This is a genomic window from Saccharothrix saharensis, from assembly GCF_006716745.1.
GTDB classification, from domain to species: domain Bacteria; phylum Actinomycetota; class Actinomycetes; order Mycobacteriales; family Pseudonocardiaceae; genus Actinosynnema; species Actinosynnema saharense.
In genome coordinates this window covers 7,084,118-7,196,994 of sequence record NZ_VFPP01000001.1, presented here as the reverse complement: position 1 = coordinate 7,196,994, position 112,877 = coordinate 7,084,118, and the positions used below count along the sequence as shown (strand labels likewise).

Annotated in this window: 117 protein-coding genes and 2 pseudogenes (2 of these 119 running past the window's edge); 45 read left to right on the top strand and 74 right to left on the bottom strand. The window is 73.3% G+C overall.

Annotation, left to right across the window (positions count from 1 at the left end; translation table 11 throughout):
• The 4 genes from zwf to FHX81_RS32975 all read left to right on the top strand — a co-directional run.
• Positions 1–829: the 3' portion of a glucose-6-phosphate dehydrogenase gene (zwf, locus tag FHX81_RS32990; RefSeq protein WP_425473858.1), read on the top strand. Its footprint begins 713 nt before the window's first position; 829 of the gene's 1,542 nt are visible here — the last part of the coding sequence; its start codon lies beyond the left edge, outside the window; its stop codon occupies positions 827–829.
• Positions 826–2,007 carry a glucose-6-phosphate dehydrogenase assembly protein OpcA gene (opcA, locus tag FHX81_RS32985; protein ID WP_141982438.1) on the top strand — a complete coding sequence of 394 codons (1,182 nt, stop codon included), beginning with the start codon at positions 826–828 and terminating at the stop codon, positions 2,005–2,007. The genes zwf and opcA overlap by 4 nt, the downstream gene beginning before the upstream one ends.
• Positions 2,004–2,759: a 6-phosphogluconolactonase gene (pgl, locus tag FHX81_RS32980; RefSeq protein WP_141982437.1), complete on the top strand. Its 756-nt coding sequence runs from the start codon at positions 2,004–2,006 to the stop codon at positions 2,757–2,759. Before opcA ends, pgl begins: the two co-directional genes overlap by 4 nt.
• A gap of 238 nt (positions 2,760–2,997) precedes the next feature.
• Positions 2,998–4,275 carry a sensor histidine kinase gene (locus FHX81_RS32975; protein WP_246108089.1) on the top strand — a complete coding sequence of 426 codons (1,278 nt, stop codon included), beginning with the start codon at positions 2,998–3,000 and terminating at the stop codon, positions 4,273–4,275.
• Positions 4,276–4,618: 343 nt separating this feature from the next.
• Here the strand turns inward: FHX81_RS32975 and FHX81_RS42700 are convergent, their stop codons facing one another.
• From FHX81_RS42700 to FHX81_RS41460, 3 genes are all read right to left on the bottom strand, one after another.
• The gene (locus tag FHX81_RS42700) at positions 4,619–6,406 is read right to left on the bottom strand and encodes a serine/threonine-protein kinase (protein ID WP_141982435.1); all 1,788 of its coding nucleotides are present in this window, start codon (positions 6,404–6,406) and stop codon (positions 4,619–4,621) included.
• Complete coding sequence (locus FHX81_RS32965; RefSeq protein WP_246108088.1) at positions 6,403–7,191, bottom strand: hypothetical protein; 789 nt, start codon at positions 7,189–7,191, stop codon at positions 6,403–6,405. Before FHX81_RS32965 ends, FHX81_RS42700 begins: the two co-directional genes overlap by 4 nt.
• 226 nt (positions 7,192–7,417) lie before the next feature.
• Positions 7,418–7,765, bottom strand: a complete 348-nt coding sequence (locus tag FHX81_RS41460) for a hypothetical protein (RefSeq protein WP_211363623.1) — start codon at positions 7,763–7,765, stop codon at positions 7,418–7,420.
• 10 nt (positions 7,766–7,775) lie between these two features.
• Here FHX81_RS41460 and FHX81_RS32955 point away from each other — a divergent pair, with 10 nt between their 5' ends.
• Positions 7,776–8,153 carry a hypothetical protein gene (locus tag FHX81_RS32955; protein WP_246108087.1) on the top strand — a complete coding sequence of 126 codons (378 nt, stop codon included), beginning with the start codon at positions 7,776–7,778 and terminating at the stop codon, positions 8,151–8,153.
• Between the two features lie 81 nt (positions 8,154–8,234).
• On the opposite strand, the gene FHX81_RS32950 is transcribed toward FHX81_RS32955, so the two are convergent.
• The 12 genes from FHX81_RS32950 to FHX81_RS32895 all read right to left on the bottom strand — a co-directional run bounded on the left by FHX81_RS32950 (position 8,235) and on the right by FHX81_RS32895 (position 18,912).
• Positions 8,235–8,579 (bottom strand): RNA polymerase-binding protein RbpA, encoded by a 345-nt coding sequence (locus tag FHX81_RS32950; protein ID WP_015103628.1) that lies wholly within the window; start codon positions 8,577–8,579, stop codon positions 8,235–8,237.
• Positions 8,580–8,653: 74 nt separating this feature from the next.
• On the bottom strand, positions 8,654–8,887 hold the full coding sequence (gene secG, locus FHX81_RS32945; protein WP_141982433.1) for a preprotein translocase subunit SecG: 234 nt from the start codon (positions 8,885–8,887) through the stop codon (positions 8,654–8,656).
• Between the two features lie 90 nt (positions 8,888–8,977).
• Positions 8,978–9,766, bottom strand: coding sequence for a triose-phosphate isomerase (gene tpiA, locus FHX81_RS32940; RefSeq protein WP_141982432.1), 789 nt, complete (start codon positions 9,764–9,766; stop codon positions 8,978–8,980).
• A complete protein-coding gene (locus FHX81_RS32935; protein WP_141982431.1) occupies positions 9,766–10,929 on the bottom strand; it encodes a phosphoglycerate kinase in 1,164 nt (387 codons plus the stop codon). The genes tpiA and FHX81_RS32935 overlap by 1 nt, the downstream gene beginning before the upstream one ends.
• A 22-nt stretch (positions 10,930–10,951) precedes the next feature.
• Complete coding sequence (gene gap, locus FHX81_RS32930; RefSeq protein WP_073894620.1) at positions 10,952–11,956, bottom strand: type I glyceraldehyde-3-phosphate dehydrogenase; 1,005 nt, start codon at positions 11,954–11,956, stop codon at positions 10,952–10,954.
• A gap of 398 nt (positions 11,957–12,354) precedes the next feature.
• Positions 12,355–13,341 (bottom strand): DNA-binding protein WhiA, encoded by a 987-nt coding sequence (gene whiA, locus FHX81_RS32925; RefSeq protein WP_053721404.1) that lies wholly within the window; start codon positions 13,339–13,341, stop codon positions 12,355–12,357.
• A complete protein-coding gene (locus FHX81_RS32920; protein WP_141982430.1) occupies positions 13,332–14,363 on the bottom strand; it encodes a gluconeogenesis factor YvcK family protein in 1,032 nt (343 codons plus the stop codon). Before FHX81_RS32920 ends, whiA begins: the two co-directional genes overlap by 10 nt.
• Positions 14,360–15,217: an RNase adapter RapZ gene (rapZ, locus tag FHX81_RS32915; RefSeq protein ID WP_170232487.1), complete on the bottom strand. Its 858-nt coding sequence runs from the start codon at positions 15,215–15,217 to the stop codon at positions 14,360–14,362. The genes FHX81_RS32920 and rapZ overlap by 4 nt, the downstream gene beginning before the upstream one ends.
• A 26-nt stretch (positions 15,218–15,243) precedes the next feature.
• The gene (gene uvrC / locus FHX81_RS32910) at positions 15,244–17,187 is read right to left on the bottom strand and encodes an excinuclease ABC subunit UvrC (protein WP_141982428.1); all 1,944 of its coding nucleotides are present in this window, start codon (positions 17,185–17,187) and stop codon (positions 15,244–15,246) included.
• A 238-nt stretch (positions 17,188–17,425) separates the two neighbouring features.
• The gene (locus tag FHX81_RS32905; RefSeq protein WP_141982427.1) at positions 17,426–17,893 is read right to left on the bottom strand and encodes a Rieske (2Fe-2S) protein; all 468 of its coding nucleotides are present in this window, start codon (positions 17,891–17,893) and stop codon (positions 17,426–17,428) included.
• Positions 17,894–17,995: 102 nt separating this feature from the next.
• Positions 17,996–18,406 (bottom strand): Rieske (2Fe-2S) protein, encoded by a 411-nt coding sequence (locus tag FHX81_RS32900; RefSeq protein ID WP_141982426.1) that lies wholly within the window; start codon positions 18,404–18,406, stop codon positions 17,996–17,998.
• A 14-nt stretch (positions 18,407–18,420) separates the two neighbouring features.
• Complete coding sequence (locus FHX81_RS32895; protein WP_141982425.1) at positions 18,421–18,912, bottom strand: hypothetical protein; 492 nt, start codon at positions 18,910–18,912, stop codon at positions 18,421–18,423.
• Positions 18,913–19,246: 334 nt separating this feature from the next.
• Here FHX81_RS32895 and FHX81_RS32890 point away from each other — a divergent pair, with 334 nt between their 5' ends.
• From FHX81_RS32890 to FHX81_RS32875, 3 genes are read left to right on the top strand one after another with little or no spacing between them, the layout of a single operon-like run.
• Positions 19,247–20,743 (top strand): helix-turn-helix domain-containing protein, encoded by a 1,497-nt coding sequence (locus FHX81_RS32890; RefSeq protein WP_246108086.1) that lies wholly within the window; start codon positions 19,247–19,249, stop codon positions 20,741–20,743.
• A 2-nt stretch (positions 20,744–20,745) separates the two neighbouring features.
• On the top strand, positions 20,746–21,228 hold the full coding sequence (locus FHX81_RS32885) for a hypothetical protein (RefSeq protein ID WP_141982423.1): 483 nt from the start codon (positions 20,746–20,748) through the stop codon (positions 21,226–21,228).
• A gap of 44 nt (positions 21,229–21,272) precedes the next feature.
• Positions 21,273–22,229 carry a helix-turn-helix transcriptional regulator gene (locus tag FHX81_RS32875; protein WP_170232253.1) on the top strand — a complete coding sequence of 319 codons (957 nt, stop codon included), beginning with the start codon at positions 21,273–21,275 and terminating at the stop codon, positions 22,227–22,229.
• A 16-nt stretch (positions 22,230–22,245) separates the two neighbouring features.
• On the opposite strand, the gene FHX81_RS32870 is transcribed toward FHX81_RS32875, so the two are convergent.
• From FHX81_RS32870 to rpe, 7 genes are all read right to left on the bottom strand, one after another.
• On the bottom strand, positions 22,246–23,583 hold the full coding sequence (locus FHX81_RS32870; RefSeq protein ID WP_141982421.1) for a M28 family peptidase: 1,338 nt from the start codon (positions 23,581–23,583) through the stop codon (positions 22,246–22,248).
• A gap of 266 nt (positions 23,584–23,849) precedes the next feature.
• Complete coding sequence (locus FHX81_RS32865; protein WP_141982420.1) at positions 23,850–24,287, bottom strand: PH domain-containing protein; 438 nt, start codon at positions 24,285–24,287, stop codon at positions 23,850–23,852.
• Positions 24,288–24,295: 8 nt separating this feature from the next.
• Positions 24,296–24,775 carry a 6,7-dimethyl-8-ribityllumazine synthase gene (gene ribH, locus FHX81_RS32860; RefSeq protein ID WP_141982419.1) on the bottom strand — a complete coding sequence of 160 codons (480 nt, stop codon included), beginning with the start codon at positions 24,773–24,775 and terminating at the stop codon, positions 24,296–24,298.
• Positions 24,772–26,046: a bifunctional 3,4-dihydroxy-2-butanone-4-phosphate synthase/GTP cyclohydrolase II gene (locus FHX81_RS32855; protein ID WP_141982418.1), complete on the bottom strand. Its 1,275-nt coding sequence runs from the start codon at positions 26,044–26,046 to the stop codon at positions 24,772–24,774. The genes ribH and FHX81_RS32855 overlap by 4 nt, the downstream gene beginning before the upstream one ends.
• Positions 26,043–26,654: a riboflavin synthase gene (locus FHX81_RS32850; RefSeq protein ID WP_141982417.1), complete on the bottom strand. Its 612-nt coding sequence runs from the start codon at positions 26,652–26,654 to the stop codon at positions 26,043–26,045. Before FHX81_RS32850 ends, FHX81_RS32855 begins: the two co-directional genes overlap by 4 nt.
• A 9-nt stretch (positions 26,655–26,663) precedes the next feature.
• Positions 26,664–27,659 (bottom strand): bifunctional diaminohydroxyphosphoribosylaminopyrimidine deaminase/5-amino-6-(5-phosphoribosylamino)uracil reductase RibD, encoded by a 996-nt coding sequence (ribD, locus tag FHX81_RS32845; protein ID WP_141984262.1) that lies wholly within the window; start codon positions 27,657–27,659, stop codon positions 26,664–26,666.
• Between the two features lie 14 nt (positions 27,660–27,673).
• Positions 27,674–28,324: a ribulose-phosphate 3-epimerase gene (rpe, locus tag FHX81_RS32840; protein ID WP_141984261.1), complete on the bottom strand. Its 651-nt coding sequence runs from the start codon at positions 28,322–28,324 to the stop codon at positions 27,674–27,676.
• A 165-nt stretch (positions 28,325–28,489) separates the two neighbouring features.
• On the opposite strand from rpe, the gene FHX81_RS32835 reads away from it, so the two are divergent.
• Positions 28,490–29,131 carry an SDR family NAD(P)-dependent oxidoreductase gene (locus FHX81_RS32835; RefSeq protein WP_141982416.1) on the top strand — a complete coding sequence of 214 codons (642 nt, stop codon included), beginning with the start codon at positions 28,490–28,492 and terminating at the stop codon, positions 29,129–29,131.
• Positions 29,132–29,260: 129 nt separating this feature from the next.
• On the opposite strand, the gene FHX81_RS42695 is transcribed toward FHX81_RS32835, so the two are convergent.
• The 6 genes from FHX81_RS42695 to FHX81_RS42690 all read right to left on the bottom strand — a co-directional run bounded on the left by FHX81_RS42695 (position 29,261) and on the right by FHX81_RS42690 (position 35,567).
• A complete protein-coding gene (locus FHX81_RS42695; RefSeq protein ID WP_141982415.1) occupies positions 29,261–31,732 on the bottom strand; it encodes a LuxR C-terminal-related transcriptional regulator in 2,472 nt (823 codons plus the stop codon).
• A gap of 68 nt (positions 31,733–31,800) precedes the next feature.
• A complete protein-coding gene (locus tag FHX81_RS32825; protein WP_141982414.1) occupies positions 31,801–32,319 on the bottom strand; it encodes a flavoprotein in 519 nt (172 codons plus the stop codon).
• Positions 32,320–32,335: 16 nt separating this feature from the next.
• Positions 32,336–33,763 (bottom strand): RsmB/NOP family class I SAM-dependent RNA methyltransferase, encoded by a 1,428-nt coding sequence (locus FHX81_RS32820; protein ID WP_141982413.1) that lies wholly within the window; start codon positions 33,761–33,763, stop codon positions 32,336–32,338.
• Positions 33,760–34,689, bottom strand: coding sequence for a methionyl-tRNA formyltransferase (gene fmt / locus FHX81_RS32815; protein ID WP_141982412.1), 930 nt, complete (start codon positions 34,687–34,689; stop codon positions 33,760–33,762). The genes FHX81_RS32820 and fmt overlap by 4 nt, the downstream gene beginning before the upstream one ends.
• Positions 34,690–34,846: 157 nt before the next feature.
• The gene (def, locus tag FHX81_RS32810) at positions 34,847–35,389 is read right to left on the bottom strand and encodes a peptide deformylase (RefSeq protein WP_141982411.1); all 543 of its coding nucleotides are present in this window, start codon (positions 35,387–35,389) and stop codon (positions 34,847–34,849) included.
• A gap of 46 nt (positions 35,390–35,435) precedes the next feature.
• Positions 35,436–35,567 (bottom strand): hypothetical protein, encoded by a 132-nt coding sequence (locus tag FHX81_RS42690; RefSeq protein ID WP_281291760.1) that lies wholly within the window; start codon positions 35,565–35,567, stop codon positions 35,436–35,438.
• A 140-nt stretch (positions 35,568–35,707) separates the two neighbouring features.
• Between FHX81_RS42690 and FHX81_RS32805 the strand changes: the two genes are divergently transcribed.
• A complete protein-coding gene (locus FHX81_RS32805; protein ID WP_141982410.1) occupies positions 35,708–36,283 on the top strand; it encodes an RNA polymerase sigma factor in 576 nt (191 codons plus the stop codon).
• On the top strand, positions 36,280–37,521 hold the full coding sequence (locus tag FHX81_RS32800; RefSeq protein ID WP_141982409.1) for a hypothetical protein: 1,242 nt from the start codon (positions 36,280–36,282) through the stop codon (positions 37,519–37,521). The genes FHX81_RS32805 and FHX81_RS32800 overlap by 4 nt, the downstream gene beginning before the upstream one ends.
• A 51-nt stretch (positions 37,522–37,572) precedes the next feature.
• Here the strand turns inward: FHX81_RS32800 and ggt are convergent, their stop codons facing one another.
• From ggt to pyrR, 14 genes are all read right to left on the bottom strand, one after another.
• Entirely contained in the window at positions 37,573–39,354 is a 1,782-nt protein-coding gene (gene ggt, locus FHX81_RS32795; protein ID WP_141982408.1) for a gamma-glutamyltransferase, read from the bottom strand.
• Between the two features lie 65 nt (positions 39,355–39,419).
• Positions 39,420–41,405 (bottom strand): primosomal protein N', encoded by a 1,986-nt coding sequence (locus FHX81_RS32790; protein WP_141982407.1) that lies wholly within the window; start codon positions 41,403–41,405, stop codon positions 39,420–39,422.
• A gap of 252 nt (positions 41,406–41,657) precedes the next feature.
• Positions 41,658–42,860, bottom strand: coding sequence for a methionine adenosyltransferase (gene metK / locus FHX81_RS32785; RefSeq protein WP_170232252.1), 1,203 nt, complete (start codon positions 42,858–42,860; stop codon positions 41,658–41,660).
• Positions 42,861–42,923: 63 nt separating this feature from the next.
• Positions 42,924–44,162 carry a bifunctional phosphopantothenoylcysteine decarboxylase/phosphopantothenate--cysteine ligase CoaBC gene (gene coaBC / locus FHX81_RS32780; RefSeq protein WP_141982406.1) on the bottom strand — a complete coding sequence of 413 codons (1,239 nt, stop codon included), beginning with the start codon at positions 44,160–44,162 and terminating at the stop codon, positions 42,924–42,926.
• The gene (rpoZ, locus tag FHX81_RS32775) at positions 44,159–44,437 is read right to left on the bottom strand and encodes a DNA-directed RNA polymerase subunit omega (RefSeq protein ID WP_053721631.1); all 279 of its coding nucleotides are present in this window, start codon (positions 44,435–44,437) and stop codon (positions 44,159–44,161) included. The genes coaBC and rpoZ overlap by 4 nt, the downstream gene beginning before the upstream one ends.
• A gap of 65 nt (positions 44,438–44,502) precedes the next feature.
• Positions 44,503–45,102, bottom strand: a complete 600-nt coding sequence (gene gmk, locus FHX81_RS32770; RefSeq protein ID WP_141982405.1) for a guanylate kinase — start codon at positions 45,100–45,102, stop codon at positions 44,503–44,505.
• Positions 45,099–45,416 (bottom strand): integration host factor, actinobacterial type, encoded by a 318-nt coding sequence (mihF, locus tag FHX81_RS32765; RefSeq protein ID WP_033427832.1) that lies wholly within the window; start codon positions 45,414–45,416, stop codon positions 45,099–45,101. Before mihF ends, gmk begins: the two co-directional genes overlap by 4 nt.
• 303 nt (positions 45,417–45,719) lie before the next feature.
• On the bottom strand, positions 45,720–46,520 hold the full coding sequence (pyrF, locus tag FHX81_RS32760) for an orotidine-5'-phosphate decarboxylase (protein ID WP_141984259.1): 801 nt from the start codon (positions 46,518–46,520) through the stop codon (positions 45,720–45,722).
• A 14-nt stretch (positions 46,521–46,534) separates the two neighbouring features.
• Positions 46,535–49,834: a carbamoyl-phosphate synthase large subunit gene (gene carB, locus FHX81_RS32755; protein ID WP_141982404.1), complete on the bottom strand. Its 3,300-nt coding sequence runs from the start codon at positions 49,832–49,834 to the stop codon at positions 46,535–46,537.
• The gene (gene carA, locus FHX81_RS32750; RefSeq protein ID WP_141982403.1) at positions 49,834–50,961 is read right to left on the bottom strand and encodes a glutamine-hydrolyzing carbamoyl-phosphate synthase small subunit; all 1,128 of its coding nucleotides are present in this window, start codon (positions 50,959–50,961) and stop codon (positions 49,834–49,836) included. Before carA ends, carB begins: the two co-directional genes overlap by 1 nt.
• Positions 50,958–51,443: a PH-like domain-containing protein gene (locus FHX81_RS32745; protein WP_141982402.1), complete on the bottom strand. Its 486-nt coding sequence runs from the start codon at positions 51,441–51,443 to the stop codon at positions 50,958–50,960. The genes carA and FHX81_RS32745 overlap by 4 nt, the downstream gene beginning before the upstream one ends.
• Entirely contained in the window at positions 51,440–52,723 is a 1,284-nt protein-coding gene (locus FHX81_RS32740; RefSeq protein ID WP_141982401.1) for a dihydroorotase, read from the bottom strand. Before FHX81_RS32740 ends, FHX81_RS32745 begins: the two co-directional genes overlap by 4 nt.
• A complete protein-coding gene (locus FHX81_RS32735; RefSeq protein WP_141982400.1) occupies positions 52,720–53,652 on the bottom strand; it encodes an aspartate carbamoyltransferase catalytic subunit in 933 nt (310 codons plus the stop codon). Before FHX81_RS32735 ends, FHX81_RS32740 begins: the two co-directional genes overlap by 4 nt.
• Positions 53,649–54,221: a bifunctional pyr operon transcriptional regulator/uracil phosphoribosyltransferase PyrR gene (pyrR, locus tag FHX81_RS32730; protein WP_141982399.1), complete on the bottom strand. Its 573-nt coding sequence runs from the start codon at positions 54,219–54,221 to the stop codon at positions 53,649–53,651. Before pyrR ends, FHX81_RS32735 begins: the two co-directional genes overlap by 4 nt.
• A 258-nt stretch (positions 54,222–54,479) precedes the next feature.
• Here pyrR and bldD point away from each other — a divergent pair, with 258 nt between their 5' ends.
• Positions 54,480–54,968 (top strand): transcriptional regulator BldD, encoded by a 489-nt coding sequence (bldD, locus tag FHX81_RS32725; RefSeq protein ID WP_015103676.1) that lies wholly within the window; start codon positions 54,480–54,482, stop codon positions 54,966–54,968.
• A gap of 91 nt (positions 54,969–55,059) precedes the next feature.
• Here the strand turns inward: bldD and nusB are convergent, their stop codons facing one another.
• From nusB to FHX81_RS32710, 3 genes are all read right to left on the bottom strand, one after another.
• The gene (gene nusB / locus FHX81_RS32720) at positions 55,060–55,479 is read right to left on the bottom strand and encodes a transcription antitermination factor NusB (protein WP_141982398.1); all 420 of its coding nucleotides are present in this window, start codon (positions 55,477–55,479) and stop codon (positions 55,060–55,062) included.
• Position 55,480: 1 nt separating this feature from the next.
• Positions 55,481–56,044: an elongation factor P gene (gene efp, locus FHX81_RS32715; RefSeq protein WP_141982397.1), complete on the bottom strand. Its 564-nt coding sequence runs from the start codon at positions 56,042–56,044 to the stop codon at positions 55,481–55,483.
• Between the two features lie 75 nt (positions 56,045–56,119).
• Positions 56,120–57,205 carry a M24 family metallopeptidase gene (locus FHX81_RS32710; protein WP_141982396.1) on the bottom strand — a complete coding sequence of 362 codons (1,086 nt, stop codon included), beginning with the start codon at positions 57,203–57,205 and terminating at the stop codon, positions 56,120–56,122.
• A 136-nt stretch (positions 57,206–57,341) separates the two neighbouring features.
• On the opposite strand from FHX81_RS32710, the gene FHX81_RS32705 reads away from it, so the two are divergent.
• Entirely contained in the window at positions 57,342–57,749 is a 408-nt protein-coding gene (locus FHX81_RS32705) for a B-4DMT family transporter (protein ID WP_141982395.1), read from the top strand.
• Positions 57,750–58,000: 251 nt separating this feature from the next.
• Here FHX81_RS32705 and aroB read toward each other — a convergent pair whose 3' ends face one another.
• The 5 genes from aroB to FHX81_RS32675 form a co-directional block, all read right to left on the bottom strand.
• Complete coding sequence (gene aroB, locus FHX81_RS32695; protein WP_141982394.1) at positions 58,001–59,107, bottom strand: 3-dehydroquinate synthase; 1,107 nt, start codon at positions 59,105–59,107, stop codon at positions 58,001–58,003.
• Positions 59,108–59,126: 19 nt separating this feature from the next.
• Complete coding sequence (locus FHX81_RS32690; protein WP_141982393.1) at positions 59,127–60,170, bottom strand: DNA glycosylase AlkZ-like family protein; 1,044 nt, start codon at positions 60,168–60,170, stop codon at positions 59,127–59,129.
• Positions 60,171–60,689, bottom strand: coding sequence for a shikimate kinase (locus FHX81_RS32685; protein ID WP_141982392.1), 519 nt, complete (start codon positions 60,687–60,689; stop codon positions 60,171–60,173). It abuts the gene before it with no gap.
• Positions 60,686–61,885 (bottom strand): chorismate synthase, encoded by a 1,200-nt coding sequence (gene aroC / locus FHX81_RS32680; RefSeq protein ID WP_141982391.1) that lies wholly within the window; start codon positions 61,883–61,885, stop codon positions 60,686–60,688. The genes FHX81_RS32685 and aroC overlap by 4 nt, the downstream gene beginning before the upstream one ends.
• A gap of 80 nt (positions 61,886–61,965) precedes the next feature.
• Positions 61,966–62,640, bottom strand: coding sequence for a hypothetical protein (locus tag FHX81_RS32675; protein ID WP_141982390.1), 675 nt, complete (start codon positions 62,638–62,640; stop codon positions 61,966–61,968).
• 103 nt (positions 62,641–62,743) lie between these two features.
• Here FHX81_RS32675 and FHX81_RS32670 point away from each other — a divergent pair, with 103 nt between their 5' ends.
• The 4 genes from FHX81_RS32670 to FHX81_RS32655 are packed head-to-tail and all read left to right on the top strand — an operon-like array spanning position 62,744 to position 65,265.
• Positions 62,744–63,187 carry a YbaB/EbfC family nucleoid-associated protein gene (locus FHX81_RS32670; RefSeq protein WP_141982389.1) on the top strand — a complete coding sequence of 148 codons (444 nt, stop codon included), beginning with the start codon at positions 62,744–62,746 and terminating at the stop codon, positions 63,185–63,187.
• A complete protein-coding gene (locus FHX81_RS32665) occupies positions 63,184–63,489 on the top strand; it encodes a hypothetical protein (RefSeq protein ID WP_141982388.1) in 306 nt (101 codons plus the stop codon). Before FHX81_RS32670 ends, FHX81_RS32665 begins: the two co-directional genes overlap by 4 nt.
• Positions 63,486–64,808: a WXG100 family type VII secretion target gene (locus tag FHX81_RS32660; protein WP_141982387.1), complete on the top strand. Its 1,323-nt coding sequence runs from the start codon at positions 63,486–63,488 to the stop codon at positions 64,806–64,808. Before FHX81_RS32665 ends, FHX81_RS32660 begins: the two co-directional genes overlap by 4 nt.
• Positions 64,792–65,265 (top strand): DUF6346 domain-containing protein, encoded by a 474-nt coding sequence (locus FHX81_RS32655; RefSeq protein ID WP_141982386.1) that lies wholly within the window; start codon positions 64,792–64,794, stop codon positions 65,263–65,265. The genes FHX81_RS32660 and FHX81_RS32655 overlap by 17 nt, the downstream gene beginning before the upstream one ends.
• Here the strand turns inward: FHX81_RS32655 and FHX81_RS32650 are convergent.
• The 3 genes from FHX81_RS32650 to FHX81_RS32640 form a co-directional block, all read right to left on the bottom strand.
• Positions 65,254–65,811 carry a prepilin peptidase gene (locus tag FHX81_RS32650; RefSeq protein ID WP_141982385.1) on the bottom strand — a complete coding sequence of 186 codons (558 nt, stop codon included), beginning with the start codon at positions 65,809–65,811 and terminating at the stop codon, positions 65,254–65,256. The two genes, FHX81_RS32655 and FHX81_RS32650, sit on opposite strands and share 12 nt — an antisense overlap.
• Positions 65,812–65,896: 85 nt before the next feature.
• Positions 65,897–66,349 (bottom strand): PTS sugar transporter subunit IIA, encoded by a 453-nt coding sequence (locus tag FHX81_RS32645; RefSeq protein ID WP_141982384.1) that lies wholly within the window; start codon positions 66,347–66,349, stop codon positions 65,897–65,899.
• A complete protein-coding gene (locus tag FHX81_RS32640) occupies positions 66,346–66,582 on the bottom strand; it encodes a PTS sugar transporter subunit IIB (protein ID WP_033427848.1) in 237 nt (78 codons plus the stop codon). Before FHX81_RS32640 ends, FHX81_RS32645 begins: the two co-directional genes overlap by 4 nt.
• A gap of 165 nt (positions 66,583–66,747) precedes the next feature.
• On the opposite strand from FHX81_RS32640, the gene FHX81_RS32635 reads away from it, so the two are divergent.
• From FHX81_RS32635 to FHX81_RS42685, 4 genes are all read left to right on the top strand, one after another.
• On the top strand, positions 66,748–67,518 hold the full coding sequence (locus FHX81_RS32635) for a GntR family transcriptional regulator (RefSeq protein WP_141982383.1): 771 nt from the start codon (positions 66,748–66,750) through the stop codon (positions 67,516–67,518).
• Entirely contained in the window at positions 67,515–68,819 is a 1,305-nt protein-coding gene (locus FHX81_RS32630; protein WP_141982382.1) for a PTS transporter subunit EIIC, read from the top strand. The genes FHX81_RS32635 and FHX81_RS32630 overlap by 4 nt, the downstream gene beginning before the upstream one ends.
• Before the next feature lie 31 nt (positions 68,820–68,850).
• Positions 68,851–69,120 (top strand): HPr family phosphocarrier protein, encoded by a 270-nt coding sequence (locus FHX81_RS32625; protein WP_123746552.1) that lies wholly within the window; start codon positions 68,851–68,853, stop codon positions 69,118–69,120.
• 127 nt (positions 69,121–69,247) lie between these two features.
• The gene (locus tag FHX81_RS42685; protein ID WP_281291759.1) at positions 69,248–69,370 is read left to right on the top strand and encodes a hypothetical protein; all 123 of its coding nucleotides are present in this window, start codon (positions 69,248–69,250) and stop codon (positions 69,368–69,370) included.
• Between the two features lie 3 nt (positions 69,371–69,373).
• On the opposite strand, the gene FHX81_RS32620 is transcribed toward FHX81_RS42685, so the two are convergent.
• From FHX81_RS32620 to FHX81_RS32595, 6 genes are all read right to left on the bottom strand, one after another.
• Positions 69,374–70,216: a shikimate dehydrogenase gene (locus FHX81_RS32620; RefSeq protein ID WP_141984258.1), complete on the bottom strand. Its 843-nt coding sequence runs from the start codon at positions 70,214–70,216 to the stop codon at positions 69,374–69,376.
• On the bottom strand, positions 70,216–71,433 hold the full coding sequence (mltG, locus tag FHX81_RS32615; protein ID WP_141982381.1) for an endolytic transglycosylase MltG: 1,218 nt from the start codon (positions 71,431–71,433) through the stop codon (positions 70,216–70,218). The genes FHX81_RS32620 and mltG overlap by 1 nt, the downstream gene beginning before the upstream one ends.
• Positions 71,430–71,942, bottom strand: coding sequence for a Holliday junction resolvase RuvX (ruvX, locus tag FHX81_RS32610; RefSeq protein ID WP_141982380.1), 513 nt, complete (start codon positions 71,940–71,942; stop codon positions 71,430–71,432). Before ruvX ends, mltG begins: the two co-directional genes overlap by 4 nt.
• Positions 71,929–74,601 carry an alanine--tRNA ligase gene (alaS, locus tag FHX81_RS32605; protein ID WP_141982379.1) on the bottom strand — a complete coding sequence of 891 codons (2,673 nt, stop codon included), beginning with the start codon at positions 74,599–74,601 and terminating at the stop codon, positions 71,929–71,931. The genes ruvX and alaS overlap by 14 nt, the downstream gene beginning before the upstream one ends.
• Before the next feature lie 82 nt (positions 74,602–74,683).
• Positions 74,684–74,953 (bottom strand): hypothetical protein, encoded by a 270-nt coding sequence (locus FHX81_RS32600; RefSeq protein WP_141982378.1) that lies wholly within the window; start codon positions 74,951–74,953, stop codon positions 74,684–74,686.
• Positions 74,950–75,345, bottom strand: a complete 396-nt coding sequence (locus FHX81_RS32595; protein WP_141982377.1) for a DUF948 domain-containing protein — start codon at positions 75,343–75,345, stop codon at positions 74,950–74,952. Before FHX81_RS32595 ends, FHX81_RS32600 begins: the two co-directional genes overlap by 4 nt.
• A 267-nt stretch (positions 75,346–75,612) precedes the next feature.
• On the opposite strand from FHX81_RS32595, the gene FHX81_RS32590 reads away from it, so the two are divergent.
• The 5 genes from FHX81_RS32590 to FHX81_RS32570 are packed head-to-tail and all read left to right on the top strand — an operon-like array spanning position 75,613 to position 82,243.
• A complete protein-coding gene (locus FHX81_RS32590; protein ID WP_141982376.1) occupies positions 75,613–76,995 on the top strand; it encodes a pyridoxal phosphate-dependent decarboxylase family protein in 1,383 nt (460 codons plus the stop codon).
• Complete coding sequence (locus FHX81_RS32585; protein WP_141982374.1) at positions 76,992–78,647, top strand: IucA/IucC family protein; 1,656 nt, start codon at positions 76,992–76,994, stop codon at positions 78,645–78,647. The genes FHX81_RS32590 and FHX81_RS32585 overlap by 4 nt, the downstream gene beginning before the upstream one ends.
• A complete protein-coding gene (locus FHX81_RS32580; RefSeq protein ID WP_141982372.1) occupies positions 78,644–79,225 on the top strand; it encodes a GNAT family N-acetyltransferase in 582 nt (193 codons plus the stop codon). The genes FHX81_RS32585 and FHX81_RS32580 overlap by 4 nt, the downstream gene beginning before the upstream one ends.
• A complete protein-coding gene (locus tag FHX81_RS32575) occupies positions 79,222–80,505 on the top strand; it encodes a lysine N(6)-hydroxylase/L-ornithine N(5)-oxygenase family protein (protein WP_211363622.1) in 1,284 nt (427 codons plus the stop codon). The genes FHX81_RS32580 and FHX81_RS32575 overlap by 4 nt, the downstream gene beginning before the upstream one ends.
• Positions 80,498–82,243, top strand: a complete 1,746-nt coding sequence (locus FHX81_RS32570; RefSeq protein ID WP_246108085.1) for an IucA/IucC family protein — start codon at positions 80,498–80,500, stop codon at positions 82,241–82,243. The genes FHX81_RS32575 and FHX81_RS32570 overlap by 8 nt, the downstream gene beginning before the upstream one ends.
• Positions 82,244–82,294: 51 nt before the next feature.
• Here FHX81_RS32570 and FHX81_RS32565 read toward each other — a convergent pair whose 3' ends face one another.
• Complete coding sequence (locus FHX81_RS32565; RefSeq protein ID WP_246108084.1) at positions 82,295–83,023, bottom strand: SAM-dependent methyltransferase; 729 nt, start codon at positions 83,021–83,023, stop codon at positions 82,295–82,297.
• A 41-nt stretch (positions 83,024–83,064) separates the two neighbouring features.
• Positions 83,065–84,399: a replication-associated recombination protein A gene (locus tag FHX81_RS32560; protein ID WP_425473899.1), complete on the bottom strand. Its 1,335-nt coding sequence runs from the start codon at positions 84,397–84,399 to the stop codon at positions 83,065–83,067.
• 106 nt (positions 84,400–84,505) lie between these two features.
• On the opposite strand from FHX81_RS32560, the gene FHX81_RS32555 reads away from it, so the two are divergent.
• The 4 genes from FHX81_RS32555 to FHX81_RS32540 are packed head-to-tail and all read left to right on the top strand — an operon-like array spanning position 84,506 to position 86,803.
• On the top strand, positions 84,506–85,267 hold the full coding sequence (locus tag FHX81_RS32555) for a type VII secretion target (protein WP_141982366.1): 762 nt from the start codon (positions 84,506–84,508) through the stop codon (positions 85,265–85,267).
• A complete protein-coding gene (locus FHX81_RS32550) occupies positions 85,267–86,286 on the top strand; it encodes a CHAP domain-containing protein (RefSeq protein ID WP_141982364.1) in 1,020 nt (339 codons plus the stop codon). Before FHX81_RS32555 ends, FHX81_RS32550 begins: the two co-directional genes overlap by 1 nt.
• A complete protein-coding gene (locus FHX81_RS32545) occupies positions 86,283–86,561 on the top strand; it encodes a YbaB/EbfC family DNA-binding protein (protein WP_246108083.1) in 279 nt (92 codons plus the stop codon). The genes FHX81_RS32550 and FHX81_RS32545 overlap by 4 nt, the downstream gene beginning before the upstream one ends.
• A complete protein-coding gene (locus FHX81_RS32540) occupies positions 86,558–86,803 on the top strand; it encodes a hypothetical protein (protein ID WP_211363620.1) in 246 nt (81 codons plus the stop codon). Before FHX81_RS32545 ends, FHX81_RS32540 begins: the two co-directional genes overlap by 4 nt.
• Before the next feature lie 110 nt (positions 86,804–86,913).
• Here the strand turns inward: FHX81_RS32540 and FHX81_RS32535 are convergent, their stop codons facing one another.
• Positions 86,914–87,684, bottom strand: coding sequence for an ESX secretion-associated protein EspG (locus FHX81_RS32535; protein ID WP_141982361.1), 771 nt, complete (start codon positions 87,682–87,684; stop codon positions 86,914–86,916).
• Between the two features lie 54 nt (positions 87,685–87,738).
• Here FHX81_RS32535 and FHX81_RS32530 point away from each other — a divergent pair, with 54 nt between their 5' ends.
• Positions 87,739–88,506 carry a helix-turn-helix transcriptional regulator gene (locus FHX81_RS32530; protein ID WP_141982360.1) on the top strand — a complete coding sequence of 256 codons (768 nt, stop codon included), beginning with the start codon at positions 87,739–87,741 and terminating at the stop codon, positions 88,504–88,506.
• On the opposite strand, the gene FHX81_RS32525 is transcribed toward FHX81_RS32530, so the two are convergent.
• Genes FHX81_RS32525 through FHX81_RS32505 form a run of 5 tightly spaced genes read right to left on the bottom strand, consistent with a single transcriptional unit; the run spans position 88,433 to position 91,580 of the window.
• Positions 88,433–88,987: a hypothetical protein gene (locus FHX81_RS32525; RefSeq protein ID WP_141982358.1), complete on the bottom strand. Its 555-nt coding sequence runs from the start codon at positions 88,985–88,987 to the stop codon at positions 88,433–88,435. The two genes, FHX81_RS32530 and FHX81_RS32525, sit on opposite strands and share 74 nt — an antisense overlap.
• A gap of 11 nt (positions 88,988–88,998) precedes the next feature.
• Complete coding sequence (locus tag FHX81_RS40895; RefSeq protein WP_170232251.1) at positions 88,999–89,637, bottom strand: hypothetical protein; 639 nt, start codon at positions 89,635–89,637, stop codon at positions 88,999–89,001.
• Positions 89,630–89,896, bottom strand: coding sequence for a hypothetical protein (locus FHX81_RS32515; protein WP_141982356.1), 267 nt, complete (start codon positions 89,894–89,896; stop codon positions 89,630–89,632). The genes FHX81_RS40895 and FHX81_RS32515 overlap by 8 nt, the downstream gene beginning before the upstream one ends.
• A complete protein-coding gene (locus FHX81_RS32510) occupies positions 89,893–91,119 on the bottom strand; it encodes a PPE domain-containing protein (RefSeq protein ID WP_141982354.1) in 1,227 nt (408 codons plus the stop codon). The genes FHX81_RS32515 and FHX81_RS32510 overlap by 4 nt, the downstream gene beginning before the upstream one ends.
• Positions 91,116–91,580, bottom strand: coding sequence for a hypothetical protein (locus FHX81_RS32505; protein ID WP_141982353.1), 465 nt, complete (start codon positions 91,578–91,580; stop codon positions 91,116–91,118). Before FHX81_RS32505 ends, FHX81_RS32510 begins: the two co-directional genes overlap by 4 nt.
• A gap of 136 nt (positions 91,581–91,716) precedes the next feature.
• On the opposite strand from FHX81_RS32505, the gene FHX81_RS32500 reads away from it, so the two are divergent.
• The 4 genes from FHX81_RS32500 (at position 91,717) to FHX81_RS32485 (ending at position 95,441) form a co-directional block, all read left to right on the top strand.
• Positions 91,717–92,322, top strand: coding sequence for a uridine kinase family protein (locus tag FHX81_RS32500; RefSeq protein ID WP_246108082.1), 606 nt, complete (start codon positions 91,717–91,719; stop codon positions 92,320–92,322).
• A gap of 30 nt (positions 92,323–92,352) precedes the next feature.
• Positions 92,353–92,772 carry an SRPBCC family protein gene (locus FHX81_RS32495; protein WP_141982349.1) on the top strand — a complete coding sequence of 140 codons (420 nt, stop codon included), beginning with the start codon at positions 92,353–92,355 and terminating at the stop codon, positions 92,770–92,772.
• A 113-nt stretch (positions 92,773–92,885) separates the two neighbouring features.
• On the top strand, positions 92,886–94,178 hold the full coding sequence (locus tag FHX81_RS32490) for an MFS transporter (RefSeq protein ID WP_141982347.1): 1,293 nt from the start codon (positions 92,886–92,888) through the stop codon (positions 94,176–94,178).
• 141 nt (positions 94,179–94,319) lie between these two features.
• On the top strand, positions 94,320–95,441 hold the full coding sequence (locus FHX81_RS32485; RefSeq protein ID WP_246108081.1) for a lytic polysaccharide monooxygenase: 1,122 nt from the start codon (positions 94,320–94,322) through the stop codon (positions 95,439–95,441).
• Between the two features lie 28 nt (positions 95,442–95,469).
• Here the strand turns inward: FHX81_RS32485 and FHX81_RS40890 are convergent, their stop codons facing one another.
• The 4 genes and pseudogenes from FHX81_RS40890 to FHX81_RS32475 form a co-directional block, all read right to left on the bottom strand.
• Entirely contained in the window at positions 95,470–96,270 is an 801-nt protein-coding gene (locus FHX81_RS40890) for an ATP-binding cassette domain-containing protein (protein ID WP_170232484.1), read from the bottom strand.
• Between the two features lie 36 nt (positions 96,271–96,306).
• Positions 96,307–96,804, bottom strand: a pseudogene (locus tag FHX81_RS42300) (energy-coupling factor transporter transmembrane component T family protein); the annotation flags it as partial.
• A gap of 89 nt (positions 96,805–96,893) precedes the next feature.
• Positions 96,894–97,184: a PDGLE domain-containing protein gene (locus tag FHX81_RS40885; RefSeq protein WP_170232250.1), complete on the bottom strand. Its 291-nt coding sequence runs from the start codon at positions 97,182–97,184 to the stop codon at positions 96,894–96,896.
• A complete protein-coding gene (locus FHX81_RS32475) occupies positions 97,181–97,870 on the bottom strand; it encodes an energy-coupling factor ABC transporter permease (RefSeq protein WP_141982342.1) in 690 nt (229 codons plus the stop codon). Before FHX81_RS32475 ends, FHX81_RS40885 begins: the two co-directional genes overlap by 4 nt.
• A 530-nt stretch (positions 97,871–98,400) precedes the next feature.
• Here FHX81_RS32475 and FHX81_RS32470 point away from each other — a divergent pair.
• From FHX81_RS32470 to FHX81_RS32440, 7 genes are all read left to right on the top strand, one after another.
• Positions 98,401–100,884 (top strand): DEAD/DEAH box helicase, encoded by a 2,484-nt coding sequence (locus FHX81_RS32470; RefSeq protein WP_141982340.1) that lies wholly within the window; start codon positions 98,401–98,403, stop codon positions 100,882–100,884.
• Positions 100,885–100,928: 44 nt separating this feature from the next.
• Positions 100,929–103,913: an AfsR/SARP family transcriptional regulator gene (locus tag FHX81_RS32465; protein ID WP_246108080.1), complete on the top strand. Its 2,985-nt coding sequence runs from the start codon at positions 100,929–100,931 to the stop codon at positions 103,911–103,913.
• Positions 103,914–104,198: 285 nt separating this feature from the next.
• Positions 104,199–104,507, top strand: coding sequence for a hypothetical protein (locus tag FHX81_RS32460; protein ID WP_141982338.1), 309 nt, complete (start codon positions 104,199–104,201; stop codon positions 104,505–104,507).
• A 36-nt stretch (positions 104,508–104,543) separates the two neighbouring features.
• Positions 104,544–105,383, top strand: a complete 840-nt coding sequence (locus FHX81_RS32455) for a LytR/AlgR family response regulator transcription factor (protein ID WP_141982336.1) — start codon at positions 104,544–104,546, stop codon at positions 105,381–105,383.
• Positions 105,380–105,766, top strand: coding sequence for a DUF485 domain-containing protein (locus tag FHX81_RS32450; protein WP_141982334.1), 387 nt, complete (start codon positions 105,380–105,382; stop codon positions 105,764–105,766). The genes FHX81_RS32455 and FHX81_RS32450 overlap by 4 nt, the downstream gene beginning before the upstream one ends.
• Positions 105,763–107,484: a sodium/solute symporter gene (locus tag FHX81_RS32445; RefSeq protein ID WP_141982332.1), complete on the top strand. Its 1,722-nt coding sequence runs from the start codon at positions 105,763–105,765 to the stop codon at positions 107,482–107,484. Before FHX81_RS32450 ends, FHX81_RS32445 begins: the two co-directional genes overlap by 4 nt.
• Complete coding sequence (locus tag FHX81_RS32440; protein WP_170232249.1) at positions 107,481–108,653, top strand: histidine kinase; 1,173 nt, start codon at positions 107,481–107,483, stop codon at positions 108,651–108,653. Before FHX81_RS32445 ends, FHX81_RS32440 begins: the two co-directional genes overlap by 4 nt.
• Here the strand turns inward: FHX81_RS32440 and FHX81_RS32435 are convergent.
• From FHX81_RS32435 to FHX81_RS42295, 3 genes and pseudogenes are all read right to left on the bottom strand, one after another.
• Positions 108,610–109,476 (bottom strand): alpha/beta fold hydrolase, encoded by an 867-nt coding sequence (locus FHX81_RS32435; protein WP_141982331.1) that lies wholly within the window; start codon positions 109,474–109,476, stop codon positions 108,610–108,612. The two genes, FHX81_RS32440 and FHX81_RS32435, sit on opposite strands and share 44 nt — an antisense overlap.
• A 39-nt stretch (positions 109,477–109,515) precedes the next feature.
• Complete coding sequence (locus tag FHX81_RS32430) at positions 109,516–109,764, bottom strand: hypothetical protein (RefSeq protein ID WP_141982329.1); 249 nt, start codon at positions 109,762–109,764, stop codon at positions 109,516–109,518.
• A gap of 104 nt (positions 109,765–109,868) precedes the next feature.
• Positions 109,869–110,210, bottom strand: a pseudogene (locus tag FHX81_RS42295) (transposase); the annotation flags it as partial.
• 417 nt (positions 110,211–110,627) lie between these two features.
• Here FHX81_RS42295 and FHX81_RS32420 point away from each other — a divergent pair.
• The 3 genes in view from FHX81_RS32420 to FHX81_RS32410 are tightly spaced (at most 25 nt apart) and all read left to right on the top strand, a layout consistent with a single transcriptional unit that may run on beyond the window.
• The gene (locus tag FHX81_RS32420) at positions 110,628–111,473 is read left to right on the top strand and encodes a metallophosphoesterase family protein (protein WP_141982325.1); all 846 of its coding nucleotides are present in this window, start codon (positions 110,628–110,630) and stop codon (positions 111,471–111,473) included.
• Complete coding sequence (locus tag FHX81_RS32415) at positions 111,470–112,129, top strand: 4'-phosphopantetheinyl transferase family protein (protein WP_141982323.1); 660 nt, start codon at positions 111,470–111,472, stop codon at positions 112,127–112,129. The genes FHX81_RS32420 and FHX81_RS32415 overlap by 4 nt, the downstream gene beginning before the upstream one ends.
• Positions 112,130–112,154: 25 nt before the next feature.
• Positions 112,155–112,877: the 5' portion of a glutamate-cysteine ligase family protein gene (locus tag FHX81_RS32410; RefSeq protein ID WP_141982321.1), read on the top strand. It continues 756 nt past the right edge of the window; 723 of the gene's 1,479 nt are visible here — the first part of the coding sequence; its start codon is at positions 112,155–112,157; the stop codon falls past the right edge of the window.

Here is a 112,877-nt window from a genome sequence, read left to right as displayed (position 1 = left end):
GATCACCATGGCCGAGGACATCGGCCTCGGCGGTCGCGCGGGCTACTACGACGGCATCGGCGCGGCGCGTGACGTGATCCAGAACCACCTGCTCCAGCTGCTCGCGCTCACCGCGATGGAGGAGCCGGTGTCGTTCCGGCCGAGCGACCTGCGCGCGGAGAAGGTCAAGGTGCTCTCCGCGACCCGGACGATCGGGCCGTTCGACGAGACCACCGCCCGCGGCCAGTACACCGGCGGCTGGCAGGGCGGGCAGAAGGTGCCCGGCCTGCTGGAGGAGGGCGGGTTCGCCAAGGACTCGGTCACCGAGACCTACGCGGCCATCACGTGCGAGGTGAACACGCGCCGCTGGGCGGGCGTGCCGTTCTACCTGCGCACCGGCAAGCGCCTGGGCCGCCGCGTCACCGAGGTGGCCGTGGTGTTCAAGCGGGCGCCGCACCTGCCGTTCGACGACACCTCCACCGAGGAGCTGGGGCAGAACGCCCTGGTGGTGCGGGTGCAGCCGGACGAGGGCGTGACCATCCGGTTCGGGTCCAAGGTGCCCGGCAACTCGATGGAGGTCCGGGACGTCACGATGGACTTCGGCTACGGCCACGCGTTCACCGAGTCCTCCCCCGAGGCCTACGAGCGGCTGCTGCTGGACGTGCTGCTGGGCGAGCCGTCGCTGTTCCCGAAGAACGACGAGGTCGAGCTGTCGTGGGAGATCCTCGACCCCGTGATCAAGCACTGGAGCGCCACCGGCGCGCCGGAGAAGTACAAGGCAGGCACCTGGGGGCCGGCGTCGGCGGACGAGATGCTGGCCCGCACCGGCAGGCACTGGAGGCGTCCGTGATCATCGACCTGCCCTCGACCACCACGTCGCAGGTCAACAGCAAGCTCGTGCGGCTGCGCGAGGAAGGTGGCGCGGTCACCCTCGGCCGGGTGCTGACGCTGGTCATCGTGACCGACGACGGCACCAAGACCGAAGAGGCGATCGACGCGGCCAACGACGCCAGCCGCGAGCACCCGTGCCGCGTGATCGTGGTGGCGCGCGGTGCCCGCAAGGCCGCGCCCCGGCTCGACGCGCAGATCCGCGTCGGCGGTGACGCGGGTGCGTCCGAGGTCATCGTGCTGCGCCTGTACGGCGAGCTGGCCAACGAGGGCGCTTCGTGCGTCGTGCCGCTGCTGCTGCCGGACACCCCGGTGGTGGCGTGGTGGCCGAACGAGGCCCCCGCCGTGCCCGCGGAGGACCCGATCGGTCAGCTCGCGCAGCGCCGGATCACCGACGCGGCGGCCGAGAAGAACCCGATCAAGGCGTTGGAGCAGCGCCGCACCGGTTACACGCCCGGTGACACGGACCTGGCGTGGACGCGGTTGACGCTGTGGCGGGCGATGCTCGCGTCGGCGTTCGACCTGCCGCCGTACGAGAAGGTCACCGAGGCCGAGGTGAGCGGGGAGAGCGACTCGCCGTCGACCGACCTGCTGGCCGCGTGGCTCGCCGGGTGCCTGCGGGTCCCCGTGAAGCGGGCCCGGGCCACGCGCGGCGAGGGCATCGTGGACGTGCGGCTGGAGCGCCGGTCCGGCGTGGTGGAGCTGTCCCGCCCGGACGGCAAGGTCGGCACGTTGACGCAGCCGGGCCAGCCGGAGCGGCGGGTGGCGTTGCAGCGCCGGCAGGTCAGGGACTGCCTGGCCGAGGAGCTGCGCCGGCTCGACCCGGACGAGGTGTACGAGGCGGCGTTGCGGTCGCTGGGCAAGGTGGTGCGCGGTCGGACGCCGACCAAGACCGCCGCCGCACCCCGCAAGCCCGCGCGTGCCACGTCCGCTGCCGGCAAGGCGAAGTCCGACGGTGACGCCGGCGCTTCGGCTCCGGCCTCGGCTCCGGGTTCGGTGGACGGCAAGGTGGACGGCAAGCCCGCGAAGGCACCGGCGAAGACCGCCGGTGCGAAGGCTTCGGCGGCCAAGGCGTCGACCCCGAAGTCCTCGGCTCCCAAGGCGGCCGCGAAGGCGACGAAGGCGAAGGCGGGCTCGTGAGCCGTCCCGAGGTGGTGGTGCACCGTGACGGCGAGCTGCTCGCCGCCGCCACGGCCGCCCGCCTGGTGACCAGCCTGGTCGACGCGCAGGCCGCGCGCGGGTCGGCGTCGCTGGTGCTCACCGGCGGGCGGACCGGCATCGCCGTGCTGGAGCACCTGCGCGCCACGCCCGCCCGCGACGCGGTGGACTGGAGCCGGGTCGACCTGTACTGGGGCGACGAGCGGTTCCTGCCCTCCGGGCACCCCGAGCGCAACGAGACCCAGGCGCGGGAGGCGTTGCTGGACCACGTGCCGGTGCCCGCCGGGCGCGTGCACGTGATGGAGCCGTCGGACGGGCGGTTCGGCGACGACCCGGAGGCGGCCGCCGCGGCGTACGCCGACGTGCTCGCCGCCGCGGGCCCGGACGGGTCCGTGCCGTCGTTCGACGTGTGCCTGCTCGGTGTCGGGGAGGAGGGGCACGTGGCCTCGATCTTCCCCGGGTCCCCGGCGGTGCGGGAGCGGGAGCGCCCGGTCGTCGCGGTGCGCGACTGCCCGAAGCCGCCGCCGACCCGGGTGAGCCTCACCCTGCCCGCGATCCGCGCGGCGCGGGAGGTGTGGCTGATCACGACCGGCGCGGCGAAGGCCGCCGCCGTGGCCACCGGCCTGACCGACGAGGACGAGGTTCGGCTGCCCGCCGCCGGCGCGCGCGGTCTGCGGCGCACGCTGTGGCTGCTCGACACGGCGGCCGCCGCCGAGGTGCCGGCCACCCCCTGACCGTCCCGCGCGATCCACTGCCGCCGTCGCCCACCCCGGGCACGGCGGCAGTTGACGTTCCCGGGGTGACTTCGCGCACTCGTCGTCGGCAGCCACGCACGTTGTCCGCTGACCGGACGTTCGCGCTCGCAATTTTGTGCGGCGCCGGCCGTCCCTTTCGGGTAGTCAGAGCATCTCGAAGGGTGAGCGGGCGGGATCGACGCACGTCGGGGCGGAAAGGCGGGTCATGCCAAGCGCGATGACAGCGCAGTACGGTGAGGACCGGCGGATAGCTGACACAGGAGGTCGGACCCTGGCCGGCAACGCTGTCGAGAGGCTGCCGAGCGGTCGGGTCAACGGCGTTCCGACCGAACGGGTGCGGCGTGCTGCCTTCGCCGGGTCGTTCGGGCGGGTGCTCGGTCGGCTGTCCGGGCGGCACCGGCGGCTGGCGTTCGACGTGGCGGCCGTCGGCATCGCGGCGCTGGACGTGTGGCTGCGGGTCGTGCCCGAGGCCGAGGGGTACAACTACGTGCTGTCGGCCATCTCGGTGGCCGCCGTGGCGTTGTGCCGGCGGTTCCCGTTCCTGGTCGTGCTGATCACCGTGCCCGGGTTCCTGGCGGGGTGGGCGCAGTTGGCGGCGATGATCGCGCTCGGGGTGCTGGCGCGGCAGAAGCTGCTGTCGGCGCAGACCTACGTCGGTGCCGCGCTGGTGTGGCTGAGCCGGTTCTTCGTGTGGCCGCCGGAGGAGTTCCTGGGGCTGGACTGGAAGACGCACGTGCACAACGCGATCTACGGGTGCATCGTCGCGGGGATGCCGATCGCGATCGGGTTGCTGGCGCACGCGCGGGAGGAGTTGTCGGCGCGGATCTCCGAACTGGCCGCGAGCCGGGAGCGGGAACGGATGCTGCACGCCCACGCGGTGCGGGCGGACGAGCGGGCGCGGTTGGCGCGGGAGATGCACGACGTCGTGTCGCACCAGGTGAGCTTGATCGCGATGCAGGCGGGTGCGCTGCGCGTGGCGGCGGCCGATCCGAACGCCAAGCAGGTCGCCGGGACGATCCGGATGTTGAGCACGAGGACGTTGGACGAGCTGCGGCAACTGGTGAGCGTGTTGCGGACGACCAACGGCGACGACTCACCCCAGCCGCGCATCGAGGACCTGGCGCAGTTGGTGAGCTCGGCGGGCATTCCGGCGACGCTGACCGTGCAGGGCCCGGTGGCCGACCTGCCGGCCCCGGTGTCGGGCGCGGCGTACCGGACGGTGCAGGAGGCGTTGACGAACGTGCGCAAGCACGCGTGCGGCGCCCCGACCGCCGTGGTGGTGGTCGCGGATGCCGATCAGTTGCGGGTGGAGGTGCGCAACGACGCTCCGGAGGGGTCGGTGGACGGCGTGACGCTGCCCAGCGGCGGTCATGGCCTGGTGGGGCTGCGGGAGCGTGCCGCGCTGCTGGACGGCGAACTCGAAGCCGGCCCGACGGACAGCGGCGGCTTCGCCGTCAAGGTCACGTTCCCCCTGGTCAGAACTCTGGAACCCTGACCCACCCCGTCCCCTACCGGGTGAACCTGGGTCTGCCATCGACCAAAACGCCGTTATCCCGAATCTCGAACGTCGGTTGAAACAACGAGGACCGCCACCCGACCCCCGCCCCACGGCTCCCGAGTTCCCGCTCACCCCGACGCCACCACCGCCAGCCGCCAACTCGGAGCCCAGTCACCAGCCCCCGCCGGCCCATCGCTACCCGCCAGTCACCGCCGACCAGCGCCGCCGGCCGTCAGCGACCGCCAGCCGCCGCCAGCCGCGGGCGCAGCCAACCTCCAGCAGACCGCGCGCCGTCAACGCAGAGCCGGCCGTCAGCCCAACGCCCGCGGCGAGCCGGCCGTCAGCGCAACGCCGAACGCCGAGCCACCACCGCCGTGCACACCGCCGCCACCGCACCCAGCCCACCGCACACGAGCGCCGGCCACAGGTCGGGTGCGTGACGCAGCAGCACGGACGGCAGGAGCCACACCGCCACGCCGAGCCCGAACCCCAGAGGTGCCGCCACGACCACCGAGCCCGAGCCCGAGCCGGTGCCTGCCGGACGCCGCCGCAGCGATCGCAGGATCGACTCGAGGTACGCGAGCGTGAACAGCAGCAGCACCGCGCTCCCCGCGCCCATGATGCTGATCATCGGGTGGGCGAGTGGCTGGAGGGAGTAGTCGGTGGACTGGCCGTCGGACGTCACCGTCGCCACCGCCGCACCGCCGACGATCCACCGGCTCGCGCCCGGCAGTTCGAAGGTCAGCGGGGACGTCTCAGGGACGGACGTCCCGGCGGTGGACGTCCCGGGTGTGGGGGTGTCGGGGGATGTGGGTGTGGTGGTGACGGCGGGGACGTCGGCCAGGGTGATGCCGGCGGCGGTCACGGTCAGGTGGGCGGTGGTGGGGTCGCCGTGGCCCAGGGTGAGGGGTTTGGTCAGGTCGGCCGTGTGGATCGGCAGGTCGCGGGCCGGGACGGTGAAAGGGAGGGCGAGCAGCAGGGCCGCGGTCAGGGCGGCGGTCAGGGCCGGCCGGCGGGTGGGTTTGGGGGTGGTCAGGAGCTGGGAGGCGGGGACGAGGGGTTCCGCGCCCAGGTGCACCGGCGGCGGTGGGGTGTCGGTGAGGGTGGCGCGGACGGGGATGTCGAGGGTCTCCCGGGGGTGGGCGTGGCCGGGAGGAGGGAGGCCGGGGGTGGTGAGGGTGGACGAGGGGGCGCCGGGGATCGGAACGGTCGATGGCGCGGGTCCGGGGCGGGTGGTGGCGGCGGCGACGTGCGGGGTCAGGTGGATCGGGGTGCCCAGGCGCAGCAGCCAGTCCCGGCCGAAGACCTCGGCGGCGGCAGCGGCCAGGTCGACGGCGAAGGTTTCCGCGTTGCGGTAGCGGGACGCGGGGTCGCGTTCAATGCCCCGCATGATCACTCCGGCGAGTGGATCAGGTACCTCGATCAGGGGACGGGGTTGGTGGTAGACGTGACGCTGGATCATCGCCAGCGCCCCACCCCCGCTGTCGAACGGCAACCGGCCGCTCAGCAGCTCGTACAGCACCGTCGCCGCACCGTAGACGTCGGCCGCCGGGCTCAGCGGGTTGCCCAACGCCTGCTCCGGGGCCAGGTAAGCGGGCGTCCCGAGCACCTGCCCGCCGTGCGTCACGAGCGTCGCGCCCTCGCTCACCACCTGCGAGATCCCGAAATCGGCGACCTTCAACACCCCGCCGGCGGTGAACAGCAGGTTCTTCGGCTTCACGTCCAGGTGCAGCACCCCGGCCTCGTGCGCCGCGTGCAACCCGGACAGCATCGCCAACCCGTAAGCACACGACATCGCGGGCGTGACACCTGAACCGGTGAACTTCGACCACACCGTGCCACCGTCGAGCTTCTCCATCACCAGCAGGTGCTCGCCGCGGTCCTGGACGTAGTCGTACACCGGCACGATGTGCGGGTGGTCGAGCCGCGCCAGCAGCCGCGCCTCGTGCGCGAAACGGGCGCTCATCCGCTCGTCCGAAGCGAGCACGCCGGGCAGCCGCTTCACCGCCACCGCCCGCCCCAGGGGCCGGTGCACGGCCGCGTACACCACACCCATCCCCCCGCGCCCGACCTCGGCGCCGAGGTCGTACTGCGGCAGCGCCGCGACCACGTTCGCCGACACCGTCACGCCACACCGCCGGGCAACGGCCGCGTGATGCGCTGCGTGCTCTCGGGGTCGAGGGGGAAGTCGTCCACGTCCGGGTGCGGTGTCAGGTAGCCGAGGGCGAACGCGGCCGCCGCCGCGCCGAGGATGAACGGGATCTCCGCGGCGGGTGACGGCGGCATGATCCGCAGCACGGACAGCGAGATGACCGCGACGAGCCCGGTGCCGACACCGGCGGGCAGGAACCGCATGGCCCGCTGCCACCGGTTCGCGGGCAGTCGCCGGCGGGCCAGCGCGACGAGCGCCCCGGTCCACGCCAGCGCCGTCAGCCCGAACACGGCCAACCCGAACACCCCGTACACCGACCACATCGACCCGCGGACGTCACCGGTGACGCCGATCGACGCGACCAGTTCCCGGTTGGTGTCGAGCACCTCCAGCTCGGTGGGCAGCAGGCCGGTCGCCTGTCCGCCGAGCTGCCCGAGGTCGAGCACGAACCCGCGGGTGACGCTCTGCTTCGCCGGCACGTCGAACGGCACGGTCGTGTCGTAGGAGAAGAACGTCAGCGCCAGCGCCGTGCCGGACAGCCGGATCGTCTTGATGTGCCGCACCGTGTTCGTTCCGTTGTGGACGGTCACGGTGATGAGGGAGGAGCGGGCCGGGTCGAGCAGCAGCTCGTCCTCGCCGACCGGGGTGCCGTCCACCGTGGCGTCGAGGGTGACCGCGTCCTCGGCGGCGTGGGCGGGGACGACGCCGAGGAAGATCCCGCACAGGAGCAGTAAACCGACGCTGCTCATAATGCGTCTCACAAGGGCACCTCGTCGGTGGGTAGCGGACTGGTCCGGGAGTCGGAATGCGATCGGCAGGAACACTAGCTCTACTCGGTGCCTTGACGTGTGCCGTTACGGCGCTTGTAGCGGCACCGGTATCGGCGCGGCAGCAGGGCGTCGCGACGGCGAACCCGGATTCGGGTCCGCCGGGGAGCTCGTTCACGGTGAGCTGGACCGGCGTGTACCTCGACCCGGACTGCTCGGACTACACCGTGCGGATCCTCTGGGACGGCGGCACGGTGATCGGCAGCGGCCGGCACTCGGGGCGCGGTGCGGGCTCGGCGTCGGCGACGGTGCCGGCGAACGCCGGTGTGGGCGGGCACCGGGTCACGGCGCGGCCGGTGTGCGCGGCGACGTCGAACCCGTCGGACAGCTTCACGGTGACGCCGAGGCCGACCACGACCACCACCGCTCCCCCGGTCACCACGACCACCACCGCTCCGGTGACCACGACGACCACCACGCGCCCGCCGACGACCACCACTACGACCCGACCGACGACCACGACCACCACTACGACCACGACGACGACGGACAGCTCCGCGCCGGCCACGAGCACGACCGTGACGCCGTACGACGGTGACGGGGCGTTGACGTTGGACAAGGACAACATCCAGCCGGGTGACCCGTTGACCGCCACGGGCACGGGCTGCGACCCGGGTTCGCCGGTGCGGCTCAGCGCGTTGGGCGAGGACGTCGGCACGGCGATCGCGAACGACTCGGGCACGTTCAGCACGAGGGTCGAGTTCACCATGATCCAGCCGGGTCGCCACGTGATCCGGGCCGACTGCGGTGTGGTGCTGGTGGGCAGCGTGGACGTGGCGTTGACCAGTTCCACGGGCGGCTCGTCGTCCACCCTGGTGGTCCTGGTGTTCTTCGTGCTGGTGGGCGCGATCCTGGTCCGGCGCCAGTTCGCGGGCCTGTTCGCCAAGCGCGGTTAGGTCGGCGAGCGCGGCCTGGACGTGCGACGGCCCCCGCGGGAGTTCCGCGGGGGCCGTCGTGCCGTTGTCGCCAGAGCCTGACTAGGGCTCTTCGCGCTGCTTGCGCAGCTTGGTGAGCGCCTCTTCGAGGATCGCTTCACCGTCCGCGTCGGAGCGCCGCTCCTTCACGTACGCCAGGTGCGTCTTGTACGGCTCGTTGCGCGGCGGAGCAGGTGGAGCCTGCTCGTCGCGCCCGGCCGGCAGACCGCACCGGGGGCAGTCCCAGTTCTCCGGGATCTCGGCTTCGACCGCGAACGACGGCCGAGACTCGTGCGCGTTCGCGCACCAGTACGACACCCGACGTCGGGGCGCGGACTCGCCGCGCTCCGATTCGCCCATCGGGCCTGCGCCGACGCGGGTACCGCGAATCGCGTTACCACCAGCCATCGACCCTCACACCCCCACCACGTGGTTTCCCTGTGTCCGTGTCGGCCGACGCCGCCGGCGCCCGCCGACCTGTGTCAGTTGACCTTCATCAACAGCCCGATGCCCACGATGGCGATGACCCAGATCGCGCCGACGAACAACGTCAGCCGGTCGAGGTTCTTCTCCACCACGCTGGAACCGGACAGGCTGGACTGCATACCGCCGCCGAACAACGAGGAAAGACCGCCGCCGCGCCCGCGGTGCAGGAGCACGAGCAGGATCAGCAGCAGACTGGAGACGATCAACAGGATCTGCAGGAACAGGATCATTTCTTCCTCGCTGTCAGGCAGGTGACGCCACAGAGTACCCGGTCGACTGCCGACCGTGGACCACCGCGGGTAAGGTGCGTGTCAATCACATCAGGGTAGAGGGCCACCCGCGGCGAGCGCGCACAGCTTGGCGAACTCGTCCGCATCCAGGCTCGCACCACCCACAAGGGCGCCGTCGACGTCCTTCTGCGCGATCAACTCGGCGATGTTGCCCGACTTGACCGAGCCGCCGTAAAGCACTCGAACGGCCGAAGCGACGTCCTCGCCGTACAGCTCGGCGAGCTTGACCCGGATGGCCGCGCAGACCTCCTGCGCGTCGGCCGACGAGGCGACCTTGCCGGTGCCGATCGCCCACACCGGCTCGTAGGCCACGACGACGTCGCGCACCTGCTCGGCGGTGAGGCCCTTGAGACCGGCGACGAGCTGCTCGGTGCAGTGCTCGACGTGCCCGCCTGCCTCGCGCACGTCCACCTGCTCGCCGAGGCAGAAGATGGGCGTGATGCCGTGCTTGAGGGCGGCCTTGACCTTCTTGTTGACGGTCGCGTCGTCCTCGTTGTGGTACTCGCGGCGCTCGGAGTGGCCCACGGTGACGTAGGAGCAGCCGAGCTTGGCGAGCATCGGGCCGGACACGTCTCCGGTGTAGGCGCCCGAGTCGTGCGGCGAGAGGTCCTGCGCGCCGTACTTGAGCAGCAGCTTGTCGCCGTCGACGAGGGTCTGGATGGACCGGATGTCGACGAACGGCGGCAGCACGGCCACCTCGACCTTGGCGAAGTACTTCTCCGGCAGGGAGAAGGCGATCTTCTGCACCAGGGCGATGGCCTCGAGGTGGTTGAGGTTCATCTTCCAGTTGCCCGCGATGAGGGGCTGACGCTGGGCCATCACGCCTCCAACACAGACACGCCGGGCAGTTCCTTGCCCTCCAGGTACTCCAGGGACGCCCCACCGCCGGTGGAGATGTGCGAGAACCCGTCCTCGGGCAGGCCCAGCGCACGCACGGCCGCGGCCGAGTCGCCGCCGCCGACCACGGTGAACGCGTCGCTCTTGACCAGCGCCTCGGCCACCGCGCGGGTGCCGCCGGAGAAGGCCTCGAACTCGAACACGCCCATGGGGCCGTTCCAGAACACGGTCTTGGCGTCGGCGAGCTTCGACGCGAACAGCTCACGGGTCTTCGGCCCGATGTCCAGCCCCTGCCGGTCGGCGGGGATGGCGTCGGTGGCGACGACCTCGTGCTGCGCGTCGGGCGCGAAGTCGACGGCGGCCAGCACGTCGACCGGGAGCACGAGCTCGACGCCGCGCTTCTCGGCCTCGGCGAGGAAGCCGCGGACCTGGTCGAGCTGGTCGGACTGGAGCAGCGAGCCGCCGACCTCGTGGCCCTGTGCCTTGAGGAAGGTGTAGGCCATGCCGCCGCCGATGAGGAGCCGGTCGACCTTGGTGAGCAGGTTCGCGATGACGCCGAGCTTGTCGGAGACCTTCGCGCCGCCGAGGACGACGACGTAGGGCCGCTGGGTGTCGTCGGTGAGCTTGCGCAGCACCTCGACCTCGGCCAGCACGAGGCCGCCCGCGTAGTGCGGGAGCTTCTCGGCCACGTCGTAGACGGACGCCTGCTTGCGGTGCACGACGCCGAAGCCGTCGGAGACGAACGCGTCGGCCTTGGCGGCCAGCTCGTCGGCGAGGGCGGCGCGCTCGGCGTCGTCCTTGCTGGTCTCGCGGGCGTCGAAGCGGATGTTCTCCAGCAGCACGACGGTGCCGTCACCGGCGGCTTCGGTGCCGATCCCGACCGGCAGGCCGAGCAGCTCGCCGAGCCGCTTGGCCACGGGCGCGAGGGAGAACTTGGGGTCGGGCTCGCCCTTGGGGCGGCCCAGGTGGGCGGCGACCAAGACGCGGGCGCCCGCGTCCACGAGCGCCTTGAGGGTGGGGACCGACGCGCGGACGCGGCCGTCGTCGGTGATCCGGTCGCCGTCGAGGGGGACGTTCAGGTCGGCGCGCACCAGGACGCGCCGACCCGAGACACCCTCGCTGAGCAGATCGTCGAGAGTCTTCACAGCGAGTGCTCCGCCTCTTCGCTCAGAGCTTGCTGGCGACCAGGTTGACCAGGTCGGCGAGGCGGTTGGAGTAGCCCCACTCGTTGTCGTACCAGCCGACGACCTTGACCTGGTTGCCGATGACCTTGGTCAGCGGCGCGTCGTAGATGCACGACGCCGGGTCGGTGACGATGTCGGCCGACACGATCGGGTCGGTGTTGTAGCGCAGGTAGCCCTTCAGCGGGCCGTCGGCGGCGGCCTTGTAGGCGGCGTTGACCTCGTCCACGGTGACCTCGCGGCCCACGGTGACGGTCAGGTCGGTGGCCGAGCCGGTGGGCACGGGCACGCGCAGGGCGTAGCCGTCGAGCTTGCCCTTGAGCTCGGGCAGGACCAGGCCGATCGCCTTCGCGGCACCGGTGCTGGTGGGCACGATGTTCAGCGCGGCGGCACGGGCGCGGCGCAGGTCCTTGTGCGGCGCGTCCTGCAGGTTCTGGTCCTGGGTGTAGGCGTGGATCGTGGTCATGAGGCCACGCTCGATGGTGAAGCTGTCGTGCAGCACCTTGGCCAGCGGGGCCAGGCAGTTCGTGGTGCACGAGGCGTTGGAGATGACGGTCTGCGAGCCGTCGTACTGGTCGTCGTTCGCGCCCAGTACCACGGTGAGGTCCTCACCCTTGGCCGGGGCGGAGATGATGACCTTCTTCGCGCCACCCTCGTCGACGTGCTTGCGCGCGGCCGAGGCGTCGGTGAAGAAGCCGGTCGACTCCACGACGACGTCGACGCCGAGGTCCTTCCAGGGCAGCTTGCCCGGGTCGCGCTCGGCGAGGGCCTTGATGACCTTGCCGTCGACGGCGATGCCCTCGTCGGTCACGGTCACCTCACCGTCGAGGCGGCCGAGGATGGAGTCGTACTTGAGCAGGTGGGCCATGGTGTTGACGTCACCGAGGTCGTTGAAGGCGACGATCTCGATGTCGTGCCCGCTGGCCTGAACGGCGCGCCAGAAGTTGCGACCGATGCGGCCGAAACCATTGACACCTACGCGAACCGTCACGGTGAGTCTCCTCGGTACTCGACTGGCGTTTGTCCGCCAGGGGCGTGCAGTCATGGGCTGACCAGGCAGCCGAGAGTCAGCCTAGCCTCCGGCCTGCGTCCCTGGTCACGTGGACCACCAGCATCTCTTTATCGAACAAGAAAATCCAGCTTGACCGGCTTGTTACCTGACGGTAACTCGGTCCGCGGGGCTTCGTGACCCCGGAGTGCGGCTGTGGCGCGCCTGGGGCGCCCGGCGTCCCGGCTCCCAGCGTATGACTCCGGGTGGTCGGGCGCAGGCCGCGGCCGCGGTGACGCAGGGTGGCGTTCCGAGCGTTGAATTCAGGGGGCCTGAGTGTTCGACACTCGGGTCCTGAGTGTTCGACACTCGGGTCCTGAGTGTTCGACACTCGGGTGGGGTCAGACCTCGGCGTCGAGCATGTCCGCCGTCACGGCGGACTCGGTGTCGGGCATGCCCAGCTCCTTGGCCCGCTTGTCCGCCATCGCCAGCAGGCGGCGGATGCGGCCCGCGACGGCGTCCTTGGTCATCTGCGGGTCGGACAGCTGGCCCAGCTCCTCCAGGGACGCCTGGCGGTGGGCCAGCCGCAGCGCGCCCGCGGCGGCCAGGTGGTCCGGCGCCTCGGCGCCCAGGATCTCCAGCGCGCGCTGGACGCGGGCGGCGGCGGCGACGGCGGCCCGGGCCGAGCGGCGCAGGTTGGCGTCGTCGAAGTTGGCCAGGCGGTTCGCGGTGGCGCGCACCTCGCGGCGCATCCGGCGTTCCTCCCAGGCCAGCACGCTGTCGTGGGCGCCGAGCCTGGTCAGCATCGCGCCGATCGCGTCGCCGTCCCTTATCACCACGCGCTCCGCGCCGCGCACCTCGCGCGACTTCGAGCCGATGCCCATCCGGCGGGCCGCGCCGACCAGCGCCAACGCCGCCTCCGGGCCGGGGCAGGTCACCTCCATGGACGACGACCGGCCCGGCTCGGTCAGCGAGCCGTGCGCCAGGAACGCGCCACGCCACGCGGCCTCCGCGTCGCACACCCCGCCCGACACGACCGGCGCGGGCAGGCCGCGCACCGGGCGTCCGCGCGGGTCCAGCAGACCCGTCTGCCGGGCCAGGCCCTCGCCGTCCTTGACCACCCGCACCACGAACCGGGTGCCCTTGCGCAGGCCGCTGGACGTGATGGTGAACACGTCCGACTGGTGCCCGTACAGCTCGTGGATCTCGCGCCGCAGCCGCCGCGCCGTGGAACCCAGGTCCAGCTCCGCCTCGACGACCACCCGGCCGCCGACGATGTGCAGGCCGCCCGCGAACCGCAGGAGCGAGGCCACCTCCGCGCGGCGGCAGCAGGTCTTGGAGACGGCCAGCCTGCTCAGCTCGTCCTTCACCGCCGACGTCATCGCCACGGCGCCTCGCCTCCCCTGCTCGTCCGGTCTTCCTGGAGGGTTGTACTCGACGCCCCACCGGTCCCGTCACCAGGGCCGGCCAACGCCCGGGTGACGGCCGACGCCAGCGCGGTCGGGTCGTGCCGGTCCGGCGCGCCGGCCACGGCGATGGGCGCGAGGTGCGCCGCGGCGCCCAGAGCTGCGGCGGCCCTGCGCAGCCGGTCCGGCACGGGGACCGCGTCGACGTCCGCGATCACCGCGTCCACCCGCAGCGCGGGCGCGTGCTCGCACAGCACGTCCAGGTGCAGCTCCGGCGAGAAGCCGTCGGTTTCCCCCGGTTGGGGGACGAGGTTGAGCACCACGACCTTCCGCGCCGACGTGCGCACGAGCGCGTCGTGCAGCTCGGGCACGAGCAGGTGCGGCAGCACGCTGGTGAACCACGAGCCGGGCCCGAGCACCACCACGTCCGCCGCGAGCACCGCCTCCACGGCCTCCGCGCAGCCGCGCGGCGCCTCGCCCGGACCGCCGGGCCCGTGGAGCCGGATCCGCTGCACGCGTCCCGGCGTGGTGGCGATCGCGACCTGGCCGCGGATGCGGCGCACCACGTCGGCGTCGTCGTCCAGCCCGGTCACGTCCGCCTCGATCGACAACGGCTCGGTGCACATCGGCAGCACGCGCCCGCGCACGCCGAGCAGCCGTCCCGCCTCCGCCAGCACCGCGACCGGGTCGCCGAGCTGCTCCAGCAGGCCCGCCAGCACCAGGTTGCCGACCGCGTGCCCGGCGAGCGCGCCCGTGCCGCCGAAGCGGTGCTGGAACAGCGTCGCCCACAACGCGCTGGACGGGTCCGCCCCGGCCAGCGCCACCATCGCCTTGCGCAGGTCGCCGGGCGGGAGCAGGCCCAGCTCGCGGCGCAACCGCCCCGACGAGCCGCCGTCGTCCGCGACCGTCACCACGGCCGTCACGTCGTCGGTCACCCGGCGCAGGGCGGTGAGCGTGGCGTGCAGCCCGTGCCCGCCGCCCAGCGCGACCGCTGCGAAGCTCACTCGCGTCCCAGGTCCCGGTGCACGACCTTGACGGCCATGCCGTCCTCGCTGGCCAACCGGCCCGCCAGCTCCTCGGAGATGGCCACGCTGCGGTGCTTGCCGCCGGTGCAGCCCACCGCCAGGGTCAGGTACCGCTTGCCCTCGCGCCGGTAGCCGGCGCCGATCAACCGCAGCAGCTCGTGGTAGCGGTCCAGGAACTCCTCCGCGCCCTCCTGCGTGAGCACGTAGTTGCGCACGTCGCCGTCCAGGCCGGTCTGCTCCCGCAGCTCCGGGATCCAGAACGGGTTGGGCAGGAACCGCACGTCCATGACCAGGTCGGCGTCCATCGGCAGGCCGTACTTGTAGCCGAACGACAGCACGGTGACCCTGGTCCGGGTCGCCGACTCGGTGCCGAACGTGTCCTCGATCTTGGCCCGGAGCTGGTGCACCGACAGCGCCGAGGTGTCCAGCACCAGGTCGGCCTCCTCGCGCAGCGGCGTGAGCAGGATGCGCTCGGCCTCGATGCCGTCGGCCAGCCTGCCGTCGGCCTGCAGCGGGTGGCCGCGCCGCACCGACTCGAACCGCCGGATCAGCACGTCGTCGGTGGCCTCCAGGAACAGCACCTTCGGCTTGTAGCCGCGCGCGTCCAGGTCCTTGATCACCGCCGCCAGGTCCTCGGTGAACGCGCGGCTGCGCACGTCCATCACCACGGCGACCCTGGTGATGGCGCCCCTGGCCTGAGCGCCCAGCTCCACCATGGTCGCGATCAGCTCGGGCGGCAGGTTGTCCACCACGAACCAGCCCAGGTCCTCCAGGCACTTCGCGGCCGTGCTGCGGCCCGCCCCGGACAGGCCCGTCACCACAGCGACTTCGATGCCGGACTTCTCGCCGGCCGGTGCGCTCACTTGTGCTCCCCTTCGGTACCGGCCGCGCCCAGCGTCGCGTGCACGGCCTCCGCGGTGCGCCGGCCCACCCCGGGCACACCGCTGATCTCCTCGATGCTCGCCTCACGCAACTTCTTCAGTGAGCCGAAGTGCTTCAACAACGCGGCCTTGCGCGTCTGCCCCAGGCCCGGCACGTCGTCCAGCGCGGAGGTCGTCATCCGCTTGGACCGCTTCTGCCGGTGGTAGGCGATCGCGAACCGGTGCGCCTCGTCGCGCACCCGTTGCAGCAGGTAGAGCGCCTCGCTGGTGCGGGGCAGGATCACCGGGTCGGGCTCTCCGGGCACCCACACCTCCTCCAGCCGCTTCGCCAGGCCCACCACGGCCACGTCGGTGATGCCGAGCTCGGCCAAGACGTCGGAGGCTACCTGCGCCTGCGGCGCGCCGCCGTCCACGACCAGCAGGTTCGGCGCGTAGGCGAACTTGCGCGGCTTGCCGGTCTCCGGGTCGATGCCCGGTGTCGCGCCGCCCGTGTCCTTGTTGTCGCGCAGGTAGGCCTGGAACCGCCGCCGGACCACCTCGGCGATCGAGCCGACGTCGCCCTGCTCCGCGCCCTCGCGCACGGCGAACCGCCGGTACTCCGACTTGCGGGCCAGGCCGTCCTCGAACACCACCAGCGACGCCACCACGTCCGTGCCCTGCACGTGGCTGATGTCGGTGCACTCGATGCGCAGCGGCGCCGTGTCCAGGCCCAGCGCCTCCTGCAGCTCCTGCAACGCCGCCGACCGGGCCGTCAGGTCGCCAGCGCGGCGCAGCTTGTGCTGCTGGAACGCCTCCTTGGCGTTGCGCTCCACCGTCTCCATGAGCGCCCGCTTGTCGCCCCGCTGCGGCACCCGCAGCGCCACCCGGCCGCCGCGCAGCTCCGACAGCCACTTCTCGACCGCCTCGGCGTCGTCGGGCAGCTCCGGCACCAGCACCTCGCGCGGCACCGGCGCCGACTCCACCCCGCTGGCCTGCGCCGACTCGACCTGCTCGCCGTAGAACTGGGTGACGAACTGGTCGACCAGGCCGGTCACGCCGGTCTCGTCCACCTTGTCGACCACCCAGCCGCGCTGGCCGCGCACCCGGCCGCCGCGCACGTGGAAGACCTGGACCGACACCTCCAGGTCGTCCTGCGCGAACGCGACCACGTCGGCGTCCGTGCCGTCGCCGAGGACGACGGCCTGCTTCTCCAGGGCGCGCTTGAGGGCGGCCTGGTCGTCGCGCAGCCGGGCGGCCTTCTCGAACTCCAGGTCCTCGGCGGCGGCGGTCATCTCGCGTTCCAGCCGGCGCACCATCGAGTCGGTCCGGCCGGCGAGGAAGTCGCAGAAGTCCTCGACGATGTCGCGGTGCTCGTCCGCGCTGACCCGGCCGACGCACGGCGCCGAGCACTTGTCGATGTAGCCGAGCAGGCAGGGCCTGCCGATCTGGCCGTGCCGCTTGAACACGCCCGCCGAGCAGGTGCGCGCCGGGAACACCCGCAGCAGCAGGTCCAGCGTCTCGCGGATGGCCCAGGCGTGCGCGTACGGGCCGAAGTAGCGCACGCCCTTGCGGCGCGGGCCGCGGTAGACGTGCAGCCGGGGGAACTCCTCGTGCAACGTCACGGCCAGCACCGGGTACGACTTGTCGTCGCGGTAGCGGACGTTGAACCGCGGGTCGAACTCCTTGATCCAGTTGTACTCGAGCTGGAGCGCCTCGACCTCGGTACCGACGACGGTCCACTCGACGCTCGCCGCCGTGGTCACCATCTGCCGGGTGCGCGGGTGCAGCCCGGCGATGTCGGCGAAGTACGAGTTCAGGCGTTGGCGCAGGCTCTTGGCCTTGCCGACGTACACCACGCGGCCGCCCGCGTCGCGGAACTTGTAGACGCCGGGGGCTTCGGGGATGGTGCCTGTCGCAGGGCGATAGGTCGACGGATCGGCCACACGCAAAGGGTACGTGTGGGCACCGACAGGCTCGCCGGGACCGACCTGTGCCGGGTCGGCCCGGTCCGCCGGAGGGGCCCCGGCCGGGGGCGGCCCTGTTCTCGATCGCGCCGCCTTCGGCGTCGCGGGCTCGGTCGCCGGGAAGTCGGTCGATCGCGCCCTGGTTCCCGACGACCGCAGAGCGTGATCGCCGGGAACGAGGGCGCGACCGACCGACGCGACCTCGCCGGGCGCGCGCTCAGGCGGGCACGACCTGGCCCGCCTCCACCTTGACCGGGACCTCCTTCAGGCCCGTCGTGGCCGGGCCCTTCGTCACCGCGCCGTCCGCCGCGTTGAACGTGCTGCCGTGGTTCGGGCAGGTGATCACGCCGTTCTCCGGCGGCGACACGGCGGTGCCCTGGTGCGGGCAGGTGGCGTCGTAGGCCTTCACCACGTCACCGGTGCGGACCAGGACGAGCGGCTTGCTGTTGGCCGGGTTGCCCGCGATCAGGCCGCCGCCGTCGGGCACGTCGGCCAGCGCCGCGATGATCGGCGGACCGGCCGGGGTGGTGGCGCCCCCACCGGGCACCGTGCCGCCGCCGGTCGTGGTGCCGCTCGGGGTGGAGCCGCTGCTGCACGCGGCCAGGCCGCCCGGCACCGCCAGCGCGACGAGCACGCCGCACAGCACCGAGCGCCGGGACATCCCCGTGTTCTCCGTTGAACTCACCGCAGGTCCTCCGCTGTTCGTGGTGGGTGGTCGTTCGGCCACACAGGCAATACGACACCACGTGAAGCGGGGTTCAACACTCCAGCACGTGAGACGGGATCTTCAGGAAAGCACCACGTCCGGCCCGGACACCGTCACCGCGACTTCCGCCAAGCCCCGCGGTGACGGGCCGGACCGCACCGCTCCCGTCGTCGGGTCGAACGCGGAGCGGTGCGTGGGGCAGCTGATCGTGCCGGCGGCGGGCGGGTTCACCGTCGTGCCCTGGTGCGGGCAGGCCGGGTTGAACGCCCGCACCTCCGATTCCGACGGCCTGACCAGCAACAACTGGCCGTCGCCGCCGACGTCGACCAGCGCCCCGGACCCCACCGGGACGTCGGCGAGCCCGGCCACGCGGTCACCCGCGCGGGCCGAGCCGACACCGGGCCGACGCGTCGGCGCGCCCGTGCCGCACGCGGCCGCGGGCACACCGGCGGTCAGGGCGAGCAGTCCGCACAGCAGCGTCCGTCGGTCCACCCGCCCATCTTCGCCTACTGGTCCTTGGCGACCGCCGTGCGGGCCAGCGCCAGCACCGCCGTGAACGGCGGGAACCAGTGCCGCGAGTGCGACGGCGGGTTCGCCCACCTCAACGACCCGTACCGGGTCATCGTGGGCGGCAGCGCGATGCGCTGCGGCGAGCGGACGAACTGGACCTCGGCGGGCGCCTTCAGGTGCGTGGGCAGCAGGGCGACCAGCTCGGCGAGGAAGATCCAGTGCTCCCGCGGGCCCGGGATCACGGTGACGGGGCCGGCCAGCATCCGGGCCTTGAGGTCGGCCAGGACGCGCGAGCCGATGCGGGCGGGCATGGCCAGGGCGGTGGTGGCGGGACCGAGCGGCAGGAACACGCCCTGCTCGGTCACGGACACCTTCCAGCCCAACAGCCGGTAACCCGCGATCGCCTCACCGAGTGCCTGCTGGTGCGCGCGGTCGCGTGGTCCGAATCGCGGGCCGTTGTCTGCGGTGGTGGCGGCGGTGATGCTCATCGGCGGGAGTCCCTCCCCGGTCGGGTGGAGTGGGCGGTGTGCGCGGGCCGCGGGGTCGACCCGGCACTGGCACACCACGCAGCCTCCGACCGATCGGGACGTTCCACCACACCGTTATCGGGTCGGATCCATGCACGGGGCGGATGCCCCTCATCCACCACCCGGCGTCACAGCGTGTCCGACCAGGGGCCCACCCCGCCTTATGCATGAAATGCATGGACTCCTGATCACATCTCTATACACTGGTGAGCACGCTCAGTGACGGGAGCGAGCCATGGAACGGAAAGCTCGAAGAGCAGCCAGTACCAGGCGCGCATGCCCGACGTGCGGGGCGTTGATCGCCGCCGACAACACCGACCGGCTCTGCCAGCGTTGTCGCCGCAACGCGCGGACCGAGCTCTACGGACCACCCGAGGTCCCGGGGGACTTCTGGGACCACGAGACGATGGCTGCCGCGTTCGCCGACCGGAACATGGGCGCCCTCCTCGCCGCCTACCGGCACCACCCCCAGCACGTCAGCCGCGTCACCCAGGACCGCATGGCGTCCTGGCTGGGTATCTCCCAGGCTCAGCTGTCGCGGTACGAGACCGGTGAGAACCCGATCGACCGGATCGACCGCCTGCGGCACTTCGCGCGGGCGCTCGGCGTCCCGGCCGACCGGCTGTGGTTCGACCGCGTCGGAATCCCAAGCCAGGCGGACGCCGATCGCGGCGCCCCGCCCGATGTGCTCGGCGCGGCGTGGGACGCGTCGAGCATTGCCAGATCGGTCGAGGAGACGGCGAGGAACGACTTGGCGATCAGCAGACGAGCGGCGCTCACCGGAGCCGCCGCGGTGGCGATGGGTCCCGCACTGGTCGAACCGTTGCAGCGGTGGCTGCACCCCTTGCAGCCCCTGTCCAAGTGGTCGTCCAGCGCGGCGATCAGCGAAGAGGAGCTGGCGGCGTTGCAGCGCGTCGCCGACGGGCTGCGCGGGTGGGGCGGACGAGGCGGGTACGGGCTGGCGCGCAAGGCGGTGCTCGGGCAGTTGGAGGAACTGGCCGAGCGGCTGTCGCGCGCACCGGCGGGCCCGACCACGGAACGGGCCTTCTTCATCGGGGCCGAGCTGTCCAAGGTCGCGGCGAGCATGTCGTGGGACGCGGGCATGCACGACGCCGCGCAGCGGTACTACGTGCTGGGCGTGCGGATGGCGAAGGCCGGCCGCAACGACCCGTTCGCCGCCCTGTGCCTGGCGGCGATGGCCCGGCAGATGTTCGACCTGGGCCGGCCCGAGGACGGTTTAGAACTGGTCCAGCTCGGCCAGTACGGCACCCGGCGCAACGCCACCCCGACGTTGCAGGCGCTCCTGCTGACCCGGGAGGCGTGGGCCTACGCCCAGATGGGTCGGGTGCGGGAGTTCCACCGGGCGGTCGGGCAGGCGCAGGACAGCTTCGCGCAGCGGCGTCCCGGTTCGGACCCGTGGTGGCTGGACTCGTTCGACGAGGCCGAGCTGGAAGGGGTCATCGGGGCGCGGATGCGGGACCTGGCCGGGCACGACCCGAAGCAGGCGCCGATGGCCGAGCAGCACATCCGGCGGGCGCTGGACCTGCGCGACCCGGCCCGGGTGCGCAACCGGGCGTTCGACGTCATCGGGCTGGCCCGCACGAAGATGGTGGCGGGCGAGCCGGAGGAGGCGTGCGGGCTGATCCAGCAGGTGCTGCCCACGGCGGCGGGCCTGGCGTCCGGGCGGGTCGTGCGCAAGCTGCAGGACTTCGCCAAGGAGGCCGAGCGGCACCGCGACCTGGCCGTCGTGCGCGACACCCGTGACGCGATCCGCGGGGTGCGGACGGCCTAGTGATGCGGGTGGGAGTCACCGGGCACAGCAAGCTGGAGCCCGATTGCGTCGACGCCGTGCGCGAGGCCATCCGCGCGGCGTTGGAGGCCGAGGCGGCGGGCGGGTCATCCCTGGTCGGGGTGACCTGCCTGGCGCCGGGCGCGGACCAGCTGTTCGCGCGGGTGGTGCTGGAGCTGGGCGGCCGGGTCGAGGTGGTGCTGCCCGCGATGGACTACCGGGACAAGCTCAAACCGGAGAAGCGGGCCGACTACGACGAGCTGCTGGCCCGGGCGCACGTGGTCAGCGTGCTGCCCAACGAGCTGTCCGGGCGGCACGCGTACGTGATGGCGAACGAGCGGATGCTCGCGTCGGTGGAGCTGCTGATCGCCGTGTGGGACGGGCAGCCGCCGGACGGGCGCGGCGGCACGGCGGACGTCGTGGAGACCGCGCGCGCGTCGGGCGTGCCCGTGGTGGTCGTGTGGCCGGAAGGAGCTCGCCGGGGCTGAAACGAGGACCGTTCCCGTCCGCGATGGCCGGCAGACTGCGGCTCATGCTGGAAACCTCGGCCCGTCTGCTCAAGCTGCTGTCGTTGTTGCAGGTCCGCCGCGACTGGACGGGAGCGGACCTCGCCCGCCGGCTCGGCGTGGACGTGCGGACCGTCCGGCGTGACGTGGACAAGCTGCGCACCCTCGGCTACCCGGTCAACGCCGCGCCGGGCGTGTCCGGCGGCTACCGGTTGGGCGCGGGGGCCGAGCTGCCCCCGCTGTTGTTGGACGACGACGAGGCCGTGGCGGTCGCCGTGGGGTTGCGCACGGCGGCCGGCGGCGGCGTGGCGGGCATCGAGGAGACGTCGGTGCGCGCCCTGGCCAAGCTGGAACAGGTGCTGCCGTCGCGGCTGCGGCGGCGGGTCAACGCGCTGCAGGCGCACACCGTGGCGTTGCCGACGCGCGGCATCCAGGTGGACGCGGGCACGTTGACCGCGATCGCCATCGCGTGCCGCGACCACCAGCGGCTGCGGTTCCCCTACGCCGGGCGCGACGGCGGCACGAAGCGGCACGTGGAACCGCTCGGCCTGGCCCACACCGGGCGGCGCTGGTACCTGGTGGCGTGGGACGTCGACAAGGACGACTGGCGCACGTTCCGGGTGGACCGGATCGAGGAGGAGCCCACGCCGGGCGCCCGCTTCACGCCGCGCGAGCCACCCGCCGCCGATCTGGCGTCGTACGTGTCGAGGCAGCTGTCCGTCGCGCCGTACCAGTACCAGGCCAGGCTGATCATGCACGCGCCGTACGACGTGGTCGCCGCCCGCGTCTCCTACAGCGCGCTGCACCTGGAGCGCATCGACGACGAGCGGACCCGGCTGACCGTCGGCACGCCCTCGTTGGAGGAGGTCGGGTCGTGGATCTCGATGATCGGCGTCGACTTCGAGGTGGAGGGCCCGGAGGAGCTGCGACAGCACCTCCGGGCCACCGCCGAACGCCTGCTGCGCGCCGCCGGCGACACCTGACCGGTCCGGCCGGCGTTCAGCCGCGGGTGCGGGCCAGCCGGTAGGCGGCCGCGCCGATCAGCTCCAGCGAGATCTGCAGCCGGTCCGGGCTGACGTTCTGCGCGATCGTGTCCTCCGGGGTGTGGTAGAGCGGTTCCAGCTCGTGCGGGCCGCCCTCGCCGCGCCAGCTGAAGTTCGCCGCGGCGATCTTGCGCTCGTGGAACGGCACGTGGTCGCTGCTGCCGCGCGGCACCGGGCCGTGCACCTGCGCGCCGTACCCCAGGCGGGCCGCCGCGGCGGCGACCTCGGCGGTGGTGGCGTTGTTCCCGCCGTCCACCGAGAGCAGCCAGTACGCGGTCGCGGGGCCGTGGCTGGTGGCGACCATGTCGTTCTGGAACACGCCCGCGATGCGCGCCGCCTCCGCGTCCGGCAGCTGGGTGACGTAGTGGCGGGAGCCGAGCAGGCCCTGCTCCTCCGAACCCCACAGCGCGAACCGCAGCGCCCGGTGCGTCGGCAGGTGGCGCAGAACGCGGGCCAGCTCCAGGGTCAGCACCGTGCCGCTGCCGTCGTCGTTCGCGCCGGGCGAGCCGGGCACGCTGTCGTAGTGCGCGGTCACCATGACCACGCCGTTGTCCCGGCCCGGGAACGTCGCGGGACGTTCGGCGAGGACGTTGTACGAGGTCAGGCCCGCGAGGTGGGTGGTGGACGCGGTCACCGTGACGGCGCCTGCCGCCCGCAGCCGCTCCACGTGCACCTGCGCGATGCCCAGCACCGGCACGGCCACGTTCGCGGTCAACGTCGGCGAGAACGCGCCGGTCTTGCCCGCGGGCGGGGTCGACACCCGGCCGACCAGCACGGCCGCCGCGCCCAGCCGTGCCGCGTCCAGCACCGCCGTGGAGCCGGTCGGCACGTTCACCAGCAGCGCGACCTTGCCGGTCAGGTCGGCGGGCAGGGACGCGCCGGTGTCCAGGTCCACGACCGGGCCGGAGGCCGTGACGCCGAGGGCGCCGAAGCGGGACGCGCCCGCGTTCCAGGTGTCCGGCCCGACGGTGAGCGTCGACAGGTACTTGTCCGGCACGGCGAACGGCTGCAACGTCACCTGGTAGCGCAGGTCGCGCAGCACGGAGGCGAGGTAGTCGCGGGCCCGGTGCTCGGACTCCGTGCCGCCGATGCGCTGGCCGATCCGCTCGCTGAGCACCCGCAGGTGCTCCATCGCCCGACGCGCCCGCACCCGGCCCACCACCGGGTAGTCGCCGAGGGACAGGTCGGGCACGTCCGACGCGCCGGGCCGCTGTGCCCGTGCCGCCGGGTTCAAGCCGAGCGCCACCGCGCCCGCCACCGCCGCGGCACCGGTCAGGAGTGAACGTCTGCGCATGTGCGGACCCCCAAGCTCGTCGATCACCCGAACCTAGGCAGGGGCCCGAACCCCTACAAGAGTGCCGTTGGAGGACAGGTCTCCCCCAACGGCACCACGACGATCAGCCCTTACGCGAACGTTGGACTCATGCGTCCTGAACGTAGGACCCACAGGGCCTGAGCGTTCGACACACGGGACCCGAGCGTTCGACACACGGGACCCGAGCGTTCGACACACGGGACCCGAGTGTTCGACACGCGGGACCCGAGTGTTCGACACGCGGGTCAGGTGGTGGCGGAGCGGTGCAGGTCGCGCAGGGCGCGGACGGCGGCGACGGCGTGGTCGCGGTCGACGGCCTGCACGGCCATGATCGACACGTACTCGTCGTCGGGCAGCTCCAGCCGGGCCCACGACGCCCCGTCCGGGAACGACACGTGCAGGACCTGCTGCCAGGTGAAGCGGTGCGCGGTGACCACGTTGCGCACCTCCACGCCCTCGGCGTCGGCCCGCACCCGCGGCCTGGTCAGCAGCAGCATGCCGCACGCCAGCAGCACGCCCAGGCACACCATCGCGACCTGGTCGGACACCCGGAAGATCACACCGGTCGGCGTGTCGCCCAGCAGCAACCCGACCACGGTGAACACCGCGACCAGGAACACCGCGCTGGCCCACGCCACCACGCGGATCCGCTTCGGCCGGAACTCGATCACCTCGGCAGCCACGGCGGTCCTCACGAGCCCGCTCGCAGCCCGCGCAGCACGAGCGCGGTGTCCAGCGCCGCCACGCACGCCTCGAAACCCTTGTCCTCCACCGAGTCCGGGAACCCGGCGCGGGCCAGCGCCTGGTCCTCGTCGTTGGTGGTCAGCACGCCGTTGCCGACCGGCGTCGACGAGTCCAGCGCCACCCGCGTCAACCCCGCCGTCACCGCGTCGCACACGTACTCGAAGTGCGGGGTGCCGCCCCGGACCACCACGCCCAACGCCACCACGGCGTCGTGCGTGCGGGCCAGTTCCTGCGCCACCACCGGCAGCTCCACCGCGCCCGCCACCCGCACGACCGTCGGCGACGCGACACCGGCCTTCGCCGCCGCCGCCAACGCCCGCTCGACGAGGTTGTCGGTGATCCTGGTGTGCCAGCGCGTCGCCACGACGCCCAGCGTCAGGCCCGCCGCGTCGGGGACGACGTCCTCGGGCCGACCTTCGCCGCTCATTCCGCTCCCTCCGTGGTGGACACCACCGCGCCGCCCTGCGCCAGCGCCTCGTACTGCTCGAGCTGGTGCAGCTCGTGGCCCATCCGGTCGCGCTTGGTGCGCAGGTACCGCAGGTTCTCCGGGTTGGGCGAGATCGGCAGCGGCACCCGGTCCAGCACGGTCAGCCCGTAGCCCTCCAAGCCGACCCGCTTGGCCGGGTTGTTGGTCAGCAGCCGCATCGACTTGATGCCCAGCGAGCACAGGATCTGCGCGCCGGTGCCGTAGTCGCGGGCGTCCGCGGGCAGCCCCAACCCCAGGTTGGCGTCCACCGTGTCCGCGCCGCCGTCCTGCAACTGGTACGCCTGCAGCTTGTGCATCAGGCCGATGCCGCGGCCCTCGTGCCCGCGCATGTAGAGCACGACACCACGACCCTGCGCGGCCACCGCCTCCAGCGCCGCGTCCAGCTGCGGGCCGCAGTCGCAGCGCAGCGACCCGAACACGTCGCCGGTCAGGCACTCCGAGTGCACCCGGACCAGCACGTCCTCGCCGTCGCCCAGGTCGCCGTAGACCATCGCGATGTGCTCGATGCCGTCGAGCTTGCTGTCGTAGCCGACCGCGGTGAACGTGCCGTGCGCGGTCGGGATGCGCGCCTCGGCGACCCGCTCCACCTGCGTCTCCACCCGCCGCCGGTAGGCGATCAGGTCGGCGATCGTGATCAGCGCCAGGTCGTGGTCGGAGGCGAACACCTCCAGCTCGTCGCGGCGGGCCATGTCGCCCTCGTCCTTCTGCGACACGATCTCGCAGAGCACGCCCGCCGGCGCGAGCCCGGCCATCCGGGACAGGTCCACGGCGGCCTCGGTGTGCCCGGCCCGGCGCAGCACGCCGCCGTCGCGCGCCCGCAGCGGCACCACGTGACCGGGCCGGTTGAAGTCCTTCGGGCTCGCGTCCGGGTCGGCCAGCAGCCGGATCGTCCGCGCCCGGTCCGCCGCCGAGATGCCGGTCGAGACACCCTCCCGGGCGTCCACCGTCACGGTGTACGCGGTGCCGCGCTGGTCCTGGTTCGTGTGGTACATCGGCGGCAGGTCCAGCCGGTCGCAGTCGCTCTCGGTCAGCGACACGCACACGTACCCGGACGTGTAGCGGACCATGAACGCCAGCAGCTCCGGCGTCGCCTTCTCCGCCGCGAAGATGAGGTCGCCCTCGTTCTCGCGGTCCTCGTCGTCCACCACGACGACCGGTCTGCCCGCGGCGATGTCCGCGATGGCCCGCTCGATGTCGGCGAAGTCGTTCACCGGGCCTCCTCGGCGCGCAGGTGGGGCAGCGCGAGCCGCTCGACGTACTTCGCGAGCACGTCCACCTCCAGGTTGACGTGGTCGCCCGGAACGCGCCGGCCGAGGGTCGTGAGCTCCAACGTCGTCGGGATCAGGCTCACGGCGAACTGGTTCTCCGACACCGACACGACGGTCAGCGACACGCCGTCCACCGTGATCGAGCCCTTCTCCACCACGTACCGGGCCAGCCCCGGCGGCAGTCCGATGTGGACGACCTCCCAGTGCTCGGCCTTCTCCCGGGTCAGCACCACCCCGGTGCCGTCCACGTGGCCCTGCACGATGTGCCCGCCCAGGCGCTGGCCGACGGCGGCGGCGCGCTCCAGGTTGACCGGGTCGCCCTCGGCGACCTTGGCCAGGCTGCTGCGGGTCAGCGTCTCGCGCATCACGTCCGCGGTGAACGCGCCGTCGGCGACGTCCACGACGGTGAGGCACACGCCGTTGACCGCTATCGAATCGCCGTGCTTGGCGTCGCTGGTCACCAGCGGGCCCGCGATGGTGACGCGCGCCGCGTCCGGCAGGTCGGCGACGGCGACGACCTCACCCAACTCCTCGACGATCCCGGTGAACACCGTTCCTCCTCAACGCGCGGGGACGGCGGAGACCCGCACGTCCGGCCCGCACATACTGACCTGCTCCACGACCAATCCCACAGCGTCGGTGACGGTCGACACCCCCGCGTCCCGCAGCGCCTGCGGACCGTCGCCCAGGAACTTCGGGGCGAGGTAGGCGAGCACCCGGTCGACCCGGCCGGACGCGGTGAACGCACCCGCCAGGGTAGGCCCGCCCTCCAGCAGCACGTCGACCACGCCCCGCGCGGCCAGCGCGCCGAGCACGACGTCCGGGTCGTGCGTCCGCAGGTGCATCGTCTCCGCCTCGTCGTCCAGCACACGGGCACCCGGCGGCAGGTCGCCCTTCCCCACGACGACCCGCAGCGGCTGCCTGACCCCATCCTGCCCCGGACGCGGCGTCCGCGCGGTCAATCTCGGGTCATCGGTGCGGACCGTCCCGGTGCCCACCACGATCGCGTCGACCTTCGCCCGGAACTCGTGCACCTCCGCCCGCGACTCCGGGGAGCTGATCCACCGACTCGTGCCGTCACCGGCCGCGACCCGCCCGTCCAGGCTCGCCGCGTACTTCCACGTCACGTGCGGCCGCCCGGTGCGCGCGAAGTGCAACCAGGCCCGCAACGGCCCCCGCGCCACCACCTCGGCCGCCAACCCGCCCTCGACCACGACCCCGGCCGCGCGCAGCACCTCGGCCCCGCCGGCGGCCTTCGGATTCGGGTCCGCCACCGCGAACACCACCCGCGCCACCCCGGCGTCGAGCAACGCCCCGGTGCACGGCGGCGTCCGCCCGTGGTGCGCGCACGGCTCCAACGTCACCACGGCCGTGCCGCCGCGGGCCCGCTCCCCCGCCCGCGCCAACGCCACCACCTCGGCGTGCGCCCCACCGGGCGGTCGGGTCGCGCCCTCGCCGACCACCTCACCACCGGCGTCCAGGACCACGCACCCGACCGGCGGGTTCGGACTGGTCGTCCCCCGCACCCGCTCACTCGCCGCGACGGCCAGCGCCATCGCCTCGTCGACGTTCACCGGACGCGCGCCGCCTGCGCGCGCAGCCGCTCCAGGGCGGCACCGGGATCGGCCGCGTCGTACACGGCGGACCCGGCCACGAAGCAGTCGACCCCGGCCTCGGCCGCCTGCTCGATCGTGTCGGCGTTGATCCCGCCGTCGATCTCGACCACCAACCGCAGGTGCCCGGTGTCCACCAACCGCCGCGCCGCCCGCACCTTGTCCAGCACCTCGGCCATGAACGACTGCCCGCCGAACCCGGGCTCCACCGACATGACGAGCAACGTGTCGTAGTGCTTCAGCACGTCCACGTACGGCTCCAAGGGCGTGCCGGGCTTCAACGACAACCCCGCCTTCGCCCCCGCCGCGCGCAGGTCCTTCGCCAACGCCACCGGGTCCTCCGCCGCCTCCACGTGCACGGTCACGTTGTACGCGCCCGCCTCCGCGTACCCGATCGCCCAGCGATCCGGGTCGTCGATCATCAGGTGGCAGTCCAGCGGCAGGTCGGTCGCCTTGCGCAGCGACTTCACCACCGGCAGCCCGATGGTCAGGTTGGGCACGAAGTGCGCGTCCATGACGTCCACGTGCAGCCAGTCGGCCGACGCCACGGCGGCGGCCTCGTCGGCGAGTCGGGCGAAATCGGCGGACAGGATGCTCGGGGCGATCATCGGCTGGTGGACCACGGGTGTCGAGTCTAGGCTTCCGCGATTGCCCGGACCTGCCCGGGAGTCATATTTCACCCCTCGCTTTCCGACTACTCACGCGGGTAGTTCCCCAGCCGGCGTGCCGGCCATTACGTTCACCAGGGGGGCAGCAACTGGGGAGCACTGGGGATGAATGCCGAATTCCGTCACAAGATCGCACTGATCACCGGCGCCTGTTCACCGCTGGGCGCGGAGGTGGTCGAGGCACTGGCCAGGCAGGGCGCGCTGGTAGCGGCCGTCGACAGCGACGGCGCGAGACTCGCCGACCTGGTCGAACGACTCCACGGCCAAGGACTGCGGATCGCGGGCCGGCAGATCGACGTCACGTCCAGCGCCGCCGTCGACGCCCTCGTCGACCAGGTGGAACGGGAGTTCGGGGCGATCGACGCCCTGGTCACCACCGCGGGCGCGTTACGCCCGGGTCCGGCCCTCTCGATCAGCGACGACGACTGGTCGCACAGCTTCGCCGTCAACGTCGACGGCGTGTTCAACGTCTCCCGCGCCGTCGCCACCAGAATGGTCCACCGGGGTCGGGGCACCATCATCATGGTCCCGGCCCACGTCGTCGCCGTGCCACGCTCCGGGATCGCCGCCTACGCCGCGTCACGAGCAGCCGCCATCGCCTACACGGAGTGCCTGGCCGTCGAAGTAGCCGCCCGCGGCGTCCACTGCACCGTCGTGGCCCCCTCCGACGTCCGCCGCGTCACCGACGAGGTCAAGTTCCTCCTCGCCGACACCACCAACCCCATGACCGACGCCCTGGGCGCCTGACCGGCCACCACAACCCCGGGCAGGCTTGGCGGGCGCTTCACCCGCCAGGCCTGCCCGGTTCTGGCCTGCCCGGACTGCCCGTACGGGCCCCTCGTCACATCGAGCCGGGCTGGACCACCGAGCCACCCCTCACAGCGACGCCTCCGCCCCCGCCCCCTCCTGCTCGTGCGCCACCCTCGCCAACTCCACCCTCGAACTGATCCCGAGCTTCCGGAAGATCCCCCGCAGGTGATAGTTCACCGTGTGCGGCGACAGGAACAGCTGCTTCGCCACCTGCCGGTTCGTCAACCCCACCCCCACCAACCGCGCGATCTCCCGCTCCGCCCCCGACAACACACCCCACTCCTCCTTCCTGACCTCCTTCACCTCACCCTCCGCACCCATCCGCTCGAAGATCCGCGACGCCACCACCGCGTGCGCCGAAGCCCTCCCCGCGTCCCCGGCCTCCGCCAGCACCGCCGCCAAGTCCTCGTTCGCGTTCGCCTGCGCCCACGGGTGCCGGTGCCGCCGCGCCACCTCCGCCAGCCGCTCCGCGTCCCGTTCGAGCAACGCCCGCGCGTGCCCGGCCGCCACCTTCACCACCTCGAACCCGGGGTTGCCCGCGGCCAGCTCCTCGGCCGCGGCCACGACCTCCCGCGCCAACCCGCCGTCGCCCGCCGCCACCGCCTGCCGCACCAGCCACGCCGCCGCGCCCGGCTCCTCCACCAGCATCCGCAGGACCGCCCCGGCCTCGCCCACCCGCTCCCGCGCCAGCTCGACGACCTGCTCCGCCCCGCCCCGGGCGTGCGCCAGCAGCAGCTCCACCCAGTCGTACTGGCCCGAGTGCAACACCGCCTCACCCGCCGCCAGGTCGGCCCGGTACCGCCGCACGTGCTCCGCCGCCGCCGCGGTGTCGCCCCGGTGCAACGCCACCGTCGCCACCACCGTCGACGCGAGCGGCACCAGCAGCCGCAGCCCCCGGTCGCGCGCGGTCGACAGCCCGCGCCGCGCCGCCGCCAGCGCCTGCGCCAACTTCCCCGCCTGCACCAGCACCCTGGCCCGCGCGATCGTCCGCGCGGTCGGCGCGCCGGCCTTCACGGCCTCGTCGTCGCACAGCACGCCTTCGCGCACCCACCGCTCGGCCCGCTCGAACTCGCCCAGCGCCGCCAGCTTCAACGCGTACGACACCGCCGACTGCGACTGCCACCACGCCGTGGGCCGGTCCAGCTCCCAGCGCGTCGACTCCCGTCCCCAGTACATGCCCTCGGCCAGCCGGCCCGCGTTCCACTCCAGGCACGAGTGGACGGTCGCCGCCATCACCACGTCCGCGTCCGCCGGTTCCCGGTCCCGGGCCGTCAGCACCGACAACGCGTGCGCGCCCGCCCGGCTCCCGGTGGCGAAGTACAGCGACAGCAGCCGCCCCGCCCCCGCCAGCCGGCGCACCGGCTCGGGCACGCCCGGCATGGTCAGCACGTGCTCCATCTCGGCCGCCGCGTCGGCGGGCCGCCCGTCGGCCAGCAGGATCCCGGCCAGCACCACGTGCAGCTCCGCGGCCGCGCCCGCCCGCACGCCACCCACCAGGCTCTGCCGGGCCAGGGCGATGGCGGAGCCGAGCCTGCCGTTCGCGGCCAGCGACCGCACGCCGCTCACCGCGACCGCGCCCCGCTCCTGCCCCTCCACCCCCTCCGCGCACTCCTCGGGGACCGGACGCGCCTCGGCCGCCGCCCGCAGCACATCGGCGTCGTGCCGCAGCGCGTGCCGCACGGACCCGGGCATCGAGTCCACCACGGCCCGCCACACCAGGTCCGACCCGAACTCCAACCGCTCGTCCGCGCCCACCACCAGCCCGGAGGCCAGCACCTCGTCCACCGCCAGCAGCAACGCGCCGGTGGTCTCGTTCATCATCGCGGCCACGTCCCGCAGCAGGAACGACCGGCCGAGCACGGCCGCGACCCGCAGCACCTGGGTGGCCTTGGCCGACATCGCGTCGACCTGACCGCGCACCACCGCCCCGACCCGGCGCGGCAGCCACCGACCGCGCGGCCGGGCGACGCCGCCGGCCACGTCGAGCCGTCCCTCTTCCCGCAGCCCCGCCACGAGCTCGACGACCAGCCGGGGGTTGCCGCCCGCGCCCGCCGTCAGCGCGAGGAGGTCCGGGTGCGGCCGGGCGTCCACCAGGTCGGCGACCACCCGCTCCACCGCGTCGTCGTCCAGCGGCCCGAGCCGGAGCACCTCCGCCCGCGCCAGCGCCCGCCCGACCTCGACCCCGGCCAGGTCCGCGCACAACGCCACCACCACCGAGACCAGTGGATCGCCCGCGCCGCCCAGCAGCTCCAGCAGCGCCGCCGGGTCCTCGTGCGCCTGGTCGACCGCGATCACCACCGGCACCCGTTCGATCTTCACCCGATCGAGCGCCTCCACCACCGCGGCCGACCGCGCCGCCCCGGCACCCGGCACGAGCACGACGGCACGGCCGCGGTCACGGGCGGCGTCGACCGCCTCGCGCAGCAGGGAGGTCTTTCCGGAGCACGGCGGGCCGTCGATGGCCAGCAGGCCACCGGGCGCGGACAGGAAGCGGAGAACCGAAGCCCATTCACGATCCCGGCCGTACAATTTCGACACAATCAAGACTGCTACGCATCTCGACTGGCTGTCAATTCAGCCGGTTTCGCCGTTACCGCGATTTTCACCTAATGCGACGAGCGGACCACCCGATCCAGTTCACGCATCACCGACCCGGTATCGGCCGCGAGCACCACCCCGGCGGAACGCAGCACCGCCAAGTGGCCCCCGAACGCCGGGTGCGCCGCCTGGTCGTCGGACCGCTGGGGCAGCACCACCATCGGCGTGCGGCGGCCCAACGCCTCGCACAGCACGGTCAGCGCCTGGTTGTCGGCGATCCCCAGCGCGAGCTTGGCCAGCGAGTTCGCCGTCGCCGGCGCGAACACGAACGCGTCCGGCACGGGGTGGGGCTTGGGCTCGTGCGGCAACCGGGACGTCCACCGGACCGGCAGGTCCGTCAACGCCGTCAACGCGGGCACCAGCGGCTCCAACCACCGGGCGGCCGAAGGTGTGAACGTGACCGCGAGCCGCCACCCGCGCTCGGCCAACGGCCGGGCGAGCCCGTCGACGAACCACCGCTCCACCCCACCGGCCGCCGAGGCGACCACGCCCAACACCCGCGCCTCGACCACGCCATCACCGGTCACGCGCACACCGCACCGCTCACGCGGGTCGCCTGAGCAACGAGCAGAACATCGCGTCCGTCCCGTGCTCGTGCGGCCACAACTGCACCGACGGCCCGTCACCGAGGTCGGGCACACCGGGGAAGAACTCCCGCGCGTCCAACCACTCGACCTCGGTCCGCCGCACCACGTCCGCCACCACGCCCACGGTCTCGGCCAGGTGCGGCGAGCACACCACGTACGCCACCACACCACCGGGCCGGACCAGCGACAACGCCGCCGTCAGCAGCTCGCGCTGCAACCGCGCCAGCGGTGCGACGTCCGACGGCTGCCGCCGCCACCGCGCCTCCGGCCGACGCCGCAACGCGCCCAGCCCGGTGCACGGCGCGTCGACCAGCACCCGGTCGAACCCGCCCTCCGGCAGCCCGGACTCGCGGCCGTCGGCGACGTGCACGGTGATCGGCAGGTCGCCCGCCGCCTTGCGGATCAGGTCCGCCCGGTGCGGCGCCTTCTCGACCGCGTCCATCGACGCGCCCGACAGCCGGGCCAGCGACCCGATCAGCACGGCCTTCCCGCCGGGTCCCGCGCACAGGTCCAGCCACCGCTCGTCCCGGCCCTCGACCGGCACCCGGGTCAACGCCACCGCACAGAGCTGGCTGCCCTCGTCCTGCACCGCCGCCAACCGCTCGCGCACCGCGTCCAGGTCACCGGGGTCGCCCGCGCCCGCGTCCAGGTGCACCCCGTACGGCGAGTACGGCGCCACCTCGCCGCCGGTCATCGCGGCCAGCTCGTCCGCGCTGCACTCGCCGGGCCGGGCGGCCAGGTGCACCGCCGGCCGCGCGTCGTCGGCGGCCAGCGCCTCCCGCAACGGCTCGCCCCGGCTGCCCAGCGCCTCGGCGAACGCCTGCGCGATCCACCGCGGGTGGGCGTGGGCCATCGCCACGTACCCGATCGGGTCGGTGTCCTCGTCGGGCGCGACCTCCTCGACCCAGGCGGCCTCGTCCTGCCCGGTGACGCGCCGCAGCACCGCGTTCGCGAACCCGGCCGCGCCCGAACCCCGGTCGGCCCGCACCAGGTCCACCGTCGACGCGACCGCCGCGTGCGCCGGGATGCGCGTGCGCAGCAACTGGTAGGCGCCCAGCCGCAGCGCGTCGAGCACCGCACCGTCCACTTCGGACAAAGGCCGGTCGGTGCACGCGGCCAGCACCGCGTCCAGCAGGCCCTGCGCGCGCAGCGACCCGTACGTCAGCTCGGTCGCCAGCGCCGCGTCACGCCCGGTGATCCGACGTTCGCGCAGGATGCCCGGCAGCACCAGGTTCGCGTAGGCGTCCCGCTGCCGGACCGCGCGCAACGTGTCCAGCGCCGCCTGCCGCGCCGGGTCGTCCACCGGCGGTCGGGCCGGGCCGGTGCGCCCGCGCGGCGGGTGCGCCCGCTGCGGGCGGGAGGGGCGTGAAGACCTCTGGGTCATGAAATCCGTTCCCCCGCCTCGATCCGGGCGCCGCGCGCCCAGTCGGTCGCCGACATCCGCTTCTTGCCCTGCGCCTGCACGTCGCCCAGCACCACCGGGTCGGTGGCGGTGCCGACGAGCACGCGCTTGCGCTCCACCCGGATCTCGCCGGGCGCGAGCGGTTCGCCGGCCTCGACCGGGAGCACCGGGCCGAGCTTGAGCCGCTCGCCGCGGAACTCCGCCCACGCGCCGGGCTCCGGCGTCACCGCGCGGGCGACCCGGTCGATCGCGACGGCGGGCGTGCCGAAGTCGAGCCGGGCGTCGTCCACGGTCACCTTCGGCGCGTAGCTCACGCCCTCCCCGGACTGCTCCACGGCCCGCAGCGTGCCGTCCGCCACGCCGTCCACAGTGGACAGCAGCAGCTTCGCGCCGGACTCGGCGAGCCGGCCGAGCAGCTCACCGGCGGTGTCGCGCTCGCGCACCCGCTCGGTGACCACGCCGAACACCGGGCCCGCGTCCAGCTCCTTGACGATGCGGAACGTGGTCGCGCCGGTGATGTCGTCGCCGTGGCGCACGGACGCCTGCACCGGGGCGGCACCGCGCCAGGCGGGCAGCACCGAGAAGTGCAGGTTCACCCAGCCGTGGCGCGGGATCGCCAGCGCGGACTCGGGCAGCAGCGCGCCGTAGGCCACCACCGGGCACAGGTCCGGCTCCAGCTCCGCCAACCGCGCCTGGAACACCGGGTCGGACGCCTTGGCCGGGGTGAGCACCTCGATGCCGTGCTCGTCGGCCAGCGCCGCGACCGGCGAGCGCTCCACCCGCCGACCGCGCCCGGCCGGCGCGTCGGGCCGGGTCACCACGGCGACCACCTCGTGCCGGTCGGACGCGAGCAGCGCCCGCAACGACGGCAACGCGACCTCGGGCGTGCCCGCGAAGACCAGCCGCATGTCAGATCCCCCCGCGACGCACGTCGGGACTCCACCGGGACGGCCTGGTTTCCTGGACGAACACGCACTCTCCTCGCATCTTCCTGCGCGACCGCAGACCGCAAGTCTAGAAGAGCGCTCCCGACCCAGCTCGCCCGCGGCGAGCCGCCGCCGGTGATCAGTTCCCGAACAAGGGGTGCGGTGACTGCTTGATCGTCGGCACGCCGCCGTCGAACCACGACTGCTGCCGGATCGCCCGCATGGCCTCCTTGCGGGTCCGGTCGTCCAGCCGGTCCAGGAACAGCACGCCGTCGAGGTGGTCGGTCTCGTGCTGGATGCAGCGCGCCAGCAGGTCCGTGCCCTCGACCTCGATCGGCTCGCCGTGCATGTTCCAGCCCTTGGCCACCACGTGCCGGTGCCGGCGGCAGTCCCACGACATGCCGGGGATGGACAGGCAGCCCTCGGGGCCGTCCTGCTCCTCCTCGCCGACCACGTCGAACGTGGGGTTGACCAGGTGGCCGGCGAACCCGTCGCAGTGGTAGGTGAACACCCGCAGGCCCACGCCCAGCTGCGGCGCGGCGAGCCCCGCGCCGCCCGCGTCGCTCATCGTGTCCCACAGGTCCTTGACCAGCTTGCGCAGCTCCGCGTCGAAGTCGGTGACCTCGACGGCGGGCGTCCGCAGCACCGGGTCGCCGAACAGCCGGATCGGTTGGACCGTCACGCGCACTCCTCGAAGCCTGGGGAGGTTCCAGTCTACGAAAGCCCGGTCAGTGCTCCAGGTCACGGCCGAGGAAGGCGACGCCGACCAGCGCGGCCAGGAAGTGGCCCAGGAAGCGGACACCCCCGACGACCGGCGTCACGGCCGCGGTCGTCGGGGGTGTCATGGTGATCGTGGTCATGCTCCGCTCCTCTGCCCGTGGTGTGCTCCCAGCGTGCGCGCCGGGGTCGTCGGCGGACGTCGGCTCGCGGTAGCGGACCGGTGTCATCCCCGGGGATGAGGTCGGCTGCAACGCCGGGGCGGCTGCGGCTACCTACCGGCATGACTGCTGCGACATCGGGCCGGCAGGGGGCAGCACGGGTGACCGACACCGACGCGGAGCTGTGGGCGCGCGGGGACGAGGCGGCGTTCGCCGTGCTGTTCGACCGGCACGCCGAGGCGGTGTGGAACCACGCCTACCGGCTGACGGCGTCGTGGTCGCTCGCCGAGGACCTCACCTCCGCCACGTTCCTGGCCGCGTGGCGGCGCAGGTCCGACATCACCCTCGTGCACGACAGCGCGCTGCCGTGGCTCTACGCCGTGGCGGGCAACCTCGCGCGCTCCGAGTTCCGGCGGCTCGGCCGGTTCCGGCGGGCGTTGCGCCGGGTGCCCGACGACGACGTGGTGCCCGATCACGCGGAGAGCGTCGTCGCCTCGGTCGACGACGACCGCGCGTTGCGCCGGGTGCTGGGGGTGGTGAGGTCGTTGCCCAGGGCCGAGCGGGAGGCCGTGGAGCTGGTCCTGCTGGGCGAGCTGTCCACCGCCGAGGCCGCCGAGGTGCTCGGTGTCGCCGAGGTGAGCGTGCGCTCGCGGATCTCGCGGGCCCGTGCCCGACTGCGTGCCGCGGAGGAGCGATGAACCAGCCGGAGATGACCTTGCCCGACCTGCCCCCACGGCGTCCCCTACCGCCTGACGTGCGGCAACGGCTGCGCCGCCGGGTCCTGGGAGGTGCGGCCGGGCAGACGTCGCCGGGTGGTGGGGCGCTGCGCGCGCCGCTGGCCACCGCCGCCGCTGTCGCCGTGCTCGCCGCGGGCGGGGTAATCGTCGTCCAGTCCACGCAGGGCGACATGACCGCCGTGACGCCGCCGAGCGGCAGCACCACGTCGTCCGCCCTCCGGTCGATCATCAGCGGCTGGTCGACCGTCGAGGTCGAGCCGAACGCGACCGGGCAGGACGCGGCGCGGTGCGAGTTCGCGCGGTCGGACGTGCGGTTCACGCTCCACCTGGCGGGCGCACGGATCCTCGTGACGGGTGACGACCGGTTCTGCGAGCTCACCCACACGGCGATCACGCACGACAGGCCCGGTGTCGGCCCGGTCCCGCTCGACGGTCCGGCGTCGTTGCTGTGGGAATCGGGCAGCGGGGTGCTCATCGGCCGCCGTGCCGCCGTGGCCGGCCGGGTGGAGGTCGCCACGGGCGCCCGGACCGGGGCGGTGGTGCCGCTCGCCGTCACTGTCGTGGAGGACCTGTTCGTCATCCCGCAGAGCGCGGTGTGGATGACGCTGACGTTCACCACCCCGGCCGGTCCGGTCCGCGCCGAGGTCGACGCGCAGGCGCTGCCGGGCCACGAGGCGTGGTCGGTGCGGCGGGAAGCCATGCCGCCCGGTGACCCGCACGTGGCGCAGTGCCTGGAGGCGTCGATGCGGGACGGCGAGGACTGGGTGGGCGACCCGCTGCGGTGGCGGCCCGGCGCGGCCACCGCGCCCGCGGTGGACGTGCTGCTGGCGATGTACGACGACACCGGGAAGACCGCGTACTGCCAGGTCTACCACGGTCGCGGCAGCAGCGCGGACGTCGAGGGCGGCACCCCGCCGCAGGGCACCGCGCTGTTCCGGCTGCGGCACTGGACCGGCCGCGGCGGTGACCCCGCGAAGTCCGTCACGCTGCTCGGCGGCACGGTGGACGCCGCGAAGGTCGGCGGCCTCCAGGTCGTCGACGTGGCCGGACGGACGGCGACGGCGGTGCTGAAGGACGGCACGTTCGCCGTCCGGCTGGACGACCAGCCGCCGCTGACGGCGCGCAGCCTCACCAAGGGCTTCCAGGTGCGCGTGCTCGACCACGACGACCGGGTGGTCGAGACGGTCACGCTGGAGTGAGCCCGGTGCGGTCCCACCCGACCAGGGGGCGGGTGGGACCGCACCACCGCGTCACGGCGTCGGCCACACCGCCCGGGCCGCGCCACCACCGCGCCGGGACGTCTCCGCCGCAGCGCGCCACCGGCCGTCGGGGAGCCGTTCCACCGCCGTGACCGCGCCGATCTCGGCGGTCGACGTGAACCGGTGGCCCAACGCGCGCAGCGGCTCGGCTTCCGGGCCCGCCAGGAACGCGGCCTCGGCCTGGGTGGTGGCGGCGTTGCGCTGCGAGGCGCGCGGCGCGGCGATCGCCTCCACCAGGGGCAGGCCCCGGTCGAGGCGCTGCGTGAGCACCTGCACGACCGTGGTGATGATGCTCGCGCCGCCGGGCGAGCCCAGCGCCAGCACCGGCTTGCCGTGCTGGAGGACGATCGTCGGCGTCATGGACGAGCGGGGCCGCTTGCCGGGGCCGGGCAGGTTCGGGTCCGGCACGCCCGGCGTGACCGGGGTGAACGAGAAGTCGGTCAGCTCGTTGTTGAGCAGGAACCCGCGACCCGGCACCACGATCCCGCTGCCGCCCTCCTGCTCGATGGTCAGCGTGTAGGCGACCACGTTGCCCCAGCGGTCGGCGACGGTGAGGTGCGTGGTGTCCGTGCCCTCGTACGGCGTGGCGACGGGCGGGCCGGAGGCGGCGCACGGGGCGGGGTTGCGCGGATCGCCCGGCGCGACCGGGCCCGTCATCGCGGCCGTCGGCGCGATCAGGCACGCCCGGCTGTCGGCGAACCGCTGCGACAGCAGCTCCCGGGTCGGCACGTCGACGAACGCCGGGTCGCCCACCCAGCGGTTGCGGTCGGCGAACGACAGCCGGGTCGACTCCAGGAACCGGTGCAGGTACTGGACCGGGGTCTCGGCGGGCAGGTCCGCGGTCTCCAGGATGTTCAACGCCTCGCCGGCCGTCGTGCCGCCGGACGACGGCGGCGCCATGCCGACCACGTCGTAGCCGCGGTACCGCGTCCGGGTGGGCTCCCGCAGCGGCGCCTCGTACCCGGCGAGGTCGGCCTCGGTCAGGTCGCCGGACCGGACCTCGCGGGTCGCGCCCGCCACCACCGGGGGCTGCCGCACCGCCGCCACCAGGTCGCGCCCCACCGCACCCCGGTAGAACGCCGACACGCCGTGCCGCCGCAGCTCGCGGTAGGTGTCGGCGAGGTCGGGGTTGCGGAACGTGCTGCCGACCGCGGGCGGCGCGCCGCCGGGCAGGTACAGGGCGCTGGTCGAGGTGAAGTCGGCGAACCGGGCGGCGTTGTCGGTGACCTGCCGGTGGAACGTGGGGTCGACGGTGAAGCCGCGCCGGGCCAGCTCCTCCGCGGGCCGCACGGCCCGGTCGAGCGACCAGGTGCCCCAGTGGCGCAGCGCCTGCTGCCAGGTGCGCGGCGTGCCCGGCACGCCCACCGACAGCCCGCTGGTCACCGCCTCGGCGAACGGGATGGCCGCGCCGTCCTCCACGAACAGGTCCGCGCCGGCCGAGGCGGGCGCGGTCTCCCGCCCGTCCACAGTGGATACGCGGTGCGTGCGGGCGTCGTAGTGCACGAAGAACCCGCCGCCGCCGATGCCGGCCGAGAACGGGTCGGTGACGCCCAGCGCGGCGGCCACGGCGACCGCGGCGTCCACCGCGTTGCCGCCGCGGCGCAGGACGTCGACGCCGATCTGCGAGGCGTCGGGGTCGATGCTGGACACGACGCCGCCGAACCCGACGGCCTCGGGCACGCGCGGCGGCGCGGCGGCGGCGGATGCGGTGGCGGGCAGGAGTGGTGCGACGAGGAGTGATGCGAGGACGCTGGCGACAGTCGACCGGAGCATCATTCCCTTCTACTCCACCGGAGCGCGAAGCAGAACCACCCGGGAGTCGCCGTGTCGGGTTCGCGTCACAGGACTTCGAGGGGGTCGAGCTTCACCCGCACCACGTCCGGCTCCTTGCGGGCGCTGCGCACGGCCAGCACCTCGCCCAGCACGGCGGCCAGCGCGCGCCCCTCGGTCCGGGACACCCGGACCAGGGCGCGTTCCTTGTCCTCCGACAACGGCACCGGGCCCAGGACCTCCCCGGTCGGCGGCAGGCGCAGCTCCTCCAGCACGCCGGCCAGCGCGTCCGGCGCGCCGTCCACGGTCGCCATCCGCACTGCGGGCGGGAACCCGAGCTCGGCGCGCGCCGCCAGCTCCTGCCGCGCGTGCCACACCGGGTCCCACCGGACCAGGGCCTGGACCGGGGCCAGCGACGAGTCCGCGACCACGACGACCCGGCCGGCCGCGTGGACCAGGGCCGCCGCCGTCATCCACCGGCGCAACGCCTCCTCCGCCGCGCGCAGGTCGGCCCGGCCGAGCAGCGCCCAGCCGTCCAGCAGCAGCGCCGCGCCGTAGCCGCCCGCCGCGACCGGCTCCGCGCCCGGCGTGGCCACCACCAGCGCCCGACCGCCGGGCACCTCGGCCAGCACCTCGTCACCGCCCGACGTGCGGACCGGCACCCCGCTGAACGCGCGGCCCAGCTCCTCGGCCGTGCGGCGCGCCCCGATGACCTGGCCGCGCAGCCGGCGCGATCCGCAGTTCGGGCAGCGGTACGCCGCCTCCGTCGCACCGCACCACCGGCAGTACGCGGGCCTCGGCACACCGTCCTGCGTGCCACCCGGCAGCGCCAGCGGGCCCGCGCACCGGCGGCAGCGGGCCGGCGACCGGCACTGGCCGCACGCCAACGCGGGCACGTACCCGCGCCGGGGCACCTGGATCAGCACCGGTGTGTCCGCCGCCAGGGCGGCCCGCGCCGCCTCGAACGCGATGGACGGCAGCCGCGCCGACCGCGCCGCCGCGTCCTTGACCTCCTGCCAGTCGCTCTCGCCCACCGCGGCCACCCGCGGCGCCACCGCCCGCAGCGCGTCGCGGGTCGCGACCACCTCGTGCGCCCACCCGCTGTCCACCAGCAGCTGCGCCTCGGCGGTCCGGGCGAAGCCGCCGACCAGCAGCGACGCGCCGGTCAGGTGCGAGCGCTGCACCAGCACGTCCCGCACGTTCGGGTACGGCATCCGCGGCTCGGCGTGCAGGTCGTCGCCGTCGTCCCAGACCGCGACCAGCCCGAGGTCGTGCACCGGCGCGAAGGCCGCGCCCCGCGGGCCCAGCACCACCCGCACCGACCCCCGCCGCACGGCCAGCCACCGCTTGTACCGCTCGGACGGCCCGAGGTCGGCCGCCAGCGTCACCACGCCCGCCTCGCCCACCAGCGCCGCGCACGCCCGGTGCAGCCGGGCCAGGTCGCGGTGGTCGGGCACGACCACCAGCGCGCCCTTGCCGGTGCTCGCCACCGACGCCACCGCCTCGGCCAGCCGGGCGGGCCAGTCCTCGGCCGGCAGCGCCTGCCACACCGCCCGCGCGGCCCGACCCGACCGCAGCGCGTCCAGCAGGTTCGGCCCGAACGGGTACCGCGCCCACCCCTCGTCCGACGGCGGCTCCGGCGGCGGCACGGGCTCGGCGGAGGGCCTGGCCTCCACCCGCGCGTGCCGGGGCGGGACCGCCATCCGCAGCACGTCGATCAACGACCCCGCGTACCGGTCTGCCACCACCCGCGCCAGCTCCGCCACCTCCGGCGACAGCACGGGCTCCGGCGAGATCACCCGGTCCAGGAACGTCAGCTTCCGCCCGTACTCCGACGACTCCGCCCGCTCCAGCAGGTAGCCGTCCACCAACTGGCCCGCGAACCGCACCCGCACCCGGCAGCCGGGGACGGCGTCCGCGTCCTGCTCGGTGGAGACCTGGTAGTCGAACGGCCGGTCGAGGTGCGCCAGCGGCACGTCCACGCACACGCGGGCAACCGGCAGCGAGGCGGCGGGCACCCGCTCCCCGCGCCTGGTCGTCGCCTTGCCCGCCACGGGTGGAGGTCTACCAGAGACCGCGGTGGGCGCCCGCGACCCGGGCCGCCGATCGTGACACCATGCACCCATTGTCGAACGCGTGTTCGACCTGCGCAAGATCACGACCGGGTGATCACCACCTCGCCCGCTCCGGCTTCGACGACGCGGTCGGCTCGCTGCGACCCTGCCGAGGCCGCGGACCGGGGGGAACGACGAGCAGGGGCCCCCGGTCGGGGACCCCTGCTCGGTGTCGCTGGTGGTGCGGCGGGCTCAGGCGCCGGCGGCGGCGCGCAGGGCGTCGGCGCGGTCGGTGCTCTCCCACGGCAGCTCGACGTCCGTGCGGCCGAAGTGGCCGTACGCGGCGGTCGGGCCGTAGATCGGGCGCAGCAGGTCCAGGTCGCGGATGATCGCGGCCGGACGCAGGTCGAACACCTCGCCGATCGCCTGCTGGATCTTCGTCGGGTCCACGGTCTCGGTGCCGAAGGTCTCCACGAACAGACCCACCGGAGCCGCCTTGCCGATCGCGTACGCCACCTGCACCTCGATCCGCGTGGCCAGACCCGCGGCCACCGCGTTCTTCGCCACCCAGCGCATCGCGTACGCCGCCGACCGGTCCACCTTCGACGGGTCCTTGCCCGAGAACGCGCCACCACCATGCCGCGCCATACCGCCGTAGGTGTCCACGATGATCTTGCGGCCGGTCAGGCCCGCGTCACCCATCGGACCACCGATCACGAACCGACCCGTCGGGTTGACCAGCAACCGCACGTCGGTGGTGTCCAGACCCAGCGCGTCGACCTCGGGCGCCACCACGTGCCGCCGGACGTCCACACCCAGCAGCTTCTCCAGGTCGATGCCGTCCGCGTGCTGCGTCGACACCACCACCGTGTCCAACCGCACCGGCTGGTCACCCGCGTACTCGATCGTCACCTGCGTCTTGCCGTCCGGCCGCAGGTACGGCACCGTGCCATCCTTGCGCACCGCGGTCAACCGGCGCGACAACCGGTGCGCCAACGCGATCGGCAACGGCATCAGCTCAGGAGTGTCGGTGCAGGCATAGCCGAACATCAGGCCCTGGTCACCCGCGCCCTGCTTGGCGATCTCGTCCTCGGCGCCCTCGACCCGCTTCTCGAACGCGGTGTCCACACCCTGCGCGATGTCGGGCGACTGCGAACCGATCGCCACGTTCACGCCGCACGAGTAACCGTCGAAGCCCTTGGCCGACGAGTCGTAGCCGATCTCGACGATCTTGTCCCGCACGATCGACGGGATGTCCGCGTAGGCCTCGGTCGTGACCTCGCCCGCCACGTGCACCTGGCCCGTGGTGACCATGGTCTCCACCGCGACGCGCGACCGCGGGTCCTTGGCCAGCAACGCGTCGAGGATCGAATCGCTGATGGCGTCGCAGATCTTGTCCGGGTGCCCTTCGGTCACCGACTCACTGGTGAACAGCCTGCTGCTGTGCTGGCTCACGACACTCCCTAACTGTCCGATCTGCGAATGGTTCCCAGCTTACTGAGCGTGCGGGCGAGCGCGTCAACGTTCGACCGACGGAGCTACGGCGTCCCACACCGCGGACGCCAGGCGCGCCTTCGAGCCGTGTGGGATGGGTGTCTCCGCGCCGTCGGCGGACAACAGCCAGCCGGCGTTGTCCTCGACCTCGAACGCGCGACCGTCGCCGACGGCGTTGACGACGAGCCAGTCGCAGCCCTTGCGCTTGAGCTTCGCGCGACCGTACTCCAGCACGCTCGTCGAGGCGTCCCCGGTCTCGGCGGCGAACCCGACCACGACCTGGCCGGGTCGCCGCGCGGCGACCAGTTCGGCCAGGATGTCGGGGTTGCGGGTGAGCGCGACCGGGTCCGGGTCGCGGTCGGTCTTCTTGATCTTGTGCTCGACCAGGTCCACCGGTCGGAAGTCGGCGACGGCGGCGGCCATGACCACCACGTCGGCGGTGGCGGCGACGGCGTGCATCGCGTCGCGCAGCTCCAGCGCCGAGCCGACCCGCCGGACGTCCACGCCGGCGGGCGTGACCAGGTCCGCGGTGTGCGCGGCGACCAGCGTCACCCGCGCGCCGCGCTGGGCGGCGACCCGGGCCAGCGCCCAGCCCTGCCGGCCGGACGAGCGGTTGCCGAGGTAGCGCACGGGGTCCAGCGGCTCACGCGTGCCGCCCGCCGACACGGCGACGTGCACGCCTTCCAGGTCGCGCGGCAGCGCGTCGGGGCGCGCCAGCAGCAACCGGGCCAGGTCGACGATCTCGGCGGGCTCGGGCAGCCTGCCCTTGCCGGTGTCCTTGCCGGTCAGCCTGCCGCTGGCGGGCTCGGCCACGACCACGCCGCGCGAGCGCAGCAGCGCCACGTTCGCCCGCGTCGCCGGGTGCTCCCACATCTCGGTGTGCATCGCCGGGACGAGCAGGACGGGGCAGCGCGCGGTCAGCAGCGTGTTGGTGAGCAGGTCGTCGGCCAGGCCGTGGGCGGCCTTCGCGATCAGGTTCGCCGTGGCGGGCGCGACGACGACCAGGTCGGCGTTCTGCCCCAGCTTCACGTGCGGCACCGACGGGACGTCCTCGAACACCCCGGTCTGCACCGGTTGGCCGGACAGCGCCTCGAACGTGGCCGCGCCGACGAACTTCAGCGCGCCGTCCGTGGGCACGACGCGCACGGCGTGACCGGACTCGGTGAGCCGGCGCAGCACCTCGCACGCCTTGTACGCGGCGATGCCCCCGCCCACCCCGAGGATCACGGTGGGGCGGTCGGGGGCGGCGACGGGCTCGGTCACTCGCCCTCGGTGTGCTCGAGGAGACCCGCGTGGATCTCCCGGAGCGCGATCGACAGCGGCTTCTCGCGCGGGCCCGGCTCGACCAGCGGGCCGACGTACTCGAGCAGGCCCTCACCGAGCTGCGCGTAGTAGTCGTTGATCTGGCGCGCGCGCTTGGCCGCGTAGATCACCAGCGCGTACTTCGAGCTGACCTGCTCCAAGAGGTCGTCGATCGGGGGGTTGGTGATGCCCTCCGGAGTACCCGAGAGCGGGCCCAGCTCGGTGTGCGTGGTCACTCGTCAACGCTCCTGCGGTTCAGGGGTGGGTCTGCCGGTCGTCCCGCGCCTCGCGACGCGCGTGCTCACGCGTCGGGCGCCGGGCCGACCACCAAGTTTAGCAAGCGCTCGGCGGCGGACCGCACGTCGTCGTTCACCACGACCTCGTCGAACTCCGGTTCGGCCGCCAGTTCCTCCCTGGCGATCTCCAGCCGGCGCGCGACCACGGCGGGGTCCTCGGTGCCGCGGCCGGTCAGCCGGCCGACCAGGTCCTCCCACGACGGCGGGGCCAGCATGACCAGCTGCGCCTCCGGCATCGCGACCCGGACCTGCCGGGCGCCCTGCAGCTCGATCTCCAGCAGGGACGGCGTGCCGGCCGCGAGGGCCCGCACGACCGGCGCGCTGGGGGTGCCGTAGCAGTTGCCCGCGAACTCGGCGTGCTCCAGGAACTCGCCCCGGGCGACCATCTCGCGGAACTCGGCGGCGTCGACGAAGTGGTAGTGCACCCCGTCGACCTCGCCCGGCCTCGGCTTCCTGGTGGTCACCGAGACGCTGAAGTGGATCTCCGGTCCCATCCGGCGCAGCTCGGCCAGCACGCTGGACTTGCCGACGCCGGACGGCCCGGACAGAACGGTGAGGCGGGGCCGGGCGCGAACGCCCGACCCCACCCCGGTGCCATCACTCACTCGCCGCTGAACTCGGTGAGCAGCGCCTTGCGCTGCCGCTCACCCAGGCCGCGCAGCCGACGGGACGGAGCGATCTCAAGGCGCTCCATGATCTGCTGCGCACGCACCTTGCCGACGCCCGGAAGCGCCTCGAGCAGCGCGGACACCTTCATCTTGCCAAGGACCTCGTCGCTCTCGGCGGCCTTCAGCACGTCCGTCAGGGTCGTGCCGCCACGCTTGAGGCGCTCCTTGAGCTCAGCCCGAGCGCGACGAGCGGCAGCAGCCTTCTCCAGCGCTGCGGCCCGCTGCTCCTCGGTAAGCTGGGGAAGGGCCACGATTTCCTCCGTGGTGTGGGAATTTCAATTCTGGATCGGTGCCGCGACCGTACCGAGCGCAATTGCCTGGGTACAACGTGGGTCCCAGTCAGGTGAATCTTTGTCAGCGCTGGAGTGGTTGCGGCGGGTGGTAGTAGTACCAACACCCTCCAACAGGCCCATCACCGCCACCGGTAACGCCTTGCGCACGCCACGTGTGGTATGCGCTCGATGGGTGATGGACCCGCCGGTGGCCAGGACCGTACCAGGCACCGTTTGCGCAGGTGAGCGGACCACGCGAAGCGTGTCGCGATTTGATCGTGATCACATCTCCAGGGAGCGCCGGACGACGTCCACCGCCGACCGCAGTTTTGCGGTTTCCGGGCCGTGCTTGAGCACGTCCCGGGAGGACGTCGGGAGCACCCCGCGCAGCTCGGGCCCGAACAGCGCGCGCAGGTCCGCGACCGTCGCGCCCTGCGCCCCGAACCCCGGCGCCAGGACGTATCCGCCCAGGTCGGAGAGGTCGACGCCGAGTTCGTGCAGGGTCGCGCCGACCACCAGGCCGACGTCGCCGAACGGCTGCGCGCCCGCGTTGGCACGGGCCGCGGCGGCCACGATCGACTGCGCCACGGAACGCCCGTCGGCACCCACCGCGCGCTGCACGGAGGCACCCTCGGGATTCGAAGTCAACGCGAGCACGAATAGTCCGCGACCGCTCGCAGCGGCGGCTTCCCGCGCCGGGTCGAGCGAGCCGAACCCGAGGAACGGCGACACGGTGACCGCGTCGCCGGCCAGCGGCGAGCCCTCGGTGAGGTAGGCCGCGGCGTACGCGGCCATGGTCGAGCCGATGTCGCCGCGCTTCGCGTCCACGAGGACCAGCGTGCCGCTGCCCCGCAGGTCGGCGATGACGCGTTCGAGCACCGCCACGCCCCGCGAGCCGTGCGCCTCGAAGAACGCCGCCTGCGGCTTCACCAGCGCCACCCGCCCGGCGAACGCCTCCACGCAGGTCAGCGCGAACCGCTCCAGCCCCGCGGCGTCCTGGGGCAGCCCCCAGGACGCCAGCAGGCCGGGGTGCGGGTCGATGCCCACGCACAGGGGTCCGTGCTCGGCGACGGCCTCCGCCATCCGCGATCCGAACCTCACGCGTCACCCCTCAGGGCCGCCTGGAGCGCCTGGAGGGGCCGCACGCCGATGTCACCGCGGATGGCGGCCTCGATGCCGTGCACGGCCGCCGCCGCGCCCTGGATCGTGGTCACGCACGGGATGTCCTTGGCCACGGCCGCGGTGCGGATCTCGTAGCCGTCGATGCGCGGCCCGTTGTTGCCGTACGGCGTGTTGATGATCATGTCGACGGTGCCGGCGAGGATCGCGTCGACGATGTTCTCGGCGCCCTCGAAGTGCTTGCGCACGATCGTGCACGGGATGCCGTTGCGGCGCAGCACCTCGGCCGTGCCGGCGGTGGCCAGCACCTCGAAGCCCAGGTCGGCGAGCCGCTTGACCGGGAAGATCATGGCCCGCTTGTCCCGGTTGGCCACCGACACGAACACCCGCCCCGACGTGGGCAGGGAGCCGTAGGAGGCGGTCTGGGACTTCGCGTAGGCCATGCCGAACGACACGTCGATGCCCATGACCTCGCCGGTCGACTTCATCTCCGGGCCGAGCAGCGAGTCCACGCCCTTGCCCTCCGGCGTGCGGAACCGGTGGAACGGCAGCACGGCCTCCTTGACCGCGACCGGGGCGTGCGCGGGCAGCTTCGCGCCGTCGCCGGTCTTCGGCAGCAGCCCCTCGGTCCGCAGCTGGGCCACGGTCGCGCCGAGCATGATCCGGGCGGCGGCCTTGGCCAGCGGCACCGCCGTGGCCTTGGAGACGAACGGGACGGTGCGCGAGGCGCGCGGGTTGGCCTCCAGGACGTACAGCACGTCGTCCTTCAGCGCGTACTGCACGTTGAGCAGGCCGCGCACGCCGATGCCCTCGGCGATGGCCAGCGTCGAGCGCCGGACCGCGTCGATGTCCGACTCGCCCAGGGTGATCGGGGGCAGGGCGCACGCCGAGTCGCCGGAGTGCACGCCCGCCTCCTCGATGTGCTCCATCACGCCACCGATGAACACCTCGGTGCCGTCGTAGAGGGCGTCCACGTCGATCTCGATGGCGTCGTCGAGGAACCGGTCGACCAGCACCGGGTGCTCCGGGCTGACCTCGGTGGCGCGCTCGATGTAGCCACCCAGCGTCTCCTCGTCGTAGACGATCTCCATGCCGCGCCCGCCGAGCACGTACGACGGCCGCACCAGCACCGGGTAGCCGATCTCGTCGGCGATGGCCTTGGCCTGCGCGAACGACGTCGCCATGCCGTACTTCGGGGCGGGCAGCCCGGCGTCGGCGAGGACCTGGCCGAACGCGCCGCGCTCCTCGGCGAGGTGGATGGCGTGCGGCGGGGTGCCCACGACCGGCACGCCCGCGTCCGCGAGCCGCCGCGCGAGGCCCAGCGGCGTCTGGCCGCCGAGCTGCACGATCACGCCCGCGACCGTGCCGGAGCGCTGCTCGGAGTGGAACACCTCCAGCACGTCCTCGAACGTCAGCGGCTCGAAGTACAGCCGGTCCGAGGTGTCGTAGTCGGTGGAGACGGTCTCCGGGTTGCAGTTGACCATCACGGTCTCGTACCCGGCCGCGCGCAGCGCCATGGCCGCGTGCACGCACGAGTAGTCGAACTCGATGCCCTGCCCGATCCGGTTCGGGCCGGAGCCGAGGATCAGCACCTTCGGCTTGTCGCGCTGCTCGGTCACCTCGGTCTCGGCGTCGGGGTCGAGCTCGTAGGCCGAGTAGTGGTACGGGGTCCGGGCGGCGAACTCGGCGGCGCACGTGTCGACCGTCTTGAACACCGGCCGCACGCCCAGGCGGTGGCGCAGGGCGCGGACGCCGTCCTCGCCGGCCAGCTCCGGGCGCAGCGCGGCGACCTGCCGGTCGGACAGGCCGGCCCGCTTGGCCTTGCGCAGCAACCGCTCGTCCAGCACCGGCGCGGTCTCGATCTCCCGGCGCAGCTCGACCAGCCAGGCGAGCTGCTCGAGGAACCACGGGTCGATCCGCGAGGCCTCGTGGACCTGCTCGATCGTCGCGCCCAGGCGCAGCGCGCGGTCCACCGTGTAGAGGCGGCCGTCGTGCCCGGTGCGCAGGGCGTCCAGAGTGGACTCCAGCGTCTCGTCCGGGTCCGGCGTGGTCCAGAAGCCCGCGGCCTTGGTCTCCATGGACCGCAGCGCCTTGCCCATCGCCTCGATGAAGCTGCGGCCGATGGACATGGCCTCGCCGACCGATTTCATGGTCGTGGTGAGGGTGCGGTCGGCGCCGGGGAACTTCTCGAACGCGAACCGCGGGATCTTCACCACGACGTAGTCGAGCGTCGGCTCGAAACTCGCGGGCGTTTCCCCGGTGATGTCGTTGCGGATCTCGTCCAGGGTGTAGCCGATGGCGAGTTTCGCGGCGATCTTGGCGATCGGGAAACCGGTCGCCTTCGACGCCAGGGCGGACGAACGGGACACCCGCGGGTTCATTTCGATGACGACCATGCGGCCGTTCTCCGGGTTGATGGCGAACTGGATGTTGCAGCCGCCGGTGTCCACCCCGACCTCGCGGATGACCGCGATGCCGACGTCGCGCATGTGCTGGAACTCGCGGTCGGTGAGCGTCATCGCCGGGGCCACGGTGACCGAGTCGCCGGTGTGCACGCCCATCGGGTCGATGTTCTCGATGGAGCAGACGACCACCACGTTGTCGTTGCGGTCGCGCATCAGCTCCAGCTCGTACTCCTTCCAGCCGAGCACGCTCTCCTCGATCAGCACCTCGGTGACCGGGGACTCGGCCAGGCCGCTCGCGGCCAACCGCTCCAGCTCCTCCGGGGTGTGCGCCATGCCCGAGCCGAGGCCGCCCATGGTGAACGACGGCCGGATGACGACCGGCAGGCCCAGCTCGGCCACGGTCGCCCGGACGTCGTCCATGGTCTTGCACACCGCGCTGCGCGGCACGTCCCCGCCGATCCGGCGGACCAGGTCCTTGAAGATCTGCCGGTCCTCGCCGCGCTGGATGGCGTCGATGTCCGCGCCGATCAGCTCGACGTCGTACTTCTCCAGCACACCCCGCTCGTGCAGCGCAATGGCGGTGTTCAGCGCGGTCTGGCCGCCCAGCGTGGCCAGGATGGCGTCGGGCCGCTCGGCCGCGATCACCTTCTCCACGAACTCCGGCGTGATCGGCTCGACGTAGGTGGCGTCGGCGAACTCCGGGTCGGTCATGATCGTCGCCGGGTTCGAGTTGACCAGGGAGACCCGCAGGCCCTCCTCGCGCAGCACCCGGCACGCCTGGGTGCCGGAGTAGTCGAACTCGCAGGCCTGGCCGATGACGATCGGGCCGGAGCCGATGACCAGAACGTGCTTGAGATCAGTCCTCTTCGGCATCAGCGGCCCTCGCCCATCATCGTCACGAACTCGTCGAACAGCGGTGCGGCGTCGTGCGGACCCGCCGCCGCTTCCGGGTGGTACTGCACGCTGAACGCGGGCACGTCCAGCGCCCGCACGCCCTCGACCGTGCCGTCGTTGGGGCAGTAGTGGCTCAGCAGCACGCGGCCGAAGTCGGAGGTGAACTCCTCGCCCGGCTCGCCCTCCAGCGCGAACCCGTGGTTCTGCGCGGTGATCGCGACGCGGCCGGTGGCCACGTCGATGACCGGGATGTTGATGCCCCGGTGGCCGTAGCGCAGCTTGTAGGTGTCGCGGCCGAGCGCGCGGCCCAGGATCTGGTTGCCGAAGCAGATGCCGAACAGCGGCACGCGCCGGTCCAGCACGCCGCGGGTCAGCTCGACCGCGTGCGCCTGGGTGGCCGGGTCGCCCGGCCCGTTGGACAGGAACACGCCGTCCGGCTTGACCGCGACCAGGTCGTCCAGGGTCGAGGTCAGCGGCAGCACGTGCACCTCGATGCCGCGGGCGGCCATCATCCGCGGCGTGTTGGACTTGATGCCCAGGTCCAGCGCGGCCACGGTGAAGCGGCGCTCGCCGACGGCCTCGACCACGTACGGCCGCGGCGTGGTGACGTCGCCCGCCAGGTCGGCGCCCTTCATCTGCGGCGCGTTGCGGACGCGTGCCAGCATCTCCTCGGCGCTGCCCAGCTCGTCGCCGGAGAACACGCCGGCGCGCATCGCGCCCTGCTCGCGCAGGTGGCGGGTCAGCATCCGGGTGTCGATGCCCGAGATGCCGACGACGCCCTGCCGGACCAGCTCGTCGTCCAGGCTGCGGGTGGACCGCCAGTTGGACGGCACCCGGGCCGGGTCGCGCACGACGTACCCGGAGACCCAGATGCGGCCCGACTCGTCGTCCTCGTCGTTCCAGCCGGTGTTGCCGATCTGGGGCGCGGTCTGCACCACGATCTGGCGGTGGTAGGACGGGTCGGTCAGGGTCTCCTGGTACCCGGTCATGCCGGTGGAGAACACCACCTCGCCCAGGCTCGCGCCCACCGCGCCGTAGGCCTCGCCGCGGAACACGCGGCCGTCTTCCAGCACCAGTGCCGCGTTGGTCTTGACCGAGTTGTTCATGCGGGGCCTCCCAGCGCTTGCACCCACTGCTCGTACACGTCCTTGTCGTCGCCCCGGAACCCGGTGTCGAACACCCGGTCGCCGAGGTGCCAGCGCACGACCAGCAGGCCGTCCGCGGTCATCACCTTGCCCGCGAGCCCGCGGGCCGTGCGGGCCCCGTCGAGCTGCGCCGTGGGGATCCACAGCGCGCTCGCGCCCGTGCGCTCCACCAGCACGCCCTGCTCGGTGAGCTTCAGGGTCGCCTCGGCGCGGTGGCCGATGTCGCCGACCGCGACCCGGTCCTGCCAGTCGTCGCCGATGGTGGTGCCGACGTACACACCGGTCGTCTCCAGCATCGTCGCGCCGGTCTCGGCGGGCGGCTGGGGGAACTCCGGCAGCACCTCGGCCTGCCGGCGGGCGCGCCGCCGCCAGCCTCGCCACATGCCGTACAGGCACAGCAGGAAGATCGCCAGCACGGCGAGGGACAGCAGCACGCGGGTCATTCGGCGATCCTTCCGCCGCGTGCCGTCACGCGCCCGCGCAGCAGCGTCGCCACCACCGCGCCGGGCAGCTCCATGCCCTCGAACGGGGTGTTGGCCGCGATGCTCGCGAACTCCGCGCCGCGCACCGTCCAGGTGGCGTCCGGGTCGACCAGGGTGAGGGTGGCGGGCTCGCCGACCTCGATCGGCCGGCCCTGGTCGGGCAGCCCCGCGATCTCGGCGGGCCGCTCGCTCATCACCCGCGCCACGCCGCGCCAGTCCAGCAGGCCGGTGCGGACCATGGTCTCCACCACGATCGACAGCGCGGTCTGGAGGCCGAGCATGCCGGGCCGGGCCGCGGACCACTCGCAGTCCTTGTCCTGCACGGCGTGGGGCGCGTGGTCGGTGGCGACGCAGTCGATGACGCCCTCGGCCAGCGCGCGGCGCAGCACCTCCACGTCGGCCGCCGTGCGCAGCGGCGGGTTGACCTTGTTCACCGGGTCGTAGGTGGCCAGCCGCTCGTCGGTCAGCAGCAGGTGGTGCGGCGTGACCTCGGCGGAGACCTCCGTGCCGCGGGCCTTGGCCCACCGCAGCACGTCCGCGGTGCCCGTGGTGGAGACGTGGCAGACGTGCAGCCGGGCACCCGCGTGCAGCGCCAGCAGGCAGTCCCGCGTCACGATCGACTCCTCGGCCGCGGCGGGCCAGCCCTGCAGTCCCAGCCGGGACGCCTGCTCGCCCTCGTGCGCCTGCGCGCCGACGGTCAGCCGGGGCTCCTCGGCGTGCTGCGCGACGACCACGTCCAGCGCCTTGCTGTACTCCAGCGCGCGCCGCATGATCAGCGGGTCGTGCACGCAGTGGCCGTCGTCGGAGAACACCCGCACGCCCGCCTTGGCCATGGTGCCCAGCTCGGCGAGCTTCACGCCCTCCAGCCCCACGGTGACCGCGCCGACCGGGTGCACGTCGACCAGGCCGACCTCCCGACCGCGCCGGGCCACGTGCGCGACGACCACCTCGTTGTCCGCGACCGGGTTCGTGTTGGCCATGGCGAACACCGCCGTGTAGCCGCCGAGCGCGGCGGCGGCGGAGCCGGTGGCGATCGTCTCGGTGTCCTCCCGGCCGGGTTCGCGCAGGTGGGTGTGCAGGTCGACGAAGCCGGGCAGCAGGACCGCGCCGTTGCCGTCGACGACCTCCGCGCCCTCCTCCGCCACGGACCCGATCGCGGCGATCACGCCGTCGCGGACCAGCACGTCCACCGGGTCACCCTCGCCGTAAGGCCGTACTCCCCTGAGGATCAAGGGGTTCACGCGGTTTCCTCCTCGTGGGCAAGCAGGTGGTAGAGCACGGCCATGCGCACGTGCACGCCGTTGCGCACCTGGTCGGTGATGGCGGCGCGGGGCGAGTCGGCGACCGCCGACGCGATCTCCATGCCGCGCAGCATCGGACCGGGGTGCAGCACGACGGCGTGCTCGGGCAGCAGCTTGAGCCGCCGCTCGCTCAGGCCGTAGGCGATCGAGTACTCGCGGGCCGACGGGAAGAACCCGCCGTGCATCCGCTCGGCCTGCACCCGGAGCAGCATGACCGCGTCGAGGCTCGGCAGCTCGGCGTCCAGCTCGTGCGACACGGTGACCGGCCAGCTCGCCACGCCGGTGGGCAGCAGGGTCGGCGGTGCGACCAGCGTCACGTCCGCGCCCAGGGCGGTGAGCAGGTGCACGTTGGACCGGGCGACCCGGCTGTGCAGCACGTCGCCGACGATCGCGATCCGGCGGCCGCGCAGCTCGCCGAGGCGTTCCCGCAGGGTCGCCGCGTCGAGCAGGGCCTGGGTGGGGTGCTCGTGCATGCCGTCGCCCGCGTTGACCACCGACGTGCCCGCCTCGCGCAGCCAGCCGGCCAGCCGGTGCGCCGCGCCCGACGCCGGGTGCCGCACGATGACGCAGTCCGCGCCCGCCGCGGCCAGGGTCAGCGCCGTGTCCCGCAGCGACTCGCCCTTGCCCACGCTGGACCCGGACGACGAGACGTTCACCACGTCCGCGCTCATCCACTTGCCCGCGATCTCGAAGCTGACGCGCGTGCGGGTCGAGTTCTCGTAGAACACCGTGATGACCGTGCGGCCGCGCAACGTCGGCAGTTTGCGCACCTCACGGCCTTCGAGGGCCTGCTTCAGGCTCGCCGCGGTGTCCAGGATCGCGGTCGCCTGCGCCGGGTCGATGCCCTCGGTGGTGAGCAGGTGCTTCACCGCAGCACCACCCCGTCGCGCTGGTCGAACTCCTCCAGCAGCACGTGGACCTCCTCGGTGCGGGCCGTGGGCACGTTCTTGCCCACGTAGTCCGCGCGGATCGGCAGCTCCCGGTGCCCCCGGTCGACCAGGACGGCCAGCTGCACGGCGCGCGGGCGGCCGTGGTCGCGCAGGGCGTCGAGCGCGGCGCGGATCGTGCGGCCGGAGAACAGCACGTCGTCCACCAGGACCACGAGCTTGTCGTCGATGCCGCCCTCGGGCAGCTTGGTCGCCTCGAGCGGGCGGGTGGGGCCCCGGCGCAGGTCGTCCCGGTAGAGGGTCACGTCCAGCGTGCCGGTCGGCACCTCGACGCCCGAGAACTCGGCGATCCGCACGGCCAGGCGGCGCGCCAGCGGCGCTCCCCGGCTCGGAATCCCCATCAGGACTACTGCGGGTGCGCTCGGTGCATCAAGAGCGGTCTTCTCGATGATCTGATGGGCCATTCGGGCGACGGTGCGCGCGACGTCGCCGGCCGACAGGAGCTCGCGCTCCCCGGCCGGGTCCGTCGCGCCACGTTGACGTGGCGCCACGGTTGGACCTCCTTCCCCGCCTCGCTGGACGGGTCCTTAAAGGACGTCGGACACCCGGCTGCGACCGGGCTGACCAGCACCGTATCAGGCGCGCGCGGTCAATCTTCCGGGTGGTGTGCGTGGTCTCGCCCACCTGTCCCATCGAGATCAGCTTGACCTGGTGACCACGGAGAGCAATCATTACTCTGCGTATTGATCTAAGCCTCCCCGCGGCAGTCCCCTACCGGCTGACGGGGCGAATGAACGGAGAACCGCCACATGGGCGACTACGCCAAGGCGCTGGGGGCAAAGCTCCGCGCGATCCGCCAGCAGCAGGGCTTGTCTTTGCACGGCGTCGAGCAGAAGTCCGGCGGTCGCTGGAAGGCCGTGGTCGTCGGCTCGTACGAGCGCGGCGACCGCGCCGTCACCGTGCAGAAGCTCGCCGAGCTGGCCGACTTCTACGGCGTCCCGGTGGCCGAGCTGCTGCCGGAGGGCCGGGTCCCGTCCGGTGCCGAGCCCGCCACCAAGATCGTCATCAACCTGGAACGGCTGCAACAGCTGCCGGCGGAGAAGGTCGGGCCGCTCGCGCGGTACGCGGCCACCATCCAGAGCCAGCGCGGCGACTACAACGGCAAGGTGCTGTCCATCCGGACCGAGGACCTGCGCTCGTTGGCGATCATCTACGACATGACGCCCGGCGAGCTGACCGAGCAGCTCATCGACTGGGGCGTGCTGCCTCCCGAGGCCCGGCCGGCCAAGGAGGACTGAGCGCGCGAAAAGGGCCACCCGGCGGGTCGGGTGGCCCTTTCGGCCTGGTCACGCGGGCCGCGCGGCAGCGCGGCCGTGGCACGGGGTGGGGCTAGAGCACGGCCCGGAGCTGGTCGGCGATGACCGCGATCCGGCCCAGCACGCCGTTGACGAACCGCGGCGAGTCGTCCGTGGACAGGCCCTTGGCCAGCTCCACGGCCTCGTCGATCGCGACCGCGTCCGGCACGTCCGCCGCCCACAGCAGCTCGTAGAGCCCGATCCGCAGCACGGCGCGGTCGACCGCCGGCATGCGGTTGAGCGTCCAGCCCTCCGCGTGCTCGGAGATCAGGTCGTCGATGCGCGCCCGGTGCGCCGTGACGCCTTCCACCAGGACGATCGTGTAGTCGTTCACCGGCGGGACGTCCGTCGAACCGACCCGGTCCGCCAGCAGCGTCACCGGGTCGGCGCCCCGCAGGTCGGCCTCGTAGAGGACGTCGACCGCGCGTTTGCGGGCCTTGCTCCGTGCGCCCATCTCAGCCGTTCACTCGGCCCAGGTAACGGCCGTCGCGGGTGTCGACCTTGATCTTCTCGCCGGTGGTGACGAACAGCGGCACCTGGATCTCCGCGCCGGTCTCCAGCGTGGCGGGCTTGGTGCCGCCGGTGGAGCGGTCGCCCTGCAGACCCGGGTCGGTGTGCTGGATCACGAGCTCGACCGAGGTCGGGAGCTCGACGTAGAGCGCGACGCCCTCGTGCACGGCGACGACCGCTTCCTGGTTCTCCAGCATGTAGTTCGCCGCGTCGCCGACCGTCTCGGCCGGGACGTTGATCTGGTCGTAGGTGTCGCCGTCCATGAAGACGAAGTCGGCGCCGTCCTTGTAGAGGTAGGTCATGCCCCGCTTGTCGACGGTGGCCGTCTCGACCTTGGTGCCCGCGTTGAAGGTCTTGTCCACGACCTTGCCGGACAGGACGTGCTTCAACGTGGTGCGCACGAAGGCGCCGCCCTTGCCCGGCTTCACGTGCTGGAACGCGGTGACGGTCCACAGCTGGCCGTCGAGGTTCAGCACCAGGCCGTTCTTCAGGTCGTTGGTGGTGGCCACGGTGGTGGGCTCTCCTGTTGCGTGAGTGGAGGACGACGTCGGCTCGGCCGACTCATCCGATCCTGGCGATCCGCTTCAGATGACCACGAGCTCCTTCGTGGTCAGGGTGAGGAGCTCCGGGGCGCCTTCGCGCACCACGAGCGTGTCCTCGATGCGGACACCACCCTTCCCGGCCAGGTACACACCGGGCTCGACGGTGACCGCCATACCGGGCAGAAGTGTACCGTCACCCGCCTTCGACAGCGCTGGAGCCTCGTGGATCTGCAGGCCGACGCCGTGCCCGAGGCCGTGCAGGAACTCGTCGCCGCGCCCGGCCTCCTCGATCACGCCGCGCGCCGCGGCGTCCACGTCCGCGAACGGCGTGCCGACCGCCAGCGCGGCCCGGCCGGCCGCCTGCGCGGCCGCGACCAGTTCGTACAGCTCCCGCTGCCAGTCCGCGGCCCGGCCGACGACCAGGGTCCGGGTCATGTCGGAGTGGTAGCCGTCGACCAGCGCGCCGAAGTCCAGCTTGACGAAGTCGCCGTCGCGCACGACCGCGTCGGTGGGCCGGTGGTGCGGCACGGCCGAGTGCGCGCCGGCCGCCACGATCGACTCGAACGACGGCCCGGCGGCGCCGTGGTCCAGCATGCGGCTCTCCAGCTCGCGGGCGATCTCCCGCTCGGTGCGGCCCGGCCGCAGGCCGCCGTGCTCGACGAGGTCGGCCAGCGCCCGGTCGGCCGCCGCGCACGCCATGCGCAGCGCCTCCACCTCGGCGTCGTCCTTGACCAGCCGCAGCCGTTCGACCAGGTCGGCCGCGCGCACCAGCTCCGCGGCGCCGGCGGCGTCGGCCAGCGCGTCCAGCCCGTCCACGGTCACGTGGCCGCTCTCGAACCCCACCCGGCCCGCGCCCGCCTTCACCGCCCGCTCGACCAGCGCCACGTCGCACGGCCGGTCGATGACCCGCTCCAGGTCGGGCACCTGCGCGGCGGCCTGGGTGAGGTAGCGGCCGTCGGTGCAGAAGACGGCGGCCTCGTCGGAGTCGGCGGACACCAGCAGCGCCGCGTTCGACCCGGTGAACCCGGTCAGGTAGCGGACGTTGAGCAGGTTCGTCACCAGCAGGGCGTCCAGCTCCCGGTCCCGGAGCGTGGCGCGCAGGGCGGCGCGGCGAGTGGAGTGCGGCATGTCCAGCAGCCTAAGGCCCGGTGGGCGGGCTCACCGTGACACTCGATCGGGTGAACCGTGCCGGATCGTGCGACCGGACGCGTGACGGACCGTGCGGGGCTGGGCCGGGCGGTCGGCCGCGCTTAGGGTGGAGCGCATGCGCGCGTGGCTGGTCCGGGGGTTCTGGCTGGGGTTGTTCCACGGCGGGGTGCAGACCGGCACCTCGGCGGTGAGCGTGCACAGCCCCGAGGCGGCCTCGTCGATCCGGTACATCGCGCTCGGGCTGGTCGTCGTCATCGGCGTGCTGTGGGGTGCGCTGGACGCGTGGCGCGGCCTCGAAGGCCGCGGCATGGTCTGGTTCGCCGCCGCGCTGGTGGCCGGTCCGCTGGCCGGGATCGTCGGCGTGGTCGGCCGGTCGCTGGTGGACCAGACCGGGCTGGAGGCGCTCGGCCCGGCGCTGACGGGCGGCGCGGCGTTCACGGCGCTGCTGGTCATGGCCGCGGCGGCGGTCGGGATGGGCGTGGGCAACGCCCTGCCCCAGCCCGAGCAGGCCGGCACGAGCTAGCCCGCCACCGGCTCCGCCTCGAAGCCGTCGGCGTTCTCCGGGTGGGCGGCGTGGTGCTCCGGACCGCCCGCGTGCGGGTACCGGTCGGCGGACAACGGCGCCGGGCGACCACGCACGTCGGGCCGAGCCGCTGACGTGGACCCGCCGACCGGCGCGGGGCCGACGAGGCCCGACGTGACAGGGCTTCGGCCTGCCCGGGGTGCCCGCGAGGGCCCCGTGTCACATCGAGCCGGACCGGACCCGGGCCGCCGTCACAGCAGGACGCTGCCGCCCGACTTCGGCTCGTTCGCGACCGCGGAGTACGCCGCCGCGATGAGCGCCGGGTCCGGGCCCTCCAGCCGGCCGGGCTTGGCCAGGCCGTCGAGCACCACGAACCGCAGCACGCCCGAGCGGGTCTTCTTGTCGGTCTTCATGCCCTCCAGGAGCTGGCCGAGCGCGTCCGGGTCGTAGCCGGTCGGCAGGCCGAGCGAGGACAGGATCGCGCGGTGGCGGTCGGCGGTCACGTCGTCCAGCCGGCCCGCGAGGCGGGCCAGTTCGGCGGCGAAGACCAGGCCGACGCTCACCGCCGCGCCGTGCCGCCAGCGGTAGCGCTCGCGGCGCTCGATGGCGTGGGCGAGGGTGTGGCCGTAGTTCAGGATCTCCCGCAGGTCCGACTCGCGCAGGTCGGTCGACACCACGTCGGCCTTGACCTGGATCTTGCGCCGGACCAGCTCCTCGATCACGTCGCCGGACGGGTCCAGCGCGGCCTGCGGGTCGGCCTCGATCAGGTCGAGGATCACCGGGTCGGCGATGAAGCCGCCCTTGACCACCTCGGCCATGCCCGCGACCAGCTCGTTGCGCGGCAGCGTCTCCAGCGTGGCCAGGTCGACCAGCACGGCGCTCGGCTCGTAGAACGTGCCGACCAGGTTCTTGCCCGCGTCGGTGTTGATGCCGGTCTTGCCGCCGACCGCGGCGTCCACCATGCCCAGCAGCGTGGTCGGCACGTGGACCAGCTTCACCCCGCGCATCCAGGTGGAGGCCACGAAGCCCGCCAGGTCGGTCACCGCGCCGCCGCCCAGGCCGATCACGGCGTCGGTGCGGCCCAGGCCGATGCGCCCGAACACGTCCCAGCAGTACCCGGCGACCCGCAGGTCCTTGCCGTCCTCGGCGTCGGGCACCTCGACGCGGTGCGCGTCGATCCCGGCGGCCTCCAGCTCGCCGCGCACCGCCTCGGCGGTCTCGGCCAGCGTGGGCGTGTGGACGATCGCCGCCTTGGCCGTGCCCTTCAGGGTCTCGACCAGGTCGCCCAGCAGGCCGCGGCCCACCACCACGTCGTACGGTCGTTCCGCGGCCACGCGGATCCGCACCGGCTCGCCCATCACCACTCCCCTCGTCGGGTCACCATTCGACCACGTCCGCTCCCAGGGCGTTCCCGCCCCACACCCCGGCCAGCACGTCGGCCTGGTCCTTGATCGCGCGCCGCGCCGCGCCCTTGACCTTCGACCAGCCCGTGACCTGGAAGGTCACCGTGCGGCCCCGGAACTCGTGCCGCCACGCGCCCGTGACGCGGCCGTGGAGCACGAGCGCGCCGGGGCCGCCGACGGGCCGCCACACCCGCTTGGCCACGTCCGGGTCGGCGACCAGGTGCCGCGGGCCGAGCAGGTAGGGGTCTCGCGGGAACAGCAGCAGGCCGGCGGGCGGGTCCGGCGCCTCGGCGACGTCCTCGGCAGCCAGGTCGTCGGCGGCGAGCAGCCGCTTGCCGTCCACCCGGACCGGCCGCAGCTCGGGCCACGTGCCCGGCGGGCCCGCGCCGAGCCACTTCTCCGCGTCGGCCTTGGCGAACGGGCCGACCAGCCGCGCGTAGTCGCGCAGCAGGGTCGGCTCGCCGGGCTCCTCGACGTCCGGTTTCGCGGTCGGGCGGCGGAAGACGAGCTTCGGGCCGAGGTGCGCCAGCTCGATGCCCGCGAGGAGGGTGGCGAGGCGGAACACGTTCTCGATGACGTGCCCGGTGCGGCAGGTCGGGCAGTGCGGGGTGACGACGGGCGGCAGCAGCGGGCTGATCGCCGCGGACAGCTCGCCCTTGGTGGCCGTCTCGCCGGGGAACTCGCGGTGCAGGAGGTCGACGACCAGGTCCACGTGCTCCAGGTCGGGCACGGGGTGCGCGCCGCACCACGCGGCCAGGTGCCGCGGGGTGCGCGGCCGGAGCTGCCGGCGCAGCGCGGGCAGGTCGTCGCGGCGGTGCAGGTGCGGCGCGCCGCGCAGGCTCAGCACCCGGACCAGGTCCTCGACGCCGTCGCGGCGGCCGCGCACGCCCAAGGCCGCCGCGCCCGTCTTGGGCGGGCTGTCCACCACGCCCAGCGGCAGCACCGCGTCGGGGTCGTCGCCGTGCAGCCCCTGCGCCGCGGCGCGGTGCGCGAGGACCTGTGCCCCGGTCAGGTCCACTCAGGTCCCTTGCGCCGGTCCCGTCGGGCGGAGCACCTCGTCGACCACCTGCTCCGGGGTGAGGTCGTCGGTGAGCACCTCGATCGTGGCGACTTCCCGGTACAGCGGCAGGCGCGCGTCCAACAGGGACTTGAACGTGGCGCGCGGGTTCACGCCCGCCAGCAGCGGCCGCGCGGTGGACAGGCCGGTGCGCCGCACGCCCTCGGCCGTGCCGACGTTGAGGAAGACCACGGTGTGGTCGGCGAGCCGGGCGCGGGTGGTCGCGGACAGCACCGCGCCGCCGCCCAGCGCGAGCACGCCGTCGTGGCCCTTGAGGCCTTCGGCGACGGCTTCCTCCTCCATCGCGCGGAACGCGGGCTCGCCGTCGTCGGTGAAGATGTCGGAGATCGGCTTGCCCGCGGCGGCCACGATGTCGTCGTCGGTGTCGCGGAAGGCGACGCCGAGGCGTTCGGCGAGCAGCAACCCGACCGTCGTCTTGCCGGCCCCGGGCGGCCCGAGGACGACGAACTTCGGCGTCACAGGCCCTCCCAGCGGGCTTCCAGCGCCTCCAGGTAGGCGGCGACGTTGCGCTTGGTCTCGGCGATCGAGTCGCCGCCGAACTTCTCCAGCGCCGTCTCCGCGAGCACCAGCGCCACCACGGACTCCAGCACCACGCCCGCGCGCGGGACCGCGCACACGTCCGAGCGCTGGTGGATCGCGACCGCGGGCCCTCCCGTTCGGACGTCCACAGTGGACAGTGCGCGGGGCACGGTCGAGATCGGCTTCATGGCGACGCGGACGCGCAGCGGCTCGCCGTTGGTGATGCCGCCCTCCAGGCCACCCGCCCGGTTGGAGCGCCGCGTGACGCCCTTCACGCCCGTGCCGCGGTCGATCTCGTCGTGCGCCTGGCTGCCCCACCGCTCGGCAGTGGTGAAGCCGTCGCCGATCTCCACGCCCTTCATCGCCTGCACGCCCATCAGCGCGCCGGCCAGCCGCGCGTCGAGGCGGCGGTCCCAGTGGACGTGCGAGCCGACACCCGGCGGCAGGCCGTAGGCGATGACCTCGATCACGCCGCCGACCGTGTCACCGGCCTCCTTCACCGCCTCGACCTCGGCGACCATCGCCTCCGTGCCGCGCGGGTCGAAGGCGCGGACCGGGCTGGCGTCGACGGCGGCCAGGTCGTCCGGGCCGGGCACGGGCGCGTCGGCGGGCGTCCTGGCCTTGCCGATGGAGACGACGTGGCTGACCACGTCGACGTCGAAGACCTGCTTGAGGAAGTGGCGCGCGACCGTGCCGAGGGCGGTGCGGGCGGCGGTCTCGCGGGCGCTGGCGCGTTCCAGCACCGGGCGCGCCTCGTCGAAGCCGAACTTCTGCATGCCGGGCAGGTCGGCGTGACCGGGGCGGGGCCTGGTCAGCGCCTCGTTGCGACCGGTCGGCTTGAGCTCGGACGGGTCGACCGGGTCGGCGGACATCACCTTCTGCCACTTGGGCCACTCGGTGTTGCCGATCCGGACCGCGATCGGGCCGCCCTGGGTGAGCCCGTGGCGGACACCGCCGAGGATCTCGACCTCGTCGGCCTCGAACCCCATGCGCGGGCTGCGGCCGAAGCCGAGCCGGCGGCGCTCGAGTTGAGCGGTCAGGTCGGCAGTGGTGACCTCGACCCCGGCGACCATGCCTTCCAGCACGGCGACGAGGGCCGGTCCATGGGACTCCCCAGCGGTGATCCAGCGCAGCACGACAGCGATCCTTCCACAATGCGGATGAGGGCCGGACGTCCAGGTCAGCGCGCTTCGGACGTGTCCCGCCAGATGGACGCTCAGCCGGTCCCGACCGTGCCGCGCAACGCCGTGACGAGGGCGTCCGAGGTGATTTCCCAGGACAGCCCCGCCGAATCGCCCAGGTTCAGCCGCAGCGGCTCCCCGAGCCGGTCGAACACCACCGCGAGCTCCACCCCCGTGAACAGGTGCCAGCGCGGCGGCCAGTCACCCGGCAGCGCCTTCGGTGAAGCGAACGCGTCGACCACCGCGCCACGCGTCACGAGGTGGCCGCGGGACGGCCGGGCGGGATCCGCCGGCAGCACGAGCTCCGCCGCCAACACGGCCGCCAGCAGGTCGTTCCGGCCCAGCTCTCCCTGGTGGACGAGCCGCAGCACGGCTTCCAACTCGTTGGCCGGTTCGACGTCCGCCGCCGACCGGTCCGCAGCCGACCGGTCCGCCGCCCGCGCGGTGGCTCCGGGTGCGGCGGCGGGCGGCGCGGGCACCCGGGGCGGGGCGCCGGCCGCGACTGGCGGGCGTGTGGCCGGGTGAGCCGGTGGTGGTGGGGCAGGGCGGTAGCGGGGGTTGGGGACGTACTGGTCGGTGATCTCGCCGCGGTGGTCCACCAGGTAGCGCCCGATCACCGCCTCGGCGGGAGGGACGGCGGTGGAGACCCGGTGGTCCGGGTCGACCACGTGCAGCCAGGCGTTCGGGGTGGTGCGCGCCCTCGCCCTCATCCCGGGCGTGATGGGTGGTCGGTTCATTTCCGCCTTTCGCCGTGCGCGGTCGTGGGTTCGTGCCACGATGGCCGCGTTTCTCGACCGACCCACGTAGGGAACCATGACCGACCCGCACCAGTACGTCGAACGCTTCGAACAGCAGCTCCAGGAGGCGCAGCGCAAGGCCGACGCGATCCAGGGCGCCTTCCGCGAGTCCCGCGCCGAGGCGCGCAGCCCCGACGGGGCGGTCGTGGTGTCCGTCGCCTCGGGCGGCCGGATCGAGTCCCTCCAGCTCACCCCGAAGGCGATGGACCTCGGCCACACCACGCTCGGCCGCACGATCCTGGACACGATCCGGCGCGCCCAGGTCGACGCCGCGCGCAAGATCGAGGAGTCGGTGCGCCCGCTGCTCGGTGACGGCGAGAGCATGCGCTACCTGCGTGAACAGGTCGAACAGGGCATCGCGGTGATCGACCCGGGCGCGCCCCCGGTCGAGCCGCCGACGGCGAAGCGCCCGGCGAGCCGCGACGACGACGACTTCGAAGGCGGCACGTTCCTGCGATGAGCGGTTTCGAAACCAGGGCCGACGCGGTCGAGGCGCACGGCAAGCTGCTGTCCGACCAGCTCGCGGCCGACCTCCAGGAGGCCGTCTCCGCCTCCCACACCAAGCTCGGCGCCGACGTGATGGGGCTGATCTGCCAGGTGTACACGTTCGTGTTCGACGACGAGTTGCAGCAGGCGCAGGACCTCGTCGCCAAGCTGCCGGGTGCGGTGGAGACCACCGGCGTCGCGCTCAAGGCGACCGCCGCCACCTACCGCGACGTCGACGGCGGCAACGCCACCGGGTTCGAGGGGATCCACGCGTGACCAACGAGCTGATCGCCAAGCCCCAGAAGGACACCAAGGTCCTGACCGGCGCCGGTCCGTTCGACACGGCCGAGGACCTCGTCCGCGACATCGCGCTGCCGTTCCAGGAGGGCAAGTCGATCGACCCGGTCGCGCTGGGCATCGACTCGGCCGCGATGGCGATGGACATCGCGGGGGCGGTCGCCGACCCGCTGGGCACGCTCGCGTCCTCGGTGGTCGGCTGGATCATCGAGAACGTCGAGTTCGTGCGCAAGCCGTTCGACGACCTCGCGGGCGACCCGGCCGCCATCGAGGCCGCCGCGAACACGTGGACCAACATCGGCACGCGGCTCAAGGAGGTCCAGGAGGCGCAGCAGGCCGACCTGACCAAGCTCGCCGGGTGGACCGGGCCCGCCGCCGACGCCTACAAGCAGCGGGCGGGCGACCTGATCACCGGCCTGGCGAACTCGGCCGAGGCCGCCGAGTCGGCCGCGAACAAGATCAAGGTCGCGGCGGCGCTGGTCGCAGCGACCCGGACGCTGATCCGCGACCTGCTCGCCGACCTGGCGGGCACCCTGATCGCGTGGGGCATCCCGGCGGCGGCCGCCGCGGTGCCTTCCGCGGGCGCGTCGATCGCGGCGTTCATCACCCGCGCGATCACCAAGGCCGTGCAGATCGGCGGCAAGGTCGCCCAGTTCCTGAAGAAGCTGTTCGGCGCGCTGGACAAGCTCTCCGCGCTGGCCAAGCGCGCGGGCGCGGCGATGCGCAAGCAGTCCGACGACCTGGCGGCGCTGGCGCGGCAGGCGCCCAACACCCCGCACGGCAACCAGACCGCCGCCGACCTGCTGCACCGGTCGACCACGCGGACGTCCCGGGCGGACGGCCTCGACTCGGCGGGCGACCGCCTCGCCGACACGGCCACGCGCGGGCGGGACTCGCTCGACAACGCCACCCGCCGGGCCGACGACTGGGCCGCGAACACCAACCAGCGCGTCGGCGACTGGGCCGACCGCGTCAAGCAGGGCGGGTCGGCGCGCAAGCAGAAGGTCGAGGACCTGTACGCCCGGCTCGGCCAACCGCCGCTGAGCACGCGCAGCGCCGACATGCCCGATCCCGGCAACGGCGTGCAGCGGGCCGGCGACCGGGTGGACAGCCGCACCGGCGGCGGCATCCTGGACGGCCAGAACTGGGTCCGGGCCGTCGCCAGCCGTGACATCGGCCACCTCATGCCCACGCCCGGCGACCTCGTCGCCCCCGTCAAGGAAGGCGCGAAGGAGCTGAACAAGCAGTTCCTCGCCGACGACGACCAGAAGTGGAACGAGCATGACCGCCCGCGGTAAGCGCTCCCGCCGCCTGCGGGCCCTCGGCTTGTTCCTGGTCGGCGCCTACTGCGCCTTCTTCAGCTTCGTCGTGTTCAGCGTCGGCCGGGAGAGCGAGCCGTACTCGGGCGACGGGAGCCGGGAGGTCGACGGACGCGCCCAGGGCGTCACGTGCTCGCGCAACTGGCTCGTCCTCGGCGCCACCTGGTCGTGTGAAGCGACCGTGGTCACGCCCGACGGCGGCCGCCACCGGTTCGCCAGCTTCGCGAACAGCCTGTCGCCCGCGGACGAGGGCGCCGAGATGACCGCCGACCGGACCCGCAGCGGCAAGAAGGCCACCACCTTCCACCGCACGAACGGGCCCACGGTGAACACGCTCGGCATGGTGGTCGGCGGGTTCGGCGGCGTCGGTCTGGCGATCATCGGTCCGATCGTCGTGCTGGCCCGCAAGCGCGAGGACGCACCCTCACCCGGCTGACACCGCGACCACCCACGTCACCGCCAGCAGACCCGGCCCGTGCGGCAAGCCACCGTCACGCCACCACAGGCCCAGCACGAGCGTCACCGCGCTCGCCAGCACGGCGGCGAGAGGAAGGGCCATCCAGGAGACCGAGGCCAGCACCGCGCCCAGCGGACCCGCCAGCTTCACGTCTCCCCCGCCCATCGCCGACGGCGCCACCACCCGGACCAGCAGGTGGAAGCCGGCGAACACCGCACCACCGGCCAGCGCGCGCCCGAGGTCGGCGTCGCACAACCACAACGTGACGCCGACCGCCGGGTACGCGGGCAGCGTCACCGCGTCCGGCAGGCGGCGGTGGCGCAGGTCGGTCGCGGTCAGCAGCACGCCGAGCCACGCCACGAGCAGCGGCACGGGCAGCCAGGACGGTGGTGCCAGCGCCCAGGCGACGAACCACAACACCGCCGTCGGCGCGGCGCACCACAGCCAGTGCACGTCCGCACCGCGGGGCAGGCGGCGCAACAACCCGGCGCCCGCGGCGCCGGCCAGGAATCCCGAGATGACCATGGGACCAGCGTCGTCCCGGGATCGCCGGGGGCGCAACGAGAAGCGCGGGTGAATGGTCCATTCACCCGCGCTCGTCCGCCGGAGCTCAGCGCTGCCAGGAGAACAACGCGTCACCCGCCGCGACCGGACCACCGGCCTGGTCGAGCACCGCCTCGGGCGTCGCGTCCAACGCGATCACCGGGCAGATCGGCGCGAACCCCGCCGCCTCCACCTCGGCCGGGTCCCACGTCACCACGGGCTGCCCCGCGCGCACCGCCTCGCCCTTGACCACGTGCAGCGTGAAGCCCTCGCCCTTGCGCTTCACCGTGTCGATCCCGAGGTGCACCAACACCGCCGCGCCCTCCGGAGTGGCCACGACGAACGCGTGCGGGTGCAGCGTCACCACGGTCCCGTCCACCGGCGACACGACCTCCGCGCGCCCCCGGTCGGGCTCGACCGCGACCCCCGGACCGACCATGGCCTGCGCGAACACCGGGTCCGGCACCTCGGCCAGCGGCACCACGCGACCGCCGACCGGGCTGATCACGCGCAGCGTCACAGGAGGTCCTCGATGTCGCTGGCGATCGTGTCGGCCTCCGGTCCCACGACCACCTGCACGACGTTGCCCGCCCGCATCACGCCGTGCGCCCCCAGGCCCTTCAGAGCCTTCTCGTCCACCAGGGAACCGTCTTCCAGCTCACAGCGCAGGCGCGTGATGCAGGGCTCGATCTCCACGATGTTGTCCGCACCGCCGAGCGCGGCGAGGATCCGCTCCGCCTTGTCGTCCGCCACTTGAAGTCCTCTCTCGACACCTGGCCTGAGGGTGCCACCGCTCGGGCACGGTCCCGTAACGGCGGTTGACACCCGGTCGGCGCGCGGAGCATCCTCCCCGCACCAACTGGTCTAGACCGGAAAGTACCAATCCCGGTGTGGACACGCGAGCACCGGGGAGGTGTCATGAGCCGCAACGAGATCGTCGACGGGCCGAAGCCCAAGCACGCCCAGCTCCGCGACATCCTGCGGCGCATGGCCGAGCAGGAGCTCCCGCCCGGCTCGCCGATCCCGTCCGAGCGCGACCTCGCCCAGCAGTACGGTGTGTCCCGCATCACAGTACGCGCCGCCGTCGGCCAGCTCGTCGCCGAGGGCCTGCTCACCAGGGCGAAGGGCCGGGGCACGTTCACCGCCCGGCGGCGCATGGACGTGCAGCTGTACCTGGAGTCGTTCACCGACGACATGCGCCGTCGCGGCATGACCCCCGCGACCGAGGTGGTGGCGTGCCGCGAGGAGACGCCGTCGCCCGAAGCCGCCGCCGCGCTCGGCCTGCTGCCGCCCGAACCGGCGTGCCGCCTGGTCCGCGTCCGGCTGGCGGACGGCGTGCCGCTGGCCGTCGAACGCGGCTGGTACAACCCGCGGGTCGTGCCCGACCTCGACCGGCACGACCTCACGGCCTCGCTCTACACCCTCATCGCCGACACCTACGGGGTCCAGCTCGACCACGCGGCCCAGACCGTGTGGGCCGAAGGCGCCGACCCCGACACCGCGAAGCTGCTGGGCATCCGCACCGGCAGCCCGCTGCTCGTCTTCCGCCGGGTCTCCAGCTCACGAAGCAGGCCCGTCGAGGACATGACGTCCTGGTACCGGGGCGATCTCTACCAGGTGACCATGCAACTGGACCGGACCGTCCCGGAATCCGGCCCGCACCACTCCGCCAAGGGAGGTACCCCATGAGCGCCAGCGCCCCACAGGCGACCGGCGGTCGTGAGATCAAGGGCCTGGCCGGGCTCCAGCGCTTCGGTCGCAGCCTCATGCTGCCGATCGCCGCGCTGCCCGTAGCCGCGCTCCTGCTGCGACTCGGCCAGGACGACATCCTCGGCAAGGACGGGCTGGGTTGGAACGCCGTGGCCGGCGTCATCGGCGGGGCGGGCAACGCCCTGTTCGCCAACCTGCCGCTGCTGTTCGCCGTCGGTGTCGCGATCGGCTTCGCCAGGCGCGGCGACGGTTCCACCGCGCTGGCCGCCGTGGTCGGCTTCGTGGTGACCGAGGCGGTGTTCAAGGCGATGTCGCCGCTCGTCCTGCCGCTGCCGGAGGACGCGGCGGCGGACGCCAAGCAGGAGCTGATCAACTACTCGGTGCTGACCGGCATCGTGGTCGGCTTGATCACCGCGGTGCTGTGGCAGAGGTACCACCGCATCAAGCTGCCCGCCTACCTGGCCTTCTTCGGCGGCCGGCGGTTCGTGCCGATCCTGGTCGCGGGCGTGATGATCCCGGTCGCGGTCGTCATGGGCCTGATCTACCCGTGGTTCGACGCCGGCCTGACGTCGGTGGGCGAGGCGATCTCCGGCAGCACGATCATCGGCGCGGGCATCTACGGCACCATCAACCGCCTGCTGCTCCCGCTGGGCCTGCACCACATCCCGAACACGTTCATGTGGCAGGTGTTCGGCGAGTACGAGGGCAAGACCGGTGACATCCAGCGGTTCTTCGCGGGCGACCCGTCCGCGGGCACGTTCATGACCGGCTTCTTCCCGATCTTCATGTTCGCGCTCCCGGCGGCGGCGCTGGCCATCGTGCACACCGCGCGGCCGGCGCAGAAGAAGGTCATCGCGGGCATCATGGGCTCGGCGGCGCTGACCGCGTTCATCACGGGTGTGACCGAACCGCTGGAGTTCGCGTTCATGTTCGTGGCGTGGCCGCTGTACGTGATCCACGCGGTGCTCACCGGCACGTCGCTGGCCATCAGCAACGCGTTGGACATCCACAGCGGGTTCGGGTTCTCCGCGGGCGCCATCGACTACGCCCTCAACTTCAACATCTCGACCAAGCCGCTGCTCATCCTGGTGCTGGGCGTGATCTACGCGGCCATCTACTACTTCCTGTTCCGCTTCGTCATCACCAAGTGGAACCTGAGGACGCCGGGCCGCAACGAGGACGAGGACCCGGAAGCCGACCCGAGCGTCGTCGACGGCGAGCAGACCGCCAAGACCGCCAAGGGTGGCAGGGAAGGCCGGTCGGACGCCACCGCGTCCTGACCCGGCGAGCACAGGAACGAGAGGACGGGTCATGCCTGAGCGACGGGTCACCGTGGCGAGCAAGGTCGGACTGCACGCGCGGCCTGCCGCACTGCTGGCGAAGGCGGCGGCCGGGCAGCCGGTGAAGGTCACCATCCGCAAGGACGACGGCCAACCGGTCGAGGCGGCGAGCGTGCTGGGTCTGATGACGCTCGGCGCGATGCACGGCGACGAGGTCGTGCTGGCCGCGGACGGCGACGGCGCGGACGCCGCGCTGGAGGCGATCGCGGAGATCATCGCCACCGACCTCGACGAGGGCTGATCCCCTCAGCACGCACCGCTGGGCCCTGCTCGCGCGTTCGCGGGCAGGGCCCGGCGGCGTTCCGAGCGTTGAATCCAGGGGTCCTGAACGTAGGACACTCAGGGCGTGAGCGTTCGACACTCGGGACGTGAGCGTTCGACACTCGGGGCGCGAGGGCAGGCCGCGGGCTGTGGCTCGACACCACCCGGCAGGCCCCGAGGAGACCGTGCGCGAGGTCCTCGGCCGCATCGAGGAAGCCCGCGTCGACTGACGGCTAGATCGGCAGCGGGAGGATGTTGTCGGTGGCGGTGCGGAGAGCGGCGCGCATCGCCTCGCGCGGGGCGGGGAGGCCGGTGAACTGCTCGGACTGGCCGAACGCCTGGTGCAGGAGCATGTCCAGGCCGGTGGCCAGGGTGCGACCGCGGGCGGTCACCGCCTCCGCCAGCGGCGTCGGCCACGGGTGGTAGATGACGTCCAGCACGCACGGTGCCCCGGCCAGCGCGGTGGCGATCGGCCCGGTCGCGTCCGGCGGCACGGTGCTGATCAGCACGTCCGACGACGAGGCCAGCGCGGCGAAGTCCGCGGTGTCCCAGGTGACCACGTCGAGGGCCAGGCCGAGGCGCGACGCGCACGACTCCGCCTCCGCCGCACGGCTCGCCGAACGGACCACCAGCGAGACCGCGCGCACCCCGACCGACGCGAGCGCCACCAGGGCCGCGGTCGCCGTGCCGCCCGCGCCCAGCAGGACCGCGCGCGTGCCGGACGTGAAGCCGCACGACGCGCGCAGCGCGCCCAGGACGCCGTCCACGTCGGTGTTGTCCGCACGCCACCCGCCGTCGACCGGCACCAGCGTGTTCGCGGCCCCCACCTGCCCGGCCCGCCGCGTCGCGGAGGTCGCCGCGGCCAGCGCGGCACGCTTGTTCGGCATGGTCACCGACAGCCCCGCCCACGCCGCGTCCAGCCCCGCGACCAGCGACGGCACCCCGTCGGCCGCGCACTCGACCCGCGTGTACTCCCAGTCCGACAGGCCCAGTGCCGCGAACGCGGCGTTGTGCAGCACCGGGGACAACGAGTGGGCCACCGGCGAGCCGATGACCGCCGCACGGCGCGCCACGATCAGAAGACGCCTTCCTCTTGTGCCTTCTTCGACACGGCCCGGTGCTCGTCGTAGGTGTTCGTGAAGCACGACGTGCCGTCCTTCTGGCACTTCACGAAGTACATCCACGGCCCGTCCTCGGGCGTGATCGCGGCGGTGATCGCCTCCCGGCCGGGCGAGCCGATCGGCGTCGGCGGCAGACCCTGCACCTGGTAGGTGTTGTACGGCCCGGACTTCTCGCGGTCCTCGTCGCTGGTGGTGATGATCGGCCGGTCCAGCTTGTAGTTGACCGTCGAGTCCAGCTCCAGCTTCTGCGGCGTGGCGAGCCGGCTGTAGATCACCCGCGAGATCTTGCCGAAGTCCTTGGTCAGGCCTTCCTTCTCGATCAGGGACGCGATGACCAGCACCTCGTACGGGCGGAAGCCCGTCTTGCCCGCTCCGCTGGGGATGCCGTAGCCCTGCAACCGGCCCAGCGACGTGGCGATCACGCTGCTGAGCAGCTCGACCGCGTTCGCGCCCGGCTTGAGGTGGTACAGGCCCGGCACGATCAGACCTTCGAGCCGGTTCTCCTTCGGCGCGGCGGCGACGTCCGGAGCGGCCCAGTCGGGGATGCCGAGCGCGGCCGGGTCGGTGTTCTCCGCCGCGTCCCGCAGCTCCTGCGGCGACACGCACTGCTTCGCGCCGCCCAGCTCCACGCACGACGCCTCGGACAGCCGCGACAGCACGCCCGGGGTGACCTTGCCGTCGGGCGCGGTGATGTCGTGCAGCACGTAGCCGCCCTTGACCTCCAGCGGCACGACCTTCGACGCCGGGTCGACCATCCGCGCCACCGCGGCCTCGCCCGACATCTTGGTCTTCATCAGGTAGAACCCGGGCTGGATGGCGGTGACCCGGGCGTCGTTCGCGCCCGCCTCGGTGAACGCCCGCGAGCTCGCCACCACGCCCTGGTCCTTCAGCGTGGTCGCGATGGTGGTGACCAGGTCGCCGTCCTTGACCTCGACCACCACGTCCGCCTCACCCGCGCCGGCGAAGTCGTCGTAGGAGCCGATGCCGCTCAGCGTGCGGTACCCGTAGTACGCGCCGACACCACCGCCGGTCAGCACCAGCGCCACCACGACCCACAGGATCGTGCGCTTGCGCCTGCGCTTGGCCCGGCGGGCCGCGGCGTCACTCCTGCCACGTGCCGCCCGCTCTTCGCGGGTTTCGGGATCGGTGAACAACCCGAGGTCGTCGTTCACGAGCCGTCCTTCGCTCCGGGGGCCCGCTCCGCGGCGGAGCGAGCCACTTGTCGCGCCCGTGCGTCCAGCCAGGACTGCAGGATCTCGACCGCGGCAGCCTGGTCGACCACGGCGCGCTGCTTCTTGCCGCGCACCCCGCGCTCGGCGAGCACCCGGCTCGCCGTGACGGTGGTCAGCCGCTCATCGGTGAGCCGCACCGGAACCGGTGCGACGCGCTCGGCCAACGCCGCAGCGTACGCCGCGGCGGTCTCCGCCGCCGGCCCGTGCTTGCCGGCCAGCGTGCGGGGCAGGCCGACCACGACCTCGACCACGTCGTGCTCGGTGACCAGGCCGGCCAGGTCGCGCAGGTCCTGTCCGGTCTTCACGTCACGCGCCAGGGTAACCAGTGGCGTCGCCAGGAACGCGCCGGGATCGCTCAACGCCACCCCGACGCGCACCGCGCCGACGTCGACGCCCAGCCTCCGGCCGAGGCCGGGGTCGTCGACGCCGGGGCGGTCAGCGCTGCTCAACGGCGCGGTCCACCTCGGCGCGCAGGGCGGCGACGGCGTCGTCGACACCGGCCGGGTTCGTGCCGCCACCCTGGGCGAGGTCCGGCTTGCCGCCGCCACGGCCACCCACGGCCGGGGCGAAGGCCGGCACCAGCTTGCCGGCGGCCAGGCCCAGGTCGCGGGCGGCGGCCGTGGTGGCCACCACGAAGCTGACCTTGTCGCCGTCCGGGGCGAACAGGCCGACCACACCCGGCTTGGCGCCGAGCCGGTTGCGCACCTCGCCCGCGATGGTCCGGACGTCGGCACCCGACGTGCCCTCCGGCAGCCGCAGGGCCACCAAGGACACCCCGCGCACGTCCAGGGCCTGCTCGGCCAGGGACCCGGCGTCGGCGACGAGCTGGGCGGCCTTGACCTTCTCCAGCTCCTTCTCGGCCACCCGCAGCCGCTCGACCAGGGCCTCGACCCGGGCGGGCACCTCGGCGTCGGGCACCTTGAGCAGGGCGGCGACGTTCTGCACCAGGGCCCGCTCCCGGGCCAGGTACTTGAAGGCCTCGATGCCGACGTAGGCCTCCAGGCGGCGCACGCCGGAGCCGACGGACGACTCGCCGATCACCGTGATCGGGCCGATCTGGGACGAGTGCTCGACGTGCGTGCCACCGCACAGCTCGCGCGACCACGGCCCGCCGATCTCGACCACGCGCACGGTCTCGTCGTAGGTCTCGCCGAACAGGGCGACCGCGCCCATCTCCTGGGCGCCGCCCATGTCGGTGTAGACGACCTTCACCGGCAGGTCCTTGCGGACGGCCAGGTTGGAGACCTCTTCGATCTCGCTGCGGGCCTCGTCGGAAAGACCACCCGTCCAGGCGAAGTCCAGCCGCAGGTAGCCCGGCTTGTTGTACGACCCGCTCTGCAGGGCGGACGGGCCGAGCACCTGGCGCAGGGCGGCGTGCACGACGTGCGTGCCGGAGTGGCCCTGGCGGGCGCCGACGCGCCACTCCGGGTCGACCCTGGCCTCGACGTGCTCGCCCTCGGCGACCTCGCCGCTGACCACGCGCACCTGGTGCACCCACAGCTTGCGGGCCACCTTCTGGACGTCCACGACCTCCAGCTCGGCGTTGGCCGTGACGATCGTGCCGGCGTCGCTCTCCTGGCCGCCGGACTCGGCGTACAGCGGCGTGCGGTCGAGCACGACCTCGACGATGTCGCCCTCCTTGGCGGAGCGGACGCGCTTGCCGCCGCTGACGATGCCGCGCAGGGTGGCCTCGCTGGCCAGCTCGGTGTAGCCGGTGAACTCGGTGGCGCCGAGCTCCAGCAGCTCCCGGTACACGCTCTGGTCGCCGTGGCCGGTCTTCTTGCCGGCGGCGTCGGCCTTGGCGCGGGCGCGCTGCTCGGCCATCAGCTTGCGGAACCCGTCCTCGTCCACGGTGAGGCCGGCCTCGGCGGCCATCTCCAGGGTGAGGTCGAACGGGAAGCCGTAGGTGTCGTGCAACTGGAAGGCCTTGTCACCCGGCAGGGTGGCGCGGCCGTCGGCCTTGACCTGCCCGGCGGCCGTCTCGAAGATCCGCGACCCGGCGTCCAGCGTGCGCAGGAAGGTGTCCTCCTCGGCCTTGAGGACCTGCTGGATGCGGGCGAAGCCGGAGACCAGCTCGGGGTAGGACGGGCCCATGGCGTCGCGCACGACCTCGGCGAACCGCACCAGCACCGGCTCGGTCACGCCCAGCAGGCGGGCCGAGCGGACGATGCGGCGCAGCAGCCGGCGCAGCACGTAGCCGCGGGCCTCGTTGCCGGGCGTGACGCCGTCGCCGACCAGCAGCACGCCGCTGCGGGCGTGGTCGGCGATGACGCGGAACCGCACGTCGTCGGTCTCGTCGGCGCCGTACTTGCGGCCGGAGAGCTGCTCGGCCTTGGTGATGACGGTGCGGACCAGGTCGGTCTCGTAGACGTTGTCGACGTCCTGCAGCAGCATGGCGACGCGCTCGACGCCCATGCCGGTGTCGATGTTCTTGTCCGGCAGCTCGCCCAGGATCGGGTAGTCCCTCTTGGCGCCGCCCTCGCCGCGGACGTTCTGCATGAAGACGAGGTTCCAGATCTCCAGGTACCGGTCCTCGTCGACGACCGGGCCGCCCTCCTCGCCGAAGGCCGGGCCGCGGTCGTAGTAGATCTCCGAGCAGGGGCCGCACGGGCCGGGCACGCCCATCGACCAGTAGTTGTCCTCGATGTCGCGGCGCTGGATGCGCTCCGGCGGCAGCCCGGCGACCTTCTGCCACAGGCCGGCGGCCTCGTCGTCGTCCAGGTAGACGGTCACCCAGATGCGCTCGGGGTCCAGGCCGTAGCCGCCGTCGGCGACCGGCTTGGTGACCAGGTCCCAGGCCAGCCGGATGGCGTCTTCCTTGAAGTAGTCGCCGAAGGAGAAGTTGCCGGCCATCTGGAAGAACGTGTTGTGCCGGGTGGTCTTGCCGACCTCGTCGATGTCGGGCGTGCGCACGCACTTCTGGATGCTGGTCATCCGCGGGGCGGGCGGCGGGGCCTCGCCGAGGAAGTACGGCTTGAACGGCACCATGCCGGCGTTGACGAACAGCAGGTTCGGGTCGTCGAGCAGGAGCGAGGCGCTGGGCACGTACTTGTGGCCGGCGTTCTCGAAGTGCTCGCGGAAGCGCTTGATGATCTCGTGGGTCTGCACGGGTCTCGTCCTTCGGGAGTGTGGAAGATCGCGTCGGCGGCGACGACGATCAGGCCTGGGCGCGACGAGGCGAACGAACGGCCTACCTGGCGTCGTTCGCCCTGCGCGCTCGCCGACCCGGCGTGAAGCCCGTCTGACGTTCCACGGTGTCCTGCAACTCCTGTTCGCGCTCCGACATTCCCGCGCGCACCTCGGCACCGAACGAGCCGATGGCGCCGGCGAGCTCGCGCAGGCCCTGGCCGACGTTCTCGCCGATGCCGGCGGGCGTGGCGGCGTGCGCGGCCTGGCCCGCCTTGCGGGTGGCGAACACGCCCGCGGCGATGCCGAGGCCGAACCAGAAGAACCGCCTCATCGCCTGCCCCTGCGTCGAGTGTGCTTGCTGGGAGCTTCCTTGACCGCGCGCCGGGCGCGGATGGCCTTGCTGACGCCGTAGGACAGCGCCGCGGCCTTGACCAGCGGCCCGCCCAGCGTCGCGGTGAACAGCGAGGTGAGCGCGGAGACGTTGCCGGTGACCGCGCGGGCGTTGGCGGTGATCCCGTCCACCCGCTCCAACTGCGCGTTCACGTGCGTGATCGTCGTGTTCGCGCCGGTGAAGAGCGGGTCGCTGTTCTGGTGCGCCTTGCGGATGGCGATGGTGGCCTCGTCCAGCGTCCGGCCCAGCTTGATCAACGGGATCGCCAGCAGGAGCACAAGCAGCACGAACGCGCCGGCGGCGACCAGCGCGGCGATCTGCCCTGGCGACACGGATCCTCCTGGTGGATTGCAAGGCTCAAGGTGGTGGCCAAGGTTACCGCGACCCCGTCGAGGCCTCCGAACGAGATCAGGGCAGGGCTGTGCCACGTGGTGGGACGGTGGGCAAGACCCCCCATTTGGCCGTCGATTCGATCGTGGTCGCGGCGGCTAGCGTGGGCACGCGAGTGATCGTCACACCACGGATGGTCACGGAGGGCTTGACACCACCACGCCGAGTAGATGAGGTAAGCCTAGCCTTAGTCGAATGCCGGAGGTGCCGTGTTCGCCGTCAGTCCCTCCGGCCGGCCGGTACCGCCGGGCGAGCCCGCCGACGTGCTGGCCCACGCCCGCCGGGTGCTGGGCGAGGTGCCCGAGCACGGCATCGGCGCCGACGCCGCGCTGGCCCGCGTCACGACCGTGCTCACCGACGGCGGGATCGACCTGACCAGCCCGTTCGCCGCGGCCCACCTGCAACCGCCGCCGCTGGCCGTGGCCGTGACGGCGGACGCGCTGGCCGGCGCGTCCAACGCCTCGCTGGACACCTACGACTCCGGGCCGGCCGCCCTGGCCGTGGAGCGGTGGGTGGTGGCGGCGCTGGCCCGGCTGGCCGGGTTCGACACCGGCGCCGACGGCGTGTTCACCCCCGGCGGCACGCTGTCGAACCTCACCGCGCTGCTGCTGGCCCGGGACGCGGCCGCGGCCCGCCTCGGCGTGGACGTGCGGTCCGACGGCGTGTCCGCGCTGCCCGACCCGGTGGTGTTCTGCTCGGAGCTGGCGCACTTCTCGGTGGCGCGGGCGTGCGCGGTGCTGGGCATCGGCGAACGGGCCGTGCGCACGGTGTCGGTGGACTCGCGCCGCCGGATGCGGCCGGACGCGCTGGCGGCGATGCTGCGGGCGGGCGGCACGCCGGTGGCCGTCGTGGCGACCGCGGGCACCACGGACTTCGGCTCGGTGGACCCGTTGCCGGAGCTGGCCGCGCTGGCCCGCGAGCACGGCGCGTGGCTGCACGTGGACGCCGCCTACGGCTTCGGCGCGCTGTTCTCGGCGAAGCTCGCCGGGCTGGTGGACGGGCTGGCGCTGGCCGACTCGGTGACCGCGGACCTGCACAAGATCGGCTGGCAGCCGGCCGCGGCGAGCGTGCTGCTGGTGCGGTCGGCGGCGCTGTTCGGGCCGCTGGAGCGGTCGGTGGCCTACCTCAACCCCGAGGACGACCGGGCCGCGGGCTACGACGGCGCGCTCGGCCGGTCGTTGCAGACCACGCGTCGGCCGGACGCGGTGAAGGTGGCCGCGACGCTGCTCGCGCTGGGCCGGGCCGGGTTGGGCGCGCTGGTGGACCGGTGCCACGAGCTGGCCGGGCACGCGGCCGCGCTGATCGCCGCCGACCCGTCGTTCGAGCTGGTCGGCGGGGCCACGCTGACCACCGTGGTGTTCCGCTACCGGCCGGCCGACCGGTCGCTGGCCGACGAGGTGAACGCGCGCCTGCGCCGGGCGTTGCTGCGGGCGGGGGCGGCGCTGATCGGCCGGACCGTGGTGGACAAGGCGACGTGCCTGAAGCTGACCCTGCTCAACCCGAACGCCCGGGAGGCGGACCTGGTGACCCTGCTGGCCCTGGTCCGCGAAGCCGGTTCCGCCGCCGAACGACTCGTGAAGGGAGCGGCATGAGCCCGGATCCGCTGGAAGGCGACCCGCGGTCGACCGCGGAACACGCGCACTTGGAGGCGTTGCTGCGCTGTTGGGTGCGGGAGCGGAACGTGCCGGTGGACCCGGGCGGCCGGGTGCGGGTCGACGTGCTCGGGCTGCCGCTCGAGGCGGACGTGCGGTACGCCTCCCCCACCGGGCGGCACCGGTTCGGGCCCGTGACGTTGGCGGGCGGGCCGGCCGACCCGGTGGTCGCGGTGGCGCTCGTCGGGGCGCACCTGGGTGGTGCGACCGCCGACCTGGTGGAGCGCACGGCCGAGTCGGTGCGGCGGGTGGCCGGGTTCGTGGAGCACCGCCGCCGTGCGCCCGTGGGGCCGGCGGACCGGTTCCTGGACAGCGAGCAGCGGTTGATGCTCGGGCACCTGCACCACCCCGCGCCCAAGAGCCGGGACGGCCTGTCCGACGCCGACAACGCCCGGTACGCGCCGGAGCTGCGCGGGTCGTTCCCGCTGTTCTGGTTCTCCGCGGCCGAGGAGGTCGTGTCGCACGGGTCGGTGTCCGGGCCGGACGCGGTGACGGTGCTGTCCACGCTGGCCGGGCGCGGTCCCGAGCCGGGCCGGGTGCTCGTGCCCGCGCACCCGTGGCAGGCGCACGACCTGCTGACCAGGCCGCGGATCGCGTCGTTGATCTCGCGCGGGCTGCTGGAGCCGCTGGGCGAGTTCGGGCCGGCGTGGTCGCCGACGTCGAGCCTGCGCACGGTGTACCGGACCGGCGCGCCGGTGATGCTGAAGCTGTCGCTCGGCCTGCGGATCACCAACTCCCGGCGCGAGTCGACGTCGACCGAGCTGCGCCGCGGCTCGGAGGTCCACCTGCTGCTGGAGTCGGGCTACGCGGCGGGCACGGAGAAGGCGCACCCGGAGTTCAGCGTCGTGCGCGACCCGGCGTGGCTCGCGGTGGACGAGGGCGGCGAGGTCACCGGGCTGGACGTGGCCGTGCGCGAGGTGCCCGGGGACATCGGCGACTCGCGCTGCCTGGCCGGGATGGTCGCGCCGCGGCCGGGCATCGGGCGTTCCCTGCTGGGCGAGCTGGTGCTGCGGTTGAACGCGGCCGAGTGGGTCGCCGACTACACCGACCGGGTGCTGGTGCCGATGCTGCGCCTGTACGCGGAGACCGGCATCGGGCTGGAGGCGCACCAGCAGAACACGCTGGTGCGGCTGGACCCGGCGGGTCGGGTCGTCGGCGGGCGCTACCGGGACAACCAGGGCTACTACCTGGCGGCCTCGCACCTGCCGCGGGTGCTGGAGCGGCTGGGCGTCGAGCAGTCGACGCTGGCCGTGGTGGACGACGCGGTCGTGGACGACCGGCTCACCTACTACCTGCTGCGCAACCAGGCGTTGGCGGTGATCGGCTGCATCGGCGTGGAGGGGCTGGCCGACGAACGGGACCTGCTGGGCGTGCTGGCGTCCCGGTTGGAGGCGGCGCTGCCCGCGCTGGCCGAGGCGGGCCCGGACGGCGACCGGTTGGCCCGGCGCTGGCTGGAGGCGGACGTGCTGCCGTGCAAGGCGAACCTGCTGACCAGGCTGGGGGGCATCGACGAGGTGCTGGCGCCGCTGGACGCGCAGTCGGTCTACTTCGACGCGCCCAACCCGCTGCGGGAGGGCAGGTGCGCCCGGTGACCCACCTCGACGCCTACCGGCCGACCGACGACCTGTCCGGCGTGCCCGGTCCGCCGCTGCCGGTCCTCGGCGACGGCTGGCACGCCCGCGCGGCCGACCCCGACACCCGTGACCTGGACCTCGTGCACCGCTGGATGCAGGCGCCGCACGTGGTCGCGTTCTGGCACCAGGCGTGGCCGCGCGAGCGGTGGGAGGAGGAGCTGCGCCGGCAGGTGTCCGGGCGGCACTCGCTGCCGGTGCTGGTGAGCCGCGGCGACGACGACCCGGTGATCTACCTGGAGGTGTACCGGGCGGCGCGGGACGTGGTCGCGCGGGTCTACCCGGCCCGGCCGCACGACCTCGGGCTGCACGTCGCCGTGGGCGAGCTGGGCATGACCGACCAGGGGCTGGTGCGCCGGCTGCTGCCGGTGCTGACCGAGGCGTTGTTCGACGGCGACCCGCGGTGCACGCGGGTGCTGCTGGAGCCGGACGTGCGCAACCGGCGGGCCATCGCGTCGTTCACCGCGGGCGGGTTCGAGCCGGTGGGCGAGGTGCTGCTGCCGGACAAGGTCGCGTTGCTCATGGTGCGGACGCGGTGACCGCCGACGTCGTGGCGATCGGCTGCGGCCCGTTCAACCTGGGGCTGGCCGCGCTGGCGTCCACCGTCGACGACCTGGACGTCGTGGTGCTGGAGGCGCGACCGGAGCTGCGCTGGCACAGCGGGGTGATGTTCGGCGACGCGGTGCTCCAGGTGAGCTTCCTGGCCGACCTGGTGACGTTGGTCGACCCGACGCACCCGCTGTCGTTCCTGGCCTACCTGCGGGACGCGGACCGGCTGTACCCGTTCTACGTGCGGGAGAGGTTCCACCCGACCCGGCGCGAGTACGAGGACTACCTGAGGTGGGCGGCGGCACGGCTGCCGGTGCGGTTCTCGCACGCGGTGACGTCCGTGCGGTGGGAGGACGACCGGTTCGCCGTGTCGGGCCCGGGGTTCTCGGTGGACGCGCGGCACCTGGTGCTCGGGGTGGGCACCACGCCGGCCGTGCCGCCCGCGCTGGCGGGCCTGGGCGACCGGCTCGTGCACAGCTCCGACTACCTGCACCGGGCGCTCGCCGCCGACCGGGTGACCGTGGTGGGGTCGGGCCAGTCGGGTGCGGAGATCGTGCGGGACCTGCTGCGGCGCAACCTCGACGGCGGCCCGGCGGTCACGTGGCTGACCCGCACGCCGGTGTTCGCGCCGCTGGACTACACGAAGCTGGTGCTGGAGATGACCACGCCCTCGTACGTGCGGCACTTCCACTCGTTGCCGCAGGACCGGCGGGACGCGGTGCGCGCCGAGCACTGGCGGCACTACCGGGCGATCTCGGCGGAGACGCTGGAGGAGCTGCACGACCTGCTGTACCGGCGGGAGTGGGAGCACGGGCTCGCGCCGGTCGAGCTGCGGCCCGGCGTGACGGTGGTGTCGTCGTCGGCCACCGGTCCGGAGGTGGTGCTGGAGTGCGCGCACCGGGACACCGGCCGCACGTTCCGGCACCGCACCGACCTGGTCGTGGCGGCCACCGGGTACCGCCAGGCGCCGACGCCGTTCCTGCAACCGCTGGAGCCGTTCGTCCACCGCGACGCCGAGGGCCGGTACGTCGTCGCGCTCGACCACTCGATCTCGCTGGACCCCTCGGTCACCGGCCGGGTGTTCGTGGCCAACGCCGACCTGCACAGCCACGGCGTGGCCGCGCCCGACCTGGGCATCGGCGCGGTGCGCAACGCGACCATCGTCAACGCGGTGACCGGCCGCGAGGTCTACCGCCTGCCGGAGCACACCGCCTACACCAGCTTCGGCGCCCCCGGGGACGCCGGGCGACCTGGAGACGACCTTGACTGACCTGTGGCGCGAGTGCTCGGCGGCGTTGCTGGCCAAGGCGATCGGCGAGCTGTGCTTCGAAGGGCTGCTCACCCCCACCGGGGGCTACGAGCTGCGGTTCGACGACGCGGTGTACGCGTTCTCGGCCACGCGGACGGCGTTCGGCGGGTGGCGGGTGGAGCCGGGGTCGGTGCGCCGGGCGGCGGCCGGGATCCTCGGCGACGACGTCGTGGAACCGTGCGACGACGTGCGGCTGTTCGTGGTGGACGCGTTGCGGTTCCTGCGGGTGGACCCGGCCACGACCGCCGGTTTCCTGGCCGAGGTGACCGCGACCCTGGCCGCCGACGTGGCGCTGGCGGCGACCGCGCGGCCGGCCGCGGACCTGGTGTCGTTGCCGAGGGCGGAGCTGGACGGGCACCTGACCGGGCACCCGTGGCTGATCGCGAACAAGGGCCGGGTCGGGTTCTCGGCCGACGACCTGGCGCGGCACAGCCCCGAGGTGCGCACGCCCGTGCGGCTGCCGTGGCTGGCCGTGCACCGGGGGCTCGCGGAGTTCCGCGGCACGTCCTCGCTGTCCGAGGACGGCGTGCGGGCGCACGAGCTGGACCCGATGACCGTGGAGCGGTTCACCGAGACGTTGCAGGAGGCGGGCGTCGACCCGGCGGCCTACGTGTGGCTGCCCGTGCACCCGTGGCAGCTCGACCACGTCGTGCGCACGTTGTGGGCGCCGGAGTCGGCCACCGGCCGGATCGTGGAGCTGGGCGAGGCGCCGGACTGGTACCTGCCGACCCAGGCGGTCCGGACCATGGTCAACGTGGACGCGCCGGAGCGCTACCAGGTCAAGCTGCCGTTGAAGGTGCTGAACACGTCGGTGTACCGGGGCATCCCGCCGCACTGCACGCAGGCCGCGCCGGTCGTGACGCAGTGGCTCGCGGGGCTGTGGGAGTCGGACAAGCTGATCGGCGAGTGGGGCACGCGACTGCTGGGCGAGGTCGCGTCGGTGACCGTGCGGCACCCGCTGTTGTCACGGGCCGGCGCGGTGCCGTACCAGTGGCTGGAGACGATGGGCTGCATCTGGCGCGAGCCGGTGGTGCTGCGCCCCGGTGAGCGCTCGTGGTCGTTGGCCGCCCTGCTGCACGTGGACCGGTCCGGACGGCCGCTGGTGCTGGAGTACGTGGGTCGGACCGACCCGGCGGAGTGGTTCGCGGCGCTGCTCCGCGTCCTGTTCCGGCCGCTGCTGCACGTGCTGTACACGTACGGGATCACGTTCAACCCGCACGGCGAGAACGTCGTCGTGATCACCGACGACGAGAACGTGCCGGTCCGCGTCGCCCTGTTCGACCTGGTGGACGACGTGAACGTGTCCGTGGACCGGGTGCCCGCCCGCGGCCCGGAACCGGACGCCCACGACCCGGTGCTGCCGCGCAAGCCGTGGCCGGTCCTGCGCCAGTACATCGTGGACGCCCTGCTGGTCGGCGTGTTCCGCCCCCTGTCGACCCTGCTGCCACTGGACCACGACCGCTTCTGGGGCATGGTCCGGGGCGAGGTCGACGCCTACCGGGTCCGCTTCCCCGACCTGGCCGACCGGGTGGACGCCGGCTCGCTCACCGCGCCGGAGTTCCTGCGCTACCCGCTCAACGGCTACCGCCTCACCCTGGGCTACCGGGACCTGGCCGCCCGCCCCCCGGTGCCGACGACGGGCACGCTGCCCAACCCGCTGCACCACGTGACCCCGGTGCCGCCGCCGGACGGCTGGTGACGGATCGGCCGCCTCGTCCGGTATCCCCGACCGGGCGAGGCGGCCGGGGTCCTAGGGGCGGGCCAGGGTCAGGTAGGCCAGGCCGAACTCGCCGCGGTAGCCCTTGAGCCAGCCGTCGCGGTGGTCGTCGACGATCGCGCGGACCTCGGCGGCTTCCGGGTGGTCGGGGTGCTCCAGCAGCCAGCGCTCCCGGGACGCGCACCAGCGGGACTCGAAGCTGTCCCACTCGTCCAGGCTGGCCGTGGTGACGGCGAGCAGGCGATAACCGCGGCCCAGGGCCAGGTCGACCAGCTCGTCCAGGGTGCCGAACTCCCCGTCGCCGAAGACCTCCAGCGCCCGCGGGCCGGGCGAGCGCTCCCAGAAACCGTCACCGAGCAGCAGGGTGCCGCCGGGGCGGGTGCGGGCGTGCATGGCTTCCAGGGTGGCCCTCGTGCCGCCCCAGGCGTGGGACGCGCCGATGGAGATCGTCACGTCCGCGGGCTCGGCGTCCCACCCGGTGACGTCGGCGAGGTCGAGGGTGACGCGGGACGTCAACCCCCTCGCCTGCACGTTCCCCCGGCCGCGCGTGATGGCGTAGTCGTCGCTGTCCACGCCGACCCCCGTCACCCCGGCCTGGTGCTCGACCGCCCGCAGCAGCAGTTCCGCCCAGCCGCACCCGTAGTCGGCGATCCGGTCCCCCGGCCGCAGCCGCAGGCCGTTGATCAGGTCGTACGCCTTGGCGTCCGAGAGCGGCGTGTTGAAGTCGAGCAGGGCGTGGCCGTTCAGGGGTGCGTCCGTCACGGGCCATACCGTGTCAGAACGCGGCAGGATCGGAAATGGATTTACTCCTGGCCGCGGACGACCCTGCGCAGCTTGGGCAGGCGTTCGGCGATCACGCGCTCGCCACCCCGGCCCGTCGGCTGGTAGTAGTCGCGGCCGACCAGGTCGTCCGGCGGGTACTGCTGGGTCAGCACGCCCTCCGGCACGTCGTGCGGGTAGCGGTAGCCCTGGGCGTTGCCGAGCTTGGCCGCGCCCGCGTAGTGGCCGTCGCGCAGGTGCGCGGGCACCGAGCCGATCGCACCCTTGCGCACGTCCGCCATGGCCTCGCCGATCGCGGTCGTGACGGCGTTCGACTTCGGCGCGGTCGCCAGGTGGACGGTGGCCTGGGCCAGGTTCAGCGCGCACTCGGGCAGGCCGATGAGCTGCACCGCCTGCGCCGCCGCCACGCACGTCTGCAACGCGGTCGGGTCGGCCATGCCGACGTCCTCGCTGGCGTGGATCACGAGCCGGCGCGCGATGAACCTCGGGTCCTCCCCCGCCTCGATCATCCGGGCCAGGTAGTGCAGCGCCGCGTCCACGTCCGAACCGCGGATCGACTTGATGAACGCGCTGGTCACGTCGTAGTGCTGGTCGCCCTGCCGGTCGTAGCGCACGGCCGCCCTGTCGACCGTCGCCTCCAGCGTCGCCAGGTCGAGCGCGCCGCCGTCGCCGACCGCGTCCGCCGCGGCCTCCAACGCGGTCAACGCGCGCCGGGCGTCACCCCCGGCCAGCCGCACGAGGTGGTCCTCGGCGTCCTGCTCGACGGTGATCGCGCCACCGAGGCCGCGTTCGTCCCGCACCGCGCGCCGCACCAGGACGCGCACCGCGTCGTCGGTCAACGGGCGCAGTTGCAGCACCAGCGAGCGGGACAGCAGCGGCGAGACGACGGAGAAGAACGGGTTCTCCGTGGTGGCCGCGACCAGCAGCACGATCCGGTCCTCGACCGCGCCCAGCAGCGCGTCCTGCTGGGTCTTGGAGAACCGGTGCACCTCGTCGATGAACAGCACGGTCGCCTCGCCGGAGCGGACCAGGCGGCGACGCGCCTCCTCGATGACCGCGCGCACCTCCTTCACACCCGCGGACAGCGCCGACAGCGCCGCGAACCGCCGGCCGGTGGCCTGCGAGACGAGCGTGGCCAGCGTGGTCTTGCCGGTGCCCGGCGGGCCGTAGAGCATGACCGAGGCGGGCGACGAGCCCTCCACCAGCCTGCGCAGCGGCGCGCCCGGCCCGAGCAGGTGGTCCTGCCCGACCACCTCGTCCAGGGTGCGCGGGCGCATCCGCACGGCCAGCGGCGCGTTGGCGGCGATGCGCGCCGCCTTCTCCTCCGGGTCGACGCCGAACAAGCCGTCGTCGAACAGGCCTCCCTCGTTCACGTGTTCGACTGTAGCTCCCCCGTGCACTGCCGCTGTCCGAGCGTGCAACGGCGGTTCCGTCCCAGGTCACCCGCGGTGCAGGGTGTGCGGCATGAGCAAGTTGAGTCCGGAGCAGATCGCCCGGCACGCGCACGACGCGGGGTTCCGCGGGCAGGACCTGACGATCGCGGTGGCGGTCGCGCTGGCCGAGTCGGGCGGCGACCCGCGGGCGCACAACGCCACCCCGCCGGACAACTCCTACGGGCTGTGGCAGATCAACATGCTGGGCGGAATGGGTCCGGCGCGGCGGCGCGAGTTCGGGTTGGAGTCGAACCGGGAGCTGTTCGACCCGGCGGAGAACGCGCGTGCGGCGAACAAGATCTCCGGTGACGGGCGGTCGTGGACGCCGTGGAGCACTTACACGAACGGGGCGTACAAGCGTCACCTGGACGAGGCACGGCGGGGCGTCGAGGCGATGAAGCGCGGCGGCTCGCGAGGCGGGTCCGGCGGCGGGGGCGGCGGCGGGTCGCGAGGGGGCGGTGGCGGGTTCTCCGTGGACGCCGGCGTGCTCCGCGACTACGCGCAGCGGACCCGGAACTCGGCCGACGACCTCACCGCGCTGGGCCGGCGGCACGTGCGCGAGGTGCGCGAGATCGCCGACGACAGCTTCGGCCGCATCGGCAAGCAGTCCGGGTTCGCCGAGGCGCTCGACAACTTCGGCGCGGCGCTGCGCAAGCAGGTCAAGGCGGTCGCGCACAACACCGACGCGCTCGCCACGTCCGCGGGCCGCGCCGCCCGCGCGTACAAGGAGCAGGACGACGACGTGGCGCGTTCGCTGGGCGGTCGCGTGATCACCGGCGGGGGTGAGGGCTGATGGACACCCGTGCGATGGCGCGGCACTTCGCCGAGAGCATGATCGGCCACCGGAACTCGTTGGCGGGCAAGGCCGAGGACGCGGTGAAGGTCCAGTACGCGCTGCACCGGACCGCGACCGGCCTCACCGACCGGCACGACGACCAGGGCAAGGCCGCCAAGACCGTGCTGGAGCACTGGAAGGGCGACAACTCCGAGGGCTTCGAGAAGCGGGCCGGCAAGCTGGGCAGGCAGCTGCGGGTCACCGCGGACGCCGCCCGTGACGCGGAGAAGATCGTCGCCGGCGTCACGAGCGCGTTGACGACCGGGCACACGCGGGCGCGGCGGGCCGTGGACGAGTACCTCGACGCGGCGACCCGGCTGCTCGACGCGGGCAAGGCCGTCGGCACGCGGGCCGCCCTGCTCAAGGCCGTGGCGCAGGCCGCGGACCTGGAGCCCGGGTACACCAAGGAGACCGCCGGGACCGTCCGGCACGTGCGGGGCGAGCTGGAGGACGCCGCCCGCAAGCTGCGCGCGTTGGAGAAGGAGGTCGAGCACGACGGAGTCGCGGACGGCCGGGCCGAGCGCACCCGCGGCTCGACCAAGCCGTCCAGGGCGCGGGCCCGGGGCCGTTCGCGGACGATCATCTCGGCCGCGCGCAAGGAGCTGGGCACCCGGGAGAGCCCGCCCGGCAGCAACCGCAACCCGTACGGGCCGACGGCGGCGTGGTGCTCGTCGTTCGCCACGGCGATGTGGCGCAAGGCCGGGGTGGACATCCCGCTCCTGCCGTTCACCGGGGACGTGTTCCGGTGGGGGCAGCAGCGCGGCAAGGCGTACACGTCGTTGAGCGCGGTGAAGCCGGGTGACGTGCTGCTGTTCGGCAGCGGGCCGAGCAGCCCGGCGACCAGCACGCACATCGGGATCGTGGAGAAGGTGTCCGGCGGGACCGTGACGCTGATCGAGGGCAACTCGGGCGACAGCGTGCGGCGCAACACGCACCGGCTGAGCTCGGCGACGTTCTACGGAGGGGTGCACCCGTGATCAAGGGGAACGCGCACGACCCGGACACGGGGATCTCGGTGGAGGTGGGGCCCGGCGGCGGGTTGCGCGACCTGGCGCTGGACTCCCGGTCGCTGCGGCTGGGGCAGTCGGGGCTGGCGCGGGCGATCCTGGCGCTGGTCGAGACGGCGACGGCGCGGGCGAACGCGCGGGCGGCGCACGTGGTCGGGGACGAGGTGTCGGCGTTGGGGCTGGACGTGCGGGCGAAGCTGGTGGAGTCGGTGGAGGACACCACTCCCGAGACGTGGCGGGTGTGATGGGGCTCGGTGAGCGGCTGGACTCGATCCGGCGTGAGGCGTCCGGCCGGGGCGTGACGGTGGTGGTCGACCTGCACGGCAAGCCGGTGGACCTGGCGTTCAGCCGGGAGGCGCTGGCGATGCGTCCCGCCGAGCTGGCCGGCGTGATCCGTGCGCTGGCCGACGAGGCCGCCGCGGCCGCCGTCGCCGAGGGTGTGTCGATCCTGTCCGACGTCGTCCCCCCGCACCTGCTCACGTCCTGAGCGTTGAACTCGGGGTACCTGAGCGTTCGACACTCGGGACCTGAGCGTTCGACACTCGCGTGTGTCGAACGTTCAGGTCCCGAGAGTCGAACGCTCGGGTACGGAGTGTTCTACGGTCGGGGGCCGCGGGCCAGGGTGAGCAGGGCGGTCAGGTGGCGGGTCAGCCAGGGGGTGTCGGCGGGTGAGAGGTGGACCCACTCGGTGTCCGGCGACTGCTCGGTGGTCAGGGCGTAACGGCCCGCGGCGGTCTCGGTCCAGCTCAGGACGCGGGACCGGCCGGCGGGACCGGTGGCGGCGAGTTGACCGGTCGACTTGCGGGGCGAGTCGACGAGCGTGGTGATCGACCGGGTGGCGCGGCCGGTGATGCCCGCCTCGGCCAGGGTGCGCTCCAGCGCGGCGTGGCCGGACCGGGCGTAGGCGTCCATCGCGGCGGCGAACACGGGCCGGGGCATCCGCACCTGCTCACCGGGGCCGGCGGGCGCGTCGCCGACGACCCGGGTGATCGCCGACGTCAGGTCGGTGACCGGCTCCAGCGCCACCTCGCGGTCGTTCAGCACGGCCAGCACGCCCCGCCCGCCCCGCGACGTCGCCAGCACCCGCCACGGGTGCGGCCGGAAGACCAGCGCGTCCACGGACACCTCGCCGTGCGCGAGCAGGGCGAACAGGTCCTCCAGCTCCGGCGAGACGTCCCGCCCGTCGGCCAGCCCCGCCTCGGTCAACGTGCGCAGCACCTCGGAGCCGAGGGCGTCGCGCTCGTCCATCGTCCCGCCGTGCGACGGCACCTCGAGCGGGTAGGGCGGCTCACCCGCGCCCAGGTCCTCCCACAGCAGGTCGAACTCCAGGTGGGACAGGACGACCGCGGTCGCCGAACGTCGCGCCATGGGCCCAGAAGGTAGCGGTCGGCGGCGGCTTTCGCGGCCGGTTGGGCAACACCGGTGGCTACGCTGCTCGGCGTGGACGTCGCCGGCGGGTTCCTGACTGTGCGGGCTTCCGGCGCGGCGGCGGCCAAAGCCGCGCTCAGCGGGGGTGCGGGCACCCCGGAGCACATCCAGCTGCTGGTCGGCTGCACGGTCGCGGGCGGGGTGCCCGGCAGCGGCGCCGCGCTTCGGTTTCCCGATTGCGCGTTGCACGTCCTGCCCGACGTGGTGCTGCTGACCGTCGCCGAGGCACGGCTCACCGTCGGCTTCGGCGAGCTGAGACCGCTGATGTTCCAACAGGTCCCGGTGGACGCCGCGCTGCGCGCCGTGTTCTCCGGCGCGGTCGGGCACGTGCTCGCCGCCGCGCACGCACTCGACCCGCACGGCCTGTCCCACCACCTGCTGGGCCTGGCCGAACTCGTGCTGCGCAGCGCGCTGCGGGCCGAACTGGAACGCGTGGACTCCCTGGTCGCACGGCGGCGCGAGGCGTTGGACTACATGCGCGAGCACCTGGCGGACCCGACCCTGAGCGCGGACCGGGTCGCCGACGCGTTGTTCATCTCCCGCCGCCGCCTCTACCAGCTCTTCGACGACGGGCAGGGCGTGTCCGAGCGCATCCGCGGCCTGCGGATCGACCGCGCGAAGGCGTTGCTGGCCGACCCGGCGAAGGCGACGCGCGGCATCGGGGAGATCGCCCGGGACTGCGGTTTCGTCAGCGCCGCGCACTTCTCCCGGACGTTCCGCCAGGTGGTCGGGCAGACGCCGAGCGAGTTCCGGCACCGCTGAACTCGACGCCCGACACGAACCGGCCCGCGATGCCCGCCACCTCCAGCCAGCCGCGCCCGGTCGGCGAGTGCAGCGTGAACACCGCGATCCGCGGGTGGCCCGGGTCGGTCACCACGACCTGCAGCTGGGCGCCGGGCCCGGTGACCGGGATGCGCTCCACGATCACCACCGGGTAGCCGGTCGCGGTCTCGCCGCGGGTGACCTCGCGGATCGCCGGGCCGTCGAGGTGGAAGCCCAGCTCGACGGGGTCGGTGGGCCGGTCGACCGGCACCACGCCCGCCATCAGCAGCGCCGGGTCGGCGTCGCGGTGCTCGACCACGGCCAGCAGACCCGCGCCGTGCTGGTGCGCGAGCTCGGCGGCCTGCGTGGCGGACACCTCCAGCCCGGGGTCGCGGGTGCCTTTGAGGCGACGCAGGACGGCCAACAGCTCCGCCGCGGTGCGTTCGGGGGTGCCGAGTGCCACCGGGGTGACCCCCGGCACGGGAGCGAGTCTCACCCCAGACCCGCCCGGAACGCCGCCGCCGCACCCCGCGTGGACGCCGGTCGAGGTGGACCGAGCAGCACGGACGCCAGCTCGGCGGTGAGGGAGGAGAAGCCGGTCAGCGTGTCGGCGATGGCCGTGGACGGTTCCTCGGCGCGCAGCCGTTCGGCGACCCTCCTGGCCTCCGCGCGGTGGTCGCGCTCCAGCAGCCGGGCCTCCTCCAGCACGTCGTCCAGTCGCCGCCGCAGGTCGTCGTGCCGCGCCACGGCGCGGTCGTGCGCCTCGCCGTCGGCGGCGGTGAACGCGGCCATCGCCCCGGTCCGGTCGACCTCGTCGGAAGCGTCGGCGAGCTCCCGGCGCAACGCCAGCGCGCGCCCGTCCAGCTCCTCGGCCCGCCGCTGGTTGCCCAGCAGCGTGGTGGCCCAGCCGTCGAGCACCTCGGCCGCCGCCCGCATCGCGCGCCGCACCGCCGTCAGCTCCGACACCACCGCCTCCAACCGCGTCCTGAACCCGTCCGCCGCCGCACCCGTCCACCGCTCCGGTGGCGCGCCGGTGACCGTGAAGGCGACCGACAGCCGTTCGCTCGCCGCCACCACCGCGCCCGCGTGGCCGGGCGCGGGGTCGAACCCCAGACCCCGGTAGTCAGTCATGGCGCAGCTCGTCGGCCTGCCGGTACACCTCACCCGCCGCGCGCAACGCGTCCGCCAGCGCGTCCAGCTCCACGCCGCGCAGCACCTCCGCCCACTCGGCCACCAGGTGCTCGACCGCTTCGGTGACGCCCTCGGGGCCGAGGTCGCCCGGCGGTTCCGCCAGGCCGGCCGCGGCGGCGCGCACCTCGTCGGCCGCCTCCTCCAACCGGCCCGCGAACGCGCCCAGCGCGTCCGGGTCGACCTGGTAGCCGCGGCTCATTCGCCGAGCACCGGCGGGAACGCGGGCGGCAGGTCGTCGAGCAGGTCCAGGCCGTTGTCGTAGCGGTTGCGGTGCTCGCCGTCCTCCTCGCGGTTGCCCGGCGCCATCGGCGGGTACATGCCGAAGCCCTGCGGCCCGCCCGCCCCGACCACGGGTCCCACGCCGCCGCGGGCCCCCGCGCCGCCCGGCACCGCGCCGAGCACGCCGGACGCGCCACCCGGACCGAACGGCCCGAACCCGCCGTGACCGCTGCCGCCACCGTGCACGCCTCCACCGGGCACCCCGCCCGCGCCGGGACCGAACGCCCCGGGACCGAACGGGCCGTGACCGGGGTTCGCACCGCCGAACCCGCCGGGACCGCCGGGGTACCCGGCTCCGCCGACGGCCGGTCCGCCGGCCGCGGCCACGGTCGTGGTGCCTTCCGGGCGGGTGCCGGTCCCGTACGGCGGGCGGTCCGCCGGATCGGTCCGGTCGGGCTGCTCCCACACGGGCGGCGTGGACGTCGGCCCCTGCCACGGCAGCGGCACGTCGGGCGTCCACTGCCCCGCGTCCCGGTTGGCCACCACCGGTGCCTGCTCGAACACCGGCAGCTCGCGGCCGATGCCGTGGGCGGCGGCCTCGTACTGCTCCATCACCCGCACGGCCCGGTCCATCGCCTCGCGCTGCTCCTGCTTGGACGGCCGGTGGTCGTCCAGGAGCTGGTCGAGCATGTACGAGCCCTGCGGCCCGTCGAGCGCGGTCACGTCGTAACCCTGCGCGAACCACTTCTCCGCGTCCGGGTGCACCGGCTCCGGGATCGCCCGCGCCGCCTCGGCCACCGCCGTGGTGTAGCCGTCGAGACCGCCGCCCACCAGGAACGCGCGCTCGGAGGCGTCCGCGCCCCACCGGGTCAGCCGCGTCACCGACTCGGACGCCGCCACCGCGGACGGCCCGCGCCACGACAGCGCGAGGCCCTGCACGATCTTGCGCACGTCGGCGGTCGCCTGGTCGATGTCCTCGGCCAGCCGCTTCCACTCGTAGGTGCGGGTGGCCATCTGCGCGGCGTCCGCGGACTTGACCATGTCCCAGAGCTGCCGGTGCGTGTACGCCCGCCAGTTGATCTTGCCGAAGTTCTCCGGCTTCCGGTTCTCCCGGCGCAGTGCGACGCGCTTCTCGTGCTGCCGGCGGTGGGCCGGCGAGTAGTCGTGGAAGTCCGACCAGAACCCGCCCTTGCGCTCGGTCACCGCAGCCGCCCCAGTGCCTGCGCGATGTGGTCGTCCTGCACCTTCTGGGTCTGGCCGACCTGCTGCAACGCCTGCCGCAACCCGGTCAGCTCGTCGAGGTAGGACCGCAGCGCCGCGCGCACGCCGCCGCCGAGGTCGCTGCCGCGCAGCCCGAACGCCGCGCGCATGTTGCGCGCGACCGGGCCCTTGCCGTCGCCGAGGGGCTGCTCCATCTCCCGCTCCGCGCGGGCCAGCAACCCGCTCAGCACGCCGTGCAGCCGGTCCAGGTCCGAGACCGACCGGCCGAAGGAGTCCAGGTCCAGCTCGATGCGGTCACCGCCCTCGGCGACCACGCCCGCGGCGCCGGCGCCGGTCGGCGCGGACACCTCCGGCACCGCGACGGCGCGCGACCCGCGCTCGTCGTCCCGCAGCTCTTCGCGCATCTGCTTGGCGTGCTCGACACCACGCACCCTGACGACCATGGACCACATCGTGGTGTGCCCGCGCGCGGGTGACCAGACCGGGTGCACAGCGGAGCAGCGTCGGTGCACGATCGGACAAGACGACCGCACGGCTGCGGTGCCGCGACGGGCGGGACCTGTGCGAAAATCGGTACCCGTGCCGTCACCTGCCGTTCACGCGCGCGCCGTGCTGCTCGCCGGCCCCTCCGGTTCGGGCAAGTCCACCCTCGCCGCCCACCTCGGCCTGCCCGTGCTGCGGCTCGACGACTTCTACCGCGAGGGCGACGACCCGCTGCTGCCCCGCGACGAGGCGGGCCGCCCGGACTGGGACGCCGAGGGCTCGTGGAACACCGCCGACGCGCTGGCCGCCGTGGTCGAGCTGGCCACCACCGGCACGGTCGAGGCGCCCGTCTACGCGTTGGGCGAGGACCGGCGGGTGGGCTGCCGGACGGTGACCGCGCCGGGTCTGTTCATCGCCGAGGGCCTGTTCGCCGACCGGCTGGTGACGGGCTGCCGCGAGGCGGGCGTGCTGGCGGACGCGATCGTGCTCGCGCCCAACGCGCTGGTGACGTTCGCGCGCCGGTTCGCCCGGGACGTGGCCGAGGCGCGCAAGCCGGTGCCGCTGCTGGCCCGCCGGGGCCTGCGGCTGCTGCGCGAGCACCCCGGCGTGGTGCGGCGCTGCGTGGACGCGGGCATGCGACCGGCCCGCCCGGACCGGGTGGAGCTCGCCACGATCGGGGGCATGGCACCCGCGGCGGTGTAGCCCGACCGTGCCGGGGGTACTGCTGCCGGCATGGCTGAGTACGAGCACGAGCAGACGATCCCGGTCGACGCGCGGGTGGTGTTCGACCTGGCCCGGGACGTGTCCGCGATGGAGGCGTGGCTGCCCGACGGGCTGCAGGTGGAGCCGAGCGGGCCGGAGCGGGTCACCGGGCGCGTGTCGATGGGCGACGAGATCGACGAGGCCGAGGGCTACCTGGCCGCGGACGACGAGCAGCGCCGGCTGGAGTGGGGCGACCTGGAGGGCGGCGGCTACTCGGGGTGGCTGCAGGTGGACGACGCGGGTCCCGGCCGCAGCCGGGTGGTGCTGCACCTGGACGTCGGCGGCGAGCACCCGGCGGCCGTCGGCGGCGAGGCGCACGAGATCACCGACGAGCACCTGGAGCAGGCCCTCAACCGGCTCGCGGCGCTCGCGATGCAGAGCGTTACGTGACGGTTTTCACCTCACACCGGGTTTGAACGCCGAAAAGCGACATTTACTGTTGCTGCCGTTCACCCGGGCACGTCTGCACGTCGAAGCCCTGGATCGCCTTCTAGGGAGCTTCGATGTTCCGCGCTCTGCGCGGCCGCAACTACCGCCGCTGGGCGTTCGCCGACCTGATCTCGGTGACCGGTTCGTGGATGCAGTTGATCGGCCTGAACTGGGTCGTGCTCGAGAGCACCGGCTCGGCCACGTCGGTCGGCCTCTCGGTGCTGCTCGGCGCGGTGCCGTCGGTGCTGCTGGGCCCGTGGGCGGGGTCGGTGGCCGATCGGCTGCCGGTGCGCCGGATCATCCTCACCTGCCAGGCGCTGCACGCCGTCCTCGCCGCCGTGCTGGCGCTCGTGGTGTGGCGGGGCGCGCCGATCGGGGCCGTGTTCGCGCTGACGTTCGCCGCCGGCCTGGTGTCGGTGTTCGACGGGCCCGCGCTGGGCCGGTTCGGCGCCCAGGTGGTGTCGCGGGAGGACCTGGGCAACGCGGTCGCGCTCGGCTCGGTGCTCAGCTCCACGGGCCGCATCCTGGGCATGAGCGGCGCCGCGGTGCTCGCCGCGGCGCTCGGCGCGCCCGCGCTGTTCCTGATCAACGCGGTGAGCTTCGTGGCCGTGATGGCGGCCGTGCTGACCATCCGCCGCGACGAGCTGCACCCGTTGGCGCAGAGCCCGACCGACCGGGTCGGCGTCACGGCCGGCCTGCGGTACGTCGCCGCGAGCGGGCGGCTGGTCCTGCTGTTCGCGCTCGGGTTCACGCTGTCCAGCCTGGGCCGCAACTACCAGGTCACGATGGCCGCGATGAGCCCGGACGCGACCACGTACGGCCTGCTGTCCACGGTGTTCGCGATCGGCACGGTGCTCGGCGGGCTGGCCGCGGCGGCGCGCAAGGCGCTGACCGTGCGCCTGCTGCTGGTCGTCGCCTGCGCGACGAGCCTGCTCCAGGTGGCCGGCGGGCTGGTGCCGGGCCTGCTCGGCTTCGCGGTCGTGCTGCTGCCCATCGCGGCGGGCGCGGTCGTCATCGACACGACCATGAGCACGCGGATCCAGCTCGACACCGCGGACGGCATGCGCGGGCGGCTGCTGGCGGTCAACTCGGCCGTCGGCGCGGCGGCGGGCGCGGCGGGCGCGCCGCTGCTGGGCTGGTTGTGCGAGCGGATCGGCGCGCCGGAGACGTTGGTGCTCGCGGGCGTGTTGGCGCTGGTGGCGACGGTGTTCGCGGCGTCCGTGCTGGGCGCGCCGCCGCACCGGCGGACCGCGCTGGCGCACCGCGTGCTGCGCGGGCCGCACCAGCCGGCGCCGCCCGCCGGTCACCCGCACGGCCCAGTGCGCCCCGCGAAACGCGCGAGGCGGCGTACCCGCGTCCGGGTGTAGCGCACCGCGTCCGTAAAGCGGCACGGACTGCGCCGCTGAGATGCACTGTGTAGTCGCCCATTCACAGATCGGCGTACGCGCGGTTACAGTCATGCCAGTTCCTGGGAGCGCTCCCAGAACCTCAACGAGGAGGTGAACGACGTGACGGCCCGACGATGGATCGCACTGGCCGCGGCCGGCGCGGCAGGCTTGCTGATCGCGACGCTCGTGAACGTGATCGGCCCGACCGCGGCGTCCGCACACGGCGCCATGATGACCCCGGGCAGCCGGACCTTCATGTGCTGGAAGGACGGCCTGTCCCCGCAGGGCGACATCAGGCCGCAGAACCCGGCGTGCGCCGCCGCGGTCTCGGCAGGTGGCACCAACGCGCTCTACAACTGGTTCGGCGTGCTGCGATCCGACGGCGCAGGCCGCACCAGCGGCTTCATCCCCGACGGCAAGCTGTGCAGCGGCGGCAACCCGACGTTCTCCGGGTTCGACATCGCCCGCAACGACTACCCGGTGACCCACCTCACCGCGGGCGCGACCTTCAACTTCACCTACAACAAGTGGGCCGCGCACCCCGGCACGTTCCACCTCTTCGTCACCAAGGACAGCTGGAGCCCGACCCGGCCGCTGGCGTGGAGCGACCTGGAGAGCACGCCGTTCGACAGCGTGACGAACCCGCCGGACAGCGGCGCGGTGGGCACGGTCGACGGCAAGTACTACTGGAACGCGAAGCTGCCCTCCGGGAAGTCCGGTCGCCACATCATCTACTCGGTGTGGACCCGTTCGGACAGCGCGGAGACGTTCTACAACTGCTCGGACGTCGTGTTCGACGGCGGCAACGGCCAGGAGACCGGCATCGGCAACGGCGGTGGCACGACGACCACCACCACGACGACCACCACCTCCACGTCGACCACCACCACGACCCCGACCAGCACGACCACGACCACGACGACCACCCCGGGTGGCGACGCGAACTGCATGGCGATCTACAAGATCAGCAGCGCGTGGTCGGGCGGCTTCCAGGCCGAGGTCGAGGTCATGAACCACAGCAAGAGCGCGTACAACGGCTGGACCGCCACGTGGACGTGGGGCGGCAACCAGTCGATCACCAGCCTGTGGAGCGGCGTCAAGTCCGGCTCCGGTCAGCAGGTGGTGGTCAAGAACGCGGCGTGGAACGGCACGGTGGCGCCCGAGGCGTCGGTGAAGTTCGGCTTCACGGCCAACTTCTCCGGCACCAACTCGCTGCCCACGGTGACCTGCACCAGCCCCTGATCCCCCCTGCCGGGCTGATCCAGGGCGTTCACAGGCGGAACCCGAACGGGAGCTCCAGCCGGTGCCGGGCGAGCAGCCCGGTGTCGGCCAGGAGCTCCCGCGTCGGTCCGTCGGCCACCACGACACCGCCGTCGATCAACACGCTGCGCGGGCACAGCTGCAAGGCGTAGGGCAGGTCGTGGGTGACCATCAGCATGGTGCGGTCCAACCCCAGCAACACCTCGGCCAGCTCTCGGCGGGCCACCGGTTCCAGGTTCGCCGAGGGCTCGTCGAGCACCAGGATCTCCGGGTCGCAGGCCAGCACGGTGGCCAGCGCCACGCGGCGGCGCTGCCCGCCGGACAGGTGCAGCGGCGACCGGTCGGCGAACCCGGCCATGCCGACCGCGGCCAGCGCGCGGTCCACCCGGTCGTCCAGCTCCGCGCCGCGCAGCCCGAAGTTCGCCGGGCCGAACGCCACGTCCTGCCGCGCGGTGGGCAGGAACAGCTGGTCGTCGGGGTCCTGGAAGACCACGCCGACGCGGCGGCGGATCTCCTTCAGGTGCGCCTTCTCCACCGGCAGCCCGGCCACCTCGACCCGGCCGGAACCACCGCCCAGCACGCCGTTGAGGTGCAGCGCGAACGTCGTCTTGCCCGCGCCGTTCGGCCCGAGGACGGCGACGCGCTCACCGCGTTCCACCCGCAGGTTCACCCCGTAGAGCGCCTGGTGGCCGTCCGGGTAGGCGTACGCGAGCCGCTCCACCACCAGCGCGGGCGCGGACCGCTGCGGCTCGACCGCCGCACCGCCGCCACCGCCGCCGGGCACCCGGCCCGTCCAACCGCGCGACACCATCGCCAGGTGCACCCTCTCGCCGCGTTCGTAGGAGCGGATGAACAGGCTGCCCACGCCGCGCGCGGTCGCGCCGAGCTGCCACAGGAACCGCGGGTCGTCGCCGCGGGAGATCCTGGCCACCCGCATCCGCTTCGCCTCGCCCACGATCACCTCGGCGTAGCGCAGCATCAGGGTCGCGATGGTGACCAGCACCGGCGGCATCCGCAGCCGTTGCAGCCCGAGCAGCAGGTCGTGCGGCGCGGTGGTGGCCGCCAGGGTCAACGACGTGAGCAGGCCGAGCGTGCCCTTGGCCAGGATGTTCCACCCGGCCAGCGCGCCCTCCACCGAGACGGCCACGCCCAGCACGTCCACCCGGTCGCCTCCGCCGGTGACCGGCAGCACCAGCGCCAGCAGCACGAACGGCAGCTCGATCACCGAGCGCGCGGCGAACCACCGCACCGGGACGCGCGCCACCGCCCACACCGCGCCGAGCGCGAGCAGGTACGCGCCGAACGCCCAGAACGCCTCACGCGGCGTGGCCACCACGCACAGCACCGCCACCACCGTGGCGACGATCTTCACCTGCGGGGCGAGGCGGTGCACCGGCGAGTCGCCCGGCCGGTGCAGGAAGCCGTGGCCCGGGCTCACCCGGACCCGGTGCCGGAGCGCTTGCGCAGCAACCAGAACAGCCCGCCCGCGACGAGGAGCGTGAGCACCACGCCGACCACGCCCGCGAGCCCGGTGAGCCGGTCGTCGCCCGCCACCGCGTAGTCGGCCAGCGGCCCACCGCCCAGCGGGTGGTCCCGCGCGTGCTCGGCGATGCCGTGCTGCTCGGTGACGTGGTCCAGGCCGTCCGGGTCCGAGTCGGCGAAGTAGGACACCACGCCCGCCAGCAGCAGGCTGACCACCGCGAACCCCGTGAAGAAGCGCTTCACGCCCGCAACTCCAGCTTCTGCGGCACGCCGCGCAGCAGGTGCACAAGGTCGGGTCGGGCCGCCGCGACCGCCGTCACGGTGACCGCCGTGATCAGGCCCTCGCCGACGCCGATCAGCACGTGCACGCCGAGCACGGCCGCCGCGACCGTGCCGAACGCGACACCGCCCTGGCCGCCGATGGCGTACTCCAGCACGAAGCCGAACGACGCCAGCACCGTGTTGACCAGCGCGGACACGAACGCCACTGCGGCCAGGCCGCCCTTGTTGCGGGCCGCGAGCCGACGCAGCGCCACCGCCGTCAGGTACCCGACCGCCGTGCCGAGGAGGGCCATGTTGGTGACGTTCGCGCCGAGCGCGGTGACGCCGCCGTCGGCGAAGAAGAGGGACTGCACGACCAGCACGATCGTCACGCACAGCGCGCCGACCCACGGCCCGACCAGGATGGCGGCCAGCGCGCCGCCGAGCAGGTGCCCGCTCACACCGGGCAGCACCGGGAAGTTCACCATCTGCGTGGCGAACACGAACGCCGCCACCAGGCCGGCCATCGGCGCGGTCCTGTCGTCGAGGTCGCCGCGCGCCTTGACCAGCGCCACGCCCACCCCGGCCACGGCGACCGCGACGAACAGCAGCGAGGTCGGCGCGTTCAGCAGGCCGTCGCTCATGTGCATTGCCACCGGTTCGGACACGCCCACCACGCTAGTTGCCAGTGCTGCGCAGTGGCCAGCTCAATGCAACAACTATTCCGATCACACCTACGGGTGAAAGGCGCCCCGGCCGCGTCGTCCGGTCGGGCGAGGTGGGCGGGCGACGCCCGACGAGGGGAAATCCCTGTCCTCGACGGGACCCGGCCCGTCCACCGGGAGGGTCCGCACCCGTCCCGGGAGGCAGAACCACGTCCCGCACCACCCGACCCGTCCCCGCCGCCGTCCTGGCGTTCGCCGCCGCCTCGCTCCCCCTCACCACCGCCGCGCCGGCCCAGGCGACGGTCGATGCTGCGTGGACCACCTCCGGGCGCACGACCACCCGGTCACCTGCAACGACCGGGAGGCGTGCCACCAGGGGTGGAAGGGCGAGCAGGCGATCCGCGTCGACGCGTCGACGTCACCCCGGGTCCGGGAGCACCACGCGCGAGGCACGCCTCGAAGCCGCCGGGGAGCAGCGGCCGGCCGATTCGGGCGAATCGGCCGCCGGGCGGTGCCACTATGCTCTGCCTGCGATGACTCTCACCGACCGCCTGCCGGCCACCCCCGACCCCGACCTCCTCTACGACACCTTCGCCGAGTGGGCGCGGGAACGAGGGCTGTCGCTGTACCCGGCGCAGCAGGAGGCGCTGATCGAGATCGTCTCCGGCTCGAACGTCATCCTCAGCACGCCGACCGGCTCCGGCAAGTCGCTGGTCGCCATCGGCGCGCACTTCGCCGCCATGGCGGAGGGCAAGAGGACGTTCTACACCGCGCCCATCAAGGCCCTGGTGTCGGAGAAGTTCTTCGCCCTGATCGAGACGTTCGGCGCGGAGAACGTCGGCATGATGACCGGCGACGCGAGCGTCAACGAGACCGCGCCCATCATCTGCTGCACGGCCGAGATCCTGGCCAACATCGCCCTGCGCGACGGCACGGGCGCCGAGGTCGGCCAGGTGGTGATGGACGAGTTCCACTTCTACTCCGAGCCCGACCGCGGCTGGGCGTGGCAGGTGCCGCTGATCGAACTGCCCCAGGCTCAGTTCCTGCTGATGTCGGCGACCCTGGGCGACGTCACGTTCTTCGAGAAGGACCTCACCCGCCGCACCGGTCGCACGACGAGCGTGGTGCGTTCCGCCGAACGCCCGGTGCCGCTGAACTTCCAGTACGTCACCACTCCCCTGCACGAGACGATCGAGGAGCTGCTGCACGGCCGCGAAGCCCCGGTCTACGTGGTGCACTTCACCCAGGCCTCGGCGCTGGAACGCGCCCAGTCGCTGATGAGCGTGAACGTCGCCACCCGCGCCGAGAAGGACTCCATCGCGGCCATGATCGGCCGGTTCCGGTTCACCTCCGGGTTCGGCAAGACGCTGTCGCGCCTGGTCCGGCACGGGATCGGCGTGCACCACGCGGGCATGCTGCCGAAGTACCGGCGGCTGGTGGAGCAGCTCGCGCAGGCCGGCCTGCTGAAGGTCATCTGCGGCACGGACACCCTGGGCGTCGGCATCAACGTGCCCATCCGCACGGTCGTGTTCACCGCCCTGTCGAAGTACGACGGGCAGCGCACCCGCCACCTCAAGGCCCGCGAGTTCCACCAGATCGCGGGTCGGGCGGGCCGCGCGGGCTACGACACCGTCGGCACGGTCGTCGTGCAGGCGCCCGACCACGTGGTGGAGAACGAGAAGGCGCTGGCCAAGGCGGGCGACGACCCGAAGAAGCGGCGCAAGGTCGTGCGCAAGAAGGCGCCCGAGGGTTTCGTGTCGTGGAGCGACCAGACGTTCGAGCGGCTGAAGAACGCCGAGCCCGAGCCGCTCACGTCGAGCTTCCAGGTCAGCCACGCCATGCTGCTCAACGTGATCGGCCGGCCGGGCGACGCGTTCGCCGCGATGCGGCACCTGCTGGAGGACAACCACGAGGACCGGCCCGCGCAGCGCAAGCACATCCTGCGGGCCATCCAGATGTACCGGGGGCTGCTGGCCGCGGGCGTGGTGGAGCGGCAGGGCGGCGACATCCGGCTCACCGTGGACCTCCAGGTCAACTTCGCGCTCAACCAGCCGCTGTCGCCGTTCGCGCTGGCCGCGATCGAGCTGCTGGACCGCGAGTCGCCGTCCTACGCGCTGGACGTGCTGTCGGTGGTCGAGTCCACTCTGGACGACCCGCGCCAGGTGCTGTCCGCGCAGGAGCACAAGGCGCGCGGCGAGGCCATCGGCGCGATGAAGTCCGAGGGCATCGAGTACGACCAGCGGATGGAGCTGCTGGAGGAGGTGACCTACCCGAAGCCGCTCGCCGAGCTGCTGGAGGCCGCGTTCACCACCTACCGGCGCGGGCACCCGTGGGTCGCCGACCACCACCTGTCGCCGAAGTCCGTGGTGCGGGACATGTTCGAGCGGGCCATGACCTTCGCCGAGTACGTCTCGTACTACCAGTTGGCGCGCTCGGAAGGCCTGGTGCTGCGGTACCTGGCCGACGCGTACAAGGCGCTGCGGCAGACCGTGCCCGAGGACGCCAAGACCGAGGAGCTCAGCGACCTCCAGGAGTGGCTGGGCGAGCTGGTCCGCCAGGTCGACTCCAGCCTGCTCGACGAGTGGGAGAAGCTGCGCAACCCCACCGACGAGGCCGCGGACACCTCCTTGAGCGACGCGCCGCCGGCCGTGACGGGCAACGTGCGCGCGTTCCGGGTGCTGGTGCGCAACGCGTTGTTCCGGCGGGTGGAGCTGGCGGCGCGGCGCAACTACCACGAGCTGGGGCAGCTCGACGGCGACGCGGGCTGGACCGCCGACGACTGGCAGGACGCGCTGGAGCCGTACTTCGAGGAGCACGACGAGATCGGCACGGGCCCCGACGCGCGCGGCCCGGCGCTGCTGCTGATCACCGAGGAACCGGGGCTGTGGCGGGTCCGGCAGGTGCTGGACGACCCGGCGGAGGACCACGACTGGGGCTTCACCGCCGAGGTCGACCTGGCCGAGTCCGACGAGATCGGCACGGCGGCCGTGCGGATCACCGAAGTCGGCCGGCTGTAGCGGGGTCCATCCGGTGGTACTCCGGCGCGGACCGGGGTTGGAGCATGTCAGACGTCGGGACGGAGCGGAGGCGGTTGACCCTGTCGCAGGACGAGTTCGGCGTGCTGGGGTCCCTCGTGGTACGCCGGAACGGCCGCTCGGTCCCGGTCACCGCCGCCAAGCACCGCATCGTCCTGGCCACCCTGCTGCTGGACGCCAACCGCTCGGTGCCCGCCACCGACCTGATCCGCCGGGTCTGGGGCGAGACGCCGCCGGACCGGGCCGCGCAGACGCTGCCGGTGTACGTGATGCGGTTGCGACGCGCGCTCGGCGAACCACCGCTGATCCACACCACGCCGACCGGCTACCGGATCGACCTGCCGCCGGGTGCGCTGGACCTCCACCGGTTCGAGGGAGCGGCCGAGGAGGGCGCGAAGCTGGCCGCCGCCGACGACCTCGGCGCCGCCGCCCGTGCCTACGAGCGGGCGCTGGGGTGCTGGCACGGCCCGCCGCTGGCCGACGTGCCGTCGGAGTCGCTGCACGAGACCGAGGCGCCCGGCCTGGCCGAGCAGCGGCTGCGGGTGACCTCCGAGCTGGTGGACGTGAAGCTGCGGCTGGGGCGGTGCGACGAGGTGATCGCCGACCTGCGCCGGCTGACCGCGCAGCACCCGCTGCGGGAGCGGTTCTGGTCGCAGCTCATGGTGGCGCTGTACCGGGTGGACCGGCAGGCCGAGGCGCTGGACGCCTACCGGCAGGCGTCCACGGCGTTGGCGCGCGAGCTGGGCGTGGACCCCAGCGACTCGCTGCGCGCGGTGCACCACGCGATCCTCACCGGCGACCCGGCGTTGCAGCAGCCCGCCGCGAGCACGTGGGCGCCGGTGTCGCAGCTGCCCGCGCCGGTCGGCAACTTCGTGGGCCGCGGCGCGGAGCTGACCCGGGTGAAGGGGCTGCTGACGGGCGGCACGGCGACCGTGGTCGTGTGCGGGCCGCCGGGCGTGGGCAAGACGGCGCTCGCCACCTCGGTGGGGCACGCGGTGCGCGACCGCTACCCCGACGGCCAGTTGTACGTGAACCTGCGCGGGCACTCCACGTCGCCGCCGCTGCCGACGTCCGCCGTGCTGGCGCGGTTCCTGCGGGCGATGGGCGTGCGGGCCGACCACATCCCGGTGGACACCGACGAGCTGGTCCGCGGCTACCGGGCCCGGCTGCGCGGCAGGCGGGTGCTGATCACGCTGGACAACGCCGCGTCGGTGGACCAGGTGCTGCCGCTGCTGCCCGGCGACCCCGGCTGCTCGGTGCTGGTGACCAGCCGCAACGAGCTGCGGTTGAGGGCCACGACGGTGCGGCTGGACGTGCTGCGGGGCGACGAGGCGTGGAAGCTGCTGGCCCGGTCGCTGGGGTCGGAGGCGGCCGTGGCGCAGTTCGACGCGCTCGGCGAGCTGGCCCGGCTGTGCGGGTACCTGCCGCTGGCGCTGCGGATCGCGCTGGGCAACCTGGTCGGTTCGTCGCACGTGGACGTCGCGTCGTACGTGGAGGAGCTGCGCGGCGGTGACCGGCTGGCCGCGCTGGCGGTGGACAACGACGACACGGCGGCGGTGCGGCGGGCGTTCGACCTGTCGTACGCGGCGTTGACGCCGGACGCGGCGCGGCTGTTCCGGTTGGCGGGGCTGCTGCCGGGGCCGGACTTCAGCGTGTTCGGGGCGGCGGCGCTGCTGGACGCGTCCGAGGACGTGGCGCGGGGGCTGCTGGAGGACCTGGCGTCGGCGCACCTCGTGCAGCGGGTCGGCGCGGACCGGTTCGGGCTGCACGACCTGCTGCACGACTACGCGGCCGACCGCGCCGGGGCGGCGGGCGAGGACCTGGACGCGGCGCGGCGGCGGTTGTTCGACTGGTACCTGCGCACGGCGGTCGAGGTGGGCGACGTGCTGTACCCGGAGCTGGGCGTGTCCGGGCCGCCGCGGCTGGGGCCGGACGAGGCCAGGGCGTGGCTGGCCGCGGAACGGCCCAGCGTGCTGGCGGCGACCGAGCACTGCGCGGCGCACGGTCCGCTGCCGATGGCGTGGCGGCTGATCGACGCGGTCGGCGGGTACTTCGGCTCGCACGGGCACCACGTGGAGTTCGTGCACGCGATCGACGCCGCGCTGGGTGCGGCGCGTGCGGCGGGGGACCACGACGCGGAGACGTTGATGCTGGTGTGGCTCGCGGCCGAGCACCGCAACCTGGGCGACCCGCGGGCGGCGCAGCGGTACCTGCGGTCGGCGCGGCCGTCCGGGCGGACGGCGTGGCTGCACGCCGGGCTGGACGGGGTCGTGCACCTGGAGCTGGGCGAGCTGGCGGCGGCGTCGGCGGTGTTCGAGCGGATGATGGCGTTGAGCGAGGAGGCGGGGGCCGGGCCGCACGTGCGGATCGGCGCGTTGGCGGGGCTCGGCGCGGTGCGGATGATGCGCGGCGAGCCGGCGGTGGCGCGGGCGTTGCTGGCGGAAGGGCTGGAGCTGGCGCGTGCGGCGGCCGGGGTGAACCTGGAGGCGGCGTGCGCGTCGCTGCTCGGGCGGTGCCACGCGGCGGCCGGTGAGCACGCGCGGGGCGTGGAGCTGCTGCGGCACGCGCTGGCGGCGTGGCACCGGACGGGGGCGCGGCACGCGCGGGCGGAGGCGATGGCGCACCTGGCGGCGGCGTTGTGCCTGGGCGGGGAGCACGCGGAGGCGTTGCGGGCGGCGCAGCGGTCGCTGGCGCTGGTGCAGGAGCTGGGCGGCAGTCCGCGCATCGAGTCGGAGGTGCACAACTCGCTCGGCCTGGTGCTGCGCCACCTGGGTGAACCGGCCCGTGCCGTGGCGGCCCACCTGCGCGCGTTGGAGCTGGCGACGTCGTCGGACTTCCGCTACGGCGTCATCCGCTCGCACGTCCACCTGGTGCACGCGCTGGCCACCGACGGCCGCCGCGCGGAAGCCGTCCGCCACGCCCGCGTCGCCCACGACCTGGCCACCCGTTCGGGCTTCACCGACTGCGCCTCCGCCGCCACCACCGCCCTGTCCACCCTGACCACCCCGTGAGTCGAACCCCCAGGCCCCGAGTGTCGAACCCTCAGGTCCGGAGTGTCCTACGTCCAGGCACCCCGAGTTCAACGCTCAGGTCGGCCGATGGGGTACCTGAACGTTGAACTCGGGGGTCCTGAACGTAGGACACTCGGGACGCGAACGTACGACACTCGGGACCTGGAGGTTCGACACGCGGAATTCGGGGCCAATTGAGACCACTCCTCCGGGTCGTTGACCGCGTGGTCGGTGAACGAGAGCATCGGGTTTCGATGGTTCGGCGGCTCTACCCGTGGGGGTTTCATGAATTCCGGTCCGCACGTCGACCTGGCGCGGATCGCGGAGCCGGCGCCGCGCACTCCCGCCGAATTGGTCTGCGCGCTGACGGAGCTGGCGCGGGTCGCCAACGAGTGGTCGGACGTGGTGCGCGGGCTGCACGAGCCGACGCGCCGGCTGGTCGGCAGCGCCGCCGCGGCCTCGGTCGCGCTGGCCGCGCGGCGGGCCGAGGAGGCGTTCCTCGAGCTGGAGATGACCCTCGGCGACGCCCAGGCCGCGCGCCGGTCATTGCCCTTGGCCACCCCGAAGGGTGAGGATAGGCGTCCGGTGGTCTAATCGCCGACGCTGCCGACCACACCGCATTGGAACTCCATGACCTCAGGACTTCCCTGCCCTCTCTGCGAGGGCCCGGAGCGCCGAGGCGCGCTCGAGCGAACACTGAGGGTGCTCGCCGTGGACGACGAGGCCCCCGCGCTGGAGGACCTCGTCTACCTGCTGCGCTCCGACCCGCGCGTCGCCCACGTCGAAGCCGTCACGGACGCGACGAAGGCGCTGCGCACGCTGCACCGCGCCATGGACGCCGGTCAGCCGGTCGACGCCGTGTTCCTCGACATCCGCATGCCCGGCCTCGACGGGCTGGACCTGGCCCGGGTGCTGTCCCGCTTCGCCCAACCGCCCCGCATCGTCTTCGTCACCGCGCACCAGGAACCCGCGGTCGAGGCATTCGAGCTGAAAGCGCTCGATTACCTGCTCAAACCGGTCCGCGCGGAACGGCTGGCCGAGTCCGTGCACCGGATCGTGCACGAAGTCCTCGATTCCAAGGCGCCGGAAACGACGTCCGCCGCGCCCGCCGAGAAAACGCCCGACGTGGGCGACGAAGTCATTCCGGTCGAACTCGGCGGCATCACCCGCTTCATCCGCCTGGCCGACATCCGGTACGTCGAGGCGCACGGCGATTACGCCCGCCTGCACACGGCCACCGGCAGCGGATTGGTCCGCGCCGCCCTCAACGGGCTGGAGGAGCGGTGGCGCTCCGCCGGGTTCGTGCGCATCCACCGCAGCCACCTCGTGTCGCTCGGCCACATCGACGAGCTGCGGCTGGAGGACGGCCACCTGAGCGTGAACATCGGCGGCGCGGTGCTGCCGGTCAGCCGGCGGCACGCCCGGCACCTCCGGCAGCTGCTGGTGCGCCGCAACCGGCAGCCGTCGTGACCTCGCCGCAGCGACCGCCCACCCAGCGGGTCGTGGTGACGAGCCCGCGCACCCGCGCACCGCGCGCCCCCCGCCCCTACCCCGCGTCCCGCGAGATCGACGAGCAGAGCGAGCTGGGCGCGGTCTACATGCGGTCGCTGATCCGGACCCAGCGGCGGCTCGGGCTGCTGCTGTGCGCGGTCGTGTGCGGGAGCGTGGCGGCGCTGCCCCTGGTGTTCACGCTCGCTCCGCAGGTCGGCGCGCAACGGCTGCTGGGCCTGCCGCTGCCGTGGCTGCTGCTCGGTGTCCTGGTGTTCCCGGTGTTCGTGCTCGCGGGCTGGTTCTACGTGCGCCAGGCCGAGCGCAGCGAGCGGGAGTTCGCCGAACTGGTGGAACGTTCGTGAGCAGTGGGTACGGCATAGTCGCCGTGCTGGTCGTCGCGGTCGGCACCATGCTGGTGGGCACGTACGGGCTGCGGATCTCGCGCACGACGTCGGACTTCTTCGTCGCCTCGCGCACCGTCTCGCCGTGGTGGAACGCCTCCGCGATCGGCGGCGAGTACCTGTCGGCGGCGTCGTTCGTCGGCATCGCCGGGCTGATCTTCGCGCACGGGCCGGACATGCTGTGGTTCCCGGTCGGCTACACGGCGGGCTACCTGGTGCTGCTCGCGCTGGTCGCCGCTCCCCTGCGGCGCAGCGGCGCGTACACGCTGCCGGACTTCGCCGAGGCGCGGTTCGCGTCGCCGGCGGTGCGCGCGGTGGCGAGCGGGTTCGCGCTGGGCATCGGCTGGCTGTACCTGCTGCCCCAGTTGCAGGGCGCGGGGCTCACGCTGAACACGGTGACGGGCGCGCCGGACTGGGTGGGCGCGCTGGTGGTCGCGGTGGTCGTCACCACGAACGTGATCTCCGGCGGGATGCGCAGCATCACGTTCGTGCAGGCGTTCCAGTACTGGCTCAAGCTGACCGCGATCGCGGTGCCGGTGGTGTTCCTGGTGATCGCCTGGCACGCGCACGGCGCGCGGGACCTGACCGGGCCGGGCTTCCCGGAGTTCCCGAAGCAGACGACCGTCACGTTCGACTCGGACACGGCGTTCGACGCACCGGAGTCGACGGTCTACAGCGGCACGGGCCGGGTGGACGGGCACCGGGTCGACGGCGGCGGCGAGCTCACGGCCGGCCGGCACACGGTGGCCGCCGGGACGCGGTTGACGTTCCCCGAGGGCGCGGCCGTGCCGCACGTGCTGTCGATCCCGTCGAACACCGACGACGTGTGGGCGCTGCCGATGCGCGGCGGTGAGCGGTTCCCCCTGTACGCGGTGTACTCGCTGATCATCGCCACGTTCCTGGGGACGATGGGCCTGCCGCACGTGATCGTGCGCTTCTACACCAACCCGAACGGACGGGCGGCGCGGCGCACGACGTTGATCGTGCTGGGCCTGCTGGGCGTGTTCTACCTGATGCCGCCGATCTACGGCGCGCTCGGCCGGCTCTACACGCCGGAGCTGCTGATGACCGGTGACACGGACGCGGTGGTGCTGGTGCTGCCGAGCCGGATGATCGACGGGCTGGGCGGGCAGCTGCTGGGCGCGCTGGTGGCCGGTGGGGCGTTCGCCGCGTTCCTGTCCACGTCGTCGGGCCTGATGGTGTCGCTGGCCGGCGTGCTGAGCCGGGACGTGCTGCGGTGGCGCGGTGTGCGCGGGTTCCGGATGTCGACGGTGCTGGCCGTGCTGGTGCCGTTGGGCATGACGTGGCTGGTGGGCAAGGTGCCGGTGGCGGACATGGTCGGCCTGGCGTTCGCGGTGGCCGCGTCGTCGCTGTGCCCGTTGCTGGTGCTGGGCATCTGGAGCACGCGCATCACCACGGTGGGCGCGGTGGCCGGGATGGTCGCGGGCGGCCTGCCCGCGCTGGTGGCCGGGCTGGTGACGATCAGCTCGCGCGGCGGCGGCGCGTGGTACCACGTGTTCCTCGCCCGGCCCGCCGCGTGGACCGTGCCGTTGGGCTTCGTCGTGATGTACGCGGTGTCGCTGCTGACGCCGCGCAGGGTGCCGCCGGGGGTGAACCACGTCATGGTGCGCTTGCACGCGCCGGAGAACCTGGGTCTGCGCAGTCAGGACCGGTTGTGACCGCGCTGTGGACGGCGGGCGCGATCCTGGTCGTCGGCCTGGCCGTGGTGATCACGCTGTGGTGGACGTCCCGCACCCGCAACGACTTCCTCACCCACGAGCAGCGCATCACGTTCGAGACGCTGCACACCGCGTGGTCCGCCGCTCCCCCGCTGCGCGCCGGGCTGGTGCCGGAGGCGGCGAAGAAGTCGGCCAAGCACCTGCGGACCCTGCTCGGCACGCCCGCCCTGGCGTTGACCGACGAGACCGAGGTGGTGGCCTGGGAGGGCGACGGCGAGCACCACGCCACCGAGGCGATGGGCCTGGCCGCGGACGTCTTCGAGACCGGCCGCACGCGGGCGTTCGACATCACCTGCTCCGCGCCCGACTGCCCGGTGCACACGGCCGTCCTCGCGCCGCTGACCGTGGAGGGGCGGGTGGTCGGCGTGCTGGCGGCGTACAGCCGGGAGGCGTCGGCCGGGTTGGTGCGGGCGACGAACGAGGTGGCGAGGTGGGCGTCGGGCCAGCTCGAACTGGCCGAGCTGGACCGTTCGCGGACCCGGCTGGTGGAGGCGGAGGTGCGGGCGCTGCGGGCGCAGATCTCGCCGCACTTCATCTACAACTCGTTGTCCGCCATCGCTTCTTACGTGCGCACGGACCCCGAGCGCGCTCGCACCCTGCTGCTGGACTTCGCCGACTTCACCCGCTACTCGTTCCGCCGGGCGGGTGACTTCACCACGTTGTCGGAGGAGCTGAAGTCGATCGACCAGTACCTGGCGCTGGAACGGGCCCGGTTCGGCGAGCGGCTGAAGGTGACGTTGCAGATCGCGCCGGAGGTCCTGCCGGTGACCGTGCCGTTCCTGTGCCTGCAGCCGCTGGTGGAGAACGCCGTGCGGCACGGGATGGAGGGCAAGGTCGGGCCGGGGCACATCTCGATCCTGGCGGCGGACGCGGGCGAGGAAGCGCACATCACCATCGAGGACGACGGCATCGGCATGGACCCCGAAGCCCTGCGCCGGACGCTGGCGGGCCAGGTCGGCGCGACCGCCGGGATAGGGCTGGGGAACATCGACGAGCGGCTGCGCCGGTGCTACGGCGACGACTACGGCCTGGTCGTGGAAACGGCCCAGGGGCTGGGGACGAAGATCAGCGTGCGGGTGCCGAAGTACCAGGCGGGCGTGCACGCGTGACGCCCGACCTGCGCCTGCCCGGCCGGGAGGCGTCGGCGCGGGCCCACAGGTCGGCGAGCGCGGCGTTGACCGCGGTCGGTTGTTGGACGTGCGGGTAGAAGCCGGGGACGGTCAGCAGGGTGGCGCCGATCCGGTCGGCGATCACCTCGGCGGCGGCCTGGAGGGGGAGGCCCGCCAGGCGCCGGTACTCCTCGGGGGCGCCCGACCAGTCGCCGCGGATCACCAGGGCCGGGAACGGGGCGGTGGCCAGCCGGTCCAGGGGCACGTCGGCGTCCCAGCACGGCCGTTCGGCCATGGTCGTGCGGGCGGCGCGCAGGCGGGCCGGGGTCGGCTCCGGGGTGGGCATGCCGACGGACTCGGTGGACAGCCGCAGGTAGTCCCGTGGGGTCAGGTCCGGTGGCAGGCCGCCGGTGGCCGCACGGGCGCGGGTCAGGGCCTCGGCGACGGCCGGGTGCGACTCGGCGGGGCGCAGCGCGCCCGGTTGGATCAGGCACAGCGAGCGCACCAGTTCGGGTCTGGCGGCGGCGGCGAGCATCGCGGCGACCGCGCCGTAGGAGTGGCCGACCAGGTGGGCTCCCCCGGCCAGCAGGGCGACGGCGTCCGACGCGTCCACCTCGTAGTCGGTGCGGTGGGGGCCGTCGAGGTCGGGGCTCCCGCCGTGGCCGCGGCGGTCGACCAGGAGCAGCCGCCGGTGCGCGCCGAGCGGGCGCTGGTGGCCGAAGCCGTAGGTGTCGTCCGAGCCCCAGCTCAGCACCCCGTGCAGGAACACGGCCGGCGGCACGTCGGCGGGGCCCTCGACCGCGGTCACGTGGACTGGCGTCATGACCCCAGTGAACCGCTTGACGGTGCACCGGTCGACCGGTCAGGCCGCGAGCGCCGCCAACCCCAGCGCCTCCGCGCCGGCGGCGGTGAGGCGGGCCGGTGCCCGGTCACCCGGCGCGACCGGCGTCGCCGCCTCGATCAGGCCCGCGTGCACCAGCGCGCGGGCCGCGGTCGGGTCGCAGAACGGCAATCCGTCCACCCGCACGTCGGGCTCGGCGCTGCGGGTCAGGTCGACCCGGTGCGCGGCGGTCGCCTTCAGCAGCGCGACCTCGCGTCTGGACAACTCCATGGCATCGCACCTCCAGTGGGACGAACGGCGCGGCGGACGTCCCGGTTCAGCTAAGGGGACGTCCGCCTGGCCACCGCCGTTCCCCGTTCCGTTCAGCCCGCGGCACGCGCGCCGCGTCGTTCCGCCGCTTCCAGCACCAGCCGCAGCCACTCGGCGTCACCGGCCGCGCCGTCCACCGCCACCCGGCGCAGCCGCGGCCACAGCCCGGCCTCGCTCCACTCCTGGAACCGCCGGTGCACGGTCGGCACGGTCACGCCGAACGTCGGTGGCAGGTGCCGCCACGCACACCCGCTGGTCAGCACGAACACGATCGCGGTGAAGATCGCGCGGTCGGACACCCGGCCCCGGCCGCCGCCCTGGCGGCGCACCTTCGCGGGTGGCAGCAGCGGCTCGACCACCGCCCACAGCGACGGCGGCACCAGGCGCACGGCCAGCTGCTCGATCACGTCGGCGTGCGGCGGTCGGGGTGGCGCTTCGGGCGCCCGGCGCACCCACGGCTCCTGCCGCTGGGCGTCGCCGCGCTGGCGGGCGCGCAGCAACATGGCCAGGGCGGCGTCGTCGGTGCGCCTGGGCGCGACCGCCGGGTGTGCGTGCTGCTGCACCTGCCGGGCGATCTCCGCGCCCACCGTCCGACCGAACGGCTGCGCTGGTCGTACGTAGTTGGTCATCAGGTCCTCCGCCCAGGACGTCGTGATGCCCATCACGCTAGGAACACCGAAGCCGCCTGGTAAGGGAACGCGCGCCGAACGGGAGTGGTACAGCGTCACGCGGACACCGGCACCCCGCCGAACGGCCACACAGGAGCGACGAGCGGATGAGCGGTCGCTCCCCGATACCGGCTGTGCACGGATACGCTCGAAGGTGTGAGCACTGCGCCGCGACTCCTCGCCACCAGCGACCTGCACGTGACGTACCAGCAGAACCGCGAGTTCGTCGACGCGATCCGGCCGCACTCGCCCGACGACTGGCTGATCGTGGCGGGTGACGTCGCGGAGAGGTTCGACGACGTCGAGTGGGCGCTGGGCGTGCTGCGGGGCCGGTTCGCCAAGGTGGTCTGGTCGCCGGGCAACCACGAGCTGTGGACCACGAAGGACGACCCGGCGCAGGCCCGCGGCGAGGTGCGCTACAAGCAGCTCGTGGAGCTGTGCCGCAGCGTCGACGTGCTCACCCCCGACGACGAGTTCGCCGTGTTCGAGGGCGCGGGCGGGCCGGTGGCCGTGGCGCCGCTGTTCACCCTCTACGACTACACGTTCCGGCCGGCGGGCACGACGGACAAGGCGTCGGCGCTGGCGGTGGCGCAGGAGGCCGGTGTGATCTGCACCGACGAGTACTTCCTGCACCCCGACCCGTACCCGAGCCGGGAGGCGTGGTGCGCGGCACGGGTCGAGGAGAGCGAGCGCCGGTTGCGCGCCGTGGACACGTCGTTGCGCACCGTGCTGATCAACCACTGGCCGCTCGTGCGCGACCCCACGTTCGTGCTGCGGTACCCCGAATTCGCCTTGTGGTGCGGCACGGAGCGGACCGCGGACTGGCACCTCAGGTTCCGCGCGGCGGTGATGGTCTACGGGCACCTGCACATCCCGCGCACGATCCGCAAGGACGGCGTCCGCTTCGACGAGGTGTCGCTCGGCTACCCGCGTGAGTGGCAGCCGCGCGGCTGGACCGCCGCGCCGCTGCTGGACGTGCTGCGTGAGGGGGACGCGCGATGATCCGGGACCTGCTCGCGCCGCCCGTGGCGGCGGTCGACCGGTTCGACGACCCCGAGGGGGTGATGTTGTTCCCCGAAGAGGAGGAACACATCGCCCGAGCGGTGGACAAGAGGCGCAAGGAGTTCACCACGGGCCGGCACTGCGCGCGGACCGCGCTGGCCGAGCTCGGGTTCCCGCCCGTGCCGCTGCTGCCCGGCCCGAAGCGCGAGCCGACGTGGCCCGAGGGCGTCGTGGGCAGCATCACGCACTGCAAGGGCTACCGGGCGGCGGCCGCGGGCCGCAAGTCCGAGGTGTGGACGGTCGGGATCGACGCCGAGCCGAACGAGCCGACCCCGGACGGCGTGCTGGAGGCCATCGCGGTGCCCGGCGAGCTGGCCCGGATGGGTGAGCTGCGGGCGTCGGGCGACAAGGTGGCGTGGGACCGGCTGCTGTTCAGCGCGAAGGAGACCGTCTACAAGGCGTGGTTCCCGCTGGCGCGGACGTGGCTGGGGTTCGAGGATGCGGAGGTGACCATCAACCCTGACGACGGCACGTTCACCGCGCGGATCCTCATCGAGCCGCCGGTGGTGGACGGCGTCGTGCTGGACGGGTTCACCGGTCGCTGGCTGGCACGGGAGGGGTTTGTGGTGACCGCGATCGCGGTACCCGCGCGCTGATCAAGGGTGTTCGGAGGGCGGCGGTATGGGCGACGAGGTCGGGCGACAGCAGTTCACGCGCGAAGACCGGACGCGGTACCGCACGAAGGTGCGCCGCTGCCTGGACGTGTTCGCCCGGATGCTGAGCGAGTCGCGGTTCGAGTTCGACCGGCCGACCACCGGGTTGGAGATCGAGCTGAACCTGGTCGACGACGCGGGCGACCCGGCGATGCGCAACGCCGAGGCGCTGGAGGCCATCGCCGACCCGGACTTCGTGACCGAGCTCGGCCAGTGGAACCTGGAGATCAACGTCGCGCCGCGGCTGTTGACCGGTGGCGGCGTCTCGGCGTTCGAGGACGTCGTGCGGCGGTCGTTGAACGAGGCCGAGCACAAGGCGCGCGAGGTCGACGCGCACATGGTGATGATCGGCATCCTGCCGACGTTGCAGCCGAAGCACCTGGCGGTGGACGCGCTGTCGGGCAACCCGCGGTACACGCTGCTCAACGAGCAGGTGCTGGCCGCGCGGGGCGAGGACCTGCACATCGCGATCAACGGGGTGGAGCGGCTGCAGCTCACCGCGGACTCGATCGTGCCGGAAGCGGCCTGCACCAGCACGCAGTTCCACCTCCAGGTGTCGCCGGAGGACTTCGCGGCGTACTGGAACGCGGCGCAGGCCATCGCGGGCGTGCAGGTGGCGATCGGGGCGAACTCGCCGTTCCTGCTGGGCAAGGAGCTGTGGCGGGAGACGCGGATCGCGTTGTTCCAGCAG

Bases quoted from the DNA above. Each gene is read 5' to 3' on its own strand.
- FHX81_RS32655 (WP_141982386.1), top strand. From the start codon at position 64,792: ATGACCGCCCGCGGTAAGCGCTCCCGCCGCCTGCGGGCCCTCGGCTTG.
- FHX81_RS32435 (WP_141982331.1), bottom strand. From the start codon at position 109,476: ATGACGCCAGTCCACGTGACCGCGGTCGAGGGCCCCGCCGACGTGCCG.
- ggt (WP_141982408.1), bottom strand. From the start codon at position 39,354: ATGCTCCGGTCGACTGTCGCCAGCGTCCTCGCATCACTCCTCGTCGCA.
- FHX81_RS32630 (WP_141982382.1), top strand. From the start codon at position 67,515: ATGAGCGCCAGCGCCCCACAGGCGACCGGCGGTCGTGAGATCAAGGGC.
- FHX81_RS32975 (WP_246108089.1), top strand. From the start codon at position 2,998: ATGACAGCGCAGTACGGTGAGGACCGGCGGATAGCTGACACAGGAGGT.
- FHX81_RS32585 (WP_141982374.1), top strand. From the start codon at position 76,992: ATGAGCCCGGATCCGCTGGAAGGCGACCCGCGGTCGACCGCGGAACAC.
- ribD (WP_141984262.1), bottom strand. From the start codon at position 27,659: ATGGCGCTGGCCGTCGCGGCGAGTGAGCGGGTGCGGGGGACGACCAGT.
- FHX81_RS40890 (WP_170232484.1), bottom strand. From the start codon at position 96,270: ATGGTGTCGCGCGGTTGGACGGGCCGGGTGCCCGGCGGCGGTGGCGGC.
- FHX81_RS32835 (WP_141982416.1), top strand. From the start codon at position 28,490: ATGAATGCCGAATTCCGTCACAAGATCGCACTGATCACCGGCGCCTGT.
- bldD (WP_015103676.1), top strand. From the start codon at position 54,480: ATGGGCGACTACGCCAAGGCGCTGGGGGCAAAGCTCCGCGCGATCCGC.
- ribH (WP_141982419.1), bottom strand. From the start codon at position 24,775: ATGAGCGGCGAAGGTCGGCCCGAGGACGTCGTCCCCGACGCGGCGGGC.
- FHX81_RS32470 (WP_141982340.1), top strand. From the start codon at position 98,401: ATGACTCTCACCGACCGCCTGCCGGCCACCCCCGACCCCGACCTCCTC.
- FHX81_RS42690 (WP_281291760.1), bottom strand. From the start codon at position 35,567: ATGACCACGATCACCATGACACCCCCGACGACCGCGGCCGTGACGCCG.
- FHX81_RS32745 (WP_141982402.1), bottom strand. From the start codon at position 51,443: ATGACCCGCGTGCTGCTGTCCCTCGCCGTGCTGGCGATCTTCCTGCTG.
- FHX81_RS32415 (WP_141982323.1), top strand. From the start codon at position 111,470: ATGATCCGGGACCTGCTCGCGCCGCCCGTGGCGGCGGTCGACCGGTTC.
- pyrF (WP_141984259.1), bottom strand. From the start codon at position 46,520: ATGGCGGAGGCCGTCGCCGAGCACGGACCCCTGTGCGTGGGCATCGAC.
- FHX81_RS32625 (WP_123746552.1), top strand. From the start codon at position 68,851: ATGCCTGAGCGACGGGTCACCGTGGCGAGCAAGGTCGGACTGCACGCG.
- FHX81_RS40895 (WP_170232251.1), bottom strand. From the start codon at position 89,637: ATGACTGACTACCGGGGTCTGGGGTTCGACCCCGCGCCCGGCCACGCG.
- carB (WP_141982404.1), bottom strand. From the start codon at position 49,834: ATGCCGAAGAGGACTGATCTCAAGCACGTTCTGGTCATCGGCTCCGGC.
- FHX81_RS32455 (WP_141982336.1), top strand. From the start codon at position 104,544: ATGACCTCAGGACTTCCCTGCCCTCTCTGCGAGGGCCCGGAGCGCCGA.
- FHX81_RS32635 (WP_141982383.1), top strand. From the start codon at position 66,748: ATGAGCCGCAACGAGATCGTCGACGGGCCGAAGCCCAAGCACGCCCAG.
- FHX81_RS32670 (WP_141982389.1), top strand. From the start codon at position 62,744: ATGACCGACCCGCACCAGTACGTCGAACGCTTCGAACAGCAGCTCCAG.
- FHX81_RS32600 (WP_141982378.1), bottom strand. From the start codon at position 74,953: ATGAGGCGGTTCTTCTGGTTCGGCCTCGGCATCGCCGCGGGCGTGTTC.
- nusB (WP_141982398.1), bottom strand. From the start codon at position 55,479: ATGGGCGCACGGAGCAAGGCCCGCAAACGCGCGGTCGACGTCCTCTAC.
- FHX81_RS32800 (WP_141982409.1), top strand. From the start codon at position 36,280: ATGAACCAGCCGGAGATGACCTTGCCCGACCTGCCCCCACGGCGTCCC.
- FHX81_RS32885 (WP_141982423.1), top strand. From the start codon at position 20,746: ATGCGGGTGGGAGTCACCGGGCACAGCAAGCTGGAGCCCGATTGCGTC.
- aroB (WP_141982394.1), bottom strand. From the start codon at position 59,107: ATGGGCGAGCCGGTGCGGATCCGCGTGGCCGCGGAACGACCGTACGAC.
- FHX81_RS32555 (WP_141982366.1), top strand. From the start codon at position 84,506: ATGAGCAAGTTGAGTCCGGAGCAGATCGCCCGGCACGCGCACGACGCG.
- secG (WP_141982433.1), bottom strand. From the start codon at position 8,887: ATGATCCTGTTCCTGCAGATCCTGTTGATCGTCTCCAGTCTGCTGCTG.
- FHX81_RS32650 (WP_141982385.1), bottom strand. From the start codon at position 65,811: ATGGTCATCTCGGGATTCCTGGCCGGCGCCGCGGGCGCCGGGTTGTTG.
- tpiA (WP_141982432.1), bottom strand. From the start codon at position 9,766: ATGGCCCAGCGTCAGCCCCTCATCGCGGGCAACTGGAAGATGAACCTC.
- FHX81_RS32895 (WP_141982425.1), bottom strand. From the start codon at position 18,912: ATGAGCATCACCGCCGCCACCACCGCAGACAACGGCCCGCGATTCGGA.
- FHX81_RS32705 (WP_141982395.1), top strand. From the start codon at position 57,342: ATGCGCGCGTGGCTGGTCCGGGGGTTCTGGCTGGGGTTGTTCCACGGC.
- FHX81_RS32870 (WP_141982421.1), bottom strand. From the start codon at position 23,583: ATGCGCAGACGTTCACTCCTGACCGGTGCCGCGGCGGTGGCGGGCGCG.
- FHX81_RS32465 (WP_246108080.1), top strand. From the start codon at position 100,929: ATGTCAGACGTCGGGACGGAGCGGAGGCGGTTGACCCTGTCGCAGGAC.
- FHX81_RS32550 (WP_141982364.1), top strand. From the start codon at position 85,267: ATGGACACCCGTGCGATGGCGCGGCACTTCGCCGAGAGCATGATCGGC.
- FHX81_RS32515 (WP_141982356.1), bottom strand. From the start codon at position 89,896: ATGAGCCGCGGCTACCAGGTCGACCCGGACGCGCTGGGCGCGTTCGCG.
- fmt (WP_141982412.1), bottom strand. From the start codon at position 34,689: ATGCGGCTGGTCTTCGCGGGCACGCCCGAGGTCGCGTTGCCGTCGTTG.
- FHX81_RS32710 (WP_141982396.1), bottom strand. From the start codon at position 57,205: ATGCCGCACTCCACTCGCCGCGCCGCCCTGCGCGCCACGCTCCGGGAC.
- FHX81_RS32675 (WP_141982390.1), bottom strand. From the start codon at position 62,640: ATGAGGGCGAGGGCGCGCACCACCCCGAACGCCTGGCTGCACGTGGTC.
- FHX81_RS32430 (WP_141982329.1), bottom strand. From the start codon at position 109,764: ATGGAGTTGTCCAGACGCGAGGTCGCGCTGCTGAAGGCGACCGCCGCG.
- FHX81_RS32535 (WP_141982361.1), bottom strand. From the start codon at position 87,684: ATGGCGCGACGTTCGGCGACCGCGGTCGTCCTGTCCCACCTGGAGTTC.
- FHX81_RS32490 (WP_141982347.1), top strand. From the start codon at position 92,886: ATGTTCCGCGCTCTGCGCGGCCGCAACTACCGCCGCTGGGCGTTCGCC.
- FHX81_RS32505 (WP_141982353.1), bottom strand. From the start codon at position 91,580: ATGGTCGTCAGGGTGCGTGGTGTCGAGCACGCCAAGCAGATGCGCGAA.
- FHX81_RS32665 (WP_141982388.1), top strand. From the start codon at position 63,184: ATGAGCGGTTTCGAAACCAGGGCCGACGCGGTCGAGGCGCACGGCAAG.
- FHX81_RS32805 (WP_141982410.1), top strand. From the start codon at position 35,708: ATGACTGCTGCGACATCGGGCCGGCAGGGGGCAGCACGGGTGACCGAC.
- FHX81_RS32460 (WP_141982338.1), top strand. From the start codon at position 104,199: ATGAATTCCGGTCCGCACGTCGACCTGGCGCGGATCGCGGAGCCGGCG.
- FHX81_RS32875 (WP_170232253.1), top strand. From the start codon at position 21,273: ATGCTGGAAACCTCGGCCCGTCTGCTCAAGCTGCTGTCGTTGTTGCAG.
- FHX81_RS32495 (WP_141982349.1), top strand. From the start codon at position 92,353: ATGGCTGAGTACGAGCACGAGCAGACGATCCCGGTCGACGCGCGGGTG.
- rpe (WP_141984261.1), bottom strand. From the start codon at position 28,324: ATGATCGCCCCGAGCATCCTGTCCGCCGATTTCGCCCGACTCGCCGAC.
- carA (WP_141982403.1), bottom strand. From the start codon at position 50,961: ATGAACAACTCGGTCAAGACCAACGCGGCACTGGTGCTGGAAGACGGC.
- FHX81_RS32950 (WP_015103628.1), bottom strand. From the start codon at position 8,579: ATGGCTGGTGGTAACGCGATTCGCGGTACCCGCGTCGGCGCAGGCCCG.
- FHX81_RS32820 (WP_141982413.1), bottom strand. From the start codon at position 33,763: ATGACCCAGAGGTCTTCACGCCCCTCCCGCCCGCAGCGGGCGCACCCG.